Raw genomic sequence first — 113,940 nt, 5'->3', positions numbered from 1 at the left:
CGCCGCAGCCGCTCCGAGAGCCAGTCGAGGCGCGCGAACAGGCGCTCGTACGCGGACTCGTAGGCCTCCTGGGAACCGGCGAAGCCCGCGCGGTACACCCCGTTGTTGACGTCCTTGAAGACGACCTCCATGACCTCGTCGAGCTCGTCGCGCAGCGGCTCGGGGTAGAGGTCGGGCGCGCCCTCGCGGTGGTACGCCCGCCACTCGGTCGACAGGTCCAGCGTCAGCGGCGCGTAGTCGTTGGTGACGACCTGGCCGGAGGGGATGTCCACGATCGCGGGCACGGTGATGCCGCGCTCGTAGCCTGGGTAGCGGGCGAAGTACGCCTCCTGGATCCGCTCGATGCCCAGCACCGGGTCGCGGCCGCCGGGGTCGAGGTCGAACGTCCAGCTGCGGGCGTCGTGCGTGGGTCCGCACACGCCCATGGACAGCACGTCCTCGAGCCCCAGCAGCCGGCGCACGATGATGGCCCGGCTGGCCCACGGGCACGCGCGGCTCACGACGAGGCGGTAGCGCCCCGGCTCGACCGGCCAGCCGTCCCGCCCGTCGGCGGTGATGCGGTCGGCGATGTACCGCGAGTCGCGCTTGAACTCCCCGTCCGCCCGGTATGCGTTCACCGTCCCATTAGACCAGCTGCGGGTAGAGCGCCGCCGGGTCCGCGGACAGGCCCCGCTTGACGGTGCGGGTGACCTCGTCGGCGAGCACCTCGAAGTCGCCCGCCGCGACGCCGTCGAGCGCCTGCCGCGCGACGTCCTGGGCGGTGACCTTGGGCGCGTCGACGCCCGCGGTCATCTCGGTGTCGATGTACCCCACGTGCAGCCCCGTCACCGTCGTGCCCTGCGGCGCCAGCTCGAGGCGGAACGCGTTGGTCGCCTGCCAGACGGCGGCCTTGCTGGCGCTGTACGAGGTGCCCTGGGAGATCCAGCTCAGCACCGAGTGCACGTCGAGCACGTGGCCGCCGCCGTTGGCCGCGAGCACCGGGGCGAACGCGCGGGTCACGTTGATCGTGCCGTAGAAGTTCGTCTCGAACTCGCGGCGGATGTCGTCGAGGTCGCCGTGCAGCATGCTGGCGCGGGTCGTGATGCCGGCGTTGTTGATGAGCACGGTCACGTCGGGGGCCTCGGCCGCGGCGCGCCGTACCGAATCCGGATCCGTGACGTCGAGGGCCAGCGGCACGGCGCCGGGGATGCTCACCGACCTCGGGTCGCGGGCCGCCGCGTAGACCTTGCGCGCGCCCCGGGCCAGGGCCTCCTCCACGAATGCCCGCCCCAGCCCCCGGTTGCCGCCCGTGACCAGCACGACCTCGTTGCGCATCGCGACACCTCTTCGCAGTCGTGGAAACCGATCGGTTTCCGGTGTGCCCCTACGGTAGAACGATCGGTTTCCGATTGGGTAGACTGTTCGGTGTGACCTCCATCGCCTCCCCCCGTGAGCGGCTGCTGCGGGCCGCGGCCGAGCTCTTCTACGCCGAGGGCGCGGCCACGGTCGGCGTCGAGCGGCTGTGCAAGGCCGCGGGCGTGTCGAAACGGTCGATGTACCAGCTGTTCGCCACCAAGGACGAGGTGATCGCCGAGAGCCTGCGCGAATACGGGCCGGCGACGGTCGCGGGGTACTTCCCCGATCCGGCCGCGGACATGCCGCCGCGCGAGCGCATCCTGCACGTCTTCGCCCGGCTGGAGGAGCGGTCCGGCACCGGGTCCTTCCACGGCTGCCCGTTCGTGAACACGGCCGTGGAGCTGCACGACCCGGCGCACGCGGCGGCCCTCGTCGCGCTCTCCTTCAAGCAACGCCTGGAGTCGTACTTCCAGCAGCACGCCACCGCCCTCGGCGCGAGCGACCCGCAGTTCCTGGCCGCGCAGCTCACGATGCTCTTCGACGGCGCCTCGGTGCGGGCCGTCATGCGCGCCGAGCCCCTGGGCGGCCTGGCCCTGCGCGCGGCCGGGCATCTGCTCGACGCGGCCGTATGACCTCGCGGGTCATCGACACGGCGATCCCCGTCCGGTCATGATCGAAGGCATGAACGGATACGCGCTGGCCCATCTGCACAGCCAAAGCAGCCACGACGACGTGCTGGAATACCTCGAGCGCATCCAGGGCACCCTCGACCCCTTCGGCGGCCGGTTCCTCGTGCACGGCCCCCCGGTCGAGGTCCGCGAGGGCGAGTGGCCCGGCACCGTGGTCATCATCGAGTTCCCGAGCCTGGACGCGGCCCGCTCCTGGTACGACTCCCCGGCCTACCAGGCGATCCGGCACCTGCGCACCGACCACATCGCCGGGTCGGCGATCCTCTTCGAGGGCGTGCGCGCCGGCCACGACCCGGCGAAGATGGCCGCCGCGATCCGCGCCGCCCGCTAGCCGCCAGCCCGCTAGCGAGCCAGCCTCCTAGCCGCTTGCCCGCTGGCCGCACGCCCGGCGGCCCAGCTCGACCGCCTGGGCGCGCAGCTTCGGCAGGTCCAGGGCGGTCAGCCGGCCGTCCCGCTTCACCACGCGGCCGTCGACGAGCACCGTGTGCACGTCGGCCGGCCCGAGCGCCGTCACCACCGCGCCCGCGACCGCGGCGCCGGGCAGGTGGGCCAGGCCCGAGAGCAGCACGAGGTCGGCGCGCATCCCGGGGGTAAGGGCGCCGGTGACGGCGCCGAGGCCGATCGCGGCCGCGGAGTCGGCGGTCGCCGCGGCCAGGACCGAGCCGGCCGGGGCCATCGTGCCGGACTCGGCCCGGTGCCGGCGCAGCGTCTCCCGCATCGGCTCGAACAGGTCCGGCGGGGCGTTCACCACGACGTCGGTGCCGAGGCCGCACCGGCCGCCGGCGGCCGCGAACCGGGTGTAGGGGGAGGCCCCGTGGCCCATCGTCGCCTCCACCACGGGGGTGACCGTCACGCCCGTGCCGGAGCCGGCGAGCCGCGCGGCGTCGTCGGCGGTCATCGCGTTGACGTGCACGAGCTGCAGGTGCGGGCCGAGCAGGCCGGCCTCGTCCATGCGCGCGATCGGGCCGCCGGGGCCGCCGCCGAGGTGCATGGACGCGAGCAGGCCGTGCTCGCGGGCGAGCCGCAGCTCGGCGACGGCGTCGTCCCAGCGCCCGTACTGCGTCCCGAGCAGCGCCAGCGCCCCGGTCACCGTCCCCGTGCGGCCGGCGAGCCGGGCCGCGTCCGCCGGGTCGGCGCCCGCGACCACGGCCCGGATGCCCGCGCTCGCGTAGGCGTCGAGCACCGCGTCCACGTGCGGCACGTTGCACCAGTCGAAGACGGTGGTGATCCCGGCGTCCAGGGCCTCGGCGGCGCCGAGCAGCGTGGCCAGGTGCGCGTCCTCGGGCTCGAAGACGGCCAGGGCCCGGCCCAGCACCGCCTCGAAGTAGTCCGGCAGCGTCATGTCGGCCGCGGCACCCCGCAGCGGCGCCTGCCACACGTGCCGGTGCCCGTCGACGAACCCGGGCGCCACGACCAGGCCCTCGGCGTCGATGACCTCGGCAGCCTCTCCGGCCGGGTTGTTCGCCGCGGCGCCGACGGCGGCGATGGCCCCGCCGGTGACGAGCACGTCGGCGGGCGCCCCGGACAGCAGGCGCCCGCCGCGAATGAGCAGATCCACGTGTACCTCCTGGAAAGCTTTTGAAAAAGCTAACTCAAAAGCTTTTCGGAAAGCAAGACGCGGGTCAGGCGTTCCCCGCCTTCGGGTCCCCGAGGAGCGCGGGCTGCTGGATGTCGGTGCGGGCCGTGCCCAGCGCGGCGCCCATGAACTGGCGGTAGACCGCCGCGGGCAGAGTCGCGCCGGTGACGGGCGCCCCGGACTTGTCGGCCAGCGGCCGCTCCTCGGCCTTGTTCCCGACCCACACCGCGACCGCGACCTGCGGCGCGAAGCCGGCCGCGGTGGCGTGCGCGGTCTTGCCGAAGTCGCCGCCGAGCGGCCAGTCGCCGACCGCGAGCGCCGTCTGCCGCCCGTCGGCGAGCCGCCCGGCCGGCTGCTGGGCGAGGGACCACGCCACGTTGCGCGCGATCGCCTCGTCCACGCCCGCTTCGGCGAGCTCGGTGGCCCGGTAGATGGTCTTGCTGCCGCTGGTCACCGCGGCGATGAGGTGCGCCCTGGCCCGCTGCCCGTCACCGGCGAGCGTCGCCATGACGTTCGCCTGGTCGGTCAGCGTCATCGGGTACTTCCCGTAGCCCAGCTCGGTGTTGAAGTACTTGGGCGACAGTCCGTCGCCGGGCCCGTCGAGCCGGACCGCCTCGGCCTTGCCGTCCACGGTCGCCCACATGGTGCCCGCCCCGAGCGCCCGGGCCATGTCGAGGACCTTGCCCGGCCCGACCTTCTCGGTCACCCCGAACAGGGGCACCCGCAGCCCGTCGCGCTCGGCCTCCAGCAGCGTGCACGACGCCTTGCCGCCCGGGCACCGGTGCACGTCGCGCACCGGGTTGCCGCCCTTGGCCGTGCGGCCCGAGGCCGGGAAGTCCATCTCCGCCGGCGCCTGCCACCGCGACTGCAGCGAAATTCCGGCCTTGAGCGCCGCGGCCACCGTGATCGGCGCGAAGACGTTGCCCGGCGGGTGCGCGCCGGCGTAGTCGATCGCGGCCGCGCGGTCGTTGCCGTAGTAGGCCAGGATGCGCCCGGTGAGCGGCTGGACCGCGACCGCGCCGGCCGCCAGTGTTGCGGGCTGGCCGCTCATCGCCGCGCCGACGGCGCCGAGCAGCGACCCTTGCAGCCGGCGGTCGATGGTGGTGGAGATGCGGGCGCCGGCGGCGTTGAGCCCGAGCGTCGCGAACTCGTCGAGCACGCGCCGCTCGACGAGGCCGTCGCTGCCGTCCGGGCGCAGCGCCTTGTGCCGCTTGGCCGCGTCCTCGGCGGTGCGGGTGGTGCCCTCGGGGAAGACGACCCCGGCCCCGCCGCCGCTCATGCGCCCGCGGATCTCCTCGAACCGCTTGCGGGCCGCGCCGGCGTGCACGGTCGGGTCGTAGGCGCCGTCGCCGGGCGAGTCCAGCTGCGCGGCGAGCACGACGGCCTCGCCGGGCGAGAGGGTCGCGGCCGGCTTGTCGTAGTAGGCCTGCGCGGCCGCCTCGACGCCGTAGGCGAGCCGGCCGAAGTACATCGTGTTGAGGTAGCGGTCGAGGATGACGTCGCGGCCGTGCTGCCGCTCGAGCCGGCTCGCGACCGCCAGGAGCCGTGCCGTGCCGATCCGGGGATCGTCGAGAACCTTCCGGGTGTACTGCACGCTGAGGTCCGTCGGCCGGCCGAACCAGTGCCCGTCCCGGAATCCCGGGTCCTGGGCGGCGATGACGGCGTCGGCGACGTACCCCGGCAACCGCGCGGTGTCGATCAGCACCTGGTCGTCCTTGCCGGTGCGGGCCATGAGCGTGCCGTCGGAGTAGAGAATCTCCGTCGACCCGCCCGGCTCCGGCAACGGCGGCACGCTGACACTGCCGGTGTAGATCCCGGCGGCCGCGGCGGCCCCGCCGAGCAGCACCACGACGATCGCGGCCCCGGCGAGCACCCGTCTTCTATTCATCTGCGTCAGTCCTCCCCATGGACGGACGCATCGTACGCGGTCGTTCCGGGACTGGTTTCAGGACAGACAGCCCTCGACGGCGTCGTACATCGCGTTGCCGCGGTCGTGCCCGGCCAGGTGCCGCGTCACGTACGCCATCCGATAGCCGTCCGGGTCGGCGAGGCGCCCGCCGCCCGAGGAGCCGCCGATGCCGCCCATGCCGATCCAGTCCTCGTCGCGGCGCAGGCCCAGCGTCCAGATCGCGTCCTCCTCCAGCAGCCGGTCGGCGCCCTCGGCCTGCGGCGCGAGCATCTCGGCCAGCACCTCGGCGGGCAGCAGCCGGGGGAGGGCCTGGTAGAGCCCGGCCAGCCCGCGGGCGGTCGCGTGCAGGTTCACGGCCGGCAGCTCGCCGCCGCGCCAGGCGTCGCCGTTGAGCACCGCGGTGTCGAGCAGCCCCGCGGGGTTGCCGAGGGCGCGGGCCCACAGGTCGCCGTGGCCGTGCACCGACGCCTCCGGCCAGCCCGGGTCGCCGAACTCCACCTCGGCGCAGCGGGCCCGGTCGGCCGCCGGCACCCCGAAGTGCACGTCATGGCCGAGGCCGCGGACCACCTCGCCGACCGTCTCGCCGGTCGCGCCGCGCAGGATCGCGCCGAGGATGTTGCCGTACGTCAGCGCGTGCTCGCCCACCGCCGTGCCCGGCTCCCACTCCAGCGGCGAGGCGAAGATCGCCGCGGTGCAGCGGTCCCAGTCCAGGCCCTCGTCCGCGGTCAGCGGCTCGGCGACGGCGGGCAGCCCGAGCTGGTGGGCGAGGGCGTGCCGCACGGTGCCGCGCTCGTGCCCGAACGCCGGCCAGTACCGCGCCACCGGCTCGTCCAGCCCGATCCGCCCGTCGGCGACCCGGGCGAGCACGGCGAGGGCCGCGACCGGCTTGCCGGCCGAGAACACCGTGGTCAGGGTGTCGGCCCGCCAGGGGCGCGTGCGGGCGGCGTCGGCCCAGCCGCCCCACACGTCGACGACGAGCTCGCCGTGGGCGTAGGCGGCGACGGAGGCGCCCGTCTCGGCGCCGGACTCGAGCAGCTGCCGGAAGGCTTCGGCGACGGGCTCGAAGCCCTCGGCGACGGTACCGCTGACCAGTTCATCCACGGACGCGGACGGTACCGTGCCCCGGCCCCTCGCGCACCGATGATTCGGCTGCCCGCACCGCCCGAGGCCGACGTGACCTCGGTGAGTCGGCCCGGGCCTGGTGGACAGATCCGGGTTGCCTCGGCGCCGGTCTCCTGGGTTCGGCTGCCCGTTCCCGGCCCGGCTGCGGCTCGCTGATCCGCGGATCGCCCCCTTGCCGGGGTCGGAAATGTCGGGCGCTTCGCTTGCCCGTTCCCGGCCCGGCTGCGGCTCGCTGATCCGCGGATCGCCCCTCGCCGGGCGCCGAAATGTCGGGCGCTTCGCTAGCCCGACATTTCGGACTTATACCCCGTCCGGCGATAAGTGCGAATTGTGCTGCCTCGTGGAGAACTCGAGGATCTCGATCATGCCCGCCAGCACGGTGTCGTCGAAGTGCCGCAGGAACGCGGTGCCCTGCTCCACGACCGGCCCGTAGATCTCCTGGACCGACCGCTGCGCGAGCGGGGTCGGCCGCACCGTCACCCGCCGGCGGTCGTCCGCATCGCGCTCGCGGGTCACGTACCCGGCGCGCTCCAGCCGATCGATCGCCGTGGTCACCCCGCCGGTCGTCATCCCGGCCGCGGTGAACTCCCCGGTGCGGCGGCAGCGGTTGCCGCACGCGCGGCTCGAGGACGCGGGGATCGTCGCGGTGGCTGGAAAGGTACCGATGACGCCGGAAAGCACTTTGCTCATGCCGGAGGGACTGTTCCCGGGCATCGGCATGGTGCTGGCGCCGCGCGGGATGGCGTGCATCCTGCACTGGATGGAGTTCCCGTGGACGCCGGACGGGCGCCCGAAGGCGGGGATCGGCAGCAGCGACCGGGAGTTGCTCGCCGCGTGGCCCGGGCTGCTGTTCGACAACACGCGGGACTACCTGAACTGGGGGTTCTGGGCCTCGACGGACAAGTACCCGGCCGATGTCATGCGGCGCTCCGGCACCGACCTGGTCCGTCTGGTCACGTCGATGACGCCGCGCTGGGACGCGCGCCTGCACCGGCTCTTCGCCCTGACCGATGCGTCGACGTGCTTCCCGATCAACATTCGCACCTCGGTGCGCGTGGACCCGTGGCCCACGGACAACGTGACCCTGCTGGGGGACGCGATCCACATGACGCCGGGCCAGGGTGTGGGCGCGAACACCGCCCTGCGCGACGCGCACAACCTGGTGCTGGCCCTGACGAGCGGCCGCCCCGCGATCGACGCCCTGCGCGACTACGAGCGCGACATGATCGAGTACGGCTTCAAGGCCGTCGAGGCCTCGAAGCGGCAGACCGGCGGCGACCAGCTGGTCCGCCGCCCGGTGCTGGGCCCCGTGGGCCCTGGCCGCGCAGCGCACGTTCCTGCGGGCGACGGATCGGGTACCGCGCCGTTTCGAGGCCGGCCTGTACGAGGTCCGAGGCACCGAGTCGTGACGTGGTCTCCGGCTTGTTGCTCGGCTCCGGCTTGTTGCCCGCGCCGGTTGGTTTGCCCTAGTCGCTCGCTGACGTGATCGCGATGACCCGGGTGAGCGCCGCGTGCAGCTGCATGAGCTCGTCGATCGGCATGCCGAGCTGCTTGATGATGGCCGGCGGGATCTTCTGGGCCTCGGCCCGCAGCGCCCGCCCGGTCGCGGTGAGCGTGACCTCGAGCACCCGCTCGTCGTGCTCGGCCCGCCGCCGGTGGATGAGCCCCCCGCTTTCGAGCCGCTTGAGCAGCGGCGACAGCGTGCCCGGGTCGAGCTGCAACAACCGGCTGAGCTCCTTGACGGACAGCGGCGAGCGCTGCCACAGCGCGAGCATCACCAGGTACTGCGGGTGCGTCAGCCCCATCGGCTCCAGCAACGGCCGGTAGAGCGCAATCACATTCCGCGAGGCGACCGCCAGCGCGAAGCAGACCTGATGCTCCAGCGCGAGCGGATCGCCCACCCTTGCGTCCTCAGTCACGTGTCCCGACCCTTCCCGCACAACCCCGGCGGCTGTCATACTAGCGGCACACCAATAATTGGTACCCCAACCATTGGCATACCAAGGGAGCGCCCGACGTGTTTGGCTTGAAGCGCCGCGACCCCGCCGAGAAGAAGGACCGCGTGGGCACCTTCTTCTTCCGGATTTTCGGCCCCGCGACGGTGGAGGGCGCCATCCAGGGCTGGAGCCCCCAGGCGAGGGACCAGTACAAGCGGATGCGCGAGAACCAGCGGCGAGCAGCAGCCCAACGCCGGGAGGCGGAGGACTCAGCCGCGTAGCGGGCGGCCGCTCCCGTTTCCACGCGGCCGGCCCACCCACCGCGCCGCTGATCGCGCACCCGGCGTGCTGTCGGACGGGGGTCCTCCTCCACATGGGCGTCCGACGTGACCGGCTCGGCCGTCCCCGCACTGCTGATTACGCACCCGGCGGGTCACCGTGGCGTGTCGGACGGGGGTCCTCCGCCGGTCTTCCCCGTCTTTGCTGGCGCCGCCATCGTGCCGTCGCCGCCGTCGTGTTGCGGCTGTTCGTGCCGCGACCGCCGCCGACGTGTTGCTGCCAGTCTGTCTCTGCCTCAGCGTCTATCACGGTCGCGGTCGCGTCACCCTCGCGGCGCTGTGGCTATCGTCGCCCGTCGCCCGTCGCCCGTCGCCCGTCGCCCGTCGCCCGTCGCCCGTCGCCCGTCGCTGCGGTCCGTCGCCCGTCGCCCGTCGCTGTGCGCCGTCGCCCGTCGCCCGTCGCTGGGCGCCGTCGCCGGTCGTCGCGCTGCGCACGTCCGTGCTGTCGCCACCGCGTTGCCGTCGCTGTCATGGCGCCGCGTTGCGCCGTCCGTTGCTGCCCGCGTCGGCCTCATGCCCGCAGTCCTGTGCCGCCCCGGATCAGCGCAACCTTCGCCGACTGGCCTCCTGCAGCAACGCCAGCCGAATCGCTCCAACGGCCACGATCGCCAGCGCCGTACGCCACACCGCCAACCCGAACTCCACCGTCGTGACGTGCCCGGCCCCGAACTTCCCCGCGACTCCGTCGAGCCCCGGCACGCTGACGATGAGCGTCGTCACCGCCACGCCGGCCATCGTCGGCGCGACCCAGATCGCCCGAGGCCGCTCGAACGTCGTCCACGCCGCCCCCACGAGCACGAACGTGGCCGTGATGAGCAGCATCGCCATCGCCACCGTGACCGGCCGATGCCCGTCGAGCCGGCTGGCCCCGTGCAGCGCCCACCCGCTCCACTGATCGCCGCCCGGCTGCAGCAGGGTGGCGGTCCCGAAGTTCGTCTCCACGCTGACCGTGTTGTCCTCGCGAGCCCACGGCAACGCCAGCGCGAGCAGCGCCCCGATCGCCCCGACGAGCGCGACGACCCTGCTGCCGAACCCGGCAGGCGTAGGCCCCGGCAGCGGCGGCGCGACGTCGGCCGAACCGACACTGGCGTCGTCAGGTGAGCTCATGCCCGTAGACCGTAGTAGTCCAGCGCCAGCCAAGTCACGGCCCCTGCCGATGCTTCGCGAATCACCCTGCGTGTGCCCGCCTCGTTCACCTCACCTCCTCGCATCCAGGACGACGACCACGAATCCCGCTTCCTCGCGCCCGCGCCTCGAAGGCGCGCCCCAAGTTCAATGGCGCACGAATCCCGCCTCCTCGCGCCCGTCTCCCGAAGGTGCGCTCAAGTTCAAACGGCGCACGATCCCGCTTCCTCGCGCCCGCGTCCCGAAGGCGCGCCCCAGGTTCAACGGCGGCGGATGGCATCGCCGTTCTACTTCGGCGAACCGGGCGGAAGTTCGACGATGCAGACCTTGGAGGACCTGATCTTGAGCACGACGGGCTGCCCGGCCGGCTAGGCCTGCCGCGACGCGGTCGCGCCGATCGGCGCGTTCGCGGTGCGGGCTGGTCCTGAAGCGCACGGCCAGAAGCTCACGGCGTCAGAGCACCTTTGCGGACCGCGTCGGTTCGCGGAATCCGTGCGCCTCCGCCCGGACGACGCCACGTGCCCGGAACGGCCGGCGCGCACAGCGTCGCCGTCGGCCTTCCGAACCTCTGCCCGTGCGCCGTCACGTGCCCGGGTTGGCGGGCGCGGACAGCGTCGCCTCGAACCCCCGAACCCTCGGCCCGACCGCCGTCACGTGGTCGGGGTGGCAGGTTTTCGGCGCCCGGCCCCCTGCCGGTAGCCCGGATGCACCCCCGGCGCCAGACCCTGCTGATCCGCGATCCTCTGCAACAGGCCCGTCAACTGCTCGCGCTCCTCCGGTTCGAGCGCGGCGAGCATTTCGTCGTCGTGTTCGGTGGCGATCGATCGCATGTCCATCATGACCCGCTCTCCGTCGACGGTCAGATACAACTCGTGATGTCGCCGGTCGTTGCTGCCCGTCCTCCGCTCGACCAGGCCCTTGTGTCCGAGGTTGTCGATGAGCACCACCACGCGGCTGGGCACCACCCCGAGGTCGACCGCGACCGACTGCTGGCTTCGCCCGGGCTGGCCGTTGATCATCCGCAGCAGTCCGACCTCGGCCGGTGAGAGTCCGATCTGCTGCACGCGATCCGCGAACCGCTCCGATGCGTGTGCTCCGAGCTGTGCCAGAAGGAAGGCCGCCCCTCGTGGCCTCCTGGGTTGCCTGCCGTCCGTCATGGGGCTATGGTACACCACAAAGAACGATTCACTCAACTGAACGATTCAGTTCGGAGAAGGGAGTGCGTCATGGCGTTCACAAGTCATCCCGATCTGGAGGGCAAGGTCGCCCTGGTCACCGGCGGGTCCCGTGGCATCGGCGCCGCCACGTGCCGGGCGCTCGCCGCCAACGGGGTCCGCGTCGCCGTCAACGGCCGCGACTCCTCCGCGGTCGCAAGCCTCGTCGGCGAGATCGCCGGCGCCGGCGGGACGGCGCTGGCGGTGCCCGGCGACGCCACGGACGGCGCGATCGTTCGCCGCATCCGCGAGGAGGTTGAGCGGACACTCGGCCCGATCGACATCCTGGCGCCGTTCGTCGGCGGGCAAGGGCGTCCCGTTCCGACCCACGAGCTCGGTCCCGAGCAGTGGCGGGCCACCATCGAGGCGGACCTGACGTCGGTCTTCCTCGCCGTCAGCGAGGTGCTGCCCGGCATGATCGAGCGCCGCGCGGGAGTCGTCGTCACGATGTCGTCGACGGCGGGCCGGATGCCGGGGCTGGCCAGCGCCGCCTATGCCGCGGCCAAGGCCGGCGTCGTCATGTTCAGCAAGCACCTGGCCGCCGAGGTCGGCAAGCACGGCATCCGCGTCAACTGCCTCGCCCCGTCGGCCGTGCTGAACAGTCGCATGCGGCAGCACATGACCGACGAGCAACTCGCGGCGCTCGGCGACCAGTTCCCGCTGGGTCGCATCGGGCGCCCGGAGGACGTCGCCGAGGCCGTGCTCTACCTCGCCTCCGACGCGGCGTCCTGGATCACCGGCGCGACCCTCGACCTCACCGGCGGGCGGGTCATCGTATGACCGCCGCCGACAACGTCACCGGCTACGGAACCAATGCCGTCGGCTCCCGCAACACCCAAGCGGCCGCGCACGAGCTGGGCGCCCGCCGGATCCATCGTCGCGAGATCGGCCTGGGTTGGCAGACGCGCGGCGGGGTCGAGCCAGGAACTCGGCGGCGAGCGGTGGCTGGGCGCGCGAATGCGTCGGTGCGGATGTCACGAACCCGTCGGAGGCAAGGCGCGCAGGAGTGGCGGATAGAGGACCGTTGCCGGGCCCCGGGTAAAGAGCTGCGCTGGGCGGCCCCGGTCGCCGGCGGTGGAGCGGCCGGTGGGGACCACGAAGCCCGGGGTCGACGTGGCCTTGCGGTGGAAGTTCCTCGGATCCAGCTTGGCGTTCCAGACGGCCTCGTAGACCTGGCGGAGTTCGGCGATGGTGAACTCGGGCGGGCAGAAGGCGGCGGCGAGTGGCGAGTACTCGAGCTTGGCCCGGGCTCGTTCCACGCCGTCCCGGAGGATCGCCGCGTGGTCGAAGGCCAGCGGGGGCAGGCTCTCGACCGGGAGCCAGGCGGCCTCGGCGGCGTCGCTGCCCGCCGTCGGGGCCGGGGCCTCGGGGAGCAGGGCCAGGTAGGCGACCGTTACCACTCTCGCTCGGGGGTCGCGGCCGGGAGAGCCGTACGTGGCCAGTTGCTCCAGGTGGGTGGCCGGGTGCTGGAGGCCGGTCTCCTCCGACAGCTCGCGGATGGCCGCATCCGTCAGGTCCTCGGTGTCCAGGACGAAGCCGCCCGGGAGGGCGTAGGAGCCCTCGTGCGGGGGGATGGCGCGGCGCACGAGCAGGACGCACAGGGCGTCCGCCCGGACCGTGAGCATGACCAGGTCGACCGTTACGGCGAATGACATGAATTTATCACCACATTGACGAGAAACTCGTGTGACTTATATCGTCGGTCTGACGATAACTGAGCAGTGTAGGTGCTCCAGAGCTGGGCCGGGCGGGTGGCGTGCCGTTCGTTCGGTGGCTTGAGCCGGATGCCGTCGCGGGTCACCCGCTGTGCGGCCGCGGTGCGCTCGAGCCGGTGCCGCTGAGTCAGGGGAGGGGAAGGCGCCATGGCTGATGTGACACGGCGGTTGTTCTGGCGGCACCTGCGCGGGGCTCCCACCAGCTGGGTGCGGCATCACGTCAACGGGGTGGTGCGGCACGAAGGCGTCGGGCAGTCGTTCTGGTACCGGCCGTTGACCGCGGTGCTGTCGGAAGTACCCGTGGACGATCGGGAGCTGCCGTTGCTCTTTCATGCTCGTACCAGTGACTTCGCCGACGTCACCGTCCAAGCCACGGTCACCTATCGGATCAGCGTGCCGGCCACGGCGGCGGAGCGGCTCGACTTCTCCGTGGACCCCAAGGGCGGGCAGTGGCGGGCTCAGCCGCTCGATCAGGTCGCCACGCTGCTGGCGGAGCTGGCTCAGCAGCCCGCGCTCGATCTGCTCGCCCGGCTGCCGCTGACCGAGGCGCTCACGGCCGGGATCGCGCCCGTGCGGGAGGCGGTCTCGGCGGCGCTCGGGAGCGATCCGCGGCTGACCGATACCGGGGTCAGTGTCGTGTCGGCTCGAGTCGTGGCCATTCGGCCCGAGCCCGATCTCGAGCGGGCGCTGCAGACGCCCACTCGGGAGGCGGTGCAGCAGGAGGCGGATCGGGCGACGTACGCGCGGCGGGCTCGAGCCGTTGAGCAGGAGCGGGCCATCGCCGAGAACGAGCTGCAGAACAAGATCGAGCTTGCTCGGCGGGAGCAGCAACTGGTCGAGCAGCACGGGGCGAACACGCAGCGGCAGGCCGAGCTCGATGCGGCCGCGGCGCTCGTGGCCGCGCAGGCCGAGGCGGAGCGGTCGCGGGTGGCGGCGGTGGCCGAGGCGGAGCGGTCGCGGGTGGCGGCGGCGGCCGAGGCAGAGGCGGACCGGCTGCGGACGCAGGCTCGGGCCGATGGGGTGCGGGCGGTCGGGTTGGCCGAGGGGGAGGCCGAGGCGGCTCGGGTGGCGGCGTATCGGGATCTGCCGCCGGCGGTGCTGCAGGCGCTCGCCCTTCGGGAGCTGGCCGGGCAGCTGCCGGAGATCGGGCAGCTCACGGTCACCCCGGATGTGGTGACCGGGCTGCTCAACCGGCTCGGCAAGTAGGGAGGCGGCGCCGGGACCGCTGCGAGGGCTGGGTGAGGCGGTGCCGTGGTCGCCGCGGGAACGGGGTGAGGGCGGTGCCAGGGTCGCTGCGGGAGCCAAATGAGGGGGCGTCGTGGTCGCTGCGGGAGCGGGGTGAGGCGGTGACGGGGGCGCTGTGAAGCCGGGGTGACGTGGTGCCGGGATTGCTGCGGGGCCGGGGTGAGGGGGCGGCCCCGCAGTGGTCGCGGGGGCGGGAGAGTACGTGGCAGGGAAGGAGAAGCATGGGCACGCTGGCGCCTCGGGCGGTGATCGTGTCTCGGCGCAGTGAGCTTGACGAGTTGCTCGGCCGGCATGGGACCCGGGCCGCCGCCGATTACTACCTTCGGCAGCGGGGGCGGGATCTCGAGGAGGTCGCGGCTCGGCACTCGGCGCTGCAGGCCGCGATGACCGCGGTCGGGGCCGCCATTCCGGCCGACTGGCGGCGGGGGCACATCGATCGGGAGGATCTGCCGCGGTTTTTGTTCGGGCCCGAGGACGTGGTCATCGCCGTCGGGCAGGACGGGCTCGTCGCGAACGTGGCCAAGTACCTCGATGGGCAGGCCGTGATCGGGGTCGATCCGGAGCCGGGGCGCAATCCGGGGGTGCTCGTGCGACATGAGGCTCGGGCGATCGGGCGGGTGCTCAGGAGTCGCGACACCGAGCTGCGCACCATGGTGTCGGCCCGGCTCGATGACGGGCAGGAGCTGCTGGGGCTCAACGAGGTGTACTTCGGGCATGTGAGTCACCAGTCCGCGCGGTACACCTTGACGACTCCGGGCGGAGCGCGCGAACGGCAGTCGTCGTCCGGGGTGGTGGTCGGCACCGGGACCGGGGCCACCGGGTGGTGCTCGTCGATCGCGCTGGAGCGGGCCGATCCGCCCGTGCTGCCGCAACCGCAGGCGGCCGAGGTTTGCTGGTTCGTGCGGGAGGCCTGGCCGTCGCCGGCCACGGGGGCGACGCTCACCGATGGGCGGCTGGGGGCGGACGAGCGGCTGGAGCTGGCTTGCGAGGGGGAGCGGCTCGTCGTGTTCGCCGATGGGCTGGAGTCGGACCGGCTCGAACTGTCGTGGGGGCAGCGGGTGAGCATCGGCGTGGCGCAGCGGCGCCTTAACCTGGTCGTGTGAGCGTCCGGAAGGCGATGTAGGCGCCCAGGAGGTGAGCCCCGCGGCGGCGGTCGTGTGAGCGCCCGGTAGGCGAAACGCGGTGGTCGTCTCAGTGCCCACAAGGCAAACCCGCGGACGGAAACGCGGTGCTCGTGCGAGTGGTCAGAAGGCGAGCGCCGCGGACGAGGCGCGCGAAGGTGGTGGTCGTGTGAGTGGTCAGAAGGCGAGCGCCGCGGACGAGGCGCGCGAAAACGTGGTGCTCGTGTGAGTGGTCAAGAGGCGAGCGTCGCGGACGAGGCGCGCGAAACGTGGTGGTCGTGTGAGTGGCCGGTAGGCGAGCCCCGCGGTGGTCGTGTGGAAGATTAGGAGCGTGAAGACCTTCCCGCTGGGCCGGCGCAACGTCCACCGCGTCGGGTTCGGCGCCATGCAGCTGCCCGGGCGGGGTGCCTTCGGGCCGCCGCGCGATCGGGCCGAGGCGCTCGCGGTCGTGCGCCGGGCCGTGGACCTGGGCGTCGACCACATCGACACCGCGCAGTACTACGGGCCTGACGTGGCCAACGAGATTCTGCGCAGCGCGCTGTACCCGTATCCGGAGCGCCTCGCGCTCGTGAGCAAGGTCGGCGCGAAGCGGGACGAGAAGGGCGCCTGGCTGGCCGCGGACCGGCCCGAGGAGCTGCGCGCGGGGGTACAGGAGAACCTGCGGGCGCTCGGTGTCGAGCGGCTGGCCGCCGTCAACCTGCGGCTGCCCGCCAAGGGTGATCCCAAGGTGCTCGACGAGCAGCTCGACGCCATGATCGCGATGCGCGACGAGGGGCTGATCGAGGGGATCGGCATGAGCAACGTGGACGAGGAGCAGCTGCGGCAGGCGCTCGCGCGGACCGAGATCGTCTGCGTGCAGAACCCGTTCAACCTCGTCGATCAGCAGTCGCGGCCGGTGCTGGATCTGTGCGTGGAGCGCGGGATCGCGTTCGTGCCGTTCTTCCCGCTCGGCGCGGCGTTCGGGCGCGAGCGGGTCCTGGGCCACCCGAAGGTGAAGGCGGTCGCCGAGCGCCTCGACGCCACCCCGGCGCAGGTCGCGCTCGCGTGGGTGCTCGCCGTCGCGCCGAACACGCTGCTGATCCCGGGCACCGCGTCGCTGGAGCACCTGGAGCAGAACATGGCCGCCGGGCGCCTGCGGCTCGACGAGGACGCGCTGGCGGCGCTGGGCGCAGGCGGTACACCCGCATGAAACGAAGGCAGGTCGGGAACCTTCTCGGGCTGGCGGTGCTGAGCTATCTGAGCCGGGCGCCGATGCACCCCTATGAGCTGTCCAAGACGCTGCGCAACCACGGCGACGCGCGCAGTATCAAGTTCAACCACGGCTCGCTGTACATGGTGGTGCAGCAGCTCGCCAAGGCCGGCTTCGTGGCCGAGCAGGAGGTCAACCGCGAGGGCGCGCGGCCGGAGCGGACCGTGTACCAGATCACCGACGCCGGCCGCGCCGAGCTGCGCGACTGGCTGCGTGAGCTGGTGGGGGAGCCGCAGCACGAGTATCCGGCGTTCGTGAGCGCGCTGTCGATGATCGCGGCGCTGAGCCCGAACGAGGTCGTGCCGCTGCTCGGCAACCGGCTGGACGGGCTCGCGGCGCAGCGCGCCGAGGCCAGGCAGGAGATCCAGCAGGCCGAGCAGCAGGGAGTGCCCCCGTTGTTTCTGATCGAGGAGGTGTACCGCCTGAGCCTCATCGACGCCGAGGTCGCCTACGTGCACGACCTCCTCGCCAGGATCAAGGAGTGGGGACCGATGTGGGCCGAGGCGCACGGCGAGGAGTTCAAGCCCGAATAGTTGACACTGACTAGTCGGCCCTGGATAGTTGGTATCAACTAATCCAGAGGGCGGGGGCTGGTCATGGCCGGGATCGGCAGTGCGGTGGTCATCGGGGGCGGGATCGGCGGGCCGGTCGCGGCGATGGCCCTGCGGAAGGTCGGCATCGAGGCGACGGTCTACGAGGCCTACGACGGGCCGGCGACCGGCGTCGGCGGGGCGCTCGCCATCGCGCCCAACGGGCGGCAGGCCCTCGCCGCGATCGGGGCCGACGAGCAGGTCGCCGCGGTGGGGCGGCCGATGCGCTCGATGATCATGCAGAGCTGGACGGGCAAGCGCCTGGCCGAGTTCGCGGCCCCGCGGCGGCTGCCCGAGCAGCTGCTGATCTGGCGCTCCGACCTGTACCGCGCGCTCTACGACGAGGCCGCGCGGCGCGGGATCCGCATCGAGCACGGCAAGCGCCTGGTCTCGCTCGACGGGCCGGTCGCCCGGTTCGCCGACGGCAGCACCGCCGCCGGGGACATCCTCATCGGCGCCGACGGCATCCGCTCCACGGTCCGGCGCGCGATCGATCCGGGCGCTCCCTCGCCGCGGTACGCCGGCCTGCTCGGCTTCGGCGCCAGGTGCCCCGGCGACGGGCTGGAGCCGACCGGCCCGAGGATGCACTTGCTCTTCGGCAAGCGGGCGTTCTTCGGGTACCAGATCGAGCCCGACGAGGCCGGCTGGTTCGCGAACCTGCCCCACCCGACGCCGATGACCACCGCGCAGGCCCGCGCGATCGGCCCCGAGGAGTGGCTACGGCGCATCGCCGCCGCGGCGCGCGACGATCGCGGCCCCGTGCCGGAGCTGGTCCGGCGCACGCGGCCCGACGAGCTCGTCATCACCGGCGCGCTCGAGGACATTCCGAGCGTCCCCGTGTGGCATCGGGATCGTGTCGTACTGGTGGGAGACGCCGCGCACGCCACCTCCCCGAGCTCGGGCCAGGGCGTGTCGCTCGCCATCGAGAGCGCCGTGCAGCTGGCCCGGTGCCTGCGCGACCTGCCCGTCGAGCGCGCCTTCGCCGAGTACGAACGGATGCGCCGCGAGCGCGTCGAGCGGATCATCAAGATGGCGGCGCGCACCAACGCCGACAAGGCGGCCGGGCCGGTCGCCCGGGTGCTGCGTGACCTGCTCATGCCGATCGCGATGAAGGCGTTCGGCGACCCGGAGAAGTTCGCCTGGCAGTTCGACCACCCGATCGACTTCGACGCTCCCGTGGCGCCGGCCGCGGCGGTCGCCGGCACCGCGCGCTGACGGGTGGTCGGAGGATGTCGCGCGGCGGCGGCTGACAGGGGCCGGGTGCGGTTCGGTGAGGATCGGGCCCGCGGCGGTGACGATCGGCTTGAGGGCGCGCACCGTTGGGCGCATGTTACGCAAGACTTGGGCCGGCGCCGCCGCCGTTGCCGCCTTGGCGCCCGTCGCGCTCGGCGGCGGGCAGGCCGCGGCCCGGCACGACAACAGCAGTGCGTGGGCGTCGAACACCTGGATGGGATCGGCCGCGGGTGGCAGCGGGCTCACGCTCGGCGACGTGCGGGGCGTGATCGGCGCGAGCACGGGGGCGGCCGCGGGTCTCAACGGGGCCGGGGTCGGGGTCGCGCTCATCGACACGGGTGTCGCGCCCGTCGCCGGGCTGCCCGCCGCGCAGGTGGTCAACGGGCCCGACCTGTCGTTCGAGTCGCAGTCGAACGATCTGCGGTACCTCGACACGTACGGGCACGGGACGCACATGGCCGGCATCATCGTCGGCAACGACACCGCGACCGGGATCGTCGGGCTGGCCCCGAAGGCGAAGCTCACCTCGGTGAAGGTGGGCACGTCCAACGGCGCCGTCGACGTCTCGCAGATGATCGCGGCCATCGACTGGGTGGTGGAGCACCGCAACGACGACCCGGCCAACCCGATTCGCGTCATCAACCTCTCCTACGGCACCGGGGGCACGCCGAACTACTGGACCGACCCCGTGCAGTACGCGGCCGAGCAGGCGTGGAAGGCCGGCATCGTCGTCGTGGCCGCGGTCGGCAACAGCGGCGGGCAGATGACGGACCCGGCCACCGACCAGTTCGTGCTCAGCGTCGGGTCGGCCGACACCAAGGGCACGGCCTCGGCGGCCGACGACACCATCTCCACGTTCACCAGCCTCACGTCCAACCTGGCCAGCAACCGCCGGGCGGACGTCATGGCGCCCGGGCAGTCGATCGTGTCGCTGCGCGTTGCGGGGTCGAACATCGACACGTCGTACCCGGCCGCGCAGGTCGGCTCGACACTGTTGCGCGGCAGCGGCACCTCGCAGGCGACGGCGGTCACCAGCGCGGCCGTGGCGCTGCTGCTGCAGGCCCGGCCGTCGCTCACGCCGGATCAGGTGAAGAACCTGCTGATGTACAACGGCAGCGTCCTCACGGCCGGGAACGCGGCGGGGCTCGGGTACCGCGAGATCAACGTGAACAGCGCGCTGGCCGCCGCGACGCCGTCGGCCACGCAACGCTTCACGTGGTCGAGCGGCACCGGCAGCATCGAGGGAGCGCGCGGCGACAGCCACGTCGTGCGCGACAACGTCGCTCTCAGCGGCGAGGCCACGGTCTGGGGGCCGCTCGCGACCACGGCCTGGGCGCCGAAGAGCGCGAGCCTGGACGCGTGGAACGGCGGGCTCTGGATGGGCTACCGGGTGGCCGGCGACGGCTGGACGGGCCGGTCGTGGGCCTCGAAGACCTGGGCCGCGGCGTCCTGGACCGGCTCCCCGTGGGGCGGCGCCTCGACGTGGGCCGACCCGGACTGGTCGGGGCACTACTGGTCGGGCCACTACTGGTCGAACGGCACCTGGTCCGGGCACTACTGGTCCAGCGACGACTGGTCCACGGCGTCCTGGAGCTGAAAAACCCGCTTCATGCCCCGTCAGGGTATAAATCGGATATGTCGGGTGCGGAGCGCCCGACATATCCCCGTCCAGGGCGCACGTACCATCGGTGCCGTGGACGACGAGCTCGACACGCTGCCGAAGATCGGGGCGCCGGCGACCCGCGCGCTGCACAACGCCGGATACACCAGCCTGCGCCGGCTCGACGGAGTGGCGCGCGCCGAGCTCGCGAAGCTGCACGGCATGGGCCCGAAGGCGCTCGGCATCCTCGACGAGGCCCTGCGGCGCCACGGGCTCGCGCTGCGCTGAGTCGCCTAGCCGACCTGACGCGGTGTTGCCGGCTGCTACGTTGCGTGACATGCGGCTGGCGACGTTCAATGTCGAGAACCTCTTCGCCCGGGCCAAGGCGATGGACGGCACCGTGCGTGAGGCCGGGCAGCCGGCGCTCGCGGCGTTCGAGGTCTTCAACCGGATCGCGGCGCACGACGAGTACAGCCCGCAGGACAAGACGGCGATGCTCGACGCCCTCGCGACGCTGGGCGTGCTCGTGCAGACCCGCGACGGGCGGCGCCTCAACCCGCGGCAGTTCGACACCGCGTGGGCGCTGCTGCGCGAGAACCGCGGCGACTTCCTCGCCGCGCCCGCCGACCGGGAGCCGCACATCGTGGCGGGCGGCCGCGGCGACTGGACCGGCTGGGTCGAGCTGATCACCGAGCCCGTCGACGAGACCGGGACCCGGATGACCGCCCGGGTCATCGGCGACCTCGCCGCGGACGTGCTCTGTCTCGTCGAGGCGGAGAACCGGCCCGCGCTCGTGCGGTTCAACGACGAGCTGCTGGGGCGGCGGTACGAGCACGCGATGCTCGTCGACGGCAACGACCCGCGCGGCATCGACGTCGGCCTGCTCTGCACCGGCGCGATCGGCATCGACTGGGTGCGCAGCCACGTCGACGTGCCCGACCCGGCCGTGCCCGGCAAGCGGCTGTTCAGCCGGGACTGCCCGCTGTACAAACTGCGCCTGGACGGCGGGGTCGACCTCTATCTGCTGCTCAACCACCTCAAGAGCCAGTCGTTCGCGTCGGGCGACCCGGACCCGCTGCGCACGCGGCAGAGCACCGAGGTCCGCGCCATCTACGATCGGCTGCGCGCGGACGGCGCCGAATACGTCGCGGTGCTCGGCGACTTCAACAAGGGCCCCGACCGCAAGGACCCCAAGCACCACCCGACCCTGGAGCCGCTGCTCGACGCCGGGACGCCGCTGGTCAGCTGCTACGACCTCGACGCCTTCGGCGGGCTGTTCGACCCGCGGGACACCGGGCGCGAGCGGCCCGGCACGTTCCAGTCCTGCACCATCCCCAACCGGCTCGACTACATCTTGCTCTCGCCCGAGCTCGCGGCGAAGGTGACCGGGGGCGGGGTGTTCCGCAAGGGCCTGTGGGGGAGCCCGGAGAACAAGACCCCGCCGAAGCTGTGGGGCGTCTATCCGGAGCTGACGGCCGCCCGGCACGCCGCCAGCGACCATGCCGCCGTCTGGGTCGACCTCGATATCTGACCGTGGCTCAGGTGCGCAGGTGGGTCAGCACGGCCAGGACGCGGCGGTTGGTGTCCGGCAGGGCGGGCAGGCCGAGCTTCACGAAGATGCTGCGGATGTGGGCCTCGACGGTGCGCTCGGCGAGGAACAGCCGCTCGGACACGGCCACATTGGACAGTCCCTCGGCCATCAGGGCGAGGATCTCGCGCTCGCGGTCGGACAGGGCGCCGAGGCCCTCGTCGTCGCGGCGGCGCGGGCGGCGCATGACCCGCTCCACGACGAGCGGGTCGATCGCGGTGCCGCCCGCGAGGACCCGGCGCACGTCGGCCAGGAAGCGGTCGATGTCGGTGATGCGGTCCTTGAGCAGGTAGCCGACGCCGGCCTCGCCCTGCTCCAGGATCGTGACCACGTCGCGGGTCTCGATGTACTGCGACAGCAGCAGGATCGCCAGCCCCGGCTCCTCGCGGCGCAGGCGCAGGGCCGCCCGCAGCCCCTCGTCGGTGAAGCTCGGCGGCATGCGGATGTCCACGATGACGGCGTCGGGGCGCTCCCGCGCGACCAGCCGCCGCAGCTCCTCCGCGTCGCCGGCCGAGCCGGCGACGTCGAAGCCCTCGGCGGCCAGGAGCCGCTCGAGCCCCACCCGCAGCAGCAGCGAGTCGTCGGCGAGGACGAGCCGGTTCGTCATGGTGTCACCTCCGTGGCGTCCGGGGTGGTCAGCGGGAGCCTCGCGGTGAGCCGGGTTCCGCCGCCGGGCGGGCTGTGCAGCAGCAGGCGGCCCCCGCACGCCTCGACCCGGTCGCGCAGCCCCTCCAGGCCGCCGCCGGGGACGAACGCGGCGCCGCCGGAGCCCGTGTCGCGCACGAGGACGACGAGGTCGCCGTCCACCGCGGTGAGCCGCAGCTCCACGTCGTCGGAGCCGCCGTGCTTCCCGGCGTTGGTGACCGCCTCGAGGGCGACGTAGTACGCGGTCGCGGCGGTCTCGTCGCCGAGGACCGCGCCGCCGACCCGGTCGTCGACGCGCACCGCGACGCGGGAGCGCTCGGCGAGGCTCTCCAGCGCCCCGGCCAGGCCGTGCAGGACGAGCGCGGGCGGGTTCATGCCGCGGGCGATCTCGCGCAGCTCCGCCACGGCGGTGTCGAGCTCGCACAGTCCCTGGTCCAGCAGCGCGGAGGAGCCGGCGGCCCGCTGGGCGCGGCGCAGCAGCAGGGCGGCGGCGATGAGCCGCTGCTGCACGCCGTCGTGGATGTTGCGCTCGATGCGGCGCCGCTCGGCGTCGGCGGCCTCGACGATCCGGCGCCGGGAGCGGCGGACCTCGTCGAGGCGGAGCTGGTTGTCGAGGACCAGGGCGGCCATGCGCAGCACCGCGTGCAGGACGTCGGGCGCGGCGGCCAGGGCGGGATCGTGCGCGAGGGCGCCGACCTCGCGGCCGCCGGCCCGCAGCGGGGTCAGGGCGGCGCGCGGGTGGTCGTGGGCGTGCGCGGCGATCTCGTCGAGGGCGAGGACCTCGAGCGTGGGGTCGCCGAGGCCGGTGCGCAGCGCGTCGCGCAGGGCGGCCGGGGCGGGCTGCTCGGCGCCGAGGGCGGCGACGAGCGAGCGGATGGCCGGCGGGGGCGGCTGGCTGCGGGCCAGGCTGAGCCAGGCGCCGATCGGGATCGCGGCGCTGCCGGCGTAGTAGGCGATCTGGGGGCCGGAGCCGGGGACGTACCAGTCGGCGCTGACGATCGCGGTCGCGGCGACGTTGAGCAGGTTGGCGATCCAGAACGGGGTGTAGGCGGCACGGTACAGCGGGGTCGCCGCACGGTACCGGTGCAGCAGGAAGAGCAGCAGGAACACGCCGACGGCCGGATAGGTCGCGGCCCGCACCTGCAGCAGGCCCGCGATTCCCGGCGGGTGCCCCGGCGTCAGCCACCACGCGAGCAGGGCGGCCGGCCAGAACAGGTAGCCGGCCAGGGCGGTGGCGTGGTCGAGCCGGCCGCGCAGCCGCCCGACCGGGATGACGAGCGCACAGTGCAGCACCAGCGGCTGGTACACCATGCCCAGCATCAGGTCGTCGCGGAACAGCCCCGGCAGCGCCACGCGGCCGGCCCCGTCGGCGAGCCAGCACAGGCCGGCGGCGAGCATGAGCGGGCCCATCCGCGAGTCGGGCCGCTCGCGCCACATCCGCAGGCCGACCTCGGTGTGCAGCAGCCCGGCGGCGACGAAACAGGCCAGCTCCCACGGGCCGAACTCGCCCCGGCCCAGCACCGCGACGGCGACCGCCGCGGCCGCCGCCAGGCTCCGCAGGGCCGTGCGCACCCTCGTATCGTCGGGCACCCGACGCATCGGGGGGAATACGTGCTGGCACTGATGTCGGGGATCCGGGCCGATTCCTACCTTGAGCCGCATGCGAACCCTCATCATTTCGGCCGCCGCGCTGCTGACGCTCGCGGCCTGTGCCAGTCCCACGCCGACGCCGACGGTCGCCGCCCCCGCCGCGGCCCCGACCAGCGCCGCGGCCCCGACGAGCGCCGCGGCCCCGACGAGCACCGCGGCCCCGACGAGCGCCGCGGCCGCGCCGCCCCAGGGCAAGCTCACGCTCGCGCTCGTCAAGCAGCAGGTCGAGCCGGCGTTCGCCAAGGACCCCGACTGCCCGAAGGGGGAGTGGGTGACGGATCCGGGGAACATCGACGACAGGTACCGGGCGAACGTGTCGGCCTTCGGGGAGTACGACTGCCACCTGACGGACGGCGAGGCGGTCCCGCACCGCGTCGCGCAGGCGATCTTCCTGACGTTCAGGGACTCCCACGCGCTCGACGACTACGACCAGAACGAGCTGGGCATGGTCCCCTCGCTCGTCGACGGCACCACCGTCGTGGTGATCGGGGCGGGGCTCAAGACCGTGGACATGCGCCAGACCCTGCGCGCCATCGAGAAGGCGTGCGAGTGCGGCCACGTCACCTGAGCCGTGGCCGCGTGGCACGATCGAGGGCATGACACTGGCAGTCCTGGGCACCGGGATCATGGGCGCGGCGGTCGCCCGCAACTGGCTCAAGGCCGGGCTGGAGGTGCGGGTGTGGAACCGCACCCGCGGCAACGCCGAGCCGCTCGCCGCCGACGGCGGGGTCGTGGCCGCCGGCCCGGCCGACGCCGTCGCCGGCGCGGACCCGGTCGTGACGATGCTGTTCGACGCGGCCTCGGTCGCCGAGGTCATGCGGGCCGCGGCGCCGGGGCTGGCCCCGGGCACGCTGTGGCTGCAGCTGAGCACCGTCGGGGCGGCCGGCGCCGACGAGCTGGCCGGGCTCGCCGCCGAGCTGGGACTCGTCTACGTGGACGCGCCGGTGCTGGGCACCCGCGGGCCGGCCGAGCAGGGCAAGCTCAACGTGCTCGCGTCCGGGCCCGAGGCGGCGCGGGCTCGGGTCGAGCGGCTCTGCGCGCCGATCGCGGCCAAGGTGACCTGGCTGGGCGAGGCGGGGCAGGGCAGCCGGGCCAAGCTCGTCGTGAACAGCTGGGTGGTGACCGCGACCGCCGCGCTCGCGCAGAGCGCCGCGCTGGCCGACGCGCTCGGGGTCGACTTCCTGCCGCTGATCGAGGGCGGGGCGCTCGACTGGCCGTACGCGCACCTCAAGGGGCCGCTCATGCGCGAGCGCGACTATCCGGTGGCGTTCCCGGCGGAGGGGGCGGCCAAGGACGCCCGGCTCGTGGGGGAGCTGGCGGCGGCGGTCGGCGTCGACTCGTCGGTCGTGGACGCGGCGCGGGAGCTGCTCGAGGAGGCGGTGGCGCGGGGGCGCGGGGAGGACGACATGGCGGCCGTCTACGAAGCCGTCCGCTCGCCTCGGTGACGCTGAGCCGGCGGCGGCTGCTCGGCCTCGGCGCGGCCGCCGCCGTGCTGTCCGGGTGCGGCGCGCCGTCCAAGGCCGCGCAGTCCCCGGTCACCCGCGACGAGGTGGGCCTGCGCGCCGTGGCCGGGCGGTATCTCACGGCCACGCCGGAGAATCCGCGGTACCCGCTCTACCCCGGCGCCGTCGTGCTCGCGGCCGCTGGCGGGCGCGTGGCCGCGCACTTCGCGGTCGGGGACGCGGTGCGGTACGCGGCCGACAAGACCGAGCTGCCCGCGGCCGAGCGGGTCGCGGCCCGCACCGACACCGTCTACGACCTGGCGTCGCTGACCAAGACGTTCACCGCCGTGCTCGCCCTGCGCCTGGCCGAGCAGGGGCGGCTCGACCTCGACGCGCCGGCGATGCGCTACCTGCCGTCCTTCGGCGCCAAGCCCGGCATCACGGTGCGGATGCTGTTCACGCACACGTCCGGGCTGTCCAAGGACACGCCGCTGTCCGGCGCCACCCCCGACGAGCGGCTCGCGCACATCCTCGGCCAGCCGCCGGTCGCGCCGCCCGGCAGCGGCTTCCTCTACGCCGACCAGAACTTCATCGCCCTGGGCGCGATCGTCACCGGCCTGCGCGGCGAGCGCCTCGACACCCTCGTGCGCCGGGAGATCGCGGCGCCGCTGGGGATGGCCGACACCGGGTACCTCCCGGCGCCGGCCCTGCTCCCGCGCGTCGCCGCGACCGAGGGCGGCATCCGCGGCACCGTCCACGACCCGTCCGCGGCCGCGCTGGGCGGGGTGGCCGGGCACGCGGGCATCTTCTCCACCGCCGCGGACCTCGCCCTGTTCGGCCGGGCGCTGCTCGACGGCGGCGGGCCGCTGCTCAAGCCGTCCACAGTGGAGCAACTGCGGACCGATGCCAACGCCCGCTTCGGTCCGGGGGCCGCGCACGGGCTCGGGTTCGACATCGACCAGAGCTGGTACATGGGGCGGCTGGCCGGTCGCGGCGCCTTCGGCCACACCGGGTTCACGGGCACGTCGATGGTGCTGGACCCGCACCGCCGCGCGCTGCTGGTGCTGCTGACCAACCGCGTCCACCCCGACGCGACGCGGGGCAGCGTGAACCCGGCCCGCAAGGCCGCCGCGAACGTCCTGGCCGACTTCTAGGCGACTCCTAACCGAGGGTCCAGCGCTGGTTGGCCTGGCCGTTGCAGGCCCACAGCACCAGCCTGGTCCCGTTCGCGGTGCCGTTGTTGTAGGCGTCCAGGCACAGCCCCGACTGCACGCCCCGCACGGTGCCGTCCGCGCCCAGGGTCCACTGCTGGTTCGTCTGGTTGTTGCAGTCCCAGATGTCGACCGTGGTGCCGTTCGCGGTGCCGTTGCCGAACGCGTCGAGGCATTTTCCGCCGTACACCTTCAGCTGCCCGGCCCCGGTGGGCGCCCAGCCCTGGTTGACCTGGTTGTTGCAGTCCCAGAGCTGCACCTTCGCGCCGTTCGTGGTGCTCGCGGCGTCCACGTCGGCGCAGCGGCCGGACTGGGCGCCGGTCACCGGCAGCGGGCCCGCGAGCGCGCGCACCTCCACGGCGTCGAGGTCGGGGGCCCAGGCGCCCGCGTTGGCGAACGTCATCGTGTTCGTTCCGGGCGTCAACGGTACCGTGATGCTGACGCTGCCCGCCGTCGTCCACGAGCCCGTGGGCGGGAACGCGACCACAGTGGACGGCCGCCCGTTCACCTGCACCGTGGCGGTGCGCGTCGCGGTGTCCCCGTTGACGTAGGCCACCGTCGCGACCGCCCACCCGCCGTTCGCCGAGGCGATGCCGTTGAACCGCAGGGTGCCGCCGTTGCCGACGTTGCCCACCTTGGTGCCGCCCGAGCAGCCGGCGCACGCCGCGCTCGCGGCCGAGCCGGTGCGGGTGTTGCCGGCCGCCTCGGCCTCGTAGGTGCTCGCGGCCGCCTCGGTGCCGGTGATGGTCAGGAACACCGAGTCGTTCGCGGGGACCGAGGTGCTGTAGGAGGTGGCGGCGCCGGTGCTCTGGCCCGTCCAGGCGTTGCGGACCGTGGCGGTCGCGGCGGTCAGGCCCAGGTCGGCCCAGCGGACCGTCATCGTCGCGGCCGAGCCGGTGCGGTTGAGCAGCACGACCGCGCGGCGGCCGGTTCCGGAGAGCATTTTGCCGAAGACCTGCCGCCCGCTGGAGTCCTCGGCGACCTTCACGCCCTGCAGGCCCCGCGGGTCCTGGTCGGCCGCGAGCACGTCGGCGTTCTTCAGCGCCGCGACCGTGGTCGCGTCCAGCGTGGTCAGATCGGCGCCGAGCAGCAGCGGCGCGCCCGAGATCGCCCACAGGTTCAGGTGCGTGCGGTTCTGGGCGGCGCCGAGGCCGGGCATGCCCGCGATCATCATGTCGGGGTCGTTGACGAAGCCGGTGTGCTGGGCCGCGGGGTGCAGGCCGCGGTCGAAGTTCGTGAGCACCATCGACTGGTTCGCGGTCTGGCCCCAGTAGATGATGTCGGTGCTGGTGCGCCACATCGGGGCGAGGCCGGGCGCCCAGTCCCACGGGCCCTGCACGCCCCAGTCGCACACGGACAGCAGCAGCCGGTGCCCGGTCGCGGCGGTGGCCTGGGCGACGGCGGCGCTGATCGAGCGGTACGCGGCCTGCGGGTCGAGCCCCTCCGCGCTGCCGCCGCACCAGTCCACCTTCACGAAGTCGAAGCCCCAGCGCGCGAACTGCAGCATGTCCTGCGCGTAGTGGCCCTCGCTGCCGGAGCCGGGCGCGGCGGGGCGCCCGGTCGGGTAGTAGTAGCCGCAGCCGTCGCGGCCGGCGTCGGTGTAGATCCCGGCCTTGAGGCCCTTGGCGTGGATGTAGTCCGCGATCGCGGCCATCCCGCCGGGCCACTCGTTCGTGTCGACGGTGATGTTGCCGGCCGGGTCGCGGGTGCCCTGCCACCAGCCCTCGTCGATGTTGACGTACGTGTATCCGGCGCCCGCCAGCCCCGAGCTGACCATCGCGTCGGCCTGGCGCTTGATGACGGTGGCGTTGATGTTGGCCGCGAAGCTGTTCCACGAGGCCCAGCCCATCGCCGGCGCGGGAACGCTCACTTGCGTGGCGGCGACGCGTTCGGGTGGCGCGGCGTCGGTCAATCCGAGCGCCGTGAGCAGGACGGCAAGGGTCAGCACGTACAGGCGGGTCATGGCGGCTCCCTCGACTGTGTGAGCGCTAACATAGCGGTCGATATCGAGGTCGGTCAACGCCGTGCGGGTCAGTCCCGGGCGAGCGGGTCCCAGTCCGTCGCGTAGCGCAGCAGGGAGGCGGCCAGGTCCGGGTGGGCCGCGGCCCAGGCGGTGTCGAAGAGGTACCACTGCTGGAACCCGAAGGTGTCGTCGCAGTGCATGGCCAGCTGGGCCAGGTGCTCGCCGGCCTCGAGCACGCTCAGCCGCGGGTCGCGCCCCGACGTGAGCTGGTCGGTGTCGGGGGCGAGGATGGACAGCGCGTCGATGTTGAAGCCGGGCCAGTGGTTGCAGCGCTCGAGGGCGGGGCCGACCGTCGTGTCGCCCGGCGCGGTCAGGGCCCGCAGGACCTGCAGCTCCGGCGGCCAGGTGTCCTCGTCCGGCTCGGTGGCGCGCAGGTGGGCCGGCAGCTCGGGCAGGGTGATGCCGGGGAAGACGAACGGGGGCGGGGTGTCGAAGCTGGCGCCGTCGTAGTACGTCAGGAAGACCGCGAACGTCGTCGGCTCGCCCTCGGTGTCCGTGAACGTCATCGGCAGCGGGCCGTCGTGGACCACGTACGCGACCCGGTCGGCGGGGGCCGAGTCGTCCAGGAAGAAGTACGCGAGTTCGACCTCGTCGTCGTTGGTCCGCGCGCGCAGGCTGTGCTCGTCCAGCCGGATGCAGTCCTCGGCCGGGCCCTCGACGTAGAGGTGCTCGTGCAGCTGCCGGCGCAGCTCGTCGACCGTCTCGGGCCGGGGCAGGTTGTGTTCGTGCGCGGCGCGGAAGATCGAGGCCAGGCCGTACACGTAACCCCCGAGCTCGGCGTCGGGCCACGTCTGCGGGTCCTCGTGCCAGCCGCGGCGGAACCAGTCCAGGACGCTCGCGTCGGGCAGCCGGCGGATGCGCTTGCTCCACGGCCCCTCGTAGTGCGACCGGTAGACGAACAGCACCCGGCTCAGTCCTCGCCCACGGCCGGGGTCATGACGACCGTCCACGTGCGCACGGTGACCGCGAGCAGCCCCGAGCGCACGGCCTCGTCGTCCTGCTCGGCCAGGCGCACCGCGTCCTCCAGGCTCGCCGCCGCCAGCACGGTCATGGCCTCGTCCACCGAGCCGTCCGTGTCGTCGAAGGGGCCCGCGGCCACTAACGTCCCGTCCTCCGCGCGCCGTCCGAGAAACGCCAGGTGCTCCCGGAAGCCCGGCTGGTCGGTGACCCGGACGGCCGGGTCGGCGGCCGGGCCGGGGCGGTGCTGCAGGACGAACCAGATGCGCGGCGTCATGCCCACCAGGATCGCACCTCGTCAGCCGAGAGGTGGCAGGGCGGTCGATGAACGCACGACGAGTTCCGTGGCCAGCTCCACGTGCAGGGCGTCGAGCTCGTGCTGCTCCAGCAGCCGGACCAGCAGCGACACCGCCATGCGGCCCATCTCCCGCAGCGGCTGGCGCACCGTGGTCAGGCCCGTGGCCTGGGCCAGGTCGAGATCGTCGAAGCCGGTGATGGAGAGGTCCTGCGGCACCCGCAGCCCGCGCTCGGCCGCGGCCCGCAGCGCGCCGACGGCGGCCTTGTCGTTGAAGCAGACCAGCGCGGTCGGGCGCTCGGGCTGGTCGAGCAGCTCGCCGGCGGCGCGGTGGCCGCGCTCGGTGGTCGGCTCGACGCTGCGCAGCAGCTCCCCGGACGGCAGCACGCCGACGTCGGCCAGGGCCGCGTTGTGCCCGGCGAGCCTCGCGTCGCTGGCCAGCCACTCGGTCGGGCCGCCGATGACGCCGATGCGCCGGTGCCCGAGCTCGACCAGGTGGCCGGTGAGGCGGCGGGCGCCGGCGAAGTGCGCGGCCGAGACCGAGACGATGTCGCGGGGCAGCGTCGTGCGCGGGTCGACGACCACGAACGGCATCCGGCGCCGTTGCAGCTCGACGAGGTCGTCGCCGGGCTCCGGGGGCAGGATCACGATCACGCCGGTGACGCCCTCGCGGCCGTCGAGGTCGGCCAGCAGCGGGGTGCGCTGGGCCGCCTCGCCCGCGGTGAGCACGAGCTGGCGGCCGTGCAGGGCCAGCGTCTCGGCGATCGAGGAGACGATCAGGCCGAAGTAGTCGGTGAGCACGTAGGGGCAGCGCACGAAGACCGTCCCGCCCTTGGACTTGCCGCTCACCCCGATGCGGGCCCGCAGCCGCTCGGCGGCCTCGTGCACCAGCGCCCGGGTCGCGGGCGTGACCGCGTGGTGGTCGTTGAGCGCGCGCGAGACGGTCGCGATCGACATCCCGGTCTCGGCCGCGATGTCGCGCACAGTCACCCGTCTATGGCCCGCCATCGTCGTCTCTTTCTCTTAAGAGTCTTGACAGTCAATCCTCGCAGCGGTTTGCTGATGCCCAGCGATGTTACAGGACGTTTCATTCCGTTACATCGCCGTCGGCGTCCGCACCGCCTTCACCCTGGCCTAGGAGGCCACATGAGACTTCGCTACGGGATCGCCGCGCTCGCGGCGGCCGCCCTTGGCGCGGTTGGTTTCATCGCCGCGCCGCACGCGCTCGCGGCCGGCGAGTCCGTGAACGTCTGGCTCACCACGACCAGCGACGCCGGCGGCCGAACCGTCACCCGGGGCCTGGCCCAGCAGGCCGCCGTCGGGTTCAGCGCCGGCACCGGCGGCAGCGGGCAGAACATCACCGTCAACGACGCCACGCGCTACCAGACCTTCACCGGCGGCGGGGCCTCGTTCACCGACACCGCGGCCTGGCTCATGAACAGCTCCGGCGCCCTGTCGGCGAGCACCCGCGCCGCCGTGATGCAGAAGCTCTTCGACCCGGTCAACGGCATCGGCCTGAGCTTCCTGCGCAACCCCATGGGCGCCTCGGACCTGGCCCGGACCGGGTACTCCTACGACGACCGCCCCGCCGGCCAGACCGACCCGAGCCTGGCGAACTTCAGCATCGCCCACGACCTCGCCGACGTGCTCCCGCTGACCAAGCAGGCCCAGCAGCTCAACCCGAAGCTGACCACGATGGCGAGCCCGTGGACGGCACCGGGCTGGATGAAGGACAGCGGCAGCCTCAACGGCGGCTGGCTGCAGGCCCAGTACTACGGGGCCTACGCCCAGTACTTCGTGAAGTACGTGCAGGCCTACCAGGCGCAGGGCGTGAAGGTCGACTTCGTGACCCCGCAGAACGAGCCCACCTGCTGCGCCGGATACCCGTCGATGAGCTGGAACGCCAACGGCCTCGACTACTTCGTCGGCTCGAACCTGCTGCCGGCCTTCCACGCGGCGGGCCTGTCCACGAAGGTGCTCGTGCACGACTGGAACTGGGACGTGTACGACTCCTACGCGGCCCAGTCCGTCAACGACGCCGCGATCCGCAACGACTCCCTCTTCGGCGGCATCGCCTGGCACGGCTACGGCGGGGACGTCACCAAGCAGACGTCGGTGCACAACCAGTACCCGAACGTCGACGCGTACAGCACCGAGCACTCCGGCGGCACCTGGATCGCCAACCAGCAGCAGGAGGACATGCTCAACCTGATCGACTACGGCCGGAACTGGTCCAAGAGCTTCACCAAGTGGAGCCTGGCCGTGGACCAGAACATGGGCCCGCACTACGGCGGCTGCGGGACCTGCACCGGCCTGATCACCGTCCACAATGGCGACTCGCGCTCGGGCCAGGTCGACTACACCATCGAGTACTACACGATGGGCCACCTGACCAAGTTCGTGCAGCCCGGCGCCTGGCGCGTGGACTCCACGGCGAACGCGAGCGTGCCGAACATCGCGTACCTCAACACCGACGGCACCCGCGCGCTCATCGCGTACAACAACACCGGCAGCACCCAGGCGGTGACCGTCAACTGGAACGGCCAGCACTTCACGTACAGCCTGCCGACGAAGACCTCGGCGACGTTCACGTGGAAGGCCGGGACCACGACCACGCCGTCGCGGACCGGGCAGATCACCGGCCTCGGCGGCAAGTGCGTCGACGTCGCCGGGGCCAGTTCCGCGAACGGGACGGCGGTGCAGCTCTACACCTGCAACGGCACCGGCGCGCAGCAGTGGACGGTCGGCACCGACGGCACCATCCGCGCGCTGGGCAAGTGCCTCGACGTGACCTCGGCCAGCTCCGCGGACGGGACGAAGATCCAGCTGTACGACTGCAACGGCTCGGCCGCGCAGAGCTGGACGGCGAACGCGGACGGGACCCTGCGGTCGCTGGGCAAGTGCCTCGACGTCACCGACAACTCGACGGCCGACGGCGCGCGGCTGCAGATCTGGACCTGTTTCGCGGGCGCGAACCAGCGCTGGACGCTGCCCGCCTAGAAAAACGCCCGGGTCCCGGACGGCGCCGGTGGGGTGGTCGTCCGGGACCCGGTCGCTATGGTCGCAACCATGCTGTTCATGGTGATCGAGACCTTCCGCGGCGGACAGCCCCGGCCGGTGTACGAGCGGGCCCGCGCCCAGGGCCGGCAGCTGCCCGACGGGCTGCGCTACGTCGACAGCTGGGTCGCCGCCGACTTCGGCCGCTGCTACCAGCTCATGGAGTGCGACGACCTGACCCTGCTCATGGCGTGGGTCACGCGCTGGAACGACCTCGTCGACTTCGAGATCGTCCCGGTCGTTCCGTCTTCGCAGGCGTCGCCGCTGCTGTGATCCGGCGCCAGGCCGGCCACCGCAGCTCGAGCTCCTCGCCGACCCGCAGCCTCGACCACGCCGCGTCCGCCCGGCGCAGGGCGGCCACGGCGGTGTCCAGCTGCTCGGTGGTGAGCGGCATGAAGGGCTCGCGCGCCGCGAGGCCGCCGTGCGCGGCCCGCTCGCACAGCCCGCCGATGAGCTCGGCCCGCTGCAGCGGCTCGCGGTGCTCGCGGATCAGGTCCTTCGAGCGCTCGGCGGCGTGCGGCGGCCGGCGGCCCGACTCGTGGTGCATGCTGCGGAAGACGACCCCGCCGGCGATGGCGCCCCAGATGCCGTCGGCGATGCCCAGCGCGTCCTCGACCGTGAAGTGGACGAGGTCGTGCGGCGTCTCGGCGCTCGCCGGGCCCGAGTCGAGCCGGTAGACGACGCCGTCGTCGCGGGCCACCACCACGTGCGCCCGCTGATGGTCGGGAAACCGGATGAACGTGACCCGCATCCCCTCAGCCTGGGGGTCGTACGGCCATCGCCTCAACCGATTAACCCGGGTGAAACGCCCCGGGCGGAGCATGGTGGGCATGGTCGACGAACGCGCGCAGCTCGAGGTCGCCCGGCTCGGCGAGGGCCGGATCGACTCGCCGCTCTCGGCGCTGCTGCGCCGGCAGGGCACCACGCGGCACTACGTGGACGAGGCGGACCGGGTGCTGCTGGACGACACCGTCGCGCTCGTCGCCGCCCGCGGGGTGCCGGTGGCCGAGCTGCCCGGCTTCGAGCCCGGCGGCCCGCGCTCGAAGATCTACTTCGACCCGTCCAAGACGCGGGTCGGCATCGTCACCTGCGGCGGCCTGTGCCCGGGGCTCAACGACGTCATCCGGGCGCTGGTGCTGGAGCTCACCAACCACTACGGGGTGCGCCGGATCGTGGGCTTCCGCAACGGGTACCAGGGGATGACCGCGCGCTACGGCAAACCGGTCGTGGATCTGAGCCCCGACGTGGTCGCGGGCATCAACGAGTACGGCGGCACCATCCTCGGCACGTCGCGCGGCAACCAGGACCCGGACGAGATCGTGGACTGCCTGGAGCAGCTCAGCATCAACGTGCTGTTCGTGATCGGCGGCGACGGCTCGATGCGCGGCGCGCTGCGCATCGCCGAGACGGTCGCGGAGCGGGGCCTGCGCATCGCCGTCGTCGGGGTGCCCAAGACCATCGACAACGACATCCCCTACATCGAGCGCTCCTTCGGCTTCCAGACCGCGTTCGGCAAGGCGACGGAGGCGATCCGCGCCGCGCACGTCGAGGCGACCGCGTTCCCCAACGGCATCGGGCTGGTGCAGCTCATGGGCCGGCACTCGGGGTTCATCGCCTGCTACGCGGCCCTGGCCAACAACGACGCCGACTACGTGCTCATCCCCGAGGTGCCGTTCGCGCTCGACGGGCCGGGCGGCTTCCTCGAGCACCTGCGCCGCCGCGTCGTGGACCGCGGGCACGCGATGGTGGTCGTGGCCGAGGGGGCGGGGCAGGAGTACCTGTCCGCGAAGGGGCAGGACGCCTCGGGCAACGTGCGGCTGGAGGACTTCGGGCGCTATCTGCGCGGGCGCATCGCCGAGCACTTCGCCGCCGCCGGGGTCGAGGCCAACCTCAAGTACATCGACCCGAGCTACACCATCCGCAGCGTGCCGGCCGATCCGTACGACAGCGTGTACTGCATCCGCCTGGCCCACGCCGCCGTGCACGCGGCGATGGCCGGGCGCACCGAGATGGTGGTCGGCCGCTGGCGGGGCCGGTTCGTCCACGTGCCGATCGCCCTGGCCATCAGCTCGCGCAACCTCGTCGACCCCGGCGGCGACCTGTGGCTGTCCGTGCTCGAGGCGACCGGACAGCCACCGGTCTTCGCCTGAGCGCTCAGCCGGCCCGGCGGGCGCGGACGGCGGCGGCCAGCTCGTCCAGCAGCGCCTCCGTCGTGTCCCAGGACATGCACGCGTCGGTGACGCTCTGGCCGTACGTCAGCTCGCCCCCGAGGTCCTGCCGCCCGGCGACGAGGAAGCTCTCGAGCATCACCCCGGCGATCCCGTCCTGGCCGGCCGCCACCTGCTCGGCGACCTCCCGGGTCACCGTCGCCTGCCGCACGTGGTCCTTGCCGCTGTTGCCGTGGCTCGCGTCCACCACGAGCCGGCGCGGCATCTGCGCCTTCTCCAGGCGGGCGAGCGCGTCGGCGACGTCGCCCGGCCCGTAGTTCGGGCCGGTCCGCGCGCCCCGCAGGATGATGTGGCAGTCGGGGTTGCCGGTGGTGGACACGACCGCGGCCCGCCCGTCCTCGTCCACGCCGAAGAACACGTGCCGGCTCGCGGCGGTCCGGCACCCGTCGATCGCCACCTGCACGTCGCCGTCGGTGCCGTTCTTGAAGCCCACCGGCATCGACAGGCCCGACGCGAGCTGGCGGTGCACCTGGCTCTCCGGCGTCCGGGCGCCGATCGCGCCCCACGAGACGGCGTCGGCGATGTACTGCGGGCTGGTCGGCTCCAGGAACTCGCACCCGACGGGCAGGCCGAGGCCGAGCACGTCGAGCAGGAGCTCCCGGGCCAGGCGCAGGCCGCGGGGCACGTCGAAGGTCTCGTCCAGCCCGGGGTCGTTGATGAGGCCCTTCCAGCCGACGGTGGTGCGGGGCTTCTCGAAGTACACCCGCATGACCACGGCGAGATCGGCGGACAGGCGCTCGGCCGCGGCGGCCAGGCGCCGCGCGTAGTCCACCGCCGCCACGGGATCGTGCACCGAGCAGGGCCCGACGACCACGAGGAGCCGGTCGTCGGCGCCGGTCACGATGCGGTGCACGGCGTCGCGGCCGCGCTGCACGACCGCGGCCCGCTCGTCGTCCATCGGCAACTCGGCGGTGAGCTCCCGCGGCGAGAACAGCGGGCGGTAGCCGGTCACGCGGAGATTACTGGTTTCCATGCCCGTCTCGGTTCCTTCCAAGGGAGGCGGGCCCGGTGACACCCAGCGCCCGCCGTCTGACACGACGAAGGGCAGAGACGACGACGTCTCTGCCCTTGCTGGCTCCGGGTGAACTAGGTCAGCGCGAACAGCCGCCGGCTCCACCCGGAGCCACGGTAAACGCGCGATAACCCAGCATCACGCGGCCACTGTACCGCACGGACGGGTCCTTCGGCCCTGCCGCCCCGGTCCGGCCCTCGCCTACGGTCGGGGCAGATGCGAAGGAGGACCGCCATGAGTCGGTGGAATGTCGCGGATGTCATGACATTCGGGGCGGTGTCGGTGACGGAGGACACCCCGTTCAAGGAGATCGTGGACCTGCTCGAGGCGCACGGCGTGAACGCGGTCCCGGTCGTCGACGGCGCCGACCGCGTGATCGGCGTGGTGTCCTCGGCCGATCTGCTGCCCAAGATCGAGCGCGCGGGCGCCAAGATGCACGCGACCGCGGCCGGCGAGCTCATGACCGCCCCGGCGATCACGGTCTCCGGAACCGCCGCGCTGCCCGGGGCCGCCCGGGTCATGGACGCGGCCGGGCTCAAGCGCCTCCCCGTGGTCGACGCGACCGGGCGGCTGCTCGGCATGGTGACCCGCCGCGATCTGCTCAAGGTCTTCCTGCGCAGCGACGAGGAGATCCGCCGCGAGGTCGCCGGGCTCTGCCCGCGCACGGGCGTGCGGGTCGAGGTCGCCGACGGCGTCGTGACCCTGCTCGGCGAGGTCGGGCGCGAGGCCGCGATCCCGTCCTTCGTCCGCCGGGTCGAGCGGGTCGACGGCGTGGTCGACGTCGTCAGCCTGCTGGCCTAGCCGACGAGCACCTGGTCCAGCTCGTGCCTGATCCGGCCGGCGGCCGCCTCCAGCACCGCGATCGTGCCCTCGTCGTACTGCCCGCCCAGCGGGTGCAGCGCGCAGTGGGTGCCGATGGTGTGCCCGTCATCGGTCGCGATCGGCACCCCCGCGTAGGAGCGGATGCCGGCCGCCGCGAGCGGGCCGCCGTCGACGTCCCCTCGGGTGTCCAGGGTCACGTCGTCGATCACCTGCGGCCGGCCCTCGGTCACCACCCGGCTGCAGAAGGACCACTCGGCCGGGGCCCCGCCGACCGCGGCGGTCATGGTGTGCTCCGCGCCGTGCGAGGCCATGGTCAGCACCGCCCGGTCGAGCAGGATGTTCACGGCGGTGAGGGAGCCGTGCAGGCGCTGCGCCGTCTCCGCCGTGATGACCCCGAGGGCGTGACGCAGCTCGGGGTCGTCGAGGTCGTACCGCGTGATCGCGCGCAGCCGCTCGAGGTCGCTGAGGTCTTCGGTCACTGGACGCTCCGGATGGTCTCGCTCGTGGTGTCCGGCTGCCGGCTCAGTGCCGCGCTCCGCCGTCGATCTCCATCACCGACAGCTGCACCGCCCACTCCTCGAAGCCGGTGCGCAGCTCGCAGGAGGCGACGCTGCCCGGCCACACCACGTCCGCCTCGCCCAGCACGACCTGCGGCAGGGCGACGATCGACGGCTGCGGCAGCAGGCTCTTCACGTTCCCGGCGATGATGTTCATCAGCTCCCCGGCGGCGTCGACGATGTCCTCGAGCCGGACGCTGCCGGTCGGCATCTCCAGCATCGCGGCGGCCATGGCGGCGGCCCCGTCCACCCGGGAGCGCAGGATCACGTGCCCGTGCCAGGCGCCCGCGATCGACACGCCCGCGGTGACGTCGAACGGCTCGGCGAAGGCGGCGGCGGGCAGCGGCTCGGCCGGCGGGCTCGCGCCGAGGTAGGCGGTCCACACCTGCCACACGATGCCCTGCAAGGCATCGGCGCTGACGACCCCGCCGTCGAGTTCGGACCGCACGAGTGCCCCATCGGCGCCCCGGCGGCCCGGTTGAGCAGAATGGAACTTTCACGAACGACCACCGACGAGAGGATGCCCGCGTGGCCGAGGAGAACGCCTGGTTGCGGCGCAAGGCCGAGGAGCCCGGGCACACCGGGTGGTATGTCCAGCGCTTCCGGGACCTGGCCGCCAGGGGAGAGGACCTGGCCGGGGAGGCGCGGCTCATCGACGCCATGGTGCCCCGCGGGGCCCGGATCCTCGACGCCGGCAGCGGCACCGGGCGGGTCGGCGCGTTCCTGCACGCGGCCGGCCACGAGGTCGTCGGCGTCGACTTCGACCCCGAGCTGGTGGCCGTGGCCGAGCGGGACCACCCCGGCCCGTCGTGGCTGGTCGGCGACCTCGCCGAGCTCGACCTGCCGGCGCCGGGCTTCGACGCCGTCGTCTGCGCCGGCAACGTCATCGCCTTCGTCGCGCCCTCGACCCGGGTGGAGATCCTGCGCCGGTTCAAGGCGCACCTGCGCGAGGGCGGGCGGGTGGTGGTCGGCTTCGGCGCCGGGCGCGGCTACGCCTTCGAGGACTTCCTCGCCGACGCGGCCGCCACGGGGCTGTCCCGGGACGCGCTGCTGTCGACCTGGGATCTCCGCCCGTTCACGCCGGAGTCGGAGTTTCTCGTGGCCGTTCTGAGCTGAAGAGGTGTACTAGGGTCTGAGCGATGCTGGGGCTGGTGTTCGGGGCGCTGCGGGCTCGGCGGGTGCAGGCACTGGTGATGCTGGCGCTCGCGGCGATGACCGTGGTCGCGGCCGGGGCCGCCGCCCGCGCCGCCGGGACCGCCGGGCAGGACGCCGCGCGGGCGCGGGTCGCGGCCGCCACCGTCGCCGAGCGCACCCTGCACGTGCGCGGCACCGTGGCCCCCGGCGACCGGCCCGAGGACGTGCTGCGGCGGATGGGCAACCTCGTCCACGTGCCCGTGGACGAGCGCGCCGGCGGCCTGCGCCTCGCCGGCGACCTCGTCGGCCCGGCCGGCGCCCGGCGGCAGAGCGCCGAGCTGCGCTCCGCCGAGCGGCTGTGCGCGAACCTGACGCTCAAGCAGGGCCGGTGCGTGAACGCCGACGGCGAGGTGGTGCTCCCGGAGGAACTGGCCCGGCTGCTCGGCGCCGGGGTCGGCGCGAAGCTCGTGCACGAGACCGGGCTGACCGCGACGCCCGTGCCGCTGGAGGTCGTCGGCATCTTCGCCCCGGCGGACCCGGCGGGCTGGTTCTGGGCCGGCCAGGACGGGGTGGCCGCCTACACCACCGCCCCGACGGTCGCCGCGGCCGGGGCGACCGTCACCGCGACCTACGACGCGGTGCTGGAGCCGGAGGCGTTCGACGACGCCGCCGAGCTGCGCACGGTGCTCGACCGGCTGCGGGCGGCCCGCCTCGAGGTCACCTCCGGCGCGGCCGCGCTCGCCGACGCCGTGGCCGCCGACCGCCGCTCGGTGCGCCGCGGGATCGGCCTCGCCGAGGCGCAGATCCTGCTCTTCGGCGGGCTGGCCGTCGCGGTGGCGGCCGCCTACGCCGCCCAGGAGCGCCGCGGCGACGCCGCCCGGCTGGCCGTGCGCGGCCTGCCCCGCTGGCGCATCCGGGCCGCGACCGCCGGGCAGAGCCTGGTGCCGCTCGCGCTCGGCTCGATCTGGTCGCCGCGGCTGTTCGCGGCCGGGGGCCGTCATCGTCGCCGCCGCCGACTGGAGCGCCACCCGCGGCGGGGTCACCGAGCTCATGCGCGACGTGCGCCCGCGCCGCCCCCTCGCGGCCGCCACCGCCGAGGTCTGCGCGCTCGGCCTGGCCGCCGCGGCCCTCTTCCAGCTCGTCGCCGCGCCCGCCGCCGACGTGCGCCGCGACACCGGCTTCGGGCTGGCGCAGGTCGCCCCGCTCCTGGTCGCGGCCGGGCTCGGGGTGCTCGGGACCCGGCTGCTGCTGGCCGCCGCCGGCCTCTACGGGCGCCAGGCCCTGGCCGCGGGCCGGCTGAGCGGGGCGCTGGCGGGGCTGACGCTGGGGCGCCGGCGCACCGCCTTCCGCATCATTCCCCTGCTCGCGGCCGCCACCTGCGTGCTCGCGCTGGCCGCCCAGGACTGGCAGGGCGGCGACTCCGCCCGGGCCGAGCGGGCGCGGGTGGAGATGGGCGCCGACCGGGTCCTGCGCGTCGCGCCGGTCGCCCGGGAGCGCCTGCTCGCCGCCGTCCGCTCCGCCGACCCGGGCGGGCGCGAGGCGATGGCCGTGGTCGTCACCGGCGCCTCCGCCGCCTCGCCGGTCGTCGCCGTCGACGCCGCGCGCCTGCGGGCGGTCGCCGGGGTCGACGGCGCCGCGCTGCACCCGAGTGCCCCCGCGCCGCTGCGGTTCACCGGCACCGACCTGGCCCTGCGCGCGAGCGGCGACGGGAACCGGGTGCGGTTCCTGCTGGCCGCCGAGGGCACCGGCGAGCAGGCGGTGGCCGAGTTCGGGCCGCTGACGCCGGGGGCCGGGCCCCTCACCGCCGTCGTCCCGGCCTGCGACCGCGGCTGCCGCGTCGAGGCGGTCGAGGCCGACGGCGCGCTCAAGGCCCCCGTCGAGCTGCGCGAGCTCAGCGCGGGCGGCGCGACCGTCATCGCCGGGGACGTCTTCGCCGACCCGGCCCGCTGGCGCACCACCGTGGCCCAGGCGAGCGCCGGCATCCAGATCGTGCAGACCGGCGGGGTGCTGCGCATCGGCGACGCGCAGGCGCGCACCCGGCGGCCGGTGGACAGCCGGCTGTACGTCATCGACGCCCCGGTCCCGCTGCCCGCCCTGGCCGCCGGGGGCGCCGCGGACAACGACCGCCACGACCAGCCCGCGGCGAGCGTCTTCGGGGCCTCGGTACCGCTGGCGCCCAGCCCGGCCGCCCTCGTCCCGCGCGGCGGCGGCTCCGGCATCGTCGTCGACCTCGAGTACGCGGCGCGGATCGCGGCCGTGGCCGTCGGCACCGTCCCGTCCGCCGAGCGCCCCGAGGTGTGGCTGGCCCCGGGGGCCGGCGACGCCGTCATCGGGCGCCTGCGCGCGGCCGGCCTCGACATCACCGGCAGCGACAGCGTCGCCGCGGCCACGGACCGGGCCGACCGGCTCGCCCCGGCCGTGGCCGCGCTCGGCGACGTGGCCGGGGCCGGGATCGTGCTGCTGCTCGCCGCGGTGGCCGCGTTCGTGGTCGCCGCCGTCGACCGCCGCGATCGGGACGCGGAGACGGCGGCCCTGCGCCGGCAGGGCGTGCCGCACGGGTTGCTGGCGCGGGTCGAGCGGCGCGCCGCGCTGACCCCCGTGCTCCTGGCGGTGGTGGTGGGCGTCGTGTCGGCGGTACTGCTGCGGGCCCTGGCTCCCCCGCCCGTGCGGGCCTTCACGGACTCGTGGCCGGTGCCGCCGCCCGCGATCCAGCCCCTGGCGCTGCTGCTCGCCGGCCTGGCCGCGCTGGTGGTCTTCGGCGCCGTCGCGCTTCTGCGGGCGGGCCGCCGATGACCGCCCTCGTGCTCGGGATGCTGCGGTCCCGCCCCGGCCGGGCCCTGACCGTCGCGCTGCTGACCGCGCTGGCGACGGTCGCGGCCGTGGCCGCGCCCGTCTACGTCGAGCGCACCGACCGGCGCATCGTCGACGCCGCGGTCGCGCAGGCCTCCGTCCGGGAGCGCAACATCCTCGTCAGCGGCACCGTGGAGTCCGGCAACGACGGCACGATGCCGAACACGTTCGAGCGGCTCGGCTCCGGCTGGCTCGACGCGCCCGGCTACGCGTCGGTCTTCTCCTCCCAGTTCGCCGCGCAGCCGGCCGAGGTCCCGGTGGCCGACCCGGAGCAGCTCTCGCGGGTGGTGTACCGCGAAGGCCTCTGCGACCACGTGGTCGTCGTCGCCGGACGGTGCCTGATGGGCACCGGCGACGCGGTCCTCGGCGTGCGGGCGGCCGATCGGCTGCACCTGCGCCCGGGCGACGCGATCGCGCTGACCGGCTCGATGTTCGACTCCACCCAGAACCGCTACCTCGCGGCCGGCCCGGCCACGCCGGTCACCGTCGTCGGCATCGTGCGCGCGGCCGACGGCACCGACCCCTACTGGGGCAGCGGCGGCGCCCTGACCGACGCGGGCGGCCCGGCGTTCGCGGTCGACCGGCGCACCCTGGCCACCTTCGTGCGCCCGGCCGACCTGCAGACGTTCGACGCGTACCCGGCGCCGGGCGCGATCAGCGTGGCCCACCTCGGCGAGCTGCGCGAGTGGGTGGCGGCGTCGCAGCGGCGCGCCAACAGCGGCGCGCGGCTCACCACCGACCTCGGCGGCCTGCTGGACCGCATCGACGAGCGCCGGGCCGAGGTGCGCCGCACGGTGCCGTTCGCCGTCGCGCCGGTGCTGGTGCTCGCGTGGGCGGTCATCATCCTCGCGGTGGCCGCCGCGACCCGGGCCCGCCGCTTCGAGCACGGGGTCATCGCCCTGCGCGGCGTGTCCCGCCCCGGCCGCTGGTGGCTGGCGACGGGCGAGACGCTGGTGCCGATGCTGCTCGGCGCGCTGGCCGGCTTCACCGCGATCGGTGGCTGGAGCACCCCGGGGGCGTTGCTCTACGCGGCCGTGGCCGTGCTCGGGGCGCTGCTGGCGGGGCTGGTGGCCGGCATCCGTACCGTCTCCGGCCCGGTCACCGCCCTGCTGCGCCGCGTCGATGTCCGAAGTGGACGGTGGGGCGCCCGGCTGGCCGCGTTCGCCGCCGTGGCCGCGGCCGCCGCGACGGTGCAGGTCCGCGGCTCCAGCGGCGGCGTGGCCGCCCTCGCGCCCGCTCTGGTCCTGCTGGCCGCCGCGCTGCTGGCCGCCGTCGCCGCGCCCGCCCTCGCGGCCCGCCTGGGCCGCGCGGCCCTGCGCCGCGGGCGGCTCACGGGCGCGCTGGCCGGGCTGTGGCTGGCCCGCCGCCCGTCGTCGGCGCGCCTGCTCGCCGTGCTCGTGGTCGCCCTGTCCTCGCTGGCGTTCGCGGCCGCGGCCACCACCACCGCCGAGCGGCGCCGCGCCGAGCAGGCCGAGCGGGAGCTGGGGGCGGCAACGGTACTGTCCGTCGGCGCCCCGAGCCGCCGGGCGCTGCTCGACGCCGTGCGCGCCGCCGACCCGGACGGGCGTTACGCCATGGCGGTCGTCCCCTTCCCGGGCGGCCTGGCCGTCACGTCGCCGTTCGTGGGCTTCGGCCCCGGCTACGCGGCGCGGCTCCAGCCGGCCGGCCTGCGGGAGCGCACGGTGGTGCGGGGGACGTCGCTGAGCCTCGACCTCGACGTCACCCACCTGGACCGCACCGACGACGCGTTCTCGGCGGTGCTCGCCCCGCTCGACGGCCGCCCGAACGCGACGATCGAGTTCGGCGCCGTCCTGCCCGGCCGCCACACGTACACGGCCGCGGCCGCCTGCTCCGGCGGGTGCGTCCTGCTGCAGGTGGCGTTCCGCCTGGCCCCGTACGCGGGCGCGGCGCTGGAGCTGACCTGGCACGACCCGCCGTCGACGGCCTGGCGGCCCCCGCCCGGCGGCACGGCCACGGCCCAGGGTGCCGACCTGCTGCTGAAGGTCCCGCCCGGCCCGGGCGCGGCCACCGGCGTCCTGCGCCCGGACGACGGCCCGGCCACGCTCCCGGTGGTCTCGACGGGCCCGCTCCCGCCCGACGGCGAGCTGACCGTCTTCGACCGCCAGCGCCCGCTGACGGCCGAGGTGGCCGCGACCGTCCCGCGCCTGCCGCGGCTGGGCACGAGCGGGTTGCTGGTCGACCTCGAGTACGCGGACCGGCTCAGCGCGGACAGCACCGCGACGGGCGCGGAGGTCTGGCTCGCGGCGGATGCGCCCCCGTCGGTGACCGACGCGATCGCGGCCGCGGGCGTGACGGTGGACGAGCGGCGCACGATCGCCGGCGCGCGGGCCGCCCTGGCGGGGGAGGGCGCGGCCCTGGGCTTGCGCTTCTACCTCGTGGCGGGCGTGCTGGCGGTGGTGCTCGCGGCGGCGGCGCTGCTGAGCGGGACGGTCGAGGGCTCGTCGGGCGACCTGCGGGCGCTGCGGGCCCAGGGGCTCTCCGGCCGCTGCGCCCGCGCCGTCGAGCTGCTCGCGGCCGTGCTGCTGGTCGTGTTCGCGGGGGTGGTCGCGGTGCCGGCGACGGCGGCGGCCTGGGCCGCGGGCGCCCCGCCGCAACTGCGCGGGTGGCCACCGCTGGGCCCGCCCGCCTCGGCGCTGGCGGCGGCGCTGGTGGTGCTGGCCGTCGTCGCGGTCCTCACCACCGCGGGTCAGGCGCGGCGGCGGATGAAGGCGTGAATGCGGGCCGCGATGTCGGGCAGGTGCTCGGAGCCGTCGACCACCAGGTCGGCGAGCTGGCGGCCGGGCGCCACGGTGCGCGCGTGGGCCTCGCGGCCGCCGCCGAGGTAGGCGCGCAGCACCGGGCGCGGGTCGTCCTGGCTCAGCGCGCGGCGGGCCAGGCTCAGGTCCAGGGGCGTGTCCACGTAGACGGTCCAGCGCGCGGCCCAGCGGATCGGGGGCAGGGCCAGCGCGTACACCCCCTCGACCACGACGAGCGGGGCCTCCTCGTGCTCGTCGAGGCGCTGCTGCAGCGACGGCAGGTCCACGCTGTGCTGGTCCGGCCCGGCGCTGTCGGCCAGGCCCACCACCGGGGCGTCGACCAGCTCGGCCACGGCGCCGGCGATGCTGCTCTTGCCCGCCCCCGCCGGGCCGCCGATGACGAGCAGGGGCGGCAGCACGCGCATCACGAGGCGTGACCCTACCGTGCGGGCGGCCCCGGCACGAACCGGTCAGCGGGACCGGCCGAGCGGCACGACGATCGATGCGTCGTGCGCGCGCAGCACCTTGCCCAGCGCGGCGGCGACGGACTGGGCCTCGGCGCGGGTCATCCGGCCGGTGAAGTGGCGCTCGATGCCGGCCAGGTAGGTGGGCGCGGCGGCCTTCAGGCGTGCCCGCCCGGCCGGGGTGAGCTTGGCGAAGGCCGAGCGCTTGTCGTCCGGGTTGGCGACGCGCTCGACCAGGCCCGCGCGCACGAGCTCGTCGACGACGCGGCTCACCCGGCTGCGGCTGACCACCGCGGCGGCGCCGAGGGCGGACATGGTGAGCCGGCGGCCGGGGGCGGCGTCGAGCTCGAGCAGCACGTCGTACCACGTCAGCGGCAGCGCGTGGGCGGCCTGCAGCTCCTGGTCGAGCACGGGCGTCAGCGCCGCGTGCACGCGCAGCAGCGCGGCCCAGGCCGCCGTGGAGTCCATGGTCACACCGTAGCAGTCTTGTGCGCGCGCACGCACTTTGGCTACCGTCGGCGCATCGACAAGTGCGTGCGCACGCACATGAATGAGGAGGATGTCATGTCCAAGCTGCTGCACATCTCGGCCTCTCCGCGGGGCGAGCGGTCGGAGTCGCTCGCCCTGGCGGGCACCTTCCTGGAGGCGTACCGCCGGCTGCACCCCGGCGACGAGGTCGGCGAGTGGGACCTGTGGGACGGCACCCTGCCCGAGTTCGGCCCCGCCGCCGCGGCCGCGAAGATGGACGTGTTCGCGGGCCGGGAGCCCGCCGGCCCGGGTGCCGAGGCGTGGCGCCGGGCCCGGGCCGCGTTCGAGCGGTTCGCGGCCGCCGACCGGTACCTGTTCTCGGTTCCGATGTGGAACGCCGGCGTTCCGTACATCCTGAAGCAGTTCATCGACGTGGTCAGCCAGCCCGGGATGGTCTTCGGCTTCGACGGCGAGCTCGGCTACTCGGGCCTCGTCACCGGGCGCAAGGCCGCCGTCATCTACACCAGCGCGGTCTACGGCGACGGGCGCGGCCCGGCGTTCGGCGCGGACCACCAGGCCCCGTTCCTCGAGGGCTGGCTGCGCTGGGCCGGCATCACCGACATCACGGCGGTCGAGTTCCGCCCCAACCTGGCCGCCGCGGACGTCGACGCCCGCCGCGCCCGCGCCCGGGCGGATGCCGTCGAGGCCGCCGGGACCTTCTGAAGCGGCCCGGACCCCGCCGGCGGCGGTCCCGCGGCGGGGTGAGAAAAAGTTCGTGAGCCGTGTAGCCGTTCCGCCCGCGCCGATGCGTTGATGTGCCGTGACGTTCGAGGAGTTCGTGACGGCCCGGCTCGGGGCGCTGGTGCGCTACGCGTCGGTCGTCACCTGGGACGCCGACCTGGCCGAGGACATCGTGCAGAACGTCCTGGTCCGGGCCCAGGCGCGCTGGGAGCGCATCCGGCGGCTGGACGCGCCGGAGCGCTACGTCCAGCGGATGCTCGTCAACGAGTTCCTCTCGTGGCGGCGCCGCCGGGCCTCCCGCACGGTCCACGCCGGGGAGGCGCTCGAGAGCCTGCTCGCGCCGCAGGGCGACCCGACCGGCCGCTACGACGACCGGGACGCCGTCATGCGCCTGATCGGCGCGCTGCCGCCCCGGCAGCGCGCCGTCATCGCCCTGCGCTTCTACGCCGACCTGCCCGTCGAGGAGATCGCCGACGAGCTGGGCTGCCGGGAGAGCACCGTGCGCACGCACCTGCTGCGGGCGCTCACCACCCTGCGCGCCTCGCTGCCGGGCGCCATGCTGCCGGCGGGAAACGGAGAGCCGCGATGACCGACCCGATCGAGACCCTCGTGCGCCGGGCCCAGCAGGAGCGCGCCGCGGCCACCACGCCCGACCTCGACCGCATCCTGGCCGCCCTGCCCGCCCTGCGCCGGCGCCGGGCCCGCCGCCGGCGCGCCGGGTTCGCGCTCGCCGCCGTCGCCGCGATCCTGGCCGTCGTGGCCGTCGTCCGGCTGCCGGTCGGTACACCCGAACGAAACCTCCCGGCCGGACCGCCCTCGGCCCGACCGTCGCCGACGCGGTCCGAGCCGTGGGTGGCCATGCCCTACGAGCTCGAGCACCCGCCCGGCGGCTACCGCGAGCGGCTGCGCACCATCGAGGAGGGCCCCACCTGGGTGACGGCCTCGCGGATCTACACCGAGACACCGCTCGACCCGCTCGCGTCGGACGCGGGAGGCCTGCCGCACCTGACGCTGACCGTGCGCGCCGGCGGCCTGCCCGAGGGGGAGCCGGTCGGCGTCGGCGCGGTGCGCGGCGTGCTCGTGGACGGCCTGCCGGACTCCGCGACGGTGACCTGGCCGGCCCGGCTCGGCGGCGTGGTCTCGTTCGAGGCCGTGCGGACCGGCCTGAGCCGGACCCAGGTGCTGCAGCTCGCCGCGTCCGTCGCGGATCATTCGCTGTGGCTGGACAAGCGGCTGATCCTCGGGTGGACGCCGGGGGAGGAGCCTGTCATCCGGTACACCCAGAGCCTCATGGACGCGGACCGCTGGTCGGCGACCGTGACCGCCGACGCCTCCGCCGAGGACCGGGGCATCCTGACCGCGGCCCTCGCCCCCGCGCTCCCGGCCCGCCAGGACGCGCGGTTCGCGTCGCTGCACGCGCGCCCCGCCGACTTCTACAAGGACCCCTACGCCCTGGAGGTCGACCAGCGACTCCCCGACAACGACCTCGCGCTCATGGTCCGCTACCGCCAGGGCGGTGCCCCGCCGATGACACGCGAGGGGTTCCTGGCCGCCGCCGAAGCCATCGAGGTGCGTGGCTGATACGGTATCGCGCGTACCGTCCTGATCACGTCGGGTGAGGATGGATTCAGTTGCCGCGCGGACCTGCGTCGAAGCCGCTGCTCGTCGCGGCCGTCTCCGTGGCCGTCGTCGTCGGGGTCGGCGGCTCGGGCCTGCTCTCCCCGTGGTGGTCGCAGTTCGTCGACGACCTCGGCCAGTTCGGCGCCGGGCTCGCGGCGACCCTCGCCTGCTGGCTCGGCGCGCCCCGGCACACCGGCGCCCAGCGGCGCTGGCGGCTCTGGATGGGCGCGGCCGCCTGCGGCTGGACCATCGGCCAGTTCATCTGGAGCTTCTACCAGCTGTTCCGGGACAACGCCCTGCCCTCACCGTCGCTCGCCGATGCCGGCTACCTGACCCTGCCCGTCTTCGCGCTGCCGGCCGTCGTCTCGCTCGCGGCCGCCCGCCCGCCCGCCGACGCCCCGCGGCGGCGCCCCGGCCAGCTGGTGATGGTGCTCGACGGGCTCATCGTGGTCGGCGCGCTGTTCGTGCTCACCTGGGCGACCACGCTCGGCTCGGTGGCGCGCGCGGGCGCGGCGAGCCCGTTCGCGTACTCCGTCGCCATCGCCTACCCGGTCACCGACCTCGTGCTGACCGTCATCGTCATCCTGCTGCTGGCCGCGTCCGCGCCGGCCGGCCGCGGCCAGCTGACGATCCTCGGCGCCGGGCTGCTGTGCCTGACCTTCTCCGACAGCGTCTTCGCCTACCTGGTCTCCAAGGGCGCCGACAGCATGCCGCCGCTGGCCGACGCCGGGTTCGTCGCCGGCATGGCGCTCGTCGCCGTCGCCGCGCTCACCCCGGCCCGCCCGGACACGGCCCGCCCGGCCGCCCGGCACGCGCGCTGGGCCCACCTCATGCTGCCCTACGTCCCCGTCGCCGGCACCGGCGTGCTGCTCATCGTCCAGCTCGTGCGGGGCATCAGCATGGACGGCGTGGAGATCGCCGTGGAGACCGCGGTCATCTCGCTGCTCATCATCCGCCAGGCGGTGACGCTCATCGAGAACGCGATGCTGCTCGACCGCGTCTCCGACAGCCAGGCGCGGCTGACGTACCAGGCCTTCCACGACGCGCTCACCGGCCTGTCGAACCGGGTGCTGTTCCACGACCGGCTCGAGCACGCGCTGGCCCTGCACCACCGCGACGGCCGCCCGCTGGCCGTGCTCTTCTGCGACCTCGACGACTTCAAGGCCGTCAACGACCGCTTTGGCCACCACACCGGGGACCGGCTGCTGCGCCACGCCGCCGGGCGGCTGCGCGCGGCCGTGCGCGACTCCGACACCGTGGCCCGGGTCGGGGGCGACGAGTTCGCGGTGCTGCTCGAGGGCGGCGGCGACCCCGGCGAGACGGCCGAGCGCATCATGGACGCCATCGGCCGGCCCTTCGAGCTCGACGGCGAGAGCGTCACGGTGGGCGTGAGCGTCGGGCTCGTGCAGGCGGGCGAGCACGGCACCGTGCCGAGCGCCGACGCGCTGCTGCGCCGGGCCGACGCCGCCATGTACGCGGGCAAGCGCCAGGGGAAGGGGACGCTGGTGCGGTACCGCGTCGACCTCCCGGACGGCCGGGGCAGCTCGGATCTGGCCGAGGCGCTCGCCGCCACCCTGCGCGACGGCAACGGCCTCGACGTGCACTACCAGCCGATCGTCCGGCTGGCCGACGCCACCGTCGTCGCCGTCGAGGCGCTCGCCCGCTGGACCCACCCGAGCCTCGGCCCGGTCCCCACCGACGTGTTCATCGCCACCGCCGAGGAGATCGGCCTCATCCGGCTCGTCGACGACTTCGTGCTCGACCGCGCCTGCCGCGACGCCGCCGCCTTCCGCGGCCCGTGGGCCGGGATCGCCGTGCACGTCAACGCCTCGGCCGCGCGCCTGGGCCGCCCCGAGCACGAGGACACCGTGCGCGAGGCCGTGCTCCGGCACGGCCTCGCCCCGCACCGGCTGGTGCTGGAGCTGACGGAGACCGCGCCGCTGCCCGACCTCGCCGAGGCCGCGGCGGCCGTGCACCGCCTGGGCCGCTTCGGGGTGCGCTTCGCGCTCGACGACTTCGGCACCGGGTACAACGCCCTCGCCCAGCTGCACGCCATGCCCGTCGACGAGGTCAAGCTCGACCGCACGTTCACGGTCGGCGGGGGCCGCAGCGAGGCCATCTGCCGCTCGATCGTGCAGATCTGCACGGGGATGGGCGTCGCCGTGGTGGCCGAGGGCGTGGAGACCGACGAGCAGGCCTCGGCGATGGCGGCGCTCGGCTGCCGCTTCGGCCAGGGGCATCGCTTCGGGGCGTCGGGCCCGTTGGCCTCGATCGCCCCGGCGGACGCCCTGGACGTTGTGGACGCCGCTACGGCGCGGCCGGACGCTCCATTTCCCGCCTTGTAAGGCGCGGCCAGACGCTCCATTTCCGGCCCTGTACAGGCGTGGCCTATGGTGCGGCCGGACGCTCCATTTCCGGCCCTGTACAGGCGTGGCCTATGGTGCGGCCGGACGCTCCATTTCCGGCCCTGTACAGGCGTGGCCTATGATGCGGCCAGACGCTCCATTTCCGGCCCTGCACAGGCGTGGCCTATGGTGCGGCCAGACGCTCCATTTCCCGCATGATCTCTTCCGCGGCCTTCGGTTCGAGGTGGGCCGCGTCCAGGTAGAGGCTCAGGCGCAGCGTGCCCGGCACGTCGTCCACGTGCACGAACAGCGGCTCGAACGACGGCGCGTCCTGGGCCGTGACCCAGCGGAACGCGGACTCGCCGGGCTCGATCGGCTCGTCGCGGGACGGGCCGCGGCGGTCGTTGAAGTAGCAGCCGATCTCGACGTCGTACCGGTCGATGAGCTCCTGCATGCCGGCGTGGTGGAAGTACGCATACTTGTACGCCGCCGTCGTCACGCGCCGCGCCCGCGCGAGCAGCTCGGCGAAGTCCCCGCCCGCGGCCGGCAGACTGAGCAGCCCGGCCTGCGCGAGTGTGCACACGACACCGGCGAGTCCCGGCCGGAACCGGTTGCTCACCATCGGCCGGATGACCACCGGGTCGGTGCCGAGCACGTTGTGCAGCGCGCCCGCGAACGCCGCCAGGAGCACGGTCGAGCTGTCCAGGCCGGTGCTCTGGGCCCAGTGGCGCGCCGCGATGCCGAGGCCGGGGGAGGTGTACTCGCCGTGCCAGTACCGGGGCGCCTCGGTGACCTGCGGCTTCGGGAACCGGTCCGGCGCGACCGTGCCCAGGATGCCCTCCCAGTAGCGTTGCGCCGCCGCGTTGTGCCGCTGCCCGGCCGGCGACGACTGCCAGTGCGCCTGCGCGAGCGGCTGCAGCCCCTGGACCGGCGTGTCGGTGCGCGCGGCGACCTCGGCGAGCATCGTCAGCGCGCCGGCCGCGTCGGTGACGAAGTGCGAGATGAGCACCGCCATGTGCGTGAGCGTGTCGTCGCGGCGCACGACCGCCATGCGCAGCGGCCACTCGGTGGCGAAGTCGAGCTGCTTGCCCCGCCACGCGTCGCAGAGCTCGTCGGCGACGCGCTGGGCATCGGCCTCGCCCGCGTCGACGATCTCGAGGTCGATCTCGCCGCTGCGGTACACCACCTGCGTCGGCGTGCCGTCGGGCGCGAACCGCAGCAGGGTGCGCATCGGCTCGTAGCGGCTCATGAGGTATCGCAGCTCGTCGGCCACGTCGTCGACGGTGGTGCCGGGGGCTAACGGTTTCACCCCGCCTAACGGCAGCCACGTGCCCTGTTTCACGATCGCGGACCAGTTCTCCAGCTGACCCCACGACAGCGGGCCCTCGCCCGCCGAATCACCCTCGAACCCGACGCTGACTCGTTCCGGCGCAGCAGACATCCCGCCGGCCCTCCCATCCTCGTAGACGGCAGTGCACGGCCTCCCGAACCCGTCCGGCCACGGCGCGCGGCGGGCTGAGGCGGACTGCACAACGTGGCGGGTCGCAGCAGAACGCATCGGCGTCGGGTCGTAGCGTACGGTGCTCAGTTGATGTTTGACCAGGTGTCGTAGTCGTGTGCCGCGATGCCCTGGTAGGTGCCGTAGCCCCGGGCGCCCGCGTCGATCGCGGCGAGCTGCTGCTGGAGCGCGGCCTGGGTCCGGCCGGCGAAGGTGCAGTAGGTGCAGTCGCTCGCCGGCTGGGTCTCCGCCGCGAGCCGGACGGGCTGCCAGGGCACCGCCGCGAAGATCTCCTTCACGCCCTGCTTGTTCGCCCAGGCGACCACGGCGGCCGGGTTCGCCTGCGACCATAACCACATGGCACGGGCCTTGGCCTGTTGCTTCGTGGCCGTGGCCGTGGCCGTGGCCGTGGCATTTGTGGTGGGCGGGGGCAGCGCCGCGTGTGCTGGACTCGGCACGAGCGCCGCCACGGCGACCACGGCTGCCATTGCCGTGAATACCTTGCGGGTCATGGCTGAAGCGTGCGTGCCTCCGGTTGCCGCCGCGGTGCCGGGTTGGGGTAGAAAGGTCTCTCGTGTTCTCCCGTTGCACGACCGATGCCCGTGCCGGCGCCGGGCGTTCCGGGCTGGGGTAGAAAGGTCTTTCGTGTTCTCCCGTTTCACGACCGATGCCCGTGCCGTGATCGCCCGGCTGCCCTCGTTCGCCACCGCCGACGCCCGCACCACGATCTCCCCGATGGACCTGGCCCAGGCCCTGCACGCCCACCGCGCCGGCAACGCGGCCGCGATCTGGACCGACCCGTGGCCCGCCGCCGACCTGCCGCCCTCCCCGACGGAGACCCCGTTCGACCCGGCGACCAAGGCCGTGCTGGAGCAGTCGTTGCGCGTGGCCCTGGAGTCGGGCGCCGAGCACATCGGCACCGAACACCTCCTGGCCGCCCTGGTCCGCACGTCCTCGGCCGCCGACTGGCTCGCCGAGCGCGGCGCGACGCGGGAGGCGGTGGACGAGCTGCTGACCCGCCTGGCCGGGGGCACGCACCTGGAGAAGCCGGCGGAGACACCCTCGGCGAAGGACCGCCGCGAATGGAAGGCGGCCCGGGCCAACCTGACGGGCGGCAAGCAGCCGGGCCTGTCCCCGGCGTACACGATCGCGATCGCCGTCGTCGCGCTCGCCGTCGTGCTGGCCCTGTGCATCTGGAGCGGCCCGTAGCCCCCACCGCCGCTCCTCCTCCTGCTCCTCCTGCTCCTCCTCCTGCTCCTAATGCGATCGACGGTCCCTCACACGTCGTGTGATGCTGCCCAGATGATCGACGGTCCGAGGCAACGGCCGCTCAGCTCATGAAGCGACCCGTCGGCGGGCTGCTGCGGACGCGGAACTTCGCCCTGCTGTGGATCGGCCAGTCCACCAGCGCGGTCGGCTCCGCGATCTCGACGGTGGCACTCCCGCTGGTGGCGGTCTCGACCCTGCATGCCGGCCCGGCCATGGTCGCCCTGCTCACCGCCGCCACCTGGTTGCCGTGGCTGCTGATCGGCCTGCCGGTCGGCGTCTGGGTCGACCGCTGGCCGCGCCGCCGCACGCTGCTGGTCGCCGACATCGTCTCGGCGGCGGTGCTCGTCGTCATCCCGCTCGCGGCCTGGTCCGGCGCGCTGAGCATGACCCTGCTGGTGGTGGCTGCGCTGCTCGCCGGGGCCGCCGGTGTCTTCGCCAACGTGGCGTTCAACGCGTTCCTGCCCCGTCTCGTCGGCGCCGACGACCTCATGGAAGGCAACGCCAGGCTGCAGACCAGCGCGTCGATCGCCCTGGTCGTCGGCCCGGGCCTCGGCGGGCTGCTGGCCCAGGCGGCCGGTGCGGTCAGCGGGGTCCTCATCGACGCCGTCACCTTCCTCGTGTCGGCGGCCTGCCTGCTCGGCCTGCGCTCCGGGCCGGAGCCGCGCCCGTCCGCGGTCGATCGCCCGGGCATGCTGCGCCAGGTCGCCGAGGGCATCGGCTTCATCGTGCGCGGGCGCCTGCTGCAGGCCATGCTGGTGGTCGCGGCGGCGACGAACTTCGCGATGCTGGGCATCACGGCCCTGCGCGTCGTCTTCCTGGTGCGTGCCGAGGGGACCGCACCGGGGACCGCGGGCCTGGTGATCGGCGTGGGCAGCCTCGGCGCCATCCTCGGCGCCGCACTCGCCTCACCCGCGTCCCGCCGCTTCGGCAGCGCCCGCACCTACCTGGCGGCGAACCTCGCGGCCGCCCCGTTCGTGCTGTTGCTGCCGCTCGGCGGACACGGCTGGCGCCTGACACTGTTCGCGGCGGGCTCCTTCCTCGCGCTGGCCGGAGCCACCATGTCCAACGTGATGACGATGACGTTCCGCGGCAACTTCGTGCCCGCGCACCTGCTCGGCCGGGTCACCGCGGCATCGCGGATCTTCGTCTTCGGCACCGTCCCGTTCGGCGCGGCGACCGCGGGCCTGCTGGCGTCGGCGCTCGGCATCCGGCCCGCCATGTGGGTACTCGCCGTCCTCTACGTCATCGCCCCCCTGCCCCTGCTCGCCACCGAGGCCCGCACACTGCGCGACTTCCCGGCCCAGGACACTGCGAACGCCGTTCGGTGACAGACGGCGCTCGGTCGCGTGGCGCGGCCGTTGGAACCTGGATCACCTTGCGGGGCGAGGCGCGGCGGCCGGTGGAGCCTGGACCACCTTTGTGGCGCGCCGTGGCCGGGTCCGGTGTGCGCCCTGCTCGCCGTAGACGGGCCTGCGCCCTGACCGCGGGCACGGTGTTCAGTCGCCGACGACGGTGTGCCGCCCGTCCTCGGTGCGTCTCGTGGCGCCGCGGCGGTGCAGGAACTCCAGCAGCGGCACCGCCACGCGCCGAGTCGTGCCCAGGCGCTGCCGGGCCTCGCTCAGGGTGAACGGCTGCGGCAGGTCCGCCAGTCGCTCGAGGGCCGTCGCCGGGCCGTCCGGCAGGAGCACGATGCCGTCTGCGATGCGCAGGAGCAGGCCCGCCTTCGCCGCGGCCCCGAGCTCCTTCGCGCCCAGCCCGAGCGACGTCAGGCGGTCGGCCTCCGGCGCGGCGAACGGGTTCGCGGCCAGGTCCGCGCGGACGGCGTCCACGGCCCGGGCCAGCCTCGCGGGCAGCCCCGCGCCGGTGCCAATGCGGCCGTCGCGAATCGTCAGGGGCGGGGACAGGAGCCGTTCCACGAGGGAGCGGTCGGGCAGGCCCAGGCGGCGGCGTACGACGTCCACCGGCGGATCCGGCTCGACGGGGTTCTGCTCGGCGTAGGCCCGGACCTCCGAGATCAACCCGGCCCGCAGCTCGGACTCGTAGGCCGGGTCGATCAGCCAGCCGGTGCCCGGGTCGGGAACGCCCATCCGGAGCAGGGACTCGGCGTCGACGATGCGGCGGCGCCGGACCTCGTCGGCGAGGGAGGGGCGGCCGTCCATCGCGGACAGCTCCCGGGCGCGCGCGGCGGCGGCGCCGCGGCGGTTCAGCGGGGGCGGGGCGACGTCCAGGACCGTCACGCCGCCCGGCACCCGGTGCAGGCCCGGGTCGCGCAGCAGCGCCCGGTCGCCCAGGTGCAACGGCAGCGGTCGGGCCAGGCGCAGCCGCGCGGTGTCGGGGCCGAGCGGGCGGACCCGGGCCGCGACCGCCGCCGAGCCGATGTGGAACACCACCGAGACCGGCAGCTCGGCCACCGGATCGCCGTGGACGCGCACGTCGATCAGGTCGGCGAAGACGAACCGGCCGGGTGAGACGAGCGCGTCGCCGCGGGTGACCGCCGTGCGCTCCACGCCGCGCAGATTCACGGCGACGCGCGCCACGGCATCCACTGTGGACACGAAGGAGCCGAGGGACTGCAGACCTCGTACTCGTACCGCAGCCGAATGCAGCTCCAGATCGGCCTCCGCGGTCAGGCGCCCCGCCCCCAGGGTGCCCGTGACCACGGTGCCGCTGCCGCGGATGGTGAACGCGCGGTCGATCCACAGCCGCACGGGCGCGTCGAGGTCGGGCGGCGGCAGGGCGGAGCCGAGACGGTCCAGCGCGGCGCGCAGCTCGTCGAGGCCGGCGCCGGTGACCGCGCTGACCGCGACCGCTTCGACGGTTTGGGGTGAGGCCGGGTGATTGAGGGCCTGCCGCGTGGGGGAGTCGGGGCCGGTGGCCGCGATCGCCTCGGCGGTGCCGGACTCGTCGGGTCCGGCGGCCGCGCCCGCTTCGACGGCTTCGGGCGAGGCCGGGTGAGGGCCGGTGCCCGCGACCGCCTCGACGGCGCCGAAGGAGGCCAGGTGGGTGCGGGCCTGCCGCAAGGCCGGGCCGGGATCGGCGAGGTCCGCGCGGCTGATGACCAGCAGCAGATGCCGGACGCCGAGCGCCTCCAGCGCCGCCAGATGCTCGGCGGTCTGCGGCTTCCAGCCCTCGTCGGCGGCGACGACGAGCATGGCGGCCGGCACCGGGCCGACGCCGGCGAGCATGTTGGGCACGAACCGCTCGTGCCCGGGCACGTCCACGAACGCGACCGTCTGCCCCGACGGCAGCCGCGTCCAGGCGAAGCCGAGGTCGATGGTCATCCCGCGGCGGCGCTCCTCGGCCCAGCGGTCGGGTTCCATCCCGGTCAGCGCCCGCACGAGCGTGGACTTGCCGTGGTCGACGTGCCCGGCGGTGGCGACGACCCACATGATCAGCGGCCCGCCGCTCGGAGCACCGCCGCCGCCACGGCCTTGTCCTCCGACTCGGGCACGCAGCGCAGGTCGAGCAGCAGGCGGTCCCGCTCGACCCGGCCGAGCACGGGCGGGTCGCCGAGCCGCAGCGGCAGCGCCAGCTCGGCCGGCAGCGCCAGCGCCGCCGACGCCAGCTCGACCGCGGGCGCCCCGCCGCCGCCCACCACCGCGACGCAGTCCACGACCTCGGCGTCGAGGCCGCCGAGCTCCTGCCGGATCGCCGTCGCCCGCTGCCGGAGCCGGTCGACGTCCGCGCGCAGGCCGCGCCACGTGGGCGTCTCCGGCCCGAGCAGCGTCGCCTCCAGCGCGGCGAGGGTGAGCTTGTCGACGCGCAGCGCACGTGCGAGCGGGTGCCGCCGAAGTCGTTCGACCAGGTCGGCCCGGCCGAGCAGCAGCCCCGCCTGCGGCCCGCCGAGCAGCTTGTCCCCGCTGGCCGTCACCAGGTCGGCCCCGTCGCGCAGCACCGAGCCGGCGTCGGGCTCCTCGGGCAGCAGCGGATCGGGTCGCAGGAGCCCGGATCCGATGTCCACGACGAGCGGGGCGTCGAGGGTGGCGAGTGCGTCTACCGGTACTGATGCAACGAACCCGCGCTGGAAGAAGTTCGACGGGTGAACCTTGAGGATGAAACCGGTCTGCGGCCCCAGCGCAACGCGATAGTCCTCCAGCGATGTGCGGTTGGTCGTGCCCACCTCACGCAGCCGCGCGCCCGTCGACGCGAGCAGATCCGGCAGCCGGAACCCGTCGCCGATCTCGACGAGCTCGCCTCGGCTGACGACGATCTCGCGCCCCTGCGCCAATCCGGTGGCCGCCAGCACCAGCGCGGCGGCACCGTTGTTCAGCAGGTGTACGGCCTGTGCTCCCGGAACCGCCTCCGCCAGCGCCTGCAGGGCCCCCCGCCCGCGCCGCGCCCGCCGGCCGGTCTCCAGGTCGAGCTCCACGTCGGTCGGTCCGGCGGCGTCGACGATCGCCTGCACCGCCTCCGGCGACAGCGCGGCCCGCCCCAGGTTGGTGTGCAGCACCACCCCGGTCGCGTTGAGCACGGCCCGCATGCTGTGCGTCCGGCGCAGTCTCCGCTCGGCCGCCCCGACCACCTCGGCCGCCTCGAGCTCACCCCGCCGGATGCGGTCGAGCTCCTCGCGCACGACCGCCCGGGCCCGGTCGCGCGGGAACCCCGCCAGGCGCGGGTCATCGAGCACCGTATCGGTCCTGGGCACCGCCCTGCGCGGATCCACGTCAGCCCCCCACTTTCCGGAAGTTTCCGTTGGTCAACGCGTCATTTGTAGCCGAGTCAACGCTAACAGCGCGGAGTTATCCACAGGCCGCGATCGAATCTGGCGCGGGCTTGGTGACGGCCCGCATGCTGCATGTGACATCGACGAGAGTGGGTACCGGTGATGGCCACGCGCACGTCGACCGTCCAGGGCTGGACGGGCAACCTTCGGCCGGCGGTCGGCGCGGCCGCCCGCGGCCACCTGGGTGCCGCCGCCGACGTCATGGCCTGGGCCGGCTGGTGCCTGGGCACGGCGGCGGCGTGCTGCTGGCTGCGCCGCCAGCTCGGCGGGGAGCAGCGCTCGTAGCAGTCCGGCTCGTCCGTTGTCATCCGGAATCCACAGCCGACGCCAATGAGCCGGCGCGGCTGACGCCTGCGTTGAAGGAGGACTCGCTGTGCCGAAGGGTCATGGTTTCGACAAGGTCCGGCTGCGCTACCCGAACGCGTACCGCTCGTGGAGCAAGGCCGACGACGAACGCCTGAAACGGCGCCACCGGGACGGTGCCCCGGTGCAGGACCTGGTCAAGGAGTTCGGCCGGACGCGCGGGGGCATCTGGGCGCGCCTGGAGCGCCTGGGCCTGGTCACCCTGCCCGGCTCACCCCGCCGCGACGACACCTGACCGCGTGCTCGGCACCCGCCTGGCCCGGAAGCATGCAGATTCGCCTGGTGGACTAGGTGAGCGGCACTCGTTCACCTTGAGCCGGTCGGCCGTGGAAAACACGTACATGCCGCGATCCACACGCTACAGACCGTGACGGCCCAGCTGGCGGTTCGGCACGCGGATCTGCCGATGTGCGGGCGTGCAGTAGCTCGCCTTGGCAGGGGACCCTGCGCCGGCGTCAGCGACCCGGCCTTCATCGAAGCCACGCGACGCGTCGAAAGCGCGGACCTCGCGCGTAAGCGGCAGAATGTCGGCGGTGCTCGATGTAGCATCCGTGGATGGGGCGGCTCTTCGGCTTGATGATCTTGTGGGCCGGTGCGGTGTTCTGGGCGGTCGGGCTGACCAGACTGCAGTCGTCGGCCGAGCCGGTCGGCGAAGAGGTGGCGAGCAACAACACCTATTGGGCCCGTGACCTGCGCTGGATGGCGATCGTCGCAGTTGCTGTCGCCTTCGTTGTGGCGGCACGGTCCTCGGCGGCTGGACTCGGTCGTGTCCGGTCCTGGTGTCTGGTCGCCGGGTTCACCGTGGTCGTCGCGGCCGACCTCGTGTGCGACCGGCTCGACGTTACCGCGACGATCCCGTTCGCTGTCGGTGCCGTCGTGGTGGTGACGGCCGGCTGGCTCGCGCTGACGCGATCGGGTCCGGTGCGGTCCGCACGGGCTGCCGATCCGGATGGTGCGAGGGGCCCGGCTGCCGGCCCGGCCCGGGCGGTGGTGTTGGCCGCGGCGGTGGCTGCCGCGACGATGCCGCTCGCCGCGGCGATCGAGTCGCCGACGGATACCGAGGCGAGCCTTGATCCGGCGGCGATCGGTGTCGGCGGCCTGCTTGCCGTGGCCTGGCTGTCCGCGATGCTCGCCGCGGCGCCGAGCCGGCGCCGGAGGGTGCTGGCGATCGCCTTGGCCGTCACGGCCGTCGCCGCCGTGGTGCTGCTGCGGCAGATCGCACCCGGCACGCGGTTCGGCGCGATGAGCGTCTTCGGCGCGGCGGCGCTCACCGTGACCGCGCCCGTTGATTGGTACAGGCGGGAGGCCTGGTGGCGCTACCCGGTCGTGCTGTTCTCCGCGTTGCTGGGCTATCCGTTCGCCGTCGTGCTCACGGTGCTGCTCGGCATGATGCTGCCGGTGCCCGCGATCATCACCGGGCTTGCCGGAAGCCCGCCGGTGAACGGCGCCGACACCGACACCCTGTACGCGCTGACGGGCGTGTTGACTGGGCTCGCGGCGGGCTGGATCATGCGACGGTCCGGGGGTGGGCAGTCACTCGATGGCGTTCCCGAGGTCCGCGCGGTCGAGTTCCGGTAGCACATCAGGGCTGTCTCCCAGTATCCCAGCTCGGGCACTGCTCGTCGGCCCACCGCGGCTCCGCTATGAGCTGCGGCCGGCGAACCGTTGAACCCGATGGCCGTGAGCAGCCGCCCACACGCTCCATCCGCTCATCCGCGGTACGCGTGTTTGGTTCTATGTCGAAACGGCGCGCTGTCGCGCGAAGGACGGGTGCGGGCCGGAACAGCCGGCCCACCACCCGGGGAGACCTGATGCGACGCATCATCGCTTCGACCTACAGCACTGTCGACGGCTTCATCGACAACCCCCACGAGTGGTCGCTGGCATACAACGACCCGGCGGCCATGCGGTACGCCCTGGATCTGGTGCTCAGCGCCGACACGCTGATCCTGGGCCGCATCACCTACGAGGGCATGGCGCAGGCGTGGCCCAACATGGGTGGCAACCCGTACGCCGACCACGTCAACGCCATGCACAAATACGTCGTCGCTTCCCAGCCGGTCGACACCAGCGCCTGGAACCCGACGACCGTCATCGCCGGCGCCGAGCTGCTGACTACTGTCAAGGCACTCAAGGACACCGATGGCACCGACATCCTGATCTGGGGCAACGGCCGGTTGACCGATGCACTCGCGACGGCCGGCCTCCTCGACGAGTACAAGATCTGGACCTACCCGGTCCTCAAGGGCAGTGGCGAGCCGCTGTTCCGCGCCGAGAGCCGAACCGGCCTCGCGCACTTCGAGACCACCACCTTCGAGTCCGGGGTGGTCGTGTCGACCTACCGCGTCACCACCGCCTGAACTGAGGTGATCGCGGGCTACTGGATCTGGGAGGTCAGCTCGCCCGCCGGATCGGGAGCCTCGACATCGCCGAGGATCTTGCGTCCGAGGCGTTCGTGTCGGCACTGGAGCAGTGGCCGGCTGACGGCATCCCGCCGAACCCGGCCACCTTCGGCTGGATCCCCGGCTGATCGCACCGGGCCGATCAGGAGAAGTAGTCCTCCAGGCGGGCTGGCGTCAGGCCGGCCCGTTTGATGCCCTGCAGCGCGCCGATGAAGTCCTCGACGAACTGGTCGCGGAAGTGCATGAGGATGACGTCGCCTGGCTGGACGACCTTGACATCCTGGTACCAGACGTTGCCCTGATTGACCGACTCCTTCCAGAAGAACGCGGCCTTCATCCCGCAGTCGCGTGCAACGCGCAACGTCGTCGCGTCCTTCTCGCCGAACGGCGGTCGGAACAATGTCGGCCGACGGCCGTAGAGCTCGCCGAGCCGGTCGGCCGAGCCGCAGATCTCCTGCCGCTGCGCGTCGTACGACAGGCCGGTCAGCTTGTTGTGCGTGATCGTGTGCGCCTCGATCACCGCGCCGAGGCCCTGCAGCGTCCGGAAGTACTCCGGGTTGTCGCTGATGGCGTTGATCGTGAGGAACAGCGTCACGGGCACGTGCGCCTCCCGTAGCAGCTCGGCCGCCTCGGGATGCTTGACCCAGCCGTCGTCGATGGTGAGGAACGCGACCCGCTGATCGGTCGGCACCCGCGCGATCCACGGCAAGGCGCCGTCCTCGGCCGCGGCCGTGCGGACGGCCGGCGGGGGCTTGTCGAACCGCGGCAGGCGGTCGGCGTAGACGCCGGGGGGCGGCGAGGCACTCGGCGATGCCGTCGCGGTCGGCGATGCCGACGGGTGGGCACCGGCGGAGGCCGGACGCACGCCGTGCGCGGTGATCTCGCCATCCGCCACGAGGGCCGTGGCCAGCAACAACGTGACCAACAGCAGGCGCATCCAGTGCATCTTGACGACGCGGACCAGCATTGGCCGAGCCTAGCCAGAGGCCGACGTGCCCGGAGCGACGTCGGGGGCGAAACCGCGGGCGAGCGGTGGCCGCCGGCCGTGAGGCGCCCGCCGCTCGCTACGGCAAGGTCCACCGTTGCGCAGCGGACTGGCTGCAGGCCGCCATGCGCTGCGAGGCCCTACCATCCTCGTCGTCGTCCGGCCCGCCGAGACACAGCTCCGACGCCGGACTGATCAACGAACCCGCGGCTCCCGGCCGCCATTGTTGGGCGGGTCACCGTCGCAGGTCTGCAGGGTGGCCTGACCGCCTGCCGCCTGCAGGCATCGGCCCTGATTCTGCGGGTGCCGTCGCCCGCACCCGGTTTACGTCTGGCCCGGACTGTCGTCGCAGCTGCGCCTGCGGACTCTGTCGGCACGCGGGCCGGTGCCCCCGTTGAGGCACAACCCTGAGACGCCGATGACCCGTCCGTTACGACCGCCGGCAGACGTCGGTTGCGGCGGCGAGGCCTGCACGTCGAGAACAGGTGAACCGCTCGGCTGGATGGTGTCCGATGGATGGGGTGGGCGCGTGGATACAGGCGACGGCTTGGCATGGGGTGGCGCTGCGGCCGTTGCCTGGTACTGCGATTTCTGTCCACATCGACAGCCGGGGACGCCGGTCGGTCGCCGACGGCGAGTACCAGTGCGGTGATGCCGTGTCGCCGGCCGCTGGTCAGGCGCGGGAGAATTCCATGACCCAGTTGGATTCCCACGTATGTCCACCGTCCGCGGAGAACTCTTGCTCCCAACGTGCCGAGGTGGAGGTGATGTCTGACCAGATGAAGTGCGCCTTGATCGGCCTTCCGTCGTGGGTGTCGTCGCCGTAGAAGTCGCCGCGGCCGTCGGTGAAGGTGCCCACCACCGGCGGGTAGAGCAGGCCGGTGGTGCTGCTCGCCCAGTGGATCGACCACTCCTTGCGTTCGACGTCGAACAGTCGCAGCGAGAAGCCGCGGCTGCCGAGCGTCGGGAAGACGATCTCCTCGGTGTTGCCGGCACCGTCGAAGATGCTCTGGCTGGTCACCGTGCTCGGGAAGTGGTCCCACTCCTCGCTGCCGGCGAAGAGCGTCCTGAGGCGTCGGTTGGCCACGTTCCACGAGCCGATGATGAAGTCGAAGTCGTTCATGCCGGCGATCATGGGGCGCTACCCCTGACATCTTCTGTCAGTGGTCTGGAAGACTGTCGTGGTGCGTGCCAGCCGGTTGTTGTCCCTGCTGCTGTTGCTGCAGAACCGTGGGCGGATGAGCGCCGCACAACTCGCCGCGGAGCTCGGCGTCACCGCCCGGACCGTCTACCGCGACGTCGAGGCGCTGGCCGCGGCGGGCGTGCCGATCTACGCCGAGCAGGGACCCACCGGCGGTTACCAGCTGATGGACGGCTACCGCACCCGGTTGACCGGGCTGACCGCTGACGAGGCCGAGTCGCTGTTCCTGACCGGCATGCCGCAGCCGGCCGCCGAGCTGGGACTCGGTGCCCAGGTAGCCGCCGCCGAACTCAAACTGATGGCCGCGTTGCCCACCCCGTACCGGGAGGCGTCGAGACGGATCCGGCAGCGCTTCCACCTCGACGCGCCGGGCTGGTACCGGGAGCCGGACGCGGTGCCGCACCTGCTCGCCGTCGCGGAGGCGCTCTGGCAGGACCAGGTCATCGAGGTCCGGTACCGTCGCTGGGCCCCTCGGCCGGGCGTGGTCGGCCGGCGGCTGCACCCGCTCGGACTCGTCCTCAAGGCGGGAGTCTGGTATCTGATCGCCGCCGGGAGCGGTGAGCCGCGCACCTACCGGGTCTCCGCCATCGTCGAGCTCCGGCAGCTGCCGGAGCTGTTCACCCGCCCGGACGGCTTCGACCTGATCACGTTCTGGCACGCACACGTCGAACGATACGAGCGGGCCGAAACGGCCGAGGTTGCCGTGGTACGCCTGTCGCCCGCCGGGATCGCCGCGCTACCTGACATCCTTGGCCCGAGGGCCGGCCGGCTGGCAGCGCGCACCCTCACACCCGCCGACCCGGCCGGATGGCGACGCGTCACCATCCCGCTGGAAAACGTGGACCACGCCGCTGCCAGCTTGCTCCGGCTCGGCGCGGACGCGCAGGCGCTCGCCCCTCCCGAGCTGGTCGCACGCATCACCACTACGCTCCGGGCAATGACCAGGCTGTACCCGACGACGTCGAAGGATTGACATATCGAGTCCGCTTGTGCGGCAGCCGCAGCGCGCGGGCTGGCTGAAGTCGCTGCCGACCATATGCGAGGCGTTGCACGCGGCGGTCGAACCGGTGGGTCGGTGGGCTGGCTGCTGTCCGCCGCCTGGACCCCGCTTCGGAATCGGCGGATGAGATACTGCGATTCCCCACCCCGAGCTACCGCGACAAGGCGCTGGCCAAACTCGGACCGGCCGTCGTTGGGCTGCTGGTGAGCACGGCGATCGTCGGGGCGTCGATGCTGCTCGGCGAGTGGTTCAAGGTCGCGGAGCTCCGTGACGACGACTTCCTCGTCGATGAAGGACAGGTCCGCCTGCACGTGCCGGGTTGCGGACGACAGCAACAGGCGACCACCGGGTCTGTCGCCGCGCGGCCGCAGGCCGTCGAGGTTGCGAAGTTCCCTTAGCAGATGAGTGCGCTGCCGGCCGAGCACCATCTGCACCGTATCCGAATCGCCTGTTCGTGCGGCCGCTGTCACTTTCAGGCATAGGTCGTCCCGGAAGCCGCCGCTACGGGGGCTTGCTTCGGAGAGCCAGCGCCGCAGCTCGACTGCTCCAGCTTCGGTGGTCTCGTAGATCACGCGGTCCGGTTTTCACCGCCTGGGACCCGTCGTTCGGAGCTCACCATGCCGTCGCGGCACAGACGGTCGAGGATCTGGTACAGGTGGCCGGTGTTCAGCGGCCTCACTGCGGGCCGACTGCCGCTTCGGAGGCGCTCTTGAGCTCGTATCCGTAGCTGGGCCCGTGGGCCAGCAGTGAGAGCACCGCGTGGTGGATCGGCATACCAGGACTGTACCCGCATCTTGCATTGTCACAATGTATTGCGACAGGGTAGCGGCAAGGATCTCCAGATCGACGTGCACGTGGCCTCCATGGTCATCGTTGCTTAGCACCGTCGATCATGGAGGCCCTTGCCTATCTCCGCAGTCCCGTCCCCGCATCCTCGTCTACCGACCGGATGCATGCGGCGGAGCGTTGCGGGCCGGGATCAGCAGCGCCAGTAGCGCGCTGAGGAGCGCGATGCCGGCGCCGATCCACATGACGGTGTGCAGGCCGGACATGAAGGCGCGTTCCGTCGCACGAGTGATGGCCGCCGCGGCCACGTCGTCGAACTGCCCGGTGAGGTTCAGCCGTGCGCCGAGCGGAGCGATTCCCTGTTCGGCCAGGCCCTTGTGGATGGCGACCTGTTCCGCGATCGCGTCGGGGACGCCGGCGGTGCGCAGTTCTGCCGGCAGCGTCCGCGCGACGATCGTCGCGATCACCGTCCCGAACACCGTTGTGCCGAGCACGCCGCCGAGTTGATTCGCGGTGGTCTGCAGGCCCCCGGCGACTCCGCCGTGCTGTACGGGAGCCGTTCCGACGACGGCCTCGGTCCCGGCGACCACGACCATTCCCATGCCGAGGCCCAGCAGGACCAGCCACGGCCACTGCCGGCCGTAGGGGGAGCCCGCGGCCAGGCCGACCAGCCCGACGAAGCTCGCCGCGAGCAGCGCCATTCCGAGGGCGAGCGGCCAACGCGAACCCAGCCGCCCGGTCAAGCGTCCGCCCAGCGGCGAGCCGACCATGAACATCCCCATCAGCGGCAGCAGGCGAACGCCGGTCTCCAGCGGCGTGCAGCCGTTCACGTTCTGCATGTACAGACCGATGGAGAACAGCACTCCGTACAACGCAATGTTTCCGGTCACGAGCAGGACGACACCCACCGACAACGCCCGGGAACGAAACAGCGACAGCGGGAGGATCGGCGCGGGGAACCGTCGCTGCCGGATCACGAACCCGGCGAGCAGGACCAGCGCCGCGAGCACGCCCGCGGCCCAGTACCACCATTCGCGGCCGGTTGCGCCGGTCAACGACCACACCAGGACGAACATCGCCCCGGCCAGCACACCGGCGCCGACGATGTCGAACCGGTCGGCACAACCCGGGGCGCGACTCTCGCCGGCCCACCGCAGCGCCGACGCGGCGGCGGCCAACCCGATCGGGACGTTCAACACGAAGATCGCCGGCCAGGACAGGTACTCCACCAGCAGTCCGCCGATGATCGGTCCAGCGGCGGCGGCGAACGCCGACGCGGCACCCCACATCCCAATGGCACGGTGCAACTCCGACGCTGGGAACGTCGACTTCAGGATCGCGAGGGTGTTCGGTACCAGCATCGCTCCGGCGAGTCCCTGCAGCACGCGGAAGGCGATCAGTGCCGCGGTCGACGGGGACAGAGCGCACCCGAGGGACGCGAGCGCGAAACCGGCGACGCCGATCACGAAGATCCTGCGCCGGCCAAACCTGTCGCCGAGCTTGCCGCCGACGATCAACGTCACCGCTAGGGCGAGAAGGTAGCCGTTGGTCACCCACTGCAGACCGGTCATCGACGAGCCGAGGCTGCGGGCGATCGTCGGGTTGGCGATGTGGACGACGGTTCCGTCCAGGCTGACCATCACCACGCCCAACGCCACCGCGACGAGGGCCATCCTTTGCTTCCGCCTCGACGGGCGGGTGCGGTTGATGCCCGTTGCTTCGATCGCGCCCACGCGCCCTCCAAATGAAACATGCTGTATCAGTTGTGACATGTTGTATCATTTACTCGTGGGCGACGCCAGTCATCTTGATGCGACCGAACAGGCACTGCGGCAGGACGCCCGGCGCAACCGGGATGCGGTGATCGCCGCGGCGATTCGGATACTCGCGGCCGACCCGGAGGCGAGCATGCGGCAGATCGCCGCGGAGTCCGGCGTGGCGCGGATCACCGTCTATCGGCACTTTCCGACGCGTGAACACCTCATCCGGGCGCTCATCGACCTCGTCGTGGAGGAGGAACGGGCCGTCGTCACGACCGCGATCACGCCGGACGCCACGGCGACCGAAGTCTTCGGCCGGCTCGGGCCGGGGATCATCCGGGTCGGAGAACGCTACCGGTTCCTGGACAACCGTTCCGGCAGCGTCACCGACGCGCCGCTGCGCCACCCCGCCGCCGATGAGCCGCTGCTCATGTGGCTGACCAAGTCCGCCGAGCGGGGTGAGCTCCACACCGATCTCACGCCCGAGTGGATGTACGCGATGATCCATGGGCTCGGCCGCGCGGCCAACGAGGAAGTGCTGGTCGGACGCAGAACCGCGGACGAAGCCGGTCAATTGCTCGCCCGCACTCTGACACACACCTTCGTCGCGGACCGTGACGGTTCAGCGACCGGTCCCGGATAGCGGCTGTCGCGGCGACCTGATACGGCGGCCCGGCGCCGGGAGGCTGCGCGGCGGTGCCGCCGCTCACCCCACGGTGACCGCGCTCGCGGTGAATCCCGCGACGGCGGTGTCGATGGCCAGGGTGCACAACTGCTGCCCGGCAAACCTTCCCATGCCGGGAATCGCACGCTGTCCATCGTGGACGGATCATGGTCGTGACCAGCGGTGAGCAATTCGACAGGCGGACGGCTTGAACGCGACGCCGAGCGTGAAACCGGCCGCCGACGTCCAGGATCCAACGCGCGTCAGCGCGTATAGCTACCAGGTGTCTATTGCAGCAGACCCGCCAACCGAGCGACCGACAACACGCCGCCGGTGGCTGCGGCTGGCGGTGGCCTCACCGCCGTCCCCGGTCGGTTTCAACCCCGCACGCGGGGAGCGCCGCGATATCGTGCCACGCCATCTCCGGTCAGCCGCATATACACGCGTACGGCGATTGGGTCCGCGGTCTGTTGCCTGCACCCGTCAGCGGGCGCCGAGGACGTCGAGGTGCCCGGCCGCCGCCTCGCCTGCTGGGGCGACGGCGTCGATGTCGACCGGGAGGTGGCGGGGGCCGCGCAGGATCGGGTTGGGCCGGTAGGGTGGCGGGTCGCTGACGAGGCGGGGGTTGGTCAGGCGGCGGGCGAGTGCGGGCAACGCGATTTGGGCCTCGACCCGGGCGAGTGGGGCGCCGAAGCAGTAGTGGATGCTGTTGCCGAAGCCGAGGTGCACATTGTCGGTGCGGGCGGGGTCGAACGTGTCGGGATCAGGGAAGCGGTCGGGGTCGCGGCTGCCGGCGGCGAGCACGAGCGTCAGCGGGGAACCGTTGGGGATGACGGTGCCGGCGACGGCGATGTCGGCCGTTGCGGTGCGGTTGGACAGGAACTGCACCGGTGGCTCGAAGCGCAGCAACTCCTCGACCAGCGGGATGACCAGGTCGGGGTCGTGGCGGAGCCGGTCGAGCACGTCGGGGTGGCGCAGCAGGGTGAGCATGCCGTTGGTGATGAGGTTGACAGTCGTTTCGTGACCGGCGACGAGGAGCAGCGCGCAGGTGGCGAGTAGGTCGGCGCGGGACATCGGGGCGCCGGGGCCGGTGTCGGTGAGCAGGCCGGACATGAGGTCGTCGCCGGGTTGGCGGGCGTGGGTGTCGGCGAGTCCGTCAAGGTAGGCGCCGAGTTCGGCCTCGACCTCGTTGCGCCTGCGCTGGCGCTCGGGGAACGGCCCGGTGGTCGGGTCGATGGTCTCGACGAATGCGTCGGCCCACCGGTGGAAGCGCGGCTGGTCCTCGCGGGGGACGCCGAGCAGCCGGCAGATTGCGGTCACCGGCAGCGGGTAGGCGAAGTCGTCGACGAGGTCGACCCGGTCTTTGCCGGCCAGGTTGTCGATCAGCTCGTCGGTGACCTCGGTGAGCCAGGGGCGCATTCCGTCGATGCGGCCGGGCGTGTGGGGCGGCCCGAACGGGCGGGTGGCCAGCTCGCGCAGCCGGTCGTGTTCGGGCGGGTCGCGGCGGATGAAGTCGAGCGGCGGACCGTCGCCGTCGGCCATGTCGGGGCGGCTGCGGGGGTCGGAACTGATCCGTGGGTCGTGCAGCAGCGCGACGATGTCCCGGTATCGGCTGACCAGGTAGGTACCGTCGGCCTCCCGAGTGAGCGGTGTCTTGCGCAGCTCGGCGTAGAGCGGGTAGGGGTCGGCCCGGTTCGCGGGGTCGAGGATCTGCTGGAAGATGCTGGCCTGTGGCACGACGAGTTCCTTAGTGGTGGTGAATCAGGTTGGCGCGGCGCTCGCTCGGGTCGTGGCCGGTCACCGTCACGGTGGCGTGGTGGCTGGGGGCGGTCTGGTCGGGCAGTTCCGGCGGCACCGGCCGCTGGCCTTCGGGGAGCCCGTCGGGCGGGAACGGCGCCGCGTTCTCGATCAGCGCCTGGTAGTGCCCCAGCCACTTGGTCTGGTCGAACCCGACCGCGGCGGTCATCCGCCCTCGGTAGCCGTAGGCGGCCACGAACCGCCGCTCGGCGACCGAGCCCTGAGCGATGACGACCTGGTCGGCGAAGGTCGGCACACCCACAGATTTGATATTGGTACCGAACTGGGCCGACCAGAACACCGGGCTGGCCACGTGCGGCCACCGCTGCTGCGGTGTGCTGATCATGTTGTGCGCGGCGACCTCGGCCTGGGCGACCGCGTTGCCCCAGTGCTCCAGTGCTAGGAACTGGTAGTCGAACAGCGGGTGCGGGAAGCGGGCCACGTCCCCGGCGACGAACACGTCGTCGGAGACCACGCCGTTGACGTCGAAGGCCCGGCAGCCCGCGTCGCAGCCGACGCCCCATTCGCCGACGGCGAGTCCGGAGTCGTGCAACCATTCCACGTTGCGGACCGCGCCCAACGCCACCACCGCCACGTCGATGTCAAGCACGCTGCCGTCGGACAGATGCGCGCGGCGCACCCGTCCACCGCTGTCACCCTCCAACGCGGTGACGGTGACGCCGCAGCGCAGGTCGACGCCGTGCGCGCGTTGCAGGTCGGCGGCGACCGCGCCGATCACCCCGCCCAGGGCGCCGACCAGCGGTGCAGGTCCCCGCTCGACCAGCGTGACGTCGAGGTCGCGGTTGCGGCAGGTCGAGGCGACCTCGGAGCCGGTGAACCCGCCGCCGATGACCAGCACTCGTCGGGGTCGCTCGGCCAGGCGCCGGTGCAGGCCGGCGGCGTCGTCGCGGGTGCGCAGCAGGAACACGCCGTCGAGGGCGGCCTCCTCGGCGTTGAACCAGGGCCGTGCCCGGGTGCCAGTGGCGATCAGCAGCCGGTCGTAGGCGACCGTGCCGCCGTCGCCGAGGCGCACCTGTTTCGCGGTGAGGTCGAGGCCGGTGGCGGGTACGCCGAGGCGCCACTGCGCGTCGACGTCGTGGCGGAACGGCAGGGTGGTGTGGTCGGGCGCCACCCAGCCGTCGAGCACCTGTTTGGACAGCGGGGGCCGGTCGTAGGGCTGGTGGGGCTCGTCCTCGATCACGGTCAGCGTGCCGGTGAAGCCCTCCCGGCGCAGCGTCGCCGCGGCGGCCAGGCCGGCCAGCGACCCGCCGACGATCACGATCCGGCCGGTCCGCCGCAACGACGCGAGCCACGGGTAGGACAGGTACCCATCATCCGGCGCGGGCTGGCCGAGCCGGACGGCGCTGAGCCCGGCCGATGCCGGGACCTCCCGGTCCTCGAGGTCGTCGACCAGGATCGCCTGCACCGGGCACGCCGCCGCGGCCCGCAACACTCTATCGCGCTGCGCATCGTCGGGCTGCGGATCGTACATCAGCGCCTCGACACCGCACATCCGGAAGACGTCCGGGGCGAGGAAGGCACACTGCGCGTACGCCTCGCATCGCGTCAGGTTCACCACGACCCTCATGACCCCAGCGTCGGGTGAAACCGGCCCATCCCGCCCCGCCCACAACGGGTGAGGGTTGCGGCACGGGGTCGCGGAAACTGGAACAACATCCAACGACGGGAGGGCAGCACATGACGCAGACCAAGGGCGCGGCGATCGTGACCGGTGCGAGCCGGGGGATCGGCGCCGCGATCGCGCAGAAGCTGGCCGACGACGGGTACGGCGTGGTTGTCAACTACGCCGCGGACGCCGACGGCGCCGAGTCCGTCGTCTCCGACATCCGGGGTCGCGGTGGGCGGGCCGTCGCCGTGCGCGCGGACGTCACGGCGCCGCGCGACGTCGCGGAGCTGTTCGACCGGGCACGACAGGAGGTCGGCCCGCTGGCCGCGCTGGTCAACAACGCCGGATCGGCCGGCGACCAGGCTCGTATCGACGAGCAGGATGCAGAGCACCTGACCCGCCTGATGCAGACCAACGTCGTGGGCCCCATGGTCTGCGCCAAGCACGCCGTGCAGGCGATGTCCACCGCGCGGGGCGGCACGGGCGGCTCGATCGTGAACATCGCCTCGATCGCCGCCCAGGCGCCCCCCGGCATCCAGGGATTCGTGCCGTACGAGGCCACCAAGGGCGCCGTGGTGTCGTTCAGCCGTGGCCTGTCACACGAGGTCGCCCCCGAAGGGATCCGGGTCAACAGCGTCTCGCCAGGTGTCATCGACACGCAGATGGCGGCCGGAACTCGAGGAGCCAAGGAAGCCGCCGTGAGCAGTCCACTCGGTCGCGCCGGCCGGCCGAATGAGATCGCCGACGCCGTGTCGTGGCTGATCTCCCCAGCGGCGTCGTACGTCACCGGCAGCGATATCACCGTCTCCGGCGGGCTCTGACCGACCGACCCCGGACGGGTTATCGCCGTGCGGATCCACGCCGCAGCGATCGGTTGTGTTCCGGTGGTGATCGGATGTAGCGCAACCGTTCAGCACGCCGGGCACCGTCTCGGCATGCGCACCCGTCGATCGCCCCATCGCCGGCGGACGTTGGGAAGCTAGATCGCGTGGACCTGCGGATACGCGCCGCACGTAGATCAACCGCCTCTCATTGTTTGTCCATTGTGGACCTGATGTGTTCCAAATGTGTTCGGCTGTTTCGGAAGGGTCCAGACCGGTCCGTGTCGGTCGGCGTCCGTCTGTGCCGACCGGTCTGGATCTTGGCGGCAACGCGGGTGGTCGAGCCGCTCTTCAGCAGGGCTGTCCAGGCTTCTGCGTCCGCGCCGATCCGGTGAGAGCTGCGGGCAGCCGCCGCAGTCCCGTCGAGTGTGGCCACCAGCGTCCAGATGACGTCCACGAGCAGTGGATGGCGTTGCAGGAGAAGTTCAGGTTGAACGTTCGCGGCGAATGGCTGATGCATTTCCGGCGCCCGGGAAGGTGGTGCCAGCCTCGACGCTCCGTTGCCGTGGGGCGTGCACGGATCCGCCGCAGCGTGCGCACTGGTGTTCATCGCCGTGCCGTCGAGGAAGATTTTGAGCCGCGGCGGTTCGATACGCGGTTGCTACAGGCCTGTGTAGAGGGTGTCGGGCGGGCTCAGGTTGATCGGGTCTGGGCCGGTCAGCACGCCGCCCTCCACGGGCAAGGTGTGGCCGGTGATCCAGGCGGCGTCGTCGGAGCCGAGGAACGCGACCGCTGCGGCGATGTCTTCGGGCTCGCCGACCCGGCCGAGCGGGTACATCGTCTTGAGTCGCTCCAGCTCGCCGGGCTGGGAGTCCCAGTTCGGTGTCCGGATGGTGCCGGGTGCGACCACGTTGAAGCGGACGCCGAGCGGGCCGTACCGGGCGGCGTAGTTCTGCGACATCGCGATCTGGCCGGCTTTCGCAGCGGCGTACTCCACGTTGCCGAACGCCGCGATGCCGTTGACCGAGCCGATCGTGACGACGTTGCCGCGGGTTCTCACAAGGTGTGGCAGGGCCGCCTGAATGCAGCGGGCGGCGCTGATGAGGGTGAAGTCGAGCTGGCGGTGCCAGTCCTCGGTTGAGGTGTCCTCGGGCATTGCGGTGACGATGCAGCCGCCCGCGTTGTTCACCACCAGGTCGAGCCGGCCGAACCGCCCGACCGCCGCGGCGACCGCGGCGTCGATATCGGCGCGTGCAGTGACGTCGACCTTGACCCCGAGCGCGTGCTGCGCGCCGATCTCCTCAACCAGCGCTGCGACCGCGTCCTCCAGCAGGTCAGTGATCACCACGGCACCGCCCTCGGCGGCGATCCGCCGTACAACAGCCTGCCCGATGCCCTGCCCCGCCGCCGTCACCAGCGCGACCTTGCCCTCGAATCGCCGCATCACCACCACCGTCCGATGATCGCAGACAGCGTCCGCATCTGCCGCTGTGCAAGCGTGCTGCGACGGCCGCCGAGTCATAGGGTCGACGCGTGATCACCTGCGTAGTGCACTACACCGTTGACCCCGCTCAGATCGAGGCGTTCGAACGGTTCGCTCGCGAGTGGATGCGGCTGGTGACCAAGCACGGCGGGATCCATCACGGCTACTTCCTGCCGGCGGAAGGGGCGAGCGATCGAGCCGAGGCGCTCTTCAGCTTCGAAAGCCTGGCTGCCTACGAACGCTATCGTTCACGGTTCGGCGCCGACCCGGAGTTCATCGCGGCGGACCGGATCCGAGACGAGTCGGGCTGCATCCTCCGATACGAACGGACGTTCATGCGGCCGCTGCTGCCTGACGGAACGACGCACTGATCTGCCGCTGTTGGTGGGTGTCTGGCCGGGTTAGAGGGTTCCGGATTCCGGCCAGTGAGACCAATGTGTGTTGGGTGGCGTGTCCGGGGCATACCGTTTCACGTCTCCGGTGGTGAGTACGTCGGCGAGTTGGATGAAGGTCGTTGACTCGCTGGGGAGTTCGCCGTCGGGGTGATGCCACTGGTCCAGTCGTAGGAGCTCGGGTAGGTCGGCCGGGATTCGCCGCCGGAGTTCTGATTCATCGGCAAGAAGCAGTTCTCGGTGGTCTGGGACGAGCCGACGAAGTACGTCGATCAGTTCCTCGCCATGTTCGCCGGGTATGTCGAGCCGGTGGCCTCGGATCACGATCGAGGTTCCGCAGTACGTCTCGGGCTGGTCGTCGTCTTCGATCTCGTCCCAGTTGTCGATCCGGTCAAGGAAGTCCGCGTTCTCGAAGCCCGGTTCGCCGCTGGTCAGGCAGTTGCCGAAGACGTGGAGGATGTCGGTGAGATTGGCGGCCCGGGGTGAGTAGCCCGCCGTCTCGACGATGAGCGCCCACCGCCGCGCGTCGCGGTATGCATGGAGCCGGGCGTCGACAGCGTAGTAGTAGCCGTTGTTCAGGTCCGGAAACACGCATTGCTCGGCCGCAGCGTCGAACTGGCTGAGGATCTCAACAGAGTCCATGGCCGTGCAGCGTAACTGCGCACGCTCCGTCGCGGGCGACCCGCGCACATCTGCCTCCGATCGGCATGACGGCGCCAGTTCGATCGTCACCCTCCGCGCTGGCTTGCTCGGGCGCCGTTGACAACGCCAGGCGCGCCATCATGCCGAGTTGAGGACGCGGCACCGGGGCAACCCCGTAGATCAAGAACCTGTGGCACCGGTAGCCCCGGGGCAGCAGTAGGTTGCACGGATGTCTTCCCACCTCAGTCAAGGTGCGTCAGGAGCGATCCGTCGCTTTGCCGGTTGGGTTGCGCGTGGCTCGGTCGGCCGCCCCATGCTGGAGGGCATCAACTATTGGGACGAACTGAAGGACTCGCCCTCCCAGATGGAGACCTGCTTCGCCATCTTCGCCAACGTCCTCGAACTCGACGAGCAGGGAGAGCCGATCAACGAAAAGTACGCCGAACGCCGCGCCGCGACGTTTCTCTACCAATACTGCACCGGGACGCTTCCTGCCGGAGAACCAGAACTCGAATTCTGGGAGGTCGAGCTGTACTGACAGCTGGTGATGGGGCTGCCAATGAGAGTGTGGCTGGCATGGCCTCCTCCAGGATGGACTCGAACCCAACCGCGATCTGGAGGCATCCTCATCTGCCGCGATCCGCGCGCTGCAGATCGTGATGGCCCAGCTGGCGGTTCGGCGCGCGGGTCTGCCGAATTGAGTCGGTTGTGCGCGCCGCTGGCACGGGCCGACGGCTCGCGCCGCGACCAGGTGCCTCGCGTCGCACGAGCTGCCGCAGCAACTCACGGCCTCAGTGAGCGGTCCCGTCTCCGCGTTCAGAGAGGTCCGGGTGCTACAACGTCACACGTGAGCTTCTTTGGCACCTTCGTGCTCGCTCGGTCCGACACGCTGCTGCCGCATGTGCCCGGGGTGCGGTCCGCGTTCGGCAGCCGATTCGTCGCTGTGCACCGATACGACAGCGGCTGGCAACTGGCGCACCTCAATCCGCCGATGTACCACGAATGGCCGACCATCCACGGTGGACCCGCGCCCCTGGCGGTGGCCACCGGCGCACCCGCACTCGCAGTAGAGATCAAAGAGAGTTACTGCCTGCAGTACGGCGGTGCGACCCCCGACGGATCTACGTGGCTGGCCCACTTCGCCAACACGGCCGAGCGGACCGGTCCCACGTTCCGTGACCTCGCCGCGGCCAGAGGGCTCGTTCTGCCGCCCTGCCCGGCAACGCAACGATGCGCCTTTGACCACCACGAAGAGTGCACCGTGCCCTTGCCTGACGGCGCCGAGGTGCGGGACGACGACCCGGCCGGCCTGGCCGACAGCCTGTCCGGCTGGGCCACGGCGGCCGGCCTGCCCGCCCCGGCGAACCGCATCGCCGACGCGATCGGCACGCACACCGACGATGAAGCCGTGTGGGCGCTCATCGACGTGCTCGGGTTCGAACTGCTGGAGACGGTCCACCCGCTGTTCACCTTCCACGAGCATGACTGGCGGGACGCGTGGCGCATCGGAAATCACGCCAGCATGCAGGTCTTGCGAGCATGCAACGCCCACCGGGAAGGCGACGAACCGGCCTCCTACGACCGTCCACTGCCGGGCGCCAACGAGTTCCTGCGGTTTCTGGACCTGGTAGCAGCATCCATGTTCGGCGGCGGCCTCACGAAGGAAGAACTGCGCATCGAGGCCGCACGGCTGCTGGACACCTACCCCGAGCCATAACCCATCACGCCAACCTCACGGCCGCCCGCCCTACCGTCCTCATACGACAACGCCAAGATCGCGGCCTCCAGTCACCGCATCTATGCCCGTATCGCGGCGCACTCTCATGCCGCTACGGAAGCGCGGTGACCGCCAGGCGCTCGTCACCGGCGGTGAGCGGCCTGACCAGGTCAGGGCTTCTGATCGTTAGTTGCGGGTTGGGATGTTCGTGCGTCAGGATCGGGCGCATGATGTGCGGGAAGGGCCCCTTGCGCCGCGCGGCGTGAGGCGCCTGGTGCCGGCGGCGTCGCTGGGCAGTTGGGCGTGGCTGGAAGCCGACATCACTTCCTTGGCCCAATGCGTGCGACAGTATCGACAGTGGGGTGACAATCGCCGACTCGATCGTTTCCGGCAACGCGTCTAGGTAGCGGGTGTCTTCGGCGAGGACCAGGTCGACGAGCTCGCGCGCCCGCTGCCGGACCATGGGCATGTCGGATGCGGCGGTCGCGGACTCGGCACCGCGCCATTCAGGAAGGTATGCCGGCAACCCGAAGCTCTCCATGTGTCCCGATCTCGCAAGGTGCGATGGACAAGCGTAGTCAACACCTCGCGCCACTCGCTCATGGCCGCAGACATCGCGCCCACAAACCCGCAGTCTGTCACGCCCAGCGCTGACGTCGTTGGACGTCGATGATGACCGGAATTCGGCGTTGTCGGGTCCTCGGAGCTGGGCAGAGCCGCGGGCCAGATGGTGTTACCCTTCGCTCGCTGTGCGGCCGACCGCGGCTGCGACGGAGGAGCCGAGCGTGAGCGAACACAGCATGACGGTAGTACGGCTGGACGATGTTCCAGTGGCCGATCGCGAGCAGATCGCCGCCGCGGTGCAGGACCTTCTGGTGACCCGCGGTGTGATCATTCCCAACGATCGTCGCGACCCACTTTGGCAGCCAAGTGTTTGGATGCCCGGTCCGCAGTCCCGGACGATCGTGGACCACACAGACTGGTTCGACGCGTTCCTGCACACCGCAAACAACGGCGTCGACATCAGCGTCGAGCGCGACGCCTACCATCCGGTCGAAAACGATGAGGTGCCTCGCTGCCTACGCTGCGACGCCGAGGCGCCGGCCGACTACACCGACTCCTACGCCGAGTGGCTAGAGGCGTGGATGAGCCATGGGCAAGAACCGTCGTTCGTCTGTGGTTCGTGCCAGCGGTCGGCCCCGGTAGGCGACTGGAACGGCCGGTTCAGCGTTCTTATCGGCGCTCCGGCGGTGACCTTCTTGAACTGGCCACCGATCTCGCAACGCCACATCGCCGAGCTCCGCGGCGCACTCGGCGGGCGCACCGGGATCGTCTTCAGCCACTGGTAAACGGATTCAGAGGCGCCGACGGCCTTCGCCGACGCCGAATGTTGTGCGCGGATCTGCCGCCGCTGGTGCGTGGTGACCGGCCCGGGGCTCGTGACTCGTAGTCATGAGTCTTGGCCTGGTCGAGACATCCTGTCATGCCGATTTGAGCGCGCCAGCAATCGGACGTCTGCCTTGCGCGACACAGGCAGCATCAGGGGAATCGGTGCGCACGCATTGCCGCAAGCAGCCATGCGAACGCAGGCACAGCCGGCGGCCCCGCATCGGTGGCGTTGAGTGTGCTGAGGAGCTGCCAGTAGCGCTCGATCCGGGAGTCGGCCACCATCTCCAGCCATGTGAGCAGTGCGGCGGCCTCCTCGACGGGCAGGTCGGCCGGAACGATCCGGTCGAGTGTCTCGCGGCCTTCAGCGGAGTCGGGAGCGACGCCGCGCTCTTCGGCGCTTCCGGCGTGGGCAAGGACGAGTGGTCGGATGTTCAGCCCGAACTCCAGACGCGGGCCATGGTCGGCGGCGCTCAGCACCATGGCGCGGAACTTCTGCCGAAAGTCTCCGTCGGCGACCAGCTCGGCCAGCTCCAGCCAGGCGTCGATTTGCTCGTCGGTGGGATCCTCGATGAGCTCGGCAGGCAGTTCGCGCATCCAGTCGGCGATGACGGCACTATCCGGGTCGGCCGTGCCGTCGAATGCATGGTCAACGAAGTCGTCGATGATGCGCTGGCGCTCCTGCGCGGACAGTCTGGCGAGCTTGTTCATCAAGGTCATCTCCTCGGTCGTGCTCTGCCGACGGGTAACGGTGTGTAGGACCGTGCGTCGTAGCTGCAGCGTGCGGATCTCTGCATCGAGCGCCTTCACGTGAGCTGCCGCAAGATCGGCCAGCGTGACCTGCTTGGCCAGCAGTGCTCCGACGGCATTGAGACCAAGGCCCAGATCACGCAGCGTCAGAATGAGCTCGAGCCGAGCGACGGCCACCGCGTCATAGAGTCGATACCCCCCGCTGGAACGGCCGACTGGCGGGAGCACGCCCCTGTCCGACCAGAACCGGACGGTCCGGGCCGACACACCTGCGCACTGCGCGAGTTGCCCGATCGTATAGAGATCCGATTCGCGATCCACGTACCAAGCCTGAAGGTTCCACCGGATGGAAGCTCAAGCGGACACGCCCACAATCGCAACGACCGCACTGTCATGCCGCCGTTGGTGCGCGGCGGCCGGCTGGCGCACATCACAGGGAGTAACCAGCACGGCGAGGCCGGGACTTCGTGTCCTGTCGAGGATCACGCACCCGATCCTGGTCCCAGATCGAGCGCCGCCGGAGCATGGTGGCCGACTCCGGAAGTGCTAGTCGTAGACGGTCTCGGCCGTCGCCACGCGGGAGAAGGCGATCGTTCGGGTGCCTATCCGGAGGTGGCTGTCGTCGGCGAAGCCGATTTGGACGTCTATCAGGCAGGCCACGTCGACCCGGCTCTCGCGCACGAGGTGGCCGGTGGTGCGCAGCCGGTAACAGGTTTTGTAGCCCGACCCGTACCCCGACCGGGCGTACAGCGCGTGCCGGCCGTCCGGCGCGACCGCCACACGATACGACCGGGACTCTTCGCCGATGCCTGTCTCGAAGACGTTCACGGCGGCAGCCGCTACAAGGGCGAACGGCGCAAGCACCCCAGCGAACACGGCCAGCACCCGCGCTGCGGTACGTCCGTCCAACACCCGCCAGGTCGCTGCGGCGAGCAGCACCAGCCCGGCGGCGAAGAGCAGCACCGCCCGGGACAGCCGCTCCAGCGGCACGAGCACGACCACGTGCCACGGCCCCGCGTGCGCCTGGAGCTGCACGGCAAGGTCGAGCGCCAGCGTGCCGACGCCGACCGCGAGCGCCGCGGCGGCCAGGATGCTCCGATCGGCCTTCACCACGTATATGGTCGGCCGGCCCGCAGCCACCGTCGACCCCGACCGGCGAATCTTCACAACAGGCGTTGCCGAGCATCGCCAAGACGGGGGGCGTTGTAGGCGCGATCGCGCGGCATGTGCGGGAAAGGCAGGAGGAAGCCGCACGGCGGCGTATCGGCGACGCCCTGGGCCTGGGCGACGACGGCGAGCTGTCCTCAAGGTCGACGACAACCCTCGACGATCTACATTTGGCGAGGTCATCGGGCGTTTGATGATGCAAGGGCTGGTTGGCGGAGACGGACGGGAATCGAACCCGCCTGGCCCGGATTCCGGACCACACCAGTTTTGAAGACTGGGAGGGGCACCAGCCACCCGCACGCCTCCGTCGCCCACTGTAGTCGTCCGGGCGGTACGGCGCCTCAGAGGTGCGCGAGCCACGGATGACCCGGATGCACGCGGGTCAGCAGTGCGGCCAAGGCCCCGCGCTGGGCCGCGGTCATGTGCGGGACGGTTTCGTCGAAGTCCGCCTGGTCCTTGCCGCGGGCGTGTTTGGCCTTGAAGAGCAGGACCAGCTCGGGCGTGAGGTACGGGATGCCGTCCCGGGTGCGCAGGATGATGTCACGGTACGGAAGCCGGATCGTCTCGTCGCGGCGGCAGATCCACGTGTCGCCGTCGTGTGGCTCGCGGAACACGTCGAGCAGGTAGTTGCCGGTGGCCGGGTCGCGCAGCCAGGTCTGGTGTGTCGCGGCCAGCTCGTCCGGTGTGGCGTTCTCCCAGATCCGGCCACTGGCCACCGTGTCGAAGACGTATCCGGGGAAGCGGTCGCGGACCTCGGGGAAGCGGGCTGCGGGGATCGCGATCTCGATGTCCCCGTGCTCGCGTGTCTGCCTGCCGAGGAACAGGTCCAACGCCCAGCCCGCGGCCACGCACCAGGGAGTGGCGGTGCCGGCCAGCTGGTCCGCGACCTCGGCCGGGGTCCAGCAGGAAGACCACCTGGCGGGCAGGGCGTCGATGTCGGCCGGGGACAGCTGGATGCCGCCGGCGGGCAGCTGGTCGCTCACCGCGCAATGATGGCATATATCAATCTGCCAGGTAGCATATTGAATTGCGGCGCGCGCGGTTGCCCATTCATTGGCTTGTGGTACGAATGTCGGTCATTGCAATTGGTGAACATTCACGCAAGTCATGCTGTGTCCGGAAGTGCCGGTAAATCGCCGGGCAGGCCCCTTGATCGATTTGCCCGTTGTCGCCCGAAGCTACGACAGTGTTTCCCCCGTTAGAGGGAACTGTCGCGTTCCTGTCCATTGTGGACCCGCATTCGCGCTGCCTGGTGTGCCTGCGCCGGGCCGTGATAGGCCCTATGAGATCCACTTGGCGCCCCCTGGAGCAACACGCGCCCCCATCGAACAAGAGGAGAACCGATCGTGCGCAAATCTGGGTTGAACCCCAGGCGCTGGCGGGGCAGGACGCTAGCCGCGTTCACTGCCGCCGCCGTCGTGGCGACGAGTGCGGTAACCGCCGCGCCCGCCGCCGCCGATCCCAAGCCGAACCCCGGAAAGGCCCATGACGTCGAGGGCCACGGCCCGCGTGACGTCGACAACCGTCGCGGCGGCAAGGCGCCGACCGCGAAGCAGAAGGCGGCCGCCGATCGGGTCGGCGCCGCGAAGGTCCGCTGGAACTCCCTCGGCGAGCCCGAGGCCGTCGGCCCGGACAAGGCCCTGGCCACCGGCCTGACCGGCGACCCGGTCGCCGCGGCCCGCAAGTACCTGCTCGACAACGAGGAGCTGTACGCGCTCGACGCCCCGGCCGTCGACGCGATGCAGCCGATCCTCGTCCAGGCGCTCGGCACCGGCACCGTCGTGCAGCTGCAGCAGCGCTTCGGCAACCTGCCGGCCGGCCACGACGGACTCGTGTCGATCCTGCTCAACAAGGGCAACGTCGTCTGGGTCACGTCATCGCTCTCGCGCGACACCACCGCGCCCGAGCCGGCGACCCTGTCGGCGTCCGACGCCGTCGCCGCGGCCCTGGCCGACGCCGGTCTCACGGCCGGTCAGATCGGCGCGCCCGACGTCATCGAGGTCGCCGTGCCCACCCCGGACGGCGGGCCGCGTGCGGCGTACCAGATCAGCCTGGTCTCGAACGACGCCGACAACCCCACCGCGTACTCGACCTTCGTCGACGCGCGTACCGGCGAGATCCTCATCCGTGAGGACATGGTCGACTTCGACTCCGACAACCCGACCTGGGCCGTCTTCCCGACGACCGCGCCGCAGACGGTCACGGCGGGCACCGACTCGCGGGTGACCTGGTGCTTCACGCCGGCGGTCAACTGCGTCAAGACCGTGAAGGACGCCGCGTCGGGCAAGGCCTGGGACGTCAACCAGCTCACCGGTCAGCCGACCTTCACCTCGTCGGGCAACTCGGCCAACAACCTCGTGTCGTGGGGCGGTGGCGTCGCGGCCTTCCCGGCGGCCACCAAGACGGACCGCAACTACAACTACGCGTTCACCGACCAGTGGCACGAGTCCAAGTGCAACCCGGACGTGTTCACCTCGGCGACGCGCAACGACGCGGACGCGGCGGTGTCGAACCTGTTCGGCATGCACAACGCGATGCACGACTTCAGCTACCACCTGGGCTTCACCGAGGCCGCGTGGAACATGCAGGTCGTCAACACCCAGCCCGGCGGCCTGGGCAACGACCCGGAGCAGGGTCGCGCGCAGTCCGGCGCCCTGAGCGGCAGCCGGAACAACGCCAACCAGAGCACGGGCCGCGACGGTGCGACGTCGACGACCAACATGTACCTGTGGCAGCCGGTGGCCGGCTCGGCGTACCCGCCGTGCGTTGACGGCGACTACGACATGACCGTCATCGGGCACGAGTACACCCACGCGATCACCAACCGCATGATCGCCGGCCCGAACAGCGGCATCTCCGGCTCGCAGGGCGGCTCGATGGGCGAGGCGTGGAGTGACCTCGTCGCCGCCGAGTACCTGTTCGAGAACGGCCTGCGCGCTCCCGGCGACACCGAGTTCGTCACCGGCGCCTACGTCACGGGCAACGTGCACGAGGGCATTCGCGACTACGACGCCAGCAAGAGCCCGCTGAACTACTCGGACTTCGGCTTCGACCTGGTCGGGTCCGAGGTCCACGCCGACGGCGAGATCTGGGTCGCCACGAACCTGCGCGTCCGCAAGGAGTTCGTCAGCCGCTACGGCCTCGGCAACCCCGAGCTGCAGCAGAAGTGCGCCGACGGCGCCGCCGACGTGGCGTCCTGCCCGGGCAACCGGCGCTGGATCCAGCTGATGTTCGACTCGTTCCTGCTGCAGGCGGCCAGCGGGGCCACCATGACCAGCATGCGCGACAACATGCTGGCCGCGGACCTGGTCCGCTTCGGGGGGGCCAACCAGGACATCATCTGGAAGGGCTTCGCCGAGTCCGGCCTGGGTGAGGGTGCGACGGGCGCTCCGTCGGACACCGACCCGACGCCGAGCTTCCACTCGCCGTACGCCGAGAACGCGACCGTGACCCTGCGGCCGATGGCCGGCTCCGCCGGTGCGAACGTCACGCTGTACGTCGGCGACTACGAGGCCCGGGCGACCCCGGTGGCCGACACCGACCCGTCGACGCCGCTGCCGGACACGTTCCAGATCCTGCCCAACACCGAGTTCCACTTCCTGGTCAACGGCAAGGGCTACGGCAGCCAGAAGTTCACCGCTTCCTTCAAGCCCGGCAAGGCGCAGGAGCTGAAGCTGAAGCTGCCGCAGAACGTGGCCTCCTCGGCGCTTGGCGCGGTGGCGACCGGTGACGGCGTCAACCTCGACAAGATCAACGACGAGACCGAGGGCACGAACTGGGCGTCGGTCAACGGCGTGGCCGGCAAGCAGGTCACGATCGACCTGGCCGGCGACAAGCCGGTCAACGTCCAGTCGCTCAACGTCAGTGCCCTGCTGCGCCCGGCCCTCCGGGGCGACGTCGACTCCAGCACGCAGAACCAGAACCGGTTCAGCGCTCTGCGCTCGTTCTCGGTGCTCACCTGCGACGCCACGAAGGCCGACTGCAGCAAGGACTCGAGTTACACGGAGGCGTACCGTAGCAACGACGACGCCTTCCCGGGTGGCGCCTGGCGTCCGGTGGCGCCGCAGCTGAACCTGCGCACCTTCGACATCCACCCGACGCTGGCCACGCACGTCCGTGTGGTCGTGCGGTCCAGCCAGTGCACCGGCAACCCGTTCTACGCCGGTGAGCAGGACAACGACCCGCGGGCGAACACGGACTGCGCTGCCAACAGCCAGTACCGCGACGAGGTCCGCATCGCCGAGGTGCAGGTCTTCGGCTCCAGCGGCAACATCACGCCGGGGCAGTAGGCAACACCGTTCAGGGGCCCCGCCGGCACTCGCCGGCGGGGCCCCGCTCGTGTTCGGACGTTTTTGTCGTACCCCGCGAGTAGCGTCCGGGCCATGAAGCACAACAGTCGCCCCCGGACCGGTGGTCGCCGCTCGTCCGGGAGTGTGCCGGGGTCGCTCGAGGCTAGGGTCGGCACATGACGTATGCCGAGGTGAACGGGGTCTCGCTGTGGTACGAGGAGCACGGCTCGGGTGAGCCGCTCGTGCTGCTGCACGGCGGGTTCTGGACCATCGAGATGTTCGGGGCGTTCCTGCCGGCCCTGGCGCAGCGGCGGCGGGTCATCGCCGTCGAGTTGCAGGGGCACGGGCACACACCCGTGACCGAGCGTCCGCTTCGGTACGAGACCTGCGCCGACGACGTCGCCGCGCTGATCTCGCATCTCGGGCTCGGGCGCGTCGACGTGCTCGGCTACTCGCTGGGGGCCGGGACCGCGGTCCGGATCGCGATGCAGCACCCCGACGTGGTGCGGCGGCTGATCGCGATCTCGACGCCGGTGCGGCGCTCGGGCTGGTTCCCGGAGGTGCTGGCCGGGATGGCGCAGCTCGGGCCGGAGGCGGCGGAGGGGATGAAGGCGTCGCCGTTGTACGCGTCCTATGCCCGGGTCGCGCCGCGGGTCGAGGACTGGCCGGTGCTCGGGGCGCGGCTCGGCGAACTGCTCCGGCGCGACTACGACTGGTCCCCGGAGGCGGCCCGGATTCAGGCGCGGACCATGCTCGTGTACGCCGACGCCGACTCGATCCCGCCCGCCCACGCGGCCGAGTTCTACGCGCTGCTCGGCGGCGGCCTGCGCGACGCGGACTGGGACGCCTCGAAGCGGGTCGCGTCGCGGCTGGCGATCATCCCGGGGCGCACGCACTACGACATCACGGAGGCGCCATCGTTGCCCGGTCTGGTGGAGGAGTTTCTGAGCGAGCCCGACTGATTCCACGGGCCACGCGAGCGGTGCGCGCCTCCTGCCCGTGATCGGCTCGACCGCGCCGCCCGGGTGGGCACCGGGCCGGCTTTGCGGTGCTCGGCCCGGTGGCGGAGGTCGCGCGCGGGCCGGACTGATTCCACTGTGCGCGGGCCGTGGGGATCGCAGCTCGCCCCTGTCTATGACCGGCTCGGCTGCGCGTTGCCGGGACCGGGCGCGAGCCCTCCCTTGCCGCGCGGGGCTTGAGCGGTGCGGTCACCGGCGGCGCGGCGCCCGTCGCGCTCGGGGCGGTCAGCGCAAGAAAGGCGACCCGGCCTCGGCCGTGCCCCGGTGCTGCTCACCCGCGCGAAGCCAGCTGGCTTCGCGCGGGTGAGCAGCCGGTTCTTGGCACCTGCGCTGGCCGCCTTCACCTGCGCTGCCGTTGATCGCGGCCTGTCCGGCGCGCTCGTCGCGCTCGGGTCGGCGACGGTCAGCGGCTGCGCCGTGTGGAGCGAGGATCGGCCGGCTCCGCGCGGGGCCTGCGGTGATCAGCCGTCGATGCGGTGGGTCGTCCAGAACGAGGACAGGCTCGTCGAGCCGGCCGCCGCCTGGGCTGCCGCCTTGAAGTCGGGCACCGTCGAGACGCCGTACCAGTGTGACTGCGCGTAGTTGAACATCAGGCTGGTCATGGCCGTCGTGCCGAGGGTGCGGCGCAGGTCGTGCAGTGCGCACTTGCCGTAGCCGTAGATGACCGTCGAGTAGCGGGACGAGTGCGCGTCCCAGTAGGCCATCGAGCTGGTCAGCCGCTCGCTCGAGGACTGCCACGTGACCGAGTTCCAGCAGTTGGTGCCGGTCTTGTTGAAGTACAGGTCCGTCGCGTAGTCGGTGAACGCCTCGTCGAGCCACGGTGTCGTGTATTCGTCGTCGCCCACGATCCCGTAGAACCACTGGTGCGCGAGCTCGTGCGCGAGGGCGTTGCTCGACACCACGTCGAGCACGAAGCCCGGGTACTCCATCCCGCCGAACCAGAAGTTGTTGTCCAGTACGACATCGGCCTCGCCGTACGGGTACGCCCCGAAGCGCTGCGAGTGGGCGTCGAGCGCGCCCAGCGCCGTACTCAGCATCGAACTGGCGCTGGAGGCGCTGATCGCGCTGGTGCGGTACACGTTGACGGTGTATCCACCCGGGGACACGCCGGTGGTCTTCGTGAACGGACCCGCCGCCCAGGCGAAATCGCGCACGTTCGTCGCCGAAGCGTGCGTGATCGTGCGTCCGCTCGTGCCCGGCGTGTCCGTCGACGTGCCGGTCGCGGGCACCGAGATGGACGTCGGGTGATCGAGTGTGACGTCGAAGTCGCTGATGAGGCTGTAGAACGACTCGCCGTTGTTCGTGTACGGCGAGAGGTGCCAACCGGCCCCGTCGCGCACCGCGAGCACCGGAAGCGCGTTGCCGATGAAGTTGTACGCCCCGTCGCGCCCGAACCGGTCAGCCCCCGCGGGCACCACGATCCCGAGGTCGAACCCGATCGTCGCGGTCGCGTTCTGTGCGAGCGGGGCGGGCAGCGTGATCTTCAGAGCCGTACACCCGACGCTGAGCGAACCTGCAGAGCCTCCGGTCACGTTGGTCACCGTGATCGGCGTGTTGGACGGGCACGTGCCGTGGTAGTTGTCCCACAGCCGCAGGTACACCTCGGGCAGTGTCGTCGGCGAGGTGTTCGTGAACGTGACGGACTCGTGACCGCTCCACGAGGCGCCGGTGCTGTCGCTCGTGAGCGTGACGGTGTAGTCGGCCAGGCCCGGGGTCCGGGTCGTGTCGACCGCGGCGAACGCGGCCGGGGCGGTGACCCCGACGGCGACGGCGGTGGCGGTGGTGACCGCGACGGTGAGCGCGGTCAGAAGCCGGATGGTCATGCGGCCAGCGTGAAAGCGGTGAGTGATGACTGTCAATATATACGAACCCGAGTCGCGACCCTCTTGACGTCGTACCGTGCGGCAGGAGTAGCGTGCCGGTTGAGAGAGCGCTCTCTAGTCCCCGCCAGGATCGCAAGGAGAGCCATGCGCACTCGAACACACCGTCACGCCCGGCGCTGGGCCGCGGGCGTCACCGCCGCCGCGGCGCTCGCCCTGGTCGCCGTCACCGCCGTGGCGCAGGCCGGCACGTCGAACAACGCCCAGCTCGCGGCCGCCGCCGCGCCCGCGCCGCCGCCCGGCTTCACGCTCACGTGGAGCGACGAGTTCAACGGTGCCGCGGGCACCGGGGTGAACACGGGCACGTGGAAGTACGACACCGGTCCGGGCAGCAGCTTCGGCACCGGCGAGATCGAGACCATGACGAACAGCACGGCCAACGTCTTCCAGGACGGTAACGGGCACCTGGTGCTGCGGGCCTTGCACTCGGGTACCGATCCGAGGGCCGGCTGGACGTCCGGCCGCATCGAGACCCAGGCCGCCACGTTCGGCGCCGACGCCGGCGACGTGGTGCGCATGGAGTCCTCGATCCAGCAGCCGAACGTGACGACCGCGAACGGCGCCGGCTACTGGCCCGCGTTCTGGATGCTCGGATCGACACTGCGGACCGGCACTTCGTGGCCGACCAGCGGCGAAATCGACATCCTCGAGGACATCAACGGCCGCAGCTCCGTCTTCGGCACCCTGCACTGCGGGGTCAACCCCGGCGGCCCGTGCAACGAGTCGACGGGCATCGGCAGCGGCGAGCGCGCGTGCGCCGGGTGCCAGACCGGCTACCACACGTACGCGGTGGAGATCGACCGGTCCAAGTCGCCGGAGGAGATCCGCTGGTACCTCGACGGCGCGAACTACTTCACGCTGCCGGCCACCCGCGTGGACGCCACGACGTGGAACAACGCCGTGCACCACCCGTTCTTCATCATCTACGACCTGGCCATGGGCGGCGGATTCCCCGACGCCTTCGGTGGCGGCCCGAACGCGAGCACCGTCTCCGGCGCGCAGATGAACATCGACTGGGTGGCCGTGTACAACAAGAAGGGCGGCACGACCAGCCCGCCCCCGACCGGCACCAACATCGCGCAGGGCAAGCCGACGACCGCCTCCTCGACGGAGAACGCCGGCACGCCTGCGTCGGCCGCGACTGACGGAAACGCCACGACTCGCTGGTCGAGTGCGTTCAGCGACCCGCAGTGGCTGCAGGTCGACCTCGGCCAGACGTACAACCTGACGAGCGTGAACCTGAACTGGGAGGCGGCGTACGCCAAGGCCTTCCAGATCCAGACCTCGAACGACGGCACGAACTGGACGTCGATCTACAGCACCACGACGGGCGCGGGCGGCAATCAGACGCTGAACGTCACGGGATCGGGTCGCTACGTGCGCGTTTATGGCACGCAGCGCGCGACCGCGTACGGGTACTCGCTGTACGAGTTCGGCCTCACCGGCACGCCCGGCGGCTCGACCGGCACCGTGATCTCCCAGGGCCGGCCGACCACCGCGTCGTCGACGGAGAACGCCGGCACGCCTGCGTCCGCCGCGACCGATGGCAACACCGGGACGCGCTGGTCGAGCGCGTTCAGTGACCCGCAGTGGCTGCAGGTGGACCTCGGCGCGACCCGGGCCATCAGCAAGGTGAATCTGAACTGGGAGGCGGCGTACGCCAAGGCCTTCCAGATCCAGACCTCCAATGACGGCACGAACTGGACGTCGATCTACAGCACCACGACGGGCGCGGGCGGCAACCAGACGCTGAACGTCACCGGGTCCGGTCGCTATGTGCGCGTTTACGGCACCCAGCGCGCAACGACCTACGGCTACTCCCTGTGGGAGTTCCAGGTCTTCGGCTGATCGCTGCTGACGGGGCTCCAGGGTTCGTCCGTCCTTGGAGCCCCGCCATGCCCGCTGCGCGCTTCGCATGCTGCGCGGTGTCACGTTCGCGCGGAACGCGTTCTTGCGTCGCGCGTTCGTGCGGTGAGCGGGTTGCGGGCGGCGCGTTCGTGCGGTGAGCGGTTCGTTCCTTGCGCGTTCGCGCACTGCGCGACTCGCAGACTGCGCGTTCGTGCGGTGAGCGGGTTGCGGGCGGGGCGTTCGTGCGGTGAGCGGGTTGCGGGCGGCGCGTTCGTGCGGTGAGCGGTTCGTTCCTTGCGCGTTCGCGCACTGCGCGACTCGCAGACTGCGCGTTCGTGCAGTGCGCGTTCGGCCATTGAGCGTCCGCGCAAGTGAGCGCCACGGTCTTGCGCGTTCGCACATTGCGCGTTTGAACACTGAGCGGCTCGTGCAGCGCGCGACTCGTGCACTGCGTGTTCGTGCAGCGCGCGACTCGTGCACTGAGCGTTTGCGCGGCGAGCGATTCGTGCGCTGAGCGATTCGTGCGCTGAGCGATTCGTGCGCTGAGCGATTCGTGCGGCGAGCGATTCGTGCAGTGCGCGTTCGGACGGCGAGCGGTTCGTGCAGTGAAGGTTCGAGCGGGTGCGCGAGGCGAGGGCGTCAGCGTGTGAAGAACGCGTCGACTCGGGCGGCCACGAGCGCCGGGCGGTTCAGGTCCGGCGCGTTGTGGTCGGCGCCCGCCAGGACCTCGTGCTGCGCCAGCGGCAACAGCTCCGCCAGGCGCGGCACCGTGTCGCGCAGGTATGCCACCGACTTCGCTCCGGCCAGGAGCAGCGTCGGTGACCGTATCGCCGCGTAGCGCGAACCGTCGGAGTCGAGCCGCGCGACCTCGCCGAGCTCGGCCGGGCTGGTCGGCATCATGGCCCGCGTCTCGGCTCCATCGGTGCCGCGCAGGAGCAGAAAGGCCAGGCCGTAGTGCACGGCCAGCGGTACGTCGGGCAGCGGCACGATCCCGGTGCGCTTCGTGAACGTCGCCATCGCCGCGTAGGCGCGGCCGGCCGTGACCAGCTCTGTGAAGCGTGGCAGCCACGAGAGGTCGAACGCGCCGTCGAGGCTGACGGCCGGCTCATAGACGGCCAGCCCGGCGAAGGTCCGGCGCAGCGCGGCGTGCAGGGCCGCCAGTCCGCCGTAGCTGTGGCCGAACACCAGCTCGGACCCCGTCGCGTCGGCCACGGCGAGAACGTCGTCGGCCTCGCGCTCGATCGAGTACGCCGCGCCCTGTGGCCCGCTCGCGCCGCGGCCCCGGCGGTCGATCGAATGGACACGGTAGCGGGGCAGGTTTTGGATGAACGTGTCGTAATGGTGCGCGCGCCGGTTGTTGCCGGGCACCACCACGAGTCCGGGTCCGTTGCCGGTGCTGTGGTAGGTGATGGCCGTGCCGTCGGCGGAGAATGCGACACACAAGTCGGTCATGCGGGCAGTCTGGGGAGTCGCGCTGACAAAGCCCTGTCAGACCGCTGCCACCGGGTCTGAGCACAGGCGCGGATGAACCACCAGTGCGGGAGTGCAGGGATGCACGATTGTGCAATGTTGGTTGCACGTGGAGTTGTGGCGCTGATGGGGCGGTCAGGCTGTTGCTGCCCATTCTGAGCGCAGGAGGCCGAAGATCGCGCAGTCGTGGAAGTGGCCGTCGCCTTCCAGGGAGTGTTGGCGCAGCGTTCCCTCGCGGGTGAATCCCAGGGACGTCAGCAGCCGGACCGATCGATCGTTGGCCGCGACTGTCTGGGCGTGCACGCGCTGCAGCCGCATCGTGGTGAAGCCGAAGCGCAGGATCGCCCGTGCCGCCTCCTTGGCGTAGCCGTGGCCCCAGTGCTCTTTCGCGAGATCGTATCCGAGTTCGGCCCGCCGGTGGGCGGGCTGCCAGCTGTGCAGTCCCATGAGGCCTATGACCCGGCCGCTCAGCTCCAGTGCCCAGTGCCGGCGTAGGTCTGCGGCGGACTCGGCCAGCAGGTACTCGAGGAATGCCTCGGTCTCCGCCAGCGTGCGCATCGGGTCGTCGTTGAACCGCTGGACCTCCGGGTCGCCGCGGAACACGAGCACGTCTGCGGCGTCGGTGACGGCCGGCTCGCGCAGGACGAGCCGGGCCGTGCGGATCGGCTGCAGGGCCACGAACGGCAACCCTATCGGGGAACGTGGCCGCCCCGCCTTGGGCCTCCCGTCCGACGAGCAGCGAAGGCCCGTAGCGGACCTCCCGTCGGGAGCAGAGAAGGCCCGACGATCGTCGTGCGCGGCAGCGGGTGCTGAGCAAGCTCACCCCGGGCAACCGTGCGCCCCAAAGGCCCGACGATCGTCGTGCGCGGCAGCGGGTGCTGAGCAAGCTCACCCCGGGCAACCGTGCGCCCCAAAGGCCCGACGATCGTCGTGCGCGGCAGCGGGTGCTGAGCAAGCTCACCCCGGGCAACCGTGCGCCCCAAAGGCCCGACGATCGTCGTGCGCGGCAGCGGGTGCTGAGCAAGCTCACCCCGGGCAACCGTGCGCCCCAAAGGCCCGACGATCGTCGTGCGCGGCAGCGGGTGCTGAGCAAGCTCACCCCGGGCAACCGTGCGCCCCAAAGGCCCGACGATCGTCGTGCGCGGCAGCGGGTGCTGAGCAAGCTCACCCCGGGCAACCGCGCGCCCCAAAGGCCCGATGGCGGGGCGTGCGAACCCGGGCCCGCGAACGCAGGGCGGGAGAGAGCACAATCAGCAGAGTGCGAATCGGGCTGCTAGGACCCCTCGAGGTCGTCGGCGGGGACGGGGTGCCCCTCGAGGTCGGCGGCTCGCGGCTGCGTGTGCTCGTCACGCTCCTCGCGCTCGAGCCCGGCCGAGTCGTCACCGCCGCGCGGCTCACCGACGGGGTGTGGGGCGAGCATCCGCCCGCCGGGGCCGGCAACGCGCTGCAGTCGCTCGTCTCGCGGCTGCGCCGGGTGCTGCCCGACGGCGTGCTGCAGGCGCGCCCGACCGGGTACCTGCTGGACATCGACGCGGAGGACGTCGACCATCTGCGGTTCGAGGCGCTCGTCGGCCGGGCCCGGGCCGCGGGCGACCCCGGCTCGGCCGTCACGCTGTTCCGGCTGGCCGAGCAGCTGTGGCGCGGGCCGGCGCTCGCCGACGCCGGGGAGGCCGCATTCGCCCGGCCGTGGCGGGCCCGGCTCGATGAGCTGCGCTTCGCCGCGATCGAGGACCGGATCGAGGCCGAGCTCGGCATCGGGGAGCGGGTCGTCGCCGAGCTCGAGGCGCTCGTCGCCGCGCATCCGCTGCGGGAGCGGCTCGTCGCGCTGCTGATGCGCGCGCTCGCCGGGGCCGGGCGCGGGGCCGAGGCGCTTTCCGTGTTCGAGCGGTGCCGGGACCGGCTCGCCGAGGAGCTGGGCGCTGATCCGTCGGCGGGGCTGATGGCGGTACACCTGCAGGTTTTGCGCGGTGAGCAGCAGCGGCCCGCCGAAGGTAACCTGCGCGCCGCGCTCACCAGCTTCGTCGGGCGTGACGCCGATCTGGCCGCGGTGCGCCGGCTCGTCACCGGGGGGCGGCTCGTCACGCTCGTCGGGCCCGGGGGTGCGGGCAAGACGCGGCTGTCCGTCGAGACCGGGCGGGCACTGGCCGGGCAGATCCCGGACGGCGTCTGGCTCGTCGAGCTCGCGCCGCTCACCGACCCCGGCGACGTGATCCAGGCCGTCTGGGGCGCACTCGGCCTGCGGGACCCGGCCGGCAAGCCCGCCGCGCCCGGCCGCCGCCTCGACGCCGACGACGCGCCCCGGCGCCTGGCCACCGCCCTGGCCCACCGGCGCCTGCTGCTGATCCTCGACAACTGCGAGCACGTCGTCGCGGCCGCGGCCGAGCTCGCCGAGCGGCTGCTGGGGGAGTGCCCGCACCTGCGGGTCCTGGCCACGAGCCGGGAGCCGCTCGGCATCACCGGCGAGGCGCTCTACGGGGTGGAGCCGCTCGCGGAGGACTCGGCGGCGCGGCTGTTCGCGGACCGGGCCGCGGCGGTGCGGCCGGGGCTGGCGGGGCTGCCCGAGGACCCCGGCGCCGTCGCCCGGATCTGCCGCGCGCTGGACGGGATGCCGCTGGCGATCGAGCTCGCCGCGGCCCGCTGCCGCTCGCTCACCCCGGCGCACATCGCCGACCGGCTCGACGACCGGTTCCGGCTGCTCAGCCGGGGCAGCCGCACCGCCCGGCCCCGCCACCAGACGCTGCGCGCGGTCGTCGACTGGAGCTGGGACCTGCTGGCCGAGCCCGAGCGTGCGATGCTGCGCCGGCTGGCGATCTTCCCCGGCGGGGCGACCGTCGCCGCCGCGGCCGCCGTCTGCGATCCCGGCGGGCGCCTGGGCGACCCGGACGAGCTGCTCACGACCCTGGCGGAGAAGTCGCTGCTGGTGGCCGGCGACGATCTGCGGTACCGCATGCTCGAAACGATCCGCGCGTATGGCCTGGAACGCCTGGACGAGGCCGGCGAGGCGGACGGGGTGCGCCGCCGCCACGGCGCCTGGTTCCTGGCGCTGGCCCAGCGGCTCGAGCCGGCGCTGCGCGGCACCGGGCAGCTGGAGGCCCTCGCCGAGCTCGGCGCCGAGCACGACAACCTGCACGGGGCGCTGCGGCGGGCGATCGCGGCCGGGGACAGCGATCTCGCGGTGCGGCTCGTCGCGGTGGTCGGCTGGTACTGGTGGCTCGGCGGGCACCGGGTCGAGGGCGCGGCCCTGGCCTCGGCCGCGCTGTCGCTGCCGGGCCCGTCCGACCCCGACGCCCGGGCGATGGCCTGCGGGGTGGCCGCGGTCAACGGGTTCGACGGGCTCGGCGATTCCGAGATGCTCGACGGGTGGTTCTCCGAGGCGGTGGGGTACCAGGGCGAACACCCGCTGTCCCGGCTCTTCCAGGCGGTCGCGGGCCTGTATCGGCAGGGCCCGGTCGGGGCCGTGCTCGAGCGCATCGCGGCGCTGTCCGACGACCCCGACCCCTGGATCGCCGGGCTCGGCCGCCTGCTCGTCGGGCACACGCTGCTCAACACCGGCGCCCACGCGGCCGAGTCGCGCGCCGCGTTCGAGTCGTCGCTGGCGGCGTTCCAGGGCATCGGCGAGCGCTGGGGCATGTCGTTCGCCCTCGCCGCCCTCGCCGAGGCCAAGGCCCACGAGGGCCGCCACCGCGAGGCGATCGCGCACTACGAGGAGGCGCTGACCTACCTGCGGCTGCTCGGGTCGACCGAGGACCGGCCGGTCACCGAGGTGCGGTTGGCGCAGTTGTACTACCTGATCGGCGACGAGCCGCGCGCGGACGCGGTCCTCGCCGAGGCCCGGCACACCGCCCGGCGCTCGGGGGTGCCCGACAGCATCGCCTTCGTCGAGTACGCCTTCGCCTACCGGGCCCTGCGCACGGGCCGGTTCGACGAGGCCCGCGACCGCTTCGACCGGGCCCTCGACCTCGTCGGCGGCAACCGGGTCTCGCCGCAGATGCTCGCCCTGCTGCACTCCGGCCGCGCGGTGCTGCTGGCCCGCGACGGCGAGCACGCCGCGGCGGGCGACGCGATCCGCTTCGCCGTCGTGCAGGGCCGCGCCGCGTTCGACGCGTACGCCGTCGCCAACGCGGTCGACGACGCCGCCGAGGCCGCGCTGCTGGGCGGGGACGCGGCGCGCGCGGTGACGCTGCTGGCCGCGGCGCGGGCGGTCCGCGGCACGGACGACGCCACCCGGCCGTGGACCGCGGACGTGGACGAGCGGGCCCGCGCGGCGCTCGGTGCCGAGGCCGTGCCCGGCGCCGTCGAGCGGGGGCGCGGCGCGACGCTCGGCAACGTCCTGGACTACTTCCCCGCGCGTAAATGCGTTGAGCAGGTACCGGCTCCCGAGGCAGGCTGAAGGCACCGCAGCACACACCCCGGGGGCCTCACCATGCGTCTGATCCGTGATCTGTGGGCCACGTCGCCGCGAAGAACCGTGGCCGTGGCCCTGCTCGTCGTGCTCGGCGCGGCCGGGCAGGCCGCGGCGTCCGCGGTCGGCGGATCCGTGCTCATCCATCGATCTTGGGCGATGTTCGGAGTGCTCGCGGCGTCCCTCGCGGCCGCCGTGCTCACCGACCTCGCCGTCGGGCTCATCATGGCCCGGCTCACCGCCGACTGGTGCGCCGACGTGCGCCGGCGCCTGTGCCGGGTCGCGTTCGGCCAGGATCTGCCGACGCTGGAGACGACACCGGTCGGCGAGCTGCTCGACCGGATCGACAACGACGTCTACCAGGTCGCCGGCGAGATGCGCAACGCCGGCGTCCGCATCGCGCAGTCCGCCTGCTACACGGTGCTGTCGATCGCGACGGCGCTGTTCGTGTGGTGGCCGGCCGGGGTCGCGATGATCGTGATCGTCGTCGGGCTCACCATCGGCCTGCGCAAGCCCACCTCGAAGATCGCCGCCAGCCGGATGGGCGAGGAGGAGGCCTGGAGCGACCTCGCCGCCGTCATGGAGGAGAGCATCCACGGCCAGGACGACGTGCGCACCTCGCTGGCGCGCCCGTACGTGCTGCGCCTCTTCGCGCGCCGGGCCGCCGCCGTGCTCGAGCGCGGGCGCAAGGTCTGGGTGCGCTCGGCCGCCGTCACGTCCGTCGCCTCCGGCTTCGTGCGGCTCACCATCGCGCTCATCGTGCTCGGCGGCGTGTGGGCGCTCGCGACCGATCGCATCGACGTGGCCCGGCTCAGCGCGATCTGGCTGCTGGCCCTGGGCTTCGGCGGGACCGTCGAGCACGCCAGCCGGATGGTGCCCGACCTGCAGTACGCGCTCGGCGCCTGGGCCCGCGTACAACTCCTGCGTGACGCCGCGCAGGAACCCGTCGGCGGCCGGGCACCCGCGGCCGGGGACCTCGAGGTGCGCGACCTGACCTTCCGGTACTCCGAGACGGCCCGCAAACCGGCCCTGCGCGACGTGACGCTCACGTTCGCCCGGGGCCGTTCCTATGCGCTCATCGGGCGCACCGGCTCCGGCAAGTCGACGCTGGCCAAGGTCCTCACCCGGGCCGTGGACATCCCGCGCGGCACGGTCCGCCTGGGCGGCACCGACCTGCTCGACCTCGACCTGGAGCACCTGCGCCGGTGGATCGCGGTCGTACCGCAGCGCACGGAGATCCTCGCCGGCACCCTGGCCGAGAACATCGCGCTGTTCGACCCCGCCCTGCTCGGCGCGGCCGCGCGGGCGGTGGACGAGCTCGGCCTGACCGGCTGGGTGGCCGAGCTGCCCGACGGCCTCGACACCCGCCTCGGCGACGGCGGCCACATGCTCTCGGCCGGACAGGAGCAGCTCGTCGCGTTCGCGCGCATCGTGGTCCGCGACCCGCAGGTGGTCATCCTCGACGAGGCGACCGCACGGCTCGACCCGGTGACCGAGGCGCAGGTACAGCGGGCCACCGCGCGGCTGCTGGCCGGGCGCATCGGCATCATCGTGGCCCACCGGCTCTCCTCGGTGCAGCAGTGCGACGAGGTCGTCGTGCTCGCCGACGGCGCCGTGGTCGAGGCCGGCCCGCTCGCCTCCTCGGAGCGCTTCGCCGCGCTGCTGGCGGCCTCGACGCTCGAGCGGCCGGCCTCGTCCGCGGGCGCTGCCGCGGGCGCCGTGGTCATCAGCGGCGCGGGGGTCGTCAGCAGCGCGGGGATCAAGGCCGACCCGCCGCCGCTGCCGTCGGTGCCGCGGGCGCGCACCCTGTGGAACATCTTCAAGCTGGCCACGAACGACTGGCGCTTCGGCCTCGTCTCCGTGGTCATCTTCGCGCTCATGATGCTCGTCGCGCTCGACGGCTCGGTGCTGCCGTGGCTGTGGGCGGACCTCGTCGACGGCCTCGGCAACGCGCTGTGGCCGGCGCTCGGGATCGCGGCGGCGCTGCTGGTGCCGATGGCGCTGCCGTACTACACCGGCAAGTGGTTCCCCGAGTGGTGGGTCCGCCAGCTGCTGCGCATCAGCCTGCGCCTGGTGCACGGGCAGACCGGCGCCCGGCGGGTCAGCAAGCACACCCCGGCCGAGGTCGTCTCCCAGGGCGGCGACACCGAGCGGGTGGTCATGCTCGCCGACCACCTCATCGACCAGTGGATCTGCCTGTGGGCCATCGTCTCGATGACGATCGTGGCGGGCTCGTTCGTCCCGGCCGGGTTCATGGCCGCGACGATCGTGCTCTCCGGGCTCGCCGCCGCGCTGTTCGGGCCGGCGCTGAAGCGCTCGGCGCAGCGGACGGTCGCGGCGCGGGCCGCGTTCGCCACGGCGCTCGTGTCGTCGCTTTCGGCCGCCCGTACCGTGAAGCTCGCCGGCGCCACCGTCCCGGTGCTCGAGCACCTGGCGAAGCTCGACCGCGTGCGCAGCTTCCGGGTGCGGCGGGAGATCGCCGTGCAGATCTGGGCCCGCTCGACCCCGGCCCTGGCCAGCGGACTGCTGCCGATCGGGGCCTGGGCGCTGCTGCTGTCGGGCCGGCTCTCCGCGGGCGCGACACTCGTGGCGGTGTCGACGCTGGGCTCGGCCCGCTGGTTCGCCTGGACGACCGCGTCGCTGGTCTCGCAGCTGCCCTCGGCGCGGGTCTGGACGCGGCGGACCATCGAGATGGTGGGCAACGGGGAGTACGCCGCCGCCGTCCCCGGTGTCGATCTCTCCGCCGGCACCGCGCCGGCCCCGCCGACGGCCCCGCGGCACCCGCTGCGGCGGCTGGAGCTCGCCGGGTTCGCGGCCGTGCACGAGGACGGCACCGTGGCCGTGCGCGACCTCGACCTGGCCGTCGAGCGCGGCCAGCTCGTGCTCGTCGTCGGCCCCGTCGGCTCCGGCAAGTCCTCGCTGCTGCGGGCCCTGGCCGGGATCGTGCACCACACGGGGAAGCTGCGCTGGAACGGCGAGCCGGTGACCGAGCCCGAGATGTTCCTGCGGCCCAACCAGATCGGGTACGTCGCGCAGCTGCCCCGCGTCCTGTCGGGCACGATCGCGGACAACATCGCGCTGGGCCACGAGGTCGACGCGGACAGCGCCGTGTCGACCGCGCAGCTGGAGCACGACCTGACCGCCGCGGGCGCGGGCCTGGGCCTGCTCATCGGGCACAAGGGCACCCGCCTGTCCGGCGGGCAGCTCCAGCGCCTCGCGCTGGCCCGCGCCCTGGCCCCGCGCACCGAGCTGCTCATCGCCGACGACGTGTCCTCGGCGCTGGACGTGACGACCGAGCTGGCGCTGTGGCAGGCGCTGCGCGAGCACGGCGTGACGGTCATCGGCTCCACGTCCAAGCGCGCGGCCCTGACCCAGGCCGACCGCGTCGTCGTCCTGAAGGACGGCACCGCGGCGGCCCAGGGCACCTGGCGCGAGCTCGAACCGGACTGGGGCCACCTGGCCGGCTAGAGCGTCTGGATCAGGCCGCCGTCGATGGCGAAGTCGGCCCCGGTGACGTTGCCCGCGCGGCCGCCGGCGAGGAGGAGGACCAGGTCGGCCACCTCCTCGGGCTCGGTGAACCGGCCGGTCACCGAGTCGCCGGCGGCCTTGCGGGCCACGTCCTCGGGCGCGGCGCCGGCGGCCTTGGCCACGGTCACGGCGACGCCGTCGGCGCCGAGCCACAGCCCGGTGCTCACCGGCCCCGGGCTGACCGTGTTCACCCGGATGCCGTGCGCCGCGACCTCCTTCGACAGCGCCTTGGAAAAGCTCGCCAGGGCCGCCTTGGCCGCGCTGTAGTCGATCACGAGCGGGTCGGGGAGGCGGGCGTTGACCGAGTTGACGGTCACGATCGCCCCGCCCCCGCGCGCGATCAGGTGCGGCAGCGCGGCCCGGGTGGTGCGCACCGCGGCCAGGAAGTTGATCGTCAGCGTGGCGAGCCAGTCGTCGTCGGTGACGGAGGCGAACCCGCCCGGGCGCGGCCGCACCGCGCCCACGTTGTTGACCAGGATGTCGAGGCCCCCGTGCGCGGCGAGCGCCGCGTCGACGAGCCGCGCCGGGCCGTCCGGCGTGCTCAGGTCCACCGCGACCGGCGTGACCGCCTCCCGCGCGGCGAGGTCGGACAGCTCCGTGGTGAGGCCGCGCGCCCCGGCCACGACCGCGGCCCCCTCGGCGGCCAGGGCGCGGGCGATGGCGAGCCCGATGCCCTTGCTCGCCCCGGTGACGACCGCGGTCCGGCCCTTCAGTTGCAGGTCCATGGCGTCTACAGGCCGTGGCGCCGCAGCCAGTCGAGGGCGACGTCGGCGACCTCGCGCCAGCCGTGGTCGATGGTCAGCGAGTGCGCCCGGTCGGCGAACTCGTGGATGTCCGTGACCGCGTCCGAGTGCCGGTACTGCTTCAGCGTCGCCCGCGTGACCGCCTCCGGGACGGTGTGGTCGCGGCCGCCCATCATGAGCAGCAGCGGCCCGCGCATGTCGTTGTCGACGTCGACCTTGGCCGGCGAGTGCGGGTCGAAGTTGGCCGCGGCCGCCTCGAACAGCGGCTTGCCGGGCGCCGGGATCGCCCACCGCTCGAAGAGCTCGTCGGACTCCTCCTCGCTGATGGCGTTGCCGAAGGCGTAGCGGAACTGCTCGGCGGTGAGGGAGACGGCCCGGTGCCGGTTGGCCGGGTTCTTGAACACGGGGAAGGTGACCCGCAGCGACGACAGGGGCAGGGGGAGTACCCCCTTGATCTGCGCGGCGTCGATGGCCACCGCGGCCGCGGCGAGGTCCTGGCCGAGCAGCTTCTGGGCGATCATGCCGCCGAACGAGTGCCCGATGATGATCGGCTTCGCGTCCAGCCCGTCGATGATCTTCGCGTAGTGGGCGACGACGTCGTCGATGCCGTGGTCGGCGATCGCGTCCGGTTCGGCGCGGGAGCCTTCGACGGTGTCGGGTTCGCCCGGCCAGCCGGGGGCCGCGGTCCGGTAGCCCGCGTCGGTGAACAGCTCGGTCCAGGGAGCCCACGAGGTGGCGTGCAGCCACAGGCCGTGGATGAAGAGCACCGGCGTCTCGGTAGTCATGCCCGGACCGTACGGCGCCGAGGTCCGGCTTCGCTTGCGTCACATGACGGTCATTGCCGCGCGCAGCTGGGCTCGCGACACGATGCCGAGCTTCGGGAAGATGCGGTGCAGGTGGGAGCCGACGGTGCGATGGGAGAGGTACAGCCGCTGCCCGATCTCGCGATTCGTGAGCCCCTCCGCGGCCAGCTGCGCGATCTGCAGCTCCTGCGGCGTGAGCCGGTCGCGCGCGTCGGGCACCCGGCCGCGGCTCGCCTCGCCCGAGGCACGCAGCTCGGCCCGGGCCCGCTCGCCCCAGGGGATGGTGCCCAGCGCGTCGAAGGTACCGCGGGCCGCGCGCAGGTGCGCCCGCGAGTCGGCCACCCGCCGCTGCCGCCGCAGCCACTCGCCGTAGCTGAGCTGGACCCGAGCCCGGGCGAAGGGCCACGCGCCCGGCTCGGCCCGCAGCGCGGCCCGGAACAGCGGCTCGGCCTCGCCGTCGCCGGCCAGCAGCGCCCGCGCGTGCCGCAGCCCGTGGTGCAGGGCCGGCGACGGGGTACGCCGCGCGACCGCCTCCATCTCCGCCACCACGCCCGCCACCGCCTCCGGCTGCCCGCTGCGCACGGCCGCCTCGGCGAGCTCGGGCACGACGAAGCAGCGGTAGCCGAGGTGGTACGCCGGATCGGCCGGATCGTGGATGCGCAGCAGGTCGGCGAGCGCGTCGGCGTGCCGCCCGGCGCCGAGCGCCACCAGCCCGCGGGCGTGCTGCACGGCCGCCAGCACCGCCCGTGCCGTCCCGGGCAGGCTCGCCCGCTCGGCCTGCGCCGCGAGCCGCTCGGCCTCGTCGGCGTCGCCGCGCAGCGCGCACAGGATCGCCTGGGTGGCCCGGGCCGTCGCGGCGACGATCGGCTGCGAGGTGTCGCGGGCCAGCCGGAAGGCCTCGTCGGCCGCCGGCATCGCGACGTCCAGGTCGACGAGCTGCGAGCAGCTCCACGACTGCAGCGCGAGCGCCCGGGCCAGCAGCCCCAGCCGCCCCTGCGCCCGCAGGTCGGCCAGCGAGCCGGCGAAGAACCCGGCGGCGAGGTCGAAGGCGCCGACCGCCATGGCCGCGTTGCCCGACATCCGCGCCGCCCGCGCATCGGTGGTGACGCCCGGCTCCCGCAGCCGCCCGAGGACGACGGCGCCACAGTCGATCGGGGAGGTGTACGCGAGGACGACCAGCAGCCGCGGGTCGCGCGCGTCCACGTGCACGTGCCCCGCCGCCGCGACCACGCTCGCCCGCGCCTCGACGCCCGGCTCGGTCCACCAGCAGCGCAGGGCCGCCCCGTACAGCAAGTTCAGCGCCAGATCCGGGTCCTCCGCCGCCGCCCGCTCGGCCACCTGCGCCAGCGACCAGGTCGCCTGGGCCCGCCCGAGCACGCCGTCGTCGAAGCTGTCGCGAATCCAGGCCGTGCGCCAGCGCTGCCGCTCCGACAGCGTCAGCCGCTCGGCCGAGCCCAGCAGCCGCCCGACCGCGTCGCGCCGGCCCAGCTCGAACGCCAGCTCGGCCGCCCGCAAGAGCCGCTCCCCACGCGCGCCCGGGTCGCGGCTCAGCGCGGCCGCCCGCTCCAGCGCGGCCACGCCGGCCGCGACCCCGCCCCGCCGCTGCGCCCGCCCCGCGGCCGCGTCCAGCTCCGCGGCGATCCCGTCGTCCGGCCCGGCCGTGGACGCCGCCCGGTGCCACACCCGGCGATCGTCGTCGGGGATGACCTGGGCCAGCGCGGCATGGGTCCGGTACCGCGGCCCGAGCCCCGCCCGCTGGTGGATCGCGGAGCGCATGAGCGGGTGCACGAACCGCAGCCGCTCGCCGTCGGCCCCGGCCTCCACTTCGACCAGCCGCGCCGCTATCGCGGGGGCCAGGTCGTCGGCGGTACACTGTGCCCCTGCGGTGATGCTGGCCGCGGCCAGCGTCTCACGGAGCGCGTCGCCGTCGTTGAGCGCGGCGGTGACGAGCACGGCGCGCGTGGCGTCCGGCAGCCCCGACATCCGGTCCGCGAACGCCTGCTCGAGCCGCGCCGTCAACGGCAGCACCCCGCCACCGCCCGGCACCCGGCCCGCGCTGCCCGCACTCGCGTTCACCGATTCCGCAGCCGTGTCGTACGCGCTCGCGCTCGCCGGTTCTTCTGCTGCATTGCGGTGCGCGCTCGCGCTCGCCGCTTCTTCTGCTGTGTTGTGCCCGTTTGCGTTCGCCGGTTGTGGTGCTGCGTTGTGCGCGCTCGCGTTCGCCGGTGTTCGGGTTCTGCTGTTCCGGGACGTCGGCTCGGGCATTCCGAGTGCGTCGCCCCCTCCGGCCGCAGGTGTTTCGACACTCCCGGCCGCGGGTGTTTCGGCAGGTCCGGGCGTGAGTGCTTCGACGCTCCCGGGCGCGGGTGTTTCGACGCTCCCGGGCGCGGGTGCGGCAGGCTCCCCGGCTGCGAGGACGGCGGGCAACTCGACCAGCGCGAGCGGGTTCCCGGCCGCTTCGTGCAGAACCCGCAGCCGTACCCCCTCCCCAAGCCCCGGCGCCCGCCCATCGAGCACCCGTTCCGCCGAGCCCCGATCCAGCCGCGGGAGCGCGAGTTCGGGCAGCCCGCTGTCCGCGAACGGCCCGTCGAACCCATCCCGCAGCGCGGCGAGCAACACCACCGGCTCGAACTCGAGCCGCCGGGCCACGAACACGAGCACGTCCGCACTGGCCGCGTCCAGCCACTGCGCATCCTCGACGACGAGCAGCACCGGCGCCTGAGCGGCGGCCTCGCCGAGCATGGACAGTGTGCCCAGCGCGATCAAATACAGATCCGCAACGGCCGCGTCACCGCGCCCGAACGCCGCAAGCACGGCCCCGCGCTGCGGCTCGGACAGCCGATCGACCTGATCGAGAACGGGCCGCAACAATTGGTACAGCCCCGCGAACGCGATCTGCGCCTCACTCTGCACCCCGGTGGTCGAAAGCACCCGCATCCGCGCGCGATCGGCCACCCGAGCGGTCTCGGCGAGCAGCGCCGACTTCCCGATGCCGGCCTCTCCCCGAACCACGATTGCGGAACCTTCGTCCCGGACGCGCTCGACCAGCCCGTGCAGGAGCCGTACCTCGGCCCCGCGCCCGACAATCGGAGCCTCCGTCGACATGCCTCACATCATCCACACTCCAAGCCACCCGTGGCCGCCCAGCCCGACTCCGCAATGTCGCGCTCGACACCGCAGCACTGCAGCGACCGCCGGCCCGCCGCCGCGCTCCACGCCCCGCGCTCCACGGCCCCGCGCCCCGCCGCGCTCCACGGCCCCGCGCCCCGCGCTCCACGACCCCGCGCTCCACGGCCCCGCGCCCCGCGCCCCGCGCCCCGCGCCCCGCGCTCCACGGCCCCGCGCCCCGCGCCCCGCGCCCCGCGCCCCGCGCCCCGCGCCCCGCGCCCCGCGCCCCGCGCGAGTCTGGGCAGGCACGGTCAGACGGTGACGAGGCCGGACTCATACGCGAACACGACCAGCTGCGCACGATCGCGCGCCCGGAGCTTCGTCATCGCGCGGCTCACATGCGTCTTGGCCGTAGCCAGGCTGATCACCATCCGCGAGGCGATCTCATCGTTGGACAGCCCCCGGGCGGCGAGCGCGACCACCTCGCGCTCCCGGTTCGTGAGGGTGCTCACCGCCCCGTGCAACGGCCCCCGCGGCGGCCGCGCCACGTACTCACCGATCAACCGCCGCGTAATCGCCGGCGACAGCAGCGCATCACCCCGGGCCGCGACCCGCACCCCATAGAGCAGATCGGCCGGCTCCGTATCCTTGACCATGAACCCGGCGGCCCCGGCCCGCAGCGCCGCGTACACGTATTCGTCTAGCCCGTAGTTCGTCAAAATCACCACGTGCACCCCCGCGAGCGCCGGGTCGCCCGCGATCCGCCGCGTGGCCTCGATCCCGTCGACACCGGGCATCTGAATGTCGACGAGCGCCACGTCGGGCAAATGCTCCGCGGCCAGCGCAACCGCCTGCTCCCCGTCCACCCCTTCGGCCACAACCTCGATGTCGTCCTCAGCCGCGAGCAGCGCCCGAAACCCGGCCCGGATGAGCGCCTGATCGTCGACGAGCAGTACCCGAATCATGAAGCCACCGCCGCCCAGCCGCCCCGAACGACGTCCCCGCACCTCATGCCGCACCGCCTGGATTCCCTTGCGCTGATTCGTTTCGGCGAACTCCATCGCGGCACAGCGCCGCTCCGATGCGTGCGGAAGTTCCGCTCGACGGCATTTTCGCGGCTCACGTTCGGACCGACTTGGGCTCGTTGTGCGGCGCGGTGGGGGTCGACGTGACGTCGGACGCCGAATCCGCTTGTGATGCAACGCGTTGCGCCGACGAGCCGGAAGTCGTGATGGTGCTGCGAACCGTGACGTCCGGCGCCGGATCGGGCTCGCCCGGGTCGTCCTGCGTCGGTGGAGCCGAAGTCGCGGGGGCGGGTGGCGTTGGGATGGGAGTGGGTGCGGGTGGGGCGGTCAGTGGGAGGCGGGCCTCGACGGTGAAGCCGCCCGCTGGGCGTGGGCCTGTGCGCAGTGAGCCGCCCAGGGCCGTCACCCGCTCGCGCATCCCCGTCAGGCCCACGCCCGGGACCGGAGCTGTGGTCGTGCCGCGGCCGTTGTCGTCGACGCGGATGGTCAGGGTGGTCGCCGCGAACTCCACGCACACCGTCGCCTCCGCCGGGCTCGCGTGGCGGGCGGCGTTGGTCAGGGCCTCCTGGACGATGCGGTAGGCGGTCTCGTCCACCGCCGGTGGCACGTCGCGGCACGGCCCGGTCGTGTGCACGGTCACCGGCAGGCCGGACCGTTGCGCGCCCTCGGCCAGGCGGTCCAGGTGTGCCAGTCCGTTGCCGTTGTCGTCCGTGGTGAGCGGGTCCGGGGCGGTGCGCAGGACCTCCAGGGTGTTGCGCAGCTCACGCATCGCGTCGGTGCTCGCGTGCTGGATGGCCAGCAGGGCCTCCGGCACCGGCTCGTCGTGCTTGCGGGCCAGGTGCACGGCCACGCCGGCCTGGATTTTGATGATGGAGATGCTGTGCGTCAGGGAGTCGTGCAGCTCGCGGGCGATGCGCAGGCGCTCCTCCACGGCTCGGCGGCGGGCCGTCTCCTCCCGGGTGCGCTCGGCCTCCTCCGCTCGGCGCTCGACCTGCTCCAGGTAGGCACGGTGCTGCCGGGTCACCTCGGCCATCACGCTCGAGGCGACCATCCAGCCGATGATGAGGAACCAGCGCTGGAACACCTCCGCCGGGCGGGCACCGGATCCGATGGCGTCGCCGACGATGCCGACCACCAGGATTCCGGCGATCGCGGCGCGGGCGGTCTTGCCGTGGCCGCGGTGGACCGTGGTGTAGAGCGCGATGAGCACCGGCAGCGCGGGCCCCACGCCCGGATAGCCGAGCACCAGGTAGGCGAGCAGGCTCGCGCCCGCGATCGCCAGCACGGACCGCGGATAGCGCCGCCGGGCGATCAGCGCGAGCCCGGCGACGATGAGCAGCAGCACGCCCGGCGCGTCGAGGCCGGTGCGGCCGGCCGGAGCCGTGAGGGCCCCGCCGGCGGCCAGCACCGCCGCCCCGGCGGCCAACGCCAGATCGCGCCACACGTGTTTCATGGGCCTGACGTTAGGCGGTCGGAGGCGGATGCGCGTCGGCCTAGGGTGGTATCCGAGTTGTCATCTCAGGGTGGTACAAGATCTAGACCGTGGTCTGACGACTTGATCTCCGTTTCGGAGCAACATCTCCGGCCATGAACGCACGAACGGTCCACATGGCGCTGCGGGGGACCAGCGCCGCGCTCGCAGTCCTCGCCGCGGTTCAGGTGCTGTTGGCCGGAAGCTTTCTCAGCGGGCACTACGCGGTGCTGCGCTGGCACATGATCGGCGGCTTCTCGATGGTGGTCGTCGCGCTGCTGCAGACGGTCCTGGTGTTCCTGCCCGGGCGCCGCGAACGGCCGCCGTCACTCACGCGCGAGGGCGTCATGATCCCGGTCCTGCTGGCGACCCAGGGCGTCCTGGGGGTGTTCCGCATCCTCGAGCTGCACGTGCCGATCGGCGTGCTCATGGCGATCGGCACCGTCCATGGGGCGATGTGGGCGTGGAGGACGCCGCTGCCGAACGCCCGCGAGCGGGCCGAGGCGGTGACGGCATGAGAAGGCGCGCGCTGCTCGGGGCCGGGGCCGCCGCGCTCGGCGTCGCCGGGCTCGGATGGTCGCTGCTCACGCCGAAGCGGCCGGGGAAGCTCCTGCACAGCCGGGCGGAGCTGCCGAAGCCGTTCGAGGCGCGGCTCACCGTTCCGCCCGTGCACACCGGCGACGAGATCGTGCAGCGGGAAGCCGATCTGCACATCCTGCCGGGGCTGACGACGCGCGCTTGGACGTACGACGGAAGCTTCCCAGGCCCGACGGTCATCACGCGTTCGGGGCGGGCCGCGGCCCTCACGCACCGCAACCGGCTGTCCGAGCCCGTGGTGGTGCACCTGCACGGCGGGCACACGCCGGCCGACAGCGACGGCTATCCGATCGACGAGATCATGCCCGAGCGCGGCACCGCGACCGCCGCCACGCACCACGACATGGCCGCGATGAGCGGGGACATGACCGTGGGCAGCCGGACGTACCGCTACCCGATGGCCCAGCGCGCCGCGACCCTCTGGTACCACGACCATCGCATGGGATTCACCGGCCCGGCGGTCTATCGCGGGCTGGCCGGATTCCACCTCGTGCGCGACGACGAGGAGGACGCGCTGCCGCTGCCCCGCGGGGAGCGGGAGCTGCCGCTGATGCTCACCGACCGCGCGTTCGAGGCCGACGGCTCCTTCCGCTACCCGACCGGCGACCCGGCCTTCATGAACGGCGTGCTCGGCGACGTCGTGCTCGTCAACGGACTGCCGTGGCCGGTGCACGAGGTCGACCCGGCCCGCTACCGGCTGCGGCTGCTCAACGCGTCCAACGCCCGGCGGTACCGCCTCGAGCTCGACCCGCAGCCGCCGGGCGGAGCCGCATTCACGCAGATCGGCAGCGACGGCGGCCTGCTGCGACAGCCGATCGGGCACGACTCGCTGCAGATCGCGCCCGCCGAGCGGTTCGACGTCGTCGTCGACTTCGGCCGCTTCAAACCCGGCACGCGCGTGCGGCTCGTCGACCGCGACGGCGGGAACGTGATGCGGTTCGACGTGACGGGTTCCCGTCGCGATGACGATTCAGCGGTACCGCCAATGCTCAGCCGAACCGCCGAACCCCTACCACCGCCGGCCCGCACGCGCACGTTCGCCTTCAACCAGGGACCCGACGGCACCTGGCGGATCAACGACCTGGAGTACCGGCCCGGCCGCGCGGTGGCCCGGCCGCGACTCGGGGAGGTGGAGCACTGGCGGTTCGTGTCCGACTTCCATCATCCGGTCCACCTGCACCTCAACCACTTCCAGGTGGTGTCGCGCAATGCGGGCGGGCTCGGAGCGTACGACCACGGGTGGAAGGACACCGTGGACCTGCGGGCCTCGGAGGCGGTCGAGGTCGCCGTGCGGTTCACCGACTACACCGGCACGTTCATGCTGCACTGCCACAACCTGGAGCACGAGGACATGGCGATGATGGCGGACTTCGTGGTCGAGGCCTGACCCTGGCGGGGCGCCGGACCCACGGCGAACGGGCTCGCGGTGCGCGGGCCGGCGGGCTCGCAGGGCGGCTGGCGGGCTCGCAAGGCGGGTGGCGGGCTCGCGAGGCGGCGGGTTCGAAACGTGCCGGCCACACCGCGCCGCACTCCAAGCGCGGCAGGCCCGCGGGGCGCCGGCGCGCAGCACAGCGCGGCGGGATGTGGAGAGGCAGGAGCACAGGGGCGGCTTGAGCGCCGCGGCGGAGTGAGACCCCGGAATTGGGTCCCCGGCTTGGGTCTTTGGGCCCAGGGATTCGACCCTACGGTGTGCGGGCCCTCGCCATCGTTCGTGCACGTCGCAAGCAGTTAGGAGATCCTCGTGCCAAACGTCAGGGGCCTCATCGCCGCCGCCGGGGCCGCGGCCGCCGCCCTCCTCGTCGTCACCGCCGCCATGGTGACGTCCGCCGATGCCGCCACGGCGGTGACCGTGCAGGCGGAGGCGTTCAGCGCGCAGTCCCAGGGCGCAGGTGGAGAACACCGTCGACACCGGCGGCGGGCAGGCCGTCGGCTACCTCGCCGACGGTGACTGGCTGCGCTATGACGGCGTCGACCTCGGCGCCGCCGGGGCGCTGAGCATCGGTGCCCGCGTCGCCTCCGCCGGTACCGGCGGGACGGGCGCCATCGAGCTGCGGACCGGCTCGCTCACCGGGCCGGTGCTGGCCACCATCACCGTCGCGCCGACTGGCGGGTGGCAGGCCTGGACCACGCTCACCGCCACGGCCGCGAGCCACCCGGCCGGGGCGCAGACCGTGTTCGCGGTCATGCGCAACGCGACCGGCGGCCGCGACTTCGTCAACATCAACTGGTTCTCGTTCACGAACGGGGCATCCGCCACCCCGAGCGCGAGCGCGAGCACGGGGTGGGTCAACGTGGACCCGGCGCGGTGGAACGCGCAGCTCGCCGAGTTCAACGCGATGGCCATGGATCCGGCGCCGGCGAACGCCGTGCGGGTGTCGGAGTTCAACGCCTCGTGCACGTACAGTCATTCGTTCAAAGACGACCCGATCGTCTTCCCGGGGCTGCCGGGTGCGTCGCACATGCACAGCTTCCTGGGCAACCACAGCACCAACGCGTTCTCGACGGGCGACACCCTGCTCGCCAACGCCGGCACGAGTTGCGCGCCGGCGCCGGACCTGTCGGCGTACTGGGTGCCGACGCTCTACGAGCACGGCGTCGCGGTCGAGCCGAAGGGTGTCGTCGTGTACTACGGCTCGCGCCTGACCAGCCCGGCGGCGACGGTGCCGTTCCCGCAGGGCTTCCGGATGATCGCCGGGGACGCGAAGCTGCAGCAGGCGACGCCGGCCGGCTCGGTCAACCAGTTCTACTGCGCCGGGCCGGGCGGAGAGACCGGGCGCAGTGCGGACGGCAACTGGCCCTTGTGCGCGCCGGGCGCCACGCTCATGTTCCAGCTCGTCTTCCCGGACTGCTGGGACGGCGTGCACCTGGACAGCCCGGACCACAAGTCGCACGTGGCGTACGCGTACACGGGAACGTGCGGCGGGGCGTACCCGGTCGCGATCCCGTCGCTGTCGTTCGTGCTCGCGTATCCGACGAGCGGCACGGCCGACGGGTTCACGCTCTCGTCGGGCATGGCGTCCTCGTTCCACGGTGACGCGTTCCTCGCCTGGGACAACGCGGCGCAGGGGCACCGGGTGAAGAACTGCATCGTTCAGAAGGCGAAGTGCAACACGGCCGGGACGTTCTGACGGGCGGTCCCAGGCATCAACGCAGCTCGATCCGGTTGATGTCGGGGGCATCCCCGTCGTCGTTGTAGAAGCGGATCCAGGTACCGCCGGCGGGCAGGTACACGGGGAGGGAGGTGCGGGCGGGAATGCGGTAGTCGCCGGCGCCGGCGAGCTTCAGGGTGTGCACGGGTCCGTCGGCCACGGCCACCTTGAGGGTGCGGAGGGACTCGGTCTCGTAGACGATGACCAGGGTCCGCTCGCCGGCGGCGGGGACCTCGGGAATGCGGACGGCGAGGGTGTTGGGGCCGCCGATGTAGCCGACGCGGCTTCCGCCGTCGCACGTGGGGCACTCGATGACGCGGGCGCCGCTGCGCAGGTTGGCCGCGTCGGCGGCATGCACAGCGATGGGCGCGAAAGCCGGCGGCGGGGGCGAAGCGGGGGGCGAAGGCGGAGCGGAGGCCGAGGGCGGAGCGGAGGACGGAGCGGAGGACGGGGGCGGAGCGGAGAACGGGGAGGGAGTGGAGGACGGGGGCGGAGCGGAGGACGGGGGCGGAGCGGAGAACGGGGAGCGAGCGGAGAACGGGGACGGGGGAGCGGCAGGAGGGGAAGGCAGCACCAGCGGCGGCACGATCACGACGACGGCCGCCACCGCCAGGGCCAGCGACGTCCAGCCCCAGCGGTTCACGAGCGGCCGGTCCAGCGGAGCAGGGCCTCGGTGCGGTTGGTCACGCGGAGCTTGGCGTACGCGCGGTGCAGGTGGTTCTTCACCGTCTTCTCGGTCAGCAGGAGACGGTGCGCGATGGCCGCGTTCGACAGCCCCTCGGCGAGCAGGTCGAGGACGTCCTGCTCGCGGCGGGTCAGCCCATAGCGCGGCCGGGGACGGGCGGCCGGTCGTGAGCGCATCGAGGCCGTCGCGACCGCCGCCGCGGCCGGGGACAGCCAGCCGTAGCCGGCGGCGACGGCGACCACGGCGCGGTGCAGCTCGCCAGGCGTGAAGGCGCCGTGGATGAGGTACCCGCGGGCGCCCCCGTGCAGCATCTGCGCGATGAGCGTGGGGTCCGGGTCGCTGGTCAGCACGAGGATCGAGGTCAGCCGGGCCAGGTCGGGCAGCACCGACAGCCCGTCGGCGATCGGCATGCGGTGGTCCAGCAGCGTCACGGTGGGGCCGGTGCGGCGGGCCTCGGCCAGGGCCTCGAGCCCGTCGGCGGCCTCGCCGGCCACGACCACGTCCGGAGAGCCCTCCAGATAGCCGCGCAGCGCCGCCCGGACGATCGGGTTGTCGTCGACGATGAGCACGCTGATCATGCCGGGATGGCGGCTTCCACGCAGGTACCGCTGCCGGGGCTTGACCGGACCCGCAGGGCGCCGCCGGACAGGCGGGCGCGCTCGGACATGCCCAGGATGCCGTACCGGTTGCCGGTGCGCAGCTCCGCGAGGCTCGGCGGCACCGGGAAGCCGCGCCCGTTGTCGGTCACGGTGAGCACCAGGCGGCCCTCCAGCGGGGCGAGCCGGACCGTCACCGCGGTGGCGGCGGCGTGGGCCGCGGTGTTGCGCAGCGCCTCCTGCAGGATGCGCAGCAGCTCGTAGCGGACCGGCAGGGGCGGGTCGGCCGCGGCCAGGTCGAGGCGGACCGCGATGCCGGTCGAGCGTTGCCAGCCCGCGCACCGGTCGGCCACGACCGCGGCGAAGTCCCGGGTCGGCTCGTCCGAGCGCAGGCCGTCGAGCAGGTCGCGGGCCTCCCGGGCGGCGGCCGCGGCGCCCTCGGACACGGTGCCGGCGAGGCGCTCGGCGAGGTCGGGGTGGCGGCGCAGGCTCTGCGGGAGGGCGAGGGCCGCGAACGAGACGCCGCGGAGGGTCTTGGCCACGGAGTCGTGCAGCTCGCGGGCGAGGCGGGCGCGCTCGTCGGCGGCCGCGGCGCGCTGGGCCGAGGCGACCACCTGGACCGAGAGCTCCACGTGGCGGCGCAGGGCCGTGGTGGCCACCGCGGCGCCCGTGGCGGCCAGGACGCACGCGATCGGGTACGCGAGCACGAACTCGGCGTGCGCGGGGCTGCCGGCCAGCACGTGCGCGGCGACGGCGTACCCGAGCGCGGCGTGGGCCGCGGCGAGCCACAGGGCTCGCATCCCCACCACGACCCCGGCCAGGGCGGAGGCGCCCGCGGCGGCGCAGAAGTACGCGATGCCCGGGTCGGCCGCGAGCACCGCCAGCGTGAGCAGGGTGTCGGCGGCGAGCAGCGGCACCGGGTGGCGCACCACGTAGGGATTGCGGGCCAGCACGACGAGCCCGGCGACGCTGCCGAGCAGGAGCACTGCCGCGGCCAGCAGCAGCGGGCGAGGGTTGGGCACGAGGCGCAGCCCGGTCCCCGCCGCGGTGAGCGTGGCGGCGCCCCGGCCGAGCAGCACGGCCCGACCGAGGGCGGCGGGAGCCACCGCCCGATCGACGGTCATGCACGAAATGTACCGGGTTTCGCGACTTTTTAAATGACCCGAAATTGACGATGGACGCCCATGGTACCGATCACACTCAGCCACGTCCCGGCCCTGCCGATAGTGGCCTCGTGCGGGAAAAGCGGTGGCTGTGGTGGCTCCTCGCCGGATCGGCGGCGGTCGGCGGCTACTTCGCGCTGCCCGCCGGCTCCGGAGCGCAGGCGTGCGTCTACAACGCCATCGGCACCGTCGCCGCCGTGCTGATGCTGGCCGGGGCCCGGCGCACCGACCGTACGCGGCGCAACGCCTGGCTGCTGACCGCCGCCGGCACCGCCCTGTGGTCCACCGGCGACTGGATCTACACCTACTTCGAGCACGTCGCGCACATCGAGCCGTTCCCGTCCCTCGCCGACGTGTTCTACCTCAGCGCCTACCCGTTCCTGTTCGGCGGCCTGTTCCTGCTCGGCCGCCGCCGCACGCGGGGACCGGGCTGGACGGCGATGGTCGACGCGCTCATCTTCGCCACCGGCACCGGCCTGGTGCTGTGGACGTTCGTCATGCAGCCGATCGCCAACGACGCCACCTCGCCCGTCACGACCCGGATCATCGCGCTGGCGTACCCGGCCGCGGACGTGCTGCTGCTCGTGCTCGTGGCCCGGCTCGTGGTCGGCGGCGCCGGGCGGGACGCCAGCACGCGGCTGCTCGTGGTGGCGCTGGGACTGCTGCTGGCCGCCGACATCGCGTACTCGATCGTCAACTCCTACACCGCCTACGCGGGCGGCGTGTTCGACGCCGGCTGGATGCTGTCCTACGTCTTCTGGGCCGCGGCCGCCCTGCACCCCTCGGTGCGCGGCGCCGCCCCGCTCGACGCCGGCGAGGTGCTGCCCAACGGCCGGGCGCGCCTGATCGTGATGGCGGCCTCGTCCCTGCTGGCCCCGGCGGTGCTGGTGGTGCAGGGCTTCCGCGACCCGCGGCACATCGAGTGGCTCGCGGTCGGCATCTGCGCCGCCGCCCTGTTCCTGCTGTCCGTGCTGCGCATGGCCGGCCTCGTCAACCAGGTGCGCACCCTCGCCATGCGCGACGAGCTCACCGGCCTGGCCAACCGCCGGGCGCTGGAGGCGCGCATCCGCGCCGAGCTCGGCTCCGGCCCCCGATCGCACGTGGCCCTCGTCGACCTCGACGACTTCAAGGCCGTCAACGACCGCCTCGGCCACGCCGTCGGCGACCGGCTGCTCGGGGCGGTGGCCGAGCGACTCACCGGGCTCGTGCGCCCCGGCGACACCGTGGCCCGGCTGGGCGGCGACGAGTTCGCCGTGCACCTGCCGCGCACCTCGGCCGAGGTCGCCGACCGGATCGTGGCCGGGATCGTCGCCTCGCTGGACCAGCCGCTGACCGCCGGGCCGCACCGGCTGCTCATGCGGGCCAGCATCGGGGTCGCCGACGACGACGGCACCGCCGACCCGTTCGAGCCGCTGCGCCGGGCCGACGTCGCCATGTACGCGGCCAAGGTCACCGGCGGCCGCCACCTGCGCTACGACCCGCTGCTGGACGAGCGCGCCACCGAGCACGCGCAGCTGGGGGCCGAGCTGCGCACCGCCCTCGACGAGGGGCAGTTCTTCCTGGTGTACCAGCCGATCGTGGCCCTGCCCGAGGGGCGCGTCGCCGCGGTGGAGGCCCTCGTGCGCTGGCGGCACCCGCAGCGCGGCCTGGTCAACCCGGTCGCCTTCGTCCCGGTCGCCGAGCACAACGGCCTGATCGTCGAGCTGGGCGGCTGGATCCTGCGCACCGCGCTCGAGCGCATGCGCACCTGGCGGCGCGAGCTGGGCGCGGCGGCCCCCGGCTACGTGTCGGTGAACGTCTCGGCCCGGCAGCTGTCGGAGCCCGGATTTCCCGCCTTCGTGGCATCGGTACTGCACGACACCGCCCTGCCCGCCTCCTGCCTCACCGTCGAGGTCACCGAGACCGCGGTCTTCGACAGCTCGACGGCCCTGGACGCGCTGCGGGCGATCAAGGCCCTCGGGGTCCGCATCGCCCTGGACGACTTCGGCACCGGGCACTCCTCGCTGGGCCTGCTGCGCACCGCCCCCGTCGACGTGCTCAAGGTCGACAAGTCCTTCGTCGACGACCTCGCCGGCGGCGGGCACTCGGTGATCGCCACCGCGCTCATCGACGTGTCGGCGCACCTCGGCCTGACCGCCATCGCCGAGGGCGTGGAGTCGGCCGACCAGGCCGAGGCGCTGTTGCGGATGGGCTACCGCTACGCCCAGGGCTACCTCTTCGGCCGCCCCGAGGAGTCCCCGGACTTCGTGCGGGCCGCGCGGCTCAGCCCCGCCCGATGAATCCGATGCTTCCGGCATGTCCGGCAAAGCGGTCGTGGAACGTCGTGCCATCCATATATTCGCGTGCATCGGTCTAACGCCGCCCTGGTGGGAGCGCTTCCGGGCAGGTGAGCGGGCGAACCAGAAAACATTTCGTTCTGTAAGGACCCAAACGAGGACTGTCACAGTTGTAACAACCTCGCGAACGGCGGAAATAGACCGTTGACACGGCTGTAACGTGTTGCCACCATTCCCGAAAAGGTTTTCGAGGATGGTGCTCATGCTTCGTCGCGCACTCGCCGCGCTCGCCGCGGTCGTACTCCTCGCGGGCTGCTCGGGATCGCCGAAGCCCGCGCCGCCCCCGCCCGTCGACGGCGCCGACAGCGGTGGCCGCCTGGTGCTGTGGAGCCGGTCCGAGCTCGAGGTCCAGGCGACGCTGCTCGTCGACGCGTACAACGCGACCCACACCAACCAGGTCGAGCTGACCCTCCTGCCGGGCGCCGATGTGAACGCTCGCATCGACGGCGCAGCGCAGTCCGGGGCGCTGCCCGACCTGCTCACGGGCGCCGTCGCGGACGTGCCCGGCTGGACCGGCCGCGGCCTCTACCAGGACCTGACGAACCGCATCGCCCGCCTGCCCTTCGCCGCGCAGCTCGACCAGCCGTCGATGCGGGCCGGCGCGAAGGACGGCGCCCAGCACGCCCTGCCGTTCGTGCTGGGCGACCAGCACAGCGACATCGGCATCTCCCGCGACTCGAAGAAGGCCGACCAGGCGTGGAACTTCATCGCCTGGCTGCTCTCCGACGAGGCGCAGGTCCAGATACTCGCCCGCAACGGGGACCCGGTCGCGCGGGCCGACCTGCAAGCGAACGCCTTCGCCACCCCCCAGAAAGGTGCCCGCTCGTGAGAACAGTCCGGCCACGCGCCGCGGCCGCTGCCGCGATCGCCGGCCTGCTGCTGACCACCCTCACACCCGTGCCGGCGCACGCCGCACCCAACACCGCCACCCCCTACCCGACGTTCGCCGGCAGCGCCAACCCGGTGCCGGACGAGCGGACCGGATACCACGTGCGCAACCAGCTCCAGGCCATCTTCGACGCCGACGTCGCGGCCGGGGCCGGGTCCAGCCCGGACAACGACTTCTGGATCGACCGCATGCTGGCCCGCACCGGCAACCTGCCGGGCGGGTCGAACGGTGACGCGAACGCCTACCTGTTCAGCCGCGGCCGGGCCGTGTTCATGAAGACGCACACCCCGAACGTGCTCGGCTTCGGCGGCGAGGTCGCCTACGTCGAGTCGATCGCGGGCGGCCAGGGCGCCTACACCATCACCGCGTCGGTCAACGGCGCCGACGTCGCGCTCACCGAGGACGTCAACGCCCGCAAGCAGACCCCGAGCTACTTCCGCACCGTGTTCAACAACACCGGCAGCGGGCTGCGCATCACCGAGACCAAGTACATCACCGACGCCAACGTCGCGGTGACCGCGATGGACGTCACCAGCACCAACGGCAGCGCGAAGAACGTGACCCTCACGGCGACGTCCGCGTTCGCCAAGACGGTCGCGAGCGACAACGGCGAGCTGACCGGTGCGGTGCGCGCGTTCAACCA

General features: G+C 72.7%; 100 protein-coding genes and 1 tRNA gene (2 of these 101 only partly in view). 52 read left to right on the top strand and 49 right to left on the bottom strand.

The window, feature by feature from the left end:
• Positions 1-617, bottom strand: the 5' portion of a protein-coding gene (locus tag AC6JBM_RS29010) for a glutathione S-transferase family protein (RefSeq protein ID WP_497977215.1). It extends 358 nt beyond the left edge of the window; the window shows 617 of its 975 coding nt (coding positions 1-617); its start codon is at positions 615-617; its stop codon lies off the left edge, out of view.
• A gap of 7 nt (positions 618-624) precedes the next feature.
• Entirely contained in the window at positions 625-1,314 is a 690-nt protein-coding gene (locus tag AC6JBM_RS29005) for an SDR family oxidoreductase (protein ID WP_350625654.1), read from the bottom strand.
• 92 nt (positions 1,315-1,406) lie between these two features.
• Here AC6JBM_RS29005 and AC6JBM_RS29000 point away from each other — a divergent pair, with 92 nt between their 5' ends.
• On the top strand, positions 1,407-1,967 hold the full coding sequence (locus AC6JBM_RS29000; RefSeq protein WP_497977214.1) for a TetR/AcrR family transcriptional regulator: 561 nt from the start codon (positions 1,407-1,409) through the stop codon (positions 1,965-1,967).
• 49 nt (positions 1,968-2,016) lie between these two features.
• Positions 2,017-2,355, top strand: a complete 339-nt coding sequence (locus AC6JBM_RS28995; RefSeq protein ID WP_497977213.1) for a DUF1330 domain-containing protein — start codon at positions 2,017-2,019, stop codon at positions 2,353-2,355.
• A 27-nt stretch (positions 2,356-2,382) separates the two neighbouring features.
• Here the strand turns inward: AC6JBM_RS28995 and AC6JBM_RS28990 are convergent, their stop codons facing one another.
• The 4 genes from AC6JBM_RS28990 to AC6JBM_RS28975 all read right to left on the bottom strand — a co-directional run bounded on the left by AC6JBM_RS28990 (position 2,383) and on the right by AC6JBM_RS28975 (position 7,321).
• Positions 2,383-3,582 carry an amidohydrolase family protein gene (locus AC6JBM_RS28990; protein ID WP_497977212.1) on the bottom strand — a complete coding sequence of 400 codons (1,200 nt, stop codon included), beginning with the start codon at positions 3,580-3,582 and terminating at the stop codon, positions 2,383-2,385.
• Between the two features lie 64 nt (positions 3,583-3,646).
• Complete coding sequence (locus tag AC6JBM_RS28985; protein WP_497977211.1) at positions 3,647-5,488, bottom strand: transglycosylase domain-containing protein; 1,842 nt, start codon at positions 5,486-5,488, stop codon at positions 3,647-3,649.
• A 57-nt stretch (positions 5,489-5,545) separates the two neighbouring features.
• Positions 5,546-6,610, bottom strand: coding sequence for a serine hydrolase domain-containing protein (locus tag AC6JBM_RS28980; protein ID WP_497977210.1), 1,065 nt, complete (start codon positions 6,608-6,610; stop codon positions 5,546-5,548).
• Positions 6,611-6,931: 321 nt separating this feature from the next.
• On the bottom strand, positions 6,932-7,321 hold the full coding sequence (locus AC6JBM_RS28975) for a MarR family transcriptional regulator (RefSeq protein ID WP_497977209.1): 390 nt from the start codon (positions 7,319-7,321) through the stop codon (positions 6,932-6,934).
• Between AC6JBM_RS28975 and AC6JBM_RS28970 the strand changes: the two genes are divergently transcribed.
• Entirely contained in the window at positions 7,320-8,117 is a 798-nt protein-coding gene (locus tag AC6JBM_RS28970; RefSeq protein WP_497977208.1) for an FAD-dependent oxidoreductase, read from the top strand. The genes AC6JBM_RS28975 and AC6JBM_RS28970 overlap by 2 nt on opposite strands.
• On the opposite strand, the gene AC6JBM_RS28965 is transcribed toward AC6JBM_RS28970, so the two are convergent.
• Complete coding sequence (locus AC6JBM_RS28965) at positions 8,098-8,550, bottom strand: MarR family winged helix-turn-helix transcriptional regulator (protein WP_497977207.1); 453 nt, start codon at positions 8,548-8,550, stop codon at positions 8,098-8,100. The genes AC6JBM_RS28970 and AC6JBM_RS28965 overlap by 20 nt on opposite strands.
• A 98-nt stretch (positions 8,551-8,648) precedes the next feature.
• On the opposite strand from AC6JBM_RS28965, the gene AC6JBM_RS28960 reads away from it, so the two are divergent.
• Positions 8,649-8,849 carry a hypothetical protein gene (locus tag AC6JBM_RS28960; protein WP_350625638.1) on the top strand — a complete coding sequence of 67 codons (201 nt, stop codon included), beginning with the start codon at positions 8,649-8,651 and terminating at the stop codon, positions 8,847-8,849.
• Positions 8,850-9,446: 597 nt separating this feature from the next.
• Here AC6JBM_RS28960 and AC6JBM_RS28955 read toward each other — a convergent pair.
• Both AC6JBM_RS28955 and AC6JBM_RS28950 read right to left on the bottom strand, forming a co-directional pair.
• Positions 9,447-10,013, bottom strand: coding sequence for a hypothetical protein (locus AC6JBM_RS28955; protein WP_497977206.1), 567 nt, complete (start codon positions 10,011-10,013; stop codon positions 9,447-9,449).
• A gap of 668 nt (positions 10,014-10,681) precedes the next feature.
• Positions 10,682-11,188: a MarR family winged helix-turn-helix transcriptional regulator gene (locus AC6JBM_RS28950; RefSeq protein ID WP_497977205.1), complete on the bottom strand. Its 507-nt coding sequence runs from the start codon at positions 11,186-11,188 to the stop codon at positions 10,682-10,684.
• A 69-nt stretch (positions 11,189-11,257) separates the two neighbouring features.
• Here AC6JBM_RS28950 and AC6JBM_RS28945 point away from each other — a divergent pair, with 69 nt between their 5' ends.
• Positions 11,258-12,025 carry an SDR family NAD(P)-dependent oxidoreductase gene (locus AC6JBM_RS28945; protein WP_497977204.1) on the top strand — a complete coding sequence of 256 codons (768 nt, stop codon included), beginning with the start codon at positions 11,258-11,260 and terminating at the stop codon, positions 12,023-12,025.
• 194 nt (positions 12,026-12,219) lie between these two features.
• Here AC6JBM_RS28945 and AC6JBM_RS28940 read toward each other — a convergent pair whose 3' ends face one another.
• A complete protein-coding gene (locus AC6JBM_RS28940; RefSeq protein WP_497977203.1) occupies positions 12,220-12,900 on the bottom strand; it encodes an NUDIX hydrolase in 681 nt (226 codons plus the stop codon).
• A gap of 207 nt (positions 12,901-13,107) precedes the next feature.
• Here AC6JBM_RS28940 and AC6JBM_RS28935 point away from each other — a divergent pair, with 207 nt between their 5' ends.
• The 8 genes from AC6JBM_RS28935 (at position 13,108) to AC6JBM_RS28900 (ending at position 21,529) form a co-directional block, all read left to right on the top strand.
• A complete protein-coding gene (locus tag AC6JBM_RS28935; RefSeq protein WP_497977202.1) occupies positions 13,108-14,166 on the top strand; it encodes an SPFH domain-containing protein in 1,059 nt (352 codons plus the stop codon).
• A 260-nt stretch (positions 14,167-14,426) separates the two neighbouring features.
• Positions 14,427-15,308, top strand: coding sequence for a hypothetical protein (locus AC6JBM_RS28930; protein WP_497977201.1), 882 nt, complete (start codon positions 14,427-14,429; stop codon positions 15,306-15,308).
• A gap of 349 nt (positions 15,309-15,657) precedes the next feature.
• Entirely contained in the window at positions 15,658-16,515 is an 858-nt protein-coding gene (locus AC6JBM_RS28925; protein ID WP_497977200.1) for an oxidoreductase, read from the top strand.
• On the top strand, positions 16,512-17,108 hold the full coding sequence (locus AC6JBM_RS28920) for a PadR family transcriptional regulator (RefSeq protein ID WP_497977199.1): 597 nt from the start codon (positions 16,512-16,514) through the stop codon (positions 17,106-17,108). The genes AC6JBM_RS28925 and AC6JBM_RS28920 overlap by 4 nt, the downstream gene beginning before the upstream one ends.
• Positions 17,109-17,171: 63 nt before the next feature.
• Complete coding sequence (locus AC6JBM_RS28915) at positions 17,172-18,380, top strand: FAD-dependent oxidoreductase (RefSeq protein WP_497977198.1); 1,209 nt, start codon at positions 17,172-17,174, stop codon at positions 18,378-18,380.
• Between the two features lie 112 nt (positions 18,381-18,492).
• On the top strand, positions 18,493-19,995 hold the full coding sequence (locus tag AC6JBM_RS28910; RefSeq protein WP_497977197.1) for a S8 family serine peptidase: 1,503 nt from the start codon (positions 18,493-18,495) through the stop codon (positions 19,993-19,995).
• Positions 19,996-20,091: 96 nt separating this feature from the next.
• Positions 20,092-20,286, top strand: coding sequence for a helix-hairpin-helix domain-containing protein (locus tag AC6JBM_RS28905; RefSeq protein ID WP_497977196.1), 195 nt, complete (start codon positions 20,092-20,094; stop codon positions 20,284-20,286).
• 49 nt (positions 20,287-20,335) lie between these two features.
• Positions 20,336-21,529 carry an endonuclease/exonuclease/phosphatase family protein gene (locus AC6JBM_RS28900; protein WP_497977195.1) on the top strand — a complete coding sequence of 398 codons (1,194 nt, stop codon included), beginning with the start codon at positions 20,336-20,338 and terminating at the stop codon, positions 21,527-21,529.
• 7 nt (positions 21,530-21,536) lie between these two features.
• Here the strand turns inward: AC6JBM_RS28900 and AC6JBM_RS28895 are convergent, their stop codons facing one another.
• The gene (locus AC6JBM_RS28895) at positions 21,537-22,193 is read right to left on the bottom strand and encodes a response regulator transcription factor (protein ID WP_497977194.1); all 657 of its coding nucleotides are present in this window, start codon (positions 22,191-22,193) and stop codon (positions 21,537-21,539) included.
• A complete protein-coding gene (locus AC6JBM_RS28890; RefSeq protein WP_497977193.1) occupies positions 22,190-23,803 on the bottom strand; it encodes a sensor histidine kinase in 1,614 nt (537 codons plus the stop codon). Before AC6JBM_RS28890 ends, AC6JBM_RS28895 begins: the two co-directional genes overlap by 4 nt.
• An 88-nt stretch (positions 23,804-23,891) precedes the next feature.
• On the opposite strand from AC6JBM_RS28890, the gene AC6JBM_RS28885 reads away from it, so the two are divergent.
• Genes AC6JBM_RS28885 through AC6JBM_RS28875 form a run of 3 tightly spaced genes read left to right on the top strand, consistent with a single transcriptional unit; the run spans position 23,892 to position 26,477 of the window.
• Entirely contained in the window at positions 23,892-24,449 is a 558-nt protein-coding gene (locus tag AC6JBM_RS28885) for a hypothetical protein (protein ID WP_497977192.1), read from the top strand.
• 28 nt (positions 24,450-24,477) lie between these two features.
• Positions 24,478-25,326: an NAD(P)-dependent oxidoreductase gene (locus AC6JBM_RS28880; protein ID WP_497977191.1), complete on the top strand. Its 849-nt coding sequence runs from the start codon at positions 24,478-24,480 to the stop codon at positions 25,324-25,326.
• Entirely contained in the window at positions 25,323-26,477 is a 1,155-nt protein-coding gene (locus AC6JBM_RS28875; protein WP_497977190.1) for a serine hydrolase domain-containing protein, read from the top strand. Before AC6JBM_RS28880 ends, AC6JBM_RS28875 begins: the two co-directional genes overlap by 4 nt.
• Before the next feature lie 7 nt (positions 26,478-26,484).
• On the opposite strand, the gene AC6JBM_RS28870 is transcribed toward AC6JBM_RS28875, so the two are convergent.
• The 4 genes from AC6JBM_RS28870 to AC6JBM_RS28855 form a co-directional block, all read right to left on the bottom strand.
• Entirely contained in the window at positions 26,485-28,497 is a 2,013-nt protein-coding gene (locus tag AC6JBM_RS28870) for a ricin-type beta-trefoil lectin domain protein (RefSeq protein WP_497977189.1), read from the bottom strand.
• A gap of 68 nt (positions 28,498-28,565) precedes the next feature.
• Complete coding sequence (locus tag AC6JBM_RS28865) at positions 28,566-29,507, bottom strand: hypothetical protein (RefSeq protein WP_497977188.1); 942 nt, start codon at positions 29,505-29,507, stop codon at positions 28,566-28,568.
• Positions 29,468-29,791 (bottom strand): YciI family protein, encoded by a 324-nt coding sequence (locus tag AC6JBM_RS28860; RefSeq protein ID WP_497977187.1) that lies wholly within the window; start codon positions 29,789-29,791, stop codon positions 29,468-29,470. The genes AC6JBM_RS28865 and AC6JBM_RS28860 overlap by 40 nt, the downstream gene beginning before the upstream one ends.
• A 21-nt stretch (positions 29,792-29,812) precedes the next feature.
• Positions 29,813-30,799, bottom strand: coding sequence for a LacI family DNA-binding transcriptional regulator (locus AC6JBM_RS28855; RefSeq protein WP_497977186.1), 987 nt, complete (start codon positions 30,797-30,799; stop codon positions 29,813-29,815).
• Between the two features lie 156 nt (positions 30,800-30,955).
• Here AC6JBM_RS28855 and AC6JBM_RS28850 point away from each other — a divergent pair, with 156 nt between their 5' ends.
• Both AC6JBM_RS28850 and AC6JBM_RS28845 read left to right on the top strand, forming a co-directional pair.
• Positions 30,956-32,809 (top strand): ricin-type beta-trefoil lectin domain protein, encoded by a 1,854-nt coding sequence (locus tag AC6JBM_RS28850; RefSeq protein ID WP_497977185.1) that lies wholly within the window; start codon positions 30,956-30,958, stop codon positions 32,807-32,809.
• A gap of 69 nt (positions 32,810-32,878) precedes the next feature.
• On the top strand, positions 32,879-33,139 hold the full coding sequence (locus AC6JBM_RS28845) for a DUF3303 domain-containing protein (RefSeq protein WP_497977184.1): 261 nt from the start codon (positions 32,879-32,881) through the stop codon (positions 33,137-33,139).
• Here the strand turns inward: AC6JBM_RS28845 and AC6JBM_RS28840 are convergent.
• Positions 33,063-33,617 carry a hypothetical protein gene (locus tag AC6JBM_RS28840; protein WP_497977183.1) on the bottom strand — a complete coding sequence of 185 codons (555 nt, stop codon included), beginning with the start codon at positions 33,615-33,617 and terminating at the stop codon, positions 33,063-33,065. The two genes, AC6JBM_RS28845 and AC6JBM_RS28840, sit on opposite strands and share 77 nt — an antisense overlap.
• Before the next feature lie 79 nt (positions 33,618-33,696).
• Here AC6JBM_RS28840 and AC6JBM_RS28835 point away from each other — a divergent pair, with 79 nt between their 5' ends.
• On the top strand, positions 33,697-35,016 hold the full coding sequence (locus AC6JBM_RS28835; protein ID WP_497977182.1) for an ATP-dependent 6-phosphofructokinase: 1,320 nt from the start codon (positions 33,697-33,699) through the stop codon (positions 35,014-35,016).
• Between the two features lie 4 nt (positions 35,017-35,020).
• Here AC6JBM_RS28835 and AC6JBM_RS28830 read toward each other — a convergent pair whose 3' ends face one another.
• Positions 35,021-36,067, bottom strand: coding sequence for a 3-deoxy-7-phosphoheptulonate synthase (locus tag AC6JBM_RS28830; RefSeq protein WP_497977181.1), 1,047 nt, complete (start codon positions 36,065-36,067; stop codon positions 35,021-35,023).
• A 273-nt stretch (positions 36,068-36,340) separates the two neighbouring features.
• On the opposite strand from AC6JBM_RS28830, the gene AC6JBM_RS28825 reads away from it, so the two are divergent.
• Positions 36,341-36,907 carry a CBS domain-containing protein gene (locus AC6JBM_RS28825; protein WP_497977180.1) on the top strand — a complete coding sequence of 189 codons (567 nt, stop codon included), beginning with the start codon at positions 36,341-36,343 and terminating at the stop codon, positions 36,905-36,907.
• Here AC6JBM_RS28825 and AC6JBM_RS28820 read toward each other — a convergent pair.
• Together AC6JBM_RS28820 and AC6JBM_RS28815 are read right to left on the bottom strand one after the other, a co-directional pair.
• Positions 36,904-37,407 (bottom strand): GAF domain-containing protein, encoded by a 504-nt coding sequence (locus AC6JBM_RS28820; protein WP_497977179.1) that lies wholly within the window; start codon positions 37,405-37,407, stop codon positions 36,904-36,906. The two genes, AC6JBM_RS28825 and AC6JBM_RS28820, sit on opposite strands and share 4 nt — an antisense overlap.
• A 43-nt stretch (positions 37,408-37,450) precedes the next feature.
• Positions 37,451-37,933 carry a chemotaxis protein CheX gene (locus AC6JBM_RS28815; protein ID WP_497977178.1) on the bottom strand — a complete coding sequence of 161 codons (483 nt, stop codon included), beginning with the start codon at positions 37,931-37,933 and terminating at the stop codon, positions 37,451-37,453.
• Between the two features lie 80 nt (positions 37,934-38,013).
• On the opposite strand from AC6JBM_RS28815, the gene AC6JBM_RS28810 reads away from it, so the two are divergent.
• The 3 genes from AC6JBM_RS28810 (at position 38,014) to AC6JBM_RS28800 (ending at position 44,204) form a co-directional block, all read left to right on the top strand.
• Positions 38,014-38,601, top strand: coding sequence for a class I SAM-dependent methyltransferase (locus tag AC6JBM_RS28810; protein WP_497977177.1), 588 nt, complete (start codon positions 38,014-38,016; stop codon positions 38,599-38,601).
• 1,068 nt (positions 38,602-39,669) lie between these two features.
• Positions 39,670-41,412 carry a hypothetical protein gene (locus AC6JBM_RS28805; protein WP_497977176.1) on the top strand — a complete coding sequence of 581 codons (1,743 nt, stop codon included), beginning with the start codon at positions 39,670-39,672 and terminating at the stop codon, positions 41,410-41,412.
• Entirely contained in the window at positions 41,409-44,204 is a 2,796-nt protein-coding gene (locus AC6JBM_RS28800; RefSeq protein WP_497977175.1) for a hypothetical protein, read from the top strand. Before AC6JBM_RS28805 ends, AC6JBM_RS28800 begins: the two co-directional genes overlap by 4 nt.
• Here AC6JBM_RS28800 and AC6JBM_RS28795 read toward each other — a convergent pair.
• Together AC6JBM_RS28795 and AC6JBM_RS28790 are read right to left on the bottom strand one after the other, a co-directional pair.
• Complete coding sequence (locus AC6JBM_RS28795) at positions 44,177-44,653, bottom strand: hypothetical protein (RefSeq protein WP_497977174.1); 477 nt, start codon at positions 44,651-44,653, stop codon at positions 44,177-44,179. The two genes, AC6JBM_RS28800 and AC6JBM_RS28795, sit on opposite strands and share 28 nt — an antisense overlap.
• 42 nt (positions 44,654-44,695) lie before the next feature.
• Entirely contained in the window at positions 44,696-45,157 is a 462-nt protein-coding gene (locus tag AC6JBM_RS28790; RefSeq protein ID WP_497977173.1) for a MarR family winged helix-turn-helix transcriptional regulator, read from the bottom strand.
• Between the two features lie 96 nt (positions 45,158-45,253).
• On the opposite strand from AC6JBM_RS28790, the gene AC6JBM_RS28785 reads away from it, so the two are divergent.
• The 4 genes from AC6JBM_RS28785 (at position 45,254) to AC6JBM_RS28770 (ending at position 49,863) form a co-directional block, all read left to right on the top strand.
• Complete coding sequence (locus tag AC6JBM_RS28785; RefSeq protein WP_497977172.1) at positions 45,254-45,880, top strand: FMN-dependent NADH-azoreductase; 627 nt, start codon at positions 45,254-45,256, stop codon at positions 45,878-45,880.
• A gap of 97 nt (positions 45,881-45,977) precedes the next feature.
• Positions 45,978-46,487: a SigE family RNA polymerase sigma factor gene (locus tag AC6JBM_RS28780; RefSeq protein ID WP_497977171.1), complete on the top strand. Its 510-nt coding sequence runs from the start codon at positions 45,978-45,980 to the stop codon at positions 46,485-46,487.
• Positions 46,484-47,479 (top strand): hypothetical protein, encoded by a 996-nt coding sequence (locus tag AC6JBM_RS28775; RefSeq protein ID WP_497977170.1) that lies wholly within the window; start codon positions 46,484-46,486, stop codon positions 47,477-47,479. The genes AC6JBM_RS28780 and AC6JBM_RS28775 overlap by 4 nt, the downstream gene beginning before the upstream one ends.
• 50 nt (positions 47,480-47,529) lie before the next feature.
• On the top strand, positions 47,530-49,863 hold the full coding sequence (locus AC6JBM_RS28770; protein WP_497977169.1) for a putative bifunctional diguanylate cyclase/phosphodiesterase: 2,334 nt from the start codon (positions 47,530-47,532) through the stop codon (positions 49,861-49,863).
• Between the two features lie 184 nt (positions 49,864-50,047).
• On the opposite strand, the gene AC6JBM_RS28765 is transcribed toward AC6JBM_RS28770, so the two are convergent.
• Positions 50,048-51,172 carry a condensation domain-containing protein gene (locus AC6JBM_RS28765; protein WP_350625564.1) on the bottom strand — a complete coding sequence of 375 codons (1,125 nt, stop codon included), beginning with the start codon at positions 51,170-51,172 and terminating at the stop codon, positions 50,048-50,050.
• 275 nt (positions 51,173-51,447) lie between these two features.
• Entirely contained in the window at positions 51,448-51,873 is a 426-nt protein-coding gene (locus AC6JBM_RS28760; protein ID WP_497977168.1) for a hypothetical protein, read from the bottom strand.
• A gap of 133 nt (positions 51,874-52,006) precedes the next feature.
• Here AC6JBM_RS28760 and AC6JBM_RS28755 point away from each other — a divergent pair, with 133 nt between their 5' ends.
• Positions 52,007-52,570: a Clp protease N-terminal domain-containing protein gene (locus AC6JBM_RS28755; protein WP_497977167.1), complete on the top strand. Its 564-nt coding sequence runs from the start codon at positions 52,007-52,009 to the stop codon at positions 52,568-52,570.
• A gap of 128 nt (positions 52,571-52,698) precedes the next feature.
• The gene (locus AC6JBM_RS28750) at positions 52,699-53,958 is read left to right on the top strand and encodes an MFS transporter (RefSeq protein ID WP_497977166.1); all 1,260 of its coding nucleotides are present in this window, start codon (positions 52,699-52,701) and stop codon (positions 53,956-53,958) included.
• A gap of 168 nt (positions 53,959-54,126) precedes the next feature.
• On the opposite strand, the gene selB is transcribed toward AC6JBM_RS28750, so the two are convergent.
• Positions 54,127-56,019, bottom strand: coding sequence for a selenocysteine-specific translation elongation factor (selB, locus tag AC6JBM_RS28745; RefSeq protein WP_497977165.1), 1,893 nt, complete (start codon positions 56,017-56,019; stop codon positions 54,127-54,129).
• Between the two features lie 2 nt (positions 56,020-56,021).
• Entirely contained in the window at positions 56,022-57,293 is a 1,272-nt protein-coding gene (gene selA / locus AC6JBM_RS28740) for an L-seryl-tRNA(Sec) selenium transferase (protein WP_497977164.1), read from the bottom strand.
• A gap of 162 nt (positions 57,294-57,455) precedes the next feature.
• Between selA and AC6JBM_RS28735 the strand changes: the two genes are divergently transcribed.
• The 4 genes from AC6JBM_RS28735 (at position 57,456) to AC6JBM_RS28720 (ending at position 60,076) form a co-directional block, all read left to right on the top strand.
• Positions 57,456-57,638, top strand: coding sequence for a hypothetical protein (locus AC6JBM_RS28735; RefSeq protein WP_497977163.1), 183 nt, complete (start codon positions 57,456-57,458; stop codon positions 57,636-57,638).
• An 88-nt stretch (positions 57,639-57,726) separates the two neighbouring features.
• Positions 57,727-57,951 (top strand): hypothetical protein, encoded by a 225-nt coding sequence (locus tag AC6JBM_RS28730; protein WP_497977162.1) that lies wholly within the window; start codon positions 57,727-57,729, stop codon positions 57,949-57,951.
• A gap of 320 nt (positions 57,952-58,271) precedes the next feature.
• Positions 58,272-59,294, top strand: coding sequence for a hypothetical protein (locus AC6JBM_RS28725; protein WP_497977161.1), 1,023 nt, complete (start codon positions 58,272-58,274; stop codon positions 59,292-59,294).
• 233 nt (positions 59,295-59,527) lie between these two features.
• A complete protein-coding gene (locus tag AC6JBM_RS28720; protein ID WP_497977160.1) occupies positions 59,528-60,076 on the top strand; it encodes a dihydrofolate reductase family protein in 549 nt (182 codons plus the stop codon).
• Positions 60,077-60,260: 184 nt separating this feature from the next.
• Here AC6JBM_RS28720 and AC6JBM_RS28715 read toward each other — a convergent pair whose 3' ends face one another.
• Positions 60,261-61,085, bottom strand: coding sequence for a polysaccharide deacetylase family protein (locus AC6JBM_RS28715; protein WP_497977159.1), 825 nt, complete (start codon positions 61,083-61,085; stop codon positions 60,261-60,263).
• Between the two features lie 691 nt (positions 61,086-61,776).
• Positions 61,777-62,226: a hypothetical protein gene (locus AC6JBM_RS28710; protein ID WP_344507128.1), complete on the bottom strand. Its 450-nt coding sequence runs from the start codon at positions 62,224-62,226 to the stop codon at positions 61,777-61,779.
• 58 nt (positions 62,227-62,284) lie between these two features.
• Between AC6JBM_RS28710 and AC6JBM_RS28705 the strand changes: the two genes are divergently transcribed.
• Together AC6JBM_RS28705 and AC6JBM_RS28700 are read left to right on the top strand one after the other, a co-directional pair.
• Complete coding sequence (locus tag AC6JBM_RS28705) at positions 62,285-63,277, top strand: helix-turn-helix transcriptional regulator (protein WP_497977158.1); 993 nt, start codon at positions 62,285-62,287, stop codon at positions 63,275-63,277.
• 230 nt (positions 63,278-63,507) lie between these two features.
• Complete coding sequence (locus tag AC6JBM_RS28700) at positions 63,508-63,702, top strand: hypothetical protein (RefSeq protein ID WP_497977157.1); 195 nt, start codon at positions 63,508-63,510, stop codon at positions 63,700-63,702.
• A gap of 540 nt (positions 63,703-64,242) precedes the next feature.
• Here the strand turns inward: AC6JBM_RS28700 and AC6JBM_RS28695 are convergent.
• A complete protein-coding gene (locus AC6JBM_RS28695; protein ID WP_497977156.1) occupies positions 64,243-65,823 on the bottom strand; it encodes an MFS transporter in 1,581 nt (526 codons plus the stop codon).
• A 55-nt stretch (positions 65,824-65,878) separates the two neighbouring features.
• Here AC6JBM_RS28695 and AC6JBM_RS28690 point away from each other — a divergent pair, with 55 nt between their 5' ends.
• On the top strand, positions 65,879-66,493 hold the full coding sequence (locus tag AC6JBM_RS28690) for a TetR/AcrR family transcriptional regulator (RefSeq protein ID WP_497977155.1): 615 nt from the start codon (positions 65,879-65,881) through the stop codon (positions 66,491-66,493).
• Positions 66,494-66,997: 504 nt separating this feature from the next.
• On the opposite strand, the gene AC6JBM_RS28685 is transcribed toward AC6JBM_RS28690, so the two are convergent.
• Both AC6JBM_RS28685 and AC6JBM_RS28680 read right to left on the bottom strand, forming a co-directional pair.
• Positions 66,998-68,251: a cytochrome P450 gene (locus AC6JBM_RS28685; protein ID WP_497977154.1), complete on the bottom strand. Its 1,254-nt coding sequence runs from the start codon at positions 68,249-68,251 to the stop codon at positions 66,998-67,000.
• 10 nt (positions 68,252-68,261) lie between these two features.
• Entirely contained in the window at positions 68,262-69,899 is a 1,638-nt protein-coding gene (locus AC6JBM_RS28680; RefSeq protein WP_497977153.1) for an FAD-dependent oxidoreductase, read from the bottom strand.
• A 110-nt stretch (positions 69,900-70,009) separates the two neighbouring features.
• Here AC6JBM_RS28680 and AC6JBM_RS28675 point away from each other — a divergent pair, with 110 nt between their 5' ends.
• Complete coding sequence (locus AC6JBM_RS28675) at positions 70,010-70,759, top strand: SDR family NAD(P)-dependent oxidoreductase (RefSeq protein WP_497977152.1); 750 nt, start codon at positions 70,010-70,012, stop codon at positions 70,757-70,759.
• A gap of 661 nt (positions 70,760-71,420) precedes the next feature.
• Here the strand turns inward: AC6JBM_RS28675 and AC6JBM_RS28670 are convergent.
• Positions 71,421-72,281: an SDR family NAD(P)-dependent oxidoreductase gene (locus tag AC6JBM_RS28670; RefSeq protein ID WP_497977151.1), complete on the bottom strand. Its 861-nt coding sequence runs from the start codon at positions 72,279-72,281 to the stop codon at positions 71,421-71,423.
• Between the two features lie 11 nt (positions 72,282-72,292).
• Between AC6JBM_RS28670 and AC6JBM_RS28665 the strand changes: the two genes are divergently transcribed.
• Positions 72,293-72,613: an NIPSNAP family protein gene (locus AC6JBM_RS28665; protein WP_350621520.1), complete on the top strand. Its 321-nt coding sequence runs from the start codon at positions 72,293-72,295 to the stop codon at positions 72,611-72,613.
• A 30-nt stretch (positions 72,614-72,643) separates the two neighbouring features.
• On the opposite strand, the gene AC6JBM_RS28660 is transcribed toward AC6JBM_RS28665, so the two are convergent.
• On the bottom strand, positions 72,644-73,276 hold the full coding sequence (locus tag AC6JBM_RS28660; RefSeq protein ID WP_497977150.1) for a DUF7003 family protein: 633 nt from the start codon (positions 73,274-73,276) through the stop codon (positions 72,644-72,646).
• 229 nt (positions 73,277-73,505) lie between these two features.
• Here AC6JBM_RS28660 and AC6JBM_RS28655 point away from each other — a divergent pair, with 229 nt between their 5' ends.
• Positions 73,506-73,814 carry a DUF7677 family protein gene (locus AC6JBM_RS28655; protein WP_497977149.1) on the top strand — a complete coding sequence of 103 codons (309 nt, stop codon included), beginning with the start codon at positions 73,506-73,508 and terminating at the stop codon, positions 73,812-73,814.
• 309 nt (positions 73,815-74,123) lie between these two features.
• Positions 74,124-74,993, top strand: coding sequence for a hypothetical protein (locus AC6JBM_RS28650; protein WP_497977148.1), 870 nt, complete (start codon positions 74,124-74,126; stop codon positions 74,991-74,993).
• Positions 74,994-75,105: 112 nt separating this feature from the next.
• Here AC6JBM_RS28650 and AC6JBM_RS28645 read toward each other — a convergent pair whose 3' ends face one another.
• Positions 75,106-75,534: a hypothetical protein gene (locus tag AC6JBM_RS28645; protein WP_497977147.1), complete on the bottom strand. Its 429-nt coding sequence runs from the start codon at positions 75,532-75,534 to the stop codon at positions 75,106-75,108.
• A gap of 244 nt (positions 75,535-75,778) precedes the next feature.
• On the opposite strand from AC6JBM_RS28645, the gene AC6JBM_RS28640 reads away from it, so the two are divergent.
• Positions 75,779-76,342, top strand: coding sequence for a hypothetical protein (locus tag AC6JBM_RS28640; RefSeq protein ID WP_497977146.1), 564 nt, complete (start codon positions 75,779-75,781; stop codon positions 76,340-76,342).
• Positions 76,343-76,532: 190 nt separating this feature from the next.
• Here AC6JBM_RS28640 and AC6JBM_RS28635 read toward each other — a convergent pair whose 3' ends face one another.
• The 4 genes from AC6JBM_RS28635 to AC6JBM_RS28620 all read right to left on the bottom strand — a co-directional run bounded on the left by AC6JBM_RS28635 (position 76,533) and on the right by AC6JBM_RS28620 (position 79,279).
• Complete coding sequence (locus tag AC6JBM_RS28635; protein ID WP_497977145.1) at positions 76,533-77,450, bottom strand: helix-turn-helix domain-containing protein; 918 nt, start codon at positions 77,448-77,450, stop codon at positions 76,533-76,535.
• Between the two features lie 225 nt (positions 77,451-77,675).
• Positions 77,676-78,239 (bottom strand): hypothetical protein, encoded by a 564-nt coding sequence (locus AC6JBM_RS28630; RefSeq protein WP_497977144.1) that lies wholly within the window; start codon positions 78,237-78,239, stop codon positions 77,676-77,678.
• Between the two features lie 267 nt (positions 78,240-78,506).
• Positions 78,507-78,602 (bottom strand) — tRNA-Sec (locus AC6JBM_RS28625).
• A gap of 35 nt (positions 78,603-78,637) precedes the next feature.
• Entirely contained in the window at positions 78,638-79,279 is a 642-nt protein-coding gene (locus AC6JBM_RS28620; RefSeq protein ID WP_497977143.1) for a nucleotidyltransferase domain-containing protein, read from the bottom strand.
• Between the two features lie 435 nt (positions 79,280-79,714).
• On the opposite strand from AC6JBM_RS28620, the gene AC6JBM_RS28615 reads away from it, so the two are divergent.
• Entirely contained in the window at positions 79,715-82,585 is a 2,871-nt protein-coding gene (locus AC6JBM_RS28615; protein ID WP_497977142.1) for a M36 family metallopeptidase, read from the top strand.
• Positions 82,586-82,761: 176 nt separating this feature from the next.
• The gene (locus tag AC6JBM_RS28610; RefSeq protein WP_497977141.1) at positions 82,762-83,547 is read left to right on the top strand and encodes an alpha/beta fold hydrolase; all 786 of its coding nucleotides are present in this window, start codon (positions 82,762-82,764) and stop codon (positions 83,545-83,547) included.
• A 518-nt stretch (positions 83,548-84,065) separates the two neighbouring features.
• Here AC6JBM_RS28610 and AC6JBM_RS28605 read toward each other — a convergent pair.
• Positions 84,066-85,427 carry a M1 family metallopeptidase gene (locus AC6JBM_RS28605; RefSeq protein WP_497977140.1) on the bottom strand — a complete coding sequence of 454 codons (1,362 nt, stop codon included), beginning with the start codon at positions 85,425-85,427 and terminating at the stop codon, positions 84,066-84,068.
• A gap of 144 nt (positions 85,428-85,571) precedes the next feature.
• Here AC6JBM_RS28605 and AC6JBM_RS28600 point away from each other — a divergent pair, with 144 nt between their 5' ends.
• Positions 85,572-87,332, top strand: coding sequence for a discoidin domain-containing protein (locus tag AC6JBM_RS28600; protein WP_497977139.1), 1,761 nt, complete (start codon positions 85,572-85,574; stop codon positions 87,330-87,332).
• 639 nt (positions 87,333-87,971) lie between these two features.
• Here the strand turns inward: AC6JBM_RS28600 and AC6JBM_RS28595 are convergent.
• Entirely contained in the window at positions 87,972-88,784 is an 813-nt protein-coding gene (locus AC6JBM_RS28595; protein ID WP_497977138.1) for an alpha/beta fold hydrolase, read from the bottom strand.
• A 153-nt stretch (positions 88,785-88,937) separates the two neighbouring features.
• On the bottom strand, positions 88,938-89,480 hold the full coding sequence (locus AC6JBM_RS28590) for a GNAT family N-acetyltransferase (RefSeq protein ID WP_497977137.1): 543 nt from the start codon (positions 89,478-89,480) through the stop codon (positions 88,938-88,940).
• A 580-nt stretch (positions 89,481-90,060) separates the two neighbouring features.
• Here AC6JBM_RS28590 and AC6JBM_RS28585 point away from each other — a divergent pair.
• Positions 90,061-93,192 (top strand): AfsR/SARP family transcriptional regulator, encoded by a 3,132-nt coding sequence (locus AC6JBM_RS28585; RefSeq protein WP_497977136.1) that lies wholly within the window; start codon positions 90,061-90,063, stop codon positions 93,190-93,192.
• Between the two features lie 33 nt (positions 93,193-93,225).
• On the top strand, positions 93,226-96,672 hold the full coding sequence (locus AC6JBM_RS28580; protein ID WP_497977135.1) for an ATP-binding cassette domain-containing protein: 3,447 nt from the start codon (positions 93,226-93,228) through the stop codon (positions 96,670-96,672).
• Here AC6JBM_RS28580 and AC6JBM_RS28575 read toward each other — a convergent pair.
• The 5 genes from AC6JBM_RS28575 to AC6JBM_RS28555 all read right to left on the bottom strand — a co-directional run bounded on the left by AC6JBM_RS28575 (position 96,669) and on the right by AC6JBM_RS28555 (position 103,864).
• Positions 96,669-97,457: an oxidoreductase gene (locus AC6JBM_RS28575; protein WP_497977134.1), complete on the bottom strand. Its 789-nt coding sequence runs from the start codon at positions 97,455-97,457 to the stop codon at positions 96,669-96,671. The genes AC6JBM_RS28580 and AC6JBM_RS28575 overlap by 4 nt on opposite strands.
• A gap of 5 nt (positions 97,458-97,462) precedes the next feature.
• A complete protein-coding gene (locus AC6JBM_RS28570) occupies positions 97,463-98,260 on the bottom strand; it encodes an alpha/beta hydrolase (RefSeq protein ID WP_350624798.1) in 798 nt (265 codons plus the stop codon).
• Between the two features lie 39 nt (positions 98,261-98,299).
• Positions 98,300-101,383, bottom strand: a complete 3,084-nt coding sequence (locus tag AC6JBM_RS28565) for an ATP-binding protein (RefSeq protein ID WP_497977133.1) — start codon at positions 101,381-101,383, stop codon at positions 98,300-98,302.
• A gap of 314 nt (positions 101,384-101,697) precedes the next feature.
• A complete protein-coding gene (locus tag AC6JBM_RS28560; protein ID WP_497986545.1) occupies positions 101,698-102,351 on the bottom strand; it encodes a response regulator in 654 nt (217 codons plus the stop codon).
• Between the two features lie 154 nt (positions 102,352-102,505).
• The gene (locus AC6JBM_RS28555) at positions 102,506-103,864 is read right to left on the bottom strand and encodes a sensor histidine kinase (RefSeq protein ID WP_497977132.1); all 1,359 of its coding nucleotides are present in this window, start codon (positions 103,862-103,864) and stop codon (positions 102,506-102,508) included.
• Between the two features lie 134 nt (positions 103,865-103,998).
• On the opposite strand from AC6JBM_RS28555, the gene AC6JBM_RS28550 reads away from it, so the two are divergent.
• The 3 genes from AC6JBM_RS28550 (at position 103,999) to AC6JBM_RS28540 (ending at position 107,607) form a co-directional block, all read left to right on the top strand.
• The gene (locus AC6JBM_RS28550; protein WP_497977131.1) at positions 103,999-104,400 is read left to right on the top strand and encodes a hypothetical protein; all 402 of its coding nucleotides are present in this window, start codon (positions 103,999-104,001) and stop codon (positions 104,398-104,400) included.
• Complete coding sequence (locus AC6JBM_RS28545) at positions 104,397-105,866, top strand: multicopper oxidase family protein (protein ID WP_497977130.1); 1,470 nt, start codon at positions 104,397-104,399, stop codon at positions 105,864-105,866. Before AC6JBM_RS28550 ends, AC6JBM_RS28545 begins: the two co-directional genes overlap by 4 nt.
• A gap of 502 nt (positions 105,867-106,368) precedes the next feature.
• The gene (locus tag AC6JBM_RS28540; protein WP_497977129.1) at positions 106,369-107,607 is read left to right on the top strand and encodes a DUF1996 domain-containing protein; all 1,239 of its coding nucleotides are present in this window, start codon (positions 106,369-106,371) and stop codon (positions 107,605-107,607) included.
• A gap of 16 nt (positions 107,608-107,623) precedes the next feature.
• On the opposite strand, the gene AC6JBM_RS28535 is transcribed toward AC6JBM_RS28540, so the two are convergent.
• From AC6JBM_RS28535 to AC6JBM_RS28525, 3 genes are all read right to left on the bottom strand, one after another.
• A complete protein-coding gene (locus AC6JBM_RS28535; protein WP_497977128.1) occupies positions 107,624-107,986 on the bottom strand; it encodes a hypothetical protein in 363 nt (120 codons plus the stop codon).
• Between the two features lie 281 nt (positions 107,987-108,267).
• Positions 108,268-108,891, bottom strand: coding sequence for a LuxR C-terminal-related transcriptional regulator (locus AC6JBM_RS28530; RefSeq protein ID WP_497977127.1), 624 nt, complete (start codon positions 108,889-108,891; stop codon positions 108,268-108,270).
• On the bottom strand, positions 108,888-110,033 hold the full coding sequence (locus AC6JBM_RS28525; RefSeq protein WP_497977126.1) for a sensor histidine kinase: 1,146 nt from the start codon (positions 110,031-110,033) through the stop codon (positions 108,888-108,890). Before AC6JBM_RS28525 ends, AC6JBM_RS28530 begins: the two co-directional genes overlap by 4 nt.
• A 110-nt stretch (positions 110,034-110,143) precedes the next feature.
• On the opposite strand from AC6JBM_RS28525, the gene AC6JBM_RS28520 reads away from it, so the two are divergent.
• From AC6JBM_RS28520 to AC6JBM_RS28510, 3 genes are all read left to right on the top strand, one after another.
• Entirely contained in the window at positions 110,144-112,351 is a 2,208-nt protein-coding gene (locus tag AC6JBM_RS28520) for a putative bifunctional diguanylate cyclase/phosphodiesterase (protein WP_497977125.1), read from the top strand.
• 259 nt (positions 112,352-112,610) lie between these two features.
• Positions 112,611-113,237, top strand: a complete 627-nt coding sequence (locus tag AC6JBM_RS28515) for a hypothetical protein (protein ID WP_497977124.1) — start codon at positions 112,611-112,613, stop codon at positions 113,235-113,237.
• Positions 113,234-113,940: the 5' end (the start) of an OmpL47-type beta-barrel domain-containing protein gene (locus AC6JBM_RS28510; protein ID WP_497977123.1), read on the top strand. 4,804 nt of this gene lie beyond the right edge of the window; the window shows 707 of its 5,511 coding nt (coding positions 1-707); it begins with the start codon at positions 113,234-113,236; its stop codon lies off the right edge, out of view. The genes AC6JBM_RS28515 and AC6JBM_RS28510 overlap by 4 nt, the downstream gene beginning before the upstream one ends.

It is taken from the genome of Dactylosporangium thailandense, from assembly GCF_059739745.1.
The sequence above is the reverse complement of the archived record's forward strand: the minus strand, read 5'-3'. Positions and strand labels throughout refer to the sequence as shown.

Coding starts and splice junctions, on each gene's coding strand:
- AC6JBM_RS29005 (WP_350625654.1), bottom strand. CDS start 1,314: ATGCGCAACGAGGTCGTGCTGGTCACGGGCGGCAACCGGGGGCTGGGG.
- AC6JBM_RS28995 (WP_497977213.1), top strand. CDS start 2,017: ATGAACGGATACGCGCTGGCCCATCTGCACAGCCAAAGCAGCCACGAC.
- AC6JBM_RS28985 (WP_497977211.1), bottom strand. CDS start 5,488: ATGAATAGAAGACGGGTGCTCGCCGGGGCCGCGATCGTCGTGGTGCTG.
- AC6JBM_RS28970 (WP_497977208.1), top strand. CDS start 7,320: ATGCCGGAGGGACTGTTCCCGGGCATCGGCATGGTGCTGGCGCCGCGC.
- AC6JBM_RS28975 (WP_497977209.1), bottom strand. CDS start 7,321: ATGAGCAAAGTGCTTTCCGGCGTCATCGGTACCTTTCCAGCCACCGCG.
- AC6JBM_RS28955 (WP_497977206.1), bottom strand. CDS start 10,013: ATGAGCTCACCTGACGACGCCAGTGTCGGTTCGGCCGACGTCGCGCCG.
- AC6JBM_RS28950 (WP_497977205.1), bottom strand. CDS start 11,188: ATGACGGACGGCAGGCAACCCAGGAGGCCACGAGGGGCGGCCTTCCTT.
- AC6JBM_RS28945 (WP_497977204.1), top strand. CDS start 11,258: ATGGCGTTCACAAGTCATCCCGATCTGGAGGGCAAGGTCGCCCTGGTC.
- AC6JBM_RS28940 (WP_497977203.1), bottom strand. CDS start 12,900: ATGTCATTCGCCGTAACGGTCGACCTGGTCATGCTCACGGTCCGGGCG.
- AC6JBM_RS28935 (WP_497977202.1), top strand. CDS start 13,108: ATGGCTGATGTGACACGGCGGTTGTTCTGGCGGCACCTGCGCGGGGCT.
- AC6JBM_RS28930 (WP_497977201.1), top strand. CDS start 14,427: ATGGGCACGCTGGCGCCTCGGGCGGTGATCGTGTCTCGGCGCAGTGAG.
- AC6JBM_RS28920 (WP_497977199.1), top strand. CDS start 16,512: ATGAAACGAAGGCAGGTCGGGAACCTTCTCGGGCTGGCGGTGCTGAGC.
- AC6JBM_RS28915 (WP_497977198.1), top strand. CDS start 17,172: ATGGCCGGGATCGGCAGTGCGGTGGTCATCGGGGGCGGGATCGGCGGG.
- AC6JBM_RS28910 (WP_497977197.1), top strand. CDS start 18,493: ATGTTACGCAAGACTTGGGCCGGCGCCGCCGCCGTTGCCGCCTTGGCG.
- AC6JBM_RS28900 (WP_497977195.1), top strand. CDS start 20,336: ATGCGGCTGGCGACGTTCAATGTCGAGAACCTCTTCGCCCGGGCCAAG.
- AC6JBM_RS28895 (WP_497977194.1), bottom strand. CDS start 22,193: ATGACGAACCGGCTCGTCCTCGCCGACGACTCGCTGCTGCTGCGGGTG.
- AC6JBM_RS28885 (WP_497977192.1), top strand. CDS start 23,892: ATGCGAACCCTCATCATTTCGGCCGCCGCGCTGCTGACGCTCGCGGCC.
- AC6JBM_RS28880 (WP_497977191.1), top strand. CDS start 24,478: ATGACACTGGCAGTCCTGGGCACCGGGATCATGGGCGCGGCGGTCGCC.
- AC6JBM_RS28870 (WP_497977189.1), bottom strand. CDS start 28,497: ATGACCCGCCTGTACGTGCTGACCCTTGCCGTCCTGCTCACGGCGCTC.
- AC6JBM_RS28860 (WP_497977187.1), bottom strand. CDS start 29,791: ATGACGCCGCGCATCTGGTTCGTCCTGCAGCACCGCCCCGGCCCGGCC.
- AC6JBM_RS28850 (WP_497977185.1), top strand. CDS start 30,956: ATGAGACTTCGCTACGGGATCGCCGCGCTCGCGGCGGCCGCCCTTGGC.
- AC6JBM_RS28845 (WP_497977184.1), top strand. CDS start 32,879: ATGCTGTTCATGGTGATCGAGACCTTCCGCGGCGGACAGCCCCGGCCG.
- AC6JBM_RS28840 (WP_497977183.1), bottom strand. CDS start 33,617: ATGCGGGTCACGTTCATCCGGTTTCCCGACCATCAGCGGGCGCACGTG.
- AC6JBM_RS28835 (WP_497977182.1), top strand. CDS start 33,697: ATGGTCGACGAACGCGCGCAGCTCGAGGTCGCCCGGCTCGGCGAGGGC.
- AC6JBM_RS28830 (WP_497977181.1), bottom strand. CDS start 36,067: ATGGAAACCAGTAATCTCCGCGTGACCGGCTACCGCCCGCTGTTCTCG.
- AC6JBM_RS28825 (WP_497977180.1), top strand. CDS start 36,341: ATGAGTCGGTGGAATGTCGCGGATGTCATGACATTCGGGGCGGTGTCG.
- AC6JBM_RS28805 (WP_497977176.1), top strand. CDS start 39,670: ATGCGCGACGTGCGCCCGCGCCGCCCCCTCGCGGCCGCCACCGCCGAG.
- AC6JBM_RS28800 (WP_497977175.1), top strand. CDS start 41,409: ATGACCGCCCTCGTGCTCGGGATGCTGCGGTCCCGCCCCGGCCGGGCC.
- AC6JBM_RS28790 (WP_497977173.1), bottom strand. CDS start 45,157: ATGGACTCCACGGCGGCCTGGGCCGCGCTGCTGCGCGTGCACGCGGCG.
- AC6JBM_RS28785 (WP_497977172.1), top strand. CDS start 45,254: ATGTCCAAGCTGCTGCACATCTCGGCCTCTCCGCGGGGCGAGCGGTCG.
- AC6JBM_RS28775 (WP_497977170.1), top strand. CDS start 46,484: ATGACCGACCCGATCGAGACCCTCGTGCGCCGGGCCCAGCAGGAGCGC.
- AC6JBM_RS28760 (WP_497977168.1), bottom strand. CDS start 51,873: ATGACCCGCAAGGTATTCACGGCAATGGCAGCCGTGGTCGCCGTGGCG.
- AC6JBM_RS28750 (WP_497977166.1), top strand. CDS start 52,699: ATGAAGCGACCCGTCGGCGGGCTGCTGCGGACGCGGAACTTCGCCCTG.
- selB (WP_497977165.1), bottom strand. CDS start 56,019: ATGTGGGTCGTCGCCACCGCCGGGCACGTCGACCACGGCAAGTCCACG.
- AC6JBM_RS28735 (WP_497977163.1), top strand. CDS start 57,456: ATGGCCACGCGCACGTCGACCGTCCAGGGCTGGACGGGCAACCTTCGG.
- AC6JBM_RS28725 (WP_497977161.1), top strand. CDS start 58,272: ATGGGGCGGCTCTTCGGCTTGATGATCTTGTGGGCCGGTGCGGTGTTC.
- AC6JBM_RS28720 (WP_497977160.1), top strand. CDS start 59,528: ATGCGACGCATCATCGCTTCGACCTACAGCACTGTCGACGGCTTCATC.
- AC6JBM_RS28715 (WP_497977159.1), bottom strand. CDS start 61,085: ATGCTGGTCCGCGTCGTCAAGATGCACTGGATGCGCCTGCTGTTGGTC.
- AC6JBM_RS28710 (WP_344507128.1), bottom strand. CDS start 62,226: ATGAACGACTTCGACTTCATCATCGGCTCGTGGAACGTGGCCAACCGA.
- AC6JBM_RS28680 (WP_497977153.1), bottom strand. CDS start 69,899: ATGAGGGTCGTGGTGAACCTGACGCGATGCGAGGCGTACGCGCAGTGT.
- AC6JBM_RS28675 (WP_497977152.1), top strand. CDS start 70,010: ATGACGCAGACCAAGGGCGCGGCGATCGTGACCGGTGCGAGCCGGGGG.
- AC6JBM_RS28670 (WP_497977151.1), bottom strand. CDS start 72,281: ATGACTCGGCGGCCGTCGCAGCACGCTTGCACAGCGGCAGATGCGGAC.
- AC6JBM_RS28660 (WP_497977150.1), bottom strand. CDS start 73,276: ATGGACTCTGTTGAGATCCTCAGCCAGTTCGACGCTGCGGCCGAGCAA.
- AC6JBM_RS28655 (WP_497977149.1), top strand. CDS start 73,506: ATGTCTTCCCACCTCAGTCAAGGTGCGTCAGGAGCGATCCGTCGCTTT.
- AC6JBM_RS28645 (WP_497977147.1), bottom strand. CDS start 75,534: ATGGAGAGCTTCGGGTTGCCGGCATACCTTCCTGAATGGCGCGGTGCC.
- AC6JBM_RS28610 (WP_497977141.1), top strand. CDS start 82,762: ATGACGTATGCCGAGGTGAACGGGGTCTCGCTGTGGTACGAGGAGCAC.
- AC6JBM_RS28605 (WP_497977140.1), bottom strand. CDS start 85,427: ATGACCATCCGGCTTCTGACCGCGCTCACCGTCGCGGTCACCACCGCC.
- AC6JBM_RS28600 (WP_497977139.1), top strand. CDS start 85,572: ATGCGCACTCGAACACACCGTCACGCCCGGCGCTGGGCCGCGGGCGTC.
- AC6JBM_RS28595 (WP_497977138.1), bottom strand. CDS start 88,784: ATGACCGACTTGTGTGTCGCATTCTCCGCCGACGGCACGGCCATCACC.
- AC6JBM_RS28580 (WP_497977135.1), top strand. CDS start 93,226: ATGCGTCTGATCCGTGATCTGTGGGCCACGTCGCCGCGAAGAACCGTG.
- AC6JBM_RS28575 (WP_497977134.1), bottom strand. CDS start 97,457: ATGGACCTGCAACTGAAGGGCCGGACCGCGGTCGTCACCGGGGCGAGC.
- AC6JBM_RS28570 (WP_350624798.1), bottom strand. CDS start 98,260: ATGACTACCGAGACGCCGGTGCTCTTCATCCACGGCCTGTGGCTGCAC.
- AC6JBM_RS28565 (WP_497977133.1), bottom strand. CDS start 101,383: ATGTCGACGGAGGCTCCGATTGTCGGGCGCGGGGCCGAGGTACGGCTC.
- AC6JBM_RS28560 (WP_497986545.1), bottom strand. CDS start 102,351: ATGATTCGGGTACTGCTCGTCGACGATCAGGCGCTCATCCGGGCCGGG.
- AC6JBM_RS28555 (WP_497977132.1), bottom strand. CDS start 103,864: ATGAAACACGTGTGGCGCGATCTGGCGTTGGCCGCCGGGGCGGCGGTG.
- AC6JBM_RS28550 (WP_497977131.1), top strand. CDS start 103,999: ATGAACGCACGAACGGTCCACATGGCGCTGCGGGGGACCAGCGCCGCG.
- AC6JBM_RS28545 (WP_497977130.1), top strand. CDS start 104,397: ATGAGAAGGCGCGCGCTGCTCGGGGCCGGGGCCGCCGCGCTCGGCGTC.
- AC6JBM_RS28530 (WP_497977127.1), bottom strand. CDS start 108,891: ATGATCAGCGTGCTCATCGTCGACGACAACCCGATCGTCCGGGCGGCG.
- AC6JBM_RS28525 (WP_497977126.1), bottom strand. CDS start 110,033: ATGACCGTCGATCGGGCGGTGGCTCCCGCCGCCCTCGGTCGGGCCGTG.
- AC6JBM_RS28515 (WP_497977124.1), top strand. CDS start 112,611: ATGCTTCGTCGCGCACTCGCCGCGCTCGCCGCGGTCGTACTCCTCGCG.